The organism is Pseudomonas fluorescens, assembly GCF_902497785.1.
In the GTDB taxonomy this organism is placed as follows: Bacteria; Pseudomonadota; Gammaproteobacteria; order Pseudomonadales; family Pseudomonadaceae; genus Aquipseudomonas; species Aquipseudomonas fluorescens_BO.
In genome coordinates, this window is record NZ_CABVHK010000012.1 from 1 (window position 1) to 115,343 (window position 115,343).

Annotated in this window: 105 protein-coding genes, 1 pseudogene and 1 riboswitch (1 of these 107 running past the window's edge); of the genes and pseudogenes, 21 read left to right on the forward strand and 85 right to left on the reverse strand. The window is 57.2% G+C overall.

Features of this window, described 5'->3' with window-relative positions; translation table 11 throughout:
- The 5 genes from F8N62_RS18365 to kdpF all read right to left on the reverse strand — a co-directional run.
- Positions 1-1,471 (reverse strand): DUF4118 domain-containing protein (locus F8N62_RS18365; protein WP_150712002.1); only part of this gene is annotated, 1,471 nt, incomplete at its 3' end.
- Between the two features lie 120 nt (positions 1,472-1,591).
- The gene (gene kdpC / locus F8N62_RS18370; protein WP_150712003.1) at positions 1,592-2,137 is read right to left on the reverse strand and encodes a potassium-transporting ATPase subunit KdpC; all 546 of its coding nucleotides are present in this window, start codon (positions 2,135-2,137) and stop codon (positions 1,592-1,594) included.
- 142 nt (positions 2,138-2,279) lie between these two features.
- Complete coding sequence (gene kdpB, locus F8N62_RS18375; RefSeq protein ID WP_150712004.1) at positions 2,280-4,337, reverse strand: potassium-transporting ATPase subunit KdpB; 2,058 nt, start codon at positions 4,335-4,337, stop codon at positions 2,280-2,282.
- Positions 4,338-4,346: 9 nt separating this feature from the next.
- Positions 4,347-6,041, reverse strand: coding sequence for a potassium-transporting ATPase subunit KdpA (gene kdpA, locus F8N62_RS18380; protein WP_150712005.1), 1,695 nt, complete (start codon positions 6,039-6,041; stop codon positions 4,347-4,349).
- Positions 6,042-6,049: 8 nt separating this feature from the next.
- Positions 6,050-6,139, reverse strand: coding sequence for a K(+)-transporting ATPase subunit F (kdpF, locus tag F8N62_RS18385; RefSeq protein WP_007899818.1), 90 nt, complete (start codon positions 6,137-6,139; stop codon positions 6,050-6,052).
- Between the two features lie 403 nt (positions 6,140-6,542).
- On the opposite strand from kdpF, the gene eat reads away from it, so the two are divergent.
- The gene (gene eat, locus F8N62_RS18390) at positions 6,543-7,907 is read left to right on the forward strand and encodes an ethanolamine permease (RefSeq protein WP_150712006.1); all 1,365 of its coding nucleotides are present in this window, start codon (positions 6,543-6,545) and stop codon (positions 7,905-7,907) included.
- Positions 7,908-8,032: 125 nt separating this feature from the next.
- A complete protein-coding gene (locus F8N62_RS18395; RefSeq protein ID WP_017337332.1) occupies positions 8,033-8,200 on the forward strand; it encodes a DUF2897 family protein in 168 nt (55 codons plus the stop codon).
- Between the two features lie 84 nt (positions 8,201-8,284).
- Here the strand turns inward: F8N62_RS18395 and F8N62_RS18400 are convergent, their stop codons facing one another.
- The gene (locus tag F8N62_RS18400) at positions 8,285-9,136 is read right to left on the reverse strand and encodes an urea carboxylase-associated family protein (RefSeq protein ID WP_150712007.1); all 852 of its coding nucleotides are present in this window, start codon (positions 9,134-9,136) and stop codon (positions 8,285-8,287) included.
- 176 nt (positions 9,137-9,312) lie between these two features.
- On the opposite strand from F8N62_RS18400, the gene F8N62_RS18405 reads away from it, so the two are divergent.
- A complete protein-coding gene (locus tag F8N62_RS18405) occupies positions 9,313-9,870 on the forward strand; it encodes a TetR/AcrR family transcriptional regulator (RefSeq protein ID WP_150712008.1) in 558 nt (185 codons plus the stop codon).
- Here the strand turns inward: F8N62_RS18405 and fabF are convergent.
- Both fabF and F8N62_RS18415 read right to left on the reverse strand, forming a co-directional pair.
- A complete protein-coding gene (fabF, locus tag F8N62_RS18410) occupies positions 9,867-11,141 on the reverse strand; it encodes a beta-ketoacyl-ACP synthase II (RefSeq protein ID WP_150712009.1) in 1,275 nt (424 codons plus the stop codon). The two genes, F8N62_RS18405 and fabF, sit on opposite strands and share 4 nt — an antisense overlap.
- A 32-nt stretch (positions 11,142-11,173) precedes the next feature.
- The gene (locus F8N62_RS18415; RefSeq protein ID WP_150712010.1) at positions 11,174-11,968 is read right to left on the reverse strand and encodes an SDR family NAD(P)-dependent oxidoreductase; all 795 of its coding nucleotides are present in this window, start codon (positions 11,966-11,968) and stop codon (positions 11,174-11,176) included.
- Positions 11,969-12,408: 440 nt separating this feature from the next.
- Here F8N62_RS18415 and F8N62_RS18420 point away from each other — a divergent pair, with 440 nt between their 5' ends.
- Positions 12,409-13,674, forward strand: coding sequence for a GNVR domain-containing protein (locus tag F8N62_RS18420; protein ID WP_150712011.1), 1,266 nt, complete (start codon positions 12,409-12,411; stop codon positions 13,672-13,674).
- A gap of 65 nt (positions 13,675-13,739) precedes the next feature.
- Here the strand turns inward: F8N62_RS18420 and F8N62_RS18425 are convergent, their stop codons facing one another.
- The 42 genes from F8N62_RS18425 to mtnA form a co-directional block, all read right to left on the reverse strand.
- Positions 13,740-14,075 (reverse strand): ComEA family DNA-binding protein, encoded by a 336-nt coding sequence (locus tag F8N62_RS18425; protein ID WP_150712012.1) that lies wholly within the window; start codon positions 14,073-14,075, stop codon positions 13,740-13,742.
- Positions 14,076-14,186: 111 nt separating this feature from the next.
- Positions 14,187-16,181 (reverse strand): polysaccharide biosynthesis protein, encoded by a 1,995-nt coding sequence (locus F8N62_RS18430; RefSeq protein WP_150712206.1) that lies wholly within the window; start codon positions 16,179-16,181, stop codon positions 14,187-14,189.
- A gap of 116 nt (positions 16,182-16,297) precedes the next feature.
- On the reverse strand, positions 16,298-17,314 hold the full coding sequence (locus F8N62_RS18435) for an MraY family glycosyltransferase (protein WP_191632400.1): 1,017 nt from the start codon (positions 17,312-17,314) through the stop codon (positions 16,298-16,300).
- A 116-nt stretch (positions 17,315-17,430) separates the two neighbouring features.
- A complete protein-coding gene (locus F8N62_RS18440) occupies positions 17,431-18,393 on the reverse strand; it encodes a UDP-glucose 4-epimerase family protein (RefSeq protein ID WP_150712013.1) in 963 nt (320 codons plus the stop codon).
- A complete protein-coding gene (locus F8N62_RS18445) occupies positions 18,390-19,643 on the reverse strand; it encodes a glycosyltransferase family 4 protein (protein ID WP_150712014.1) in 1,254 nt (417 codons plus the stop codon). The genes F8N62_RS18440 and F8N62_RS18445 overlap by 4 nt, the downstream gene beginning before the upstream one ends.
- Before the next feature lie 16 nt (positions 19,644-19,659).
- Complete coding sequence (gene wecB / locus F8N62_RS18450) at positions 19,660-20,790, reverse strand: non-hydrolyzing UDP-N-acetylglucosamine 2-epimerase (protein ID WP_150712015.1); 1,131 nt, start codon at positions 20,788-20,790, stop codon at positions 19,660-19,662.
- A gap of 106 nt (positions 20,791-20,896) precedes the next feature.
- On the reverse strand, positions 20,897-22,015 hold the full coding sequence (gene wbjC / locus F8N62_RS18455) for a UDP-2-acetamido-2,6-beta-L-arabino-hexul-4-ose reductase (protein WP_150712016.1): 1,119 nt from the start codon (positions 22,013-22,015) through the stop codon (positions 20,897-20,899).
- A 4-nt stretch (positions 22,016-22,019) separates the two neighbouring features.
- Positions 22,020-23,054 (reverse strand): polysaccharide biosynthesis protein, encoded by a 1,035-nt coding sequence (locus F8N62_RS18460; protein WP_150712017.1) that lies wholly within the window; start codon positions 23,052-23,054, stop codon positions 22,020-22,022.
- Positions 23,055-23,088: 34 nt separating this feature from the next.
- Positions 23,089-23,874 carry an AglZ/HisF2 family acetamidino modification protein gene (locus F8N62_RS18465; RefSeq protein WP_150712018.1) on the reverse strand — a complete coding sequence of 262 codons (786 nt, stop codon included), beginning with the start codon at positions 23,872-23,874 and terminating at the stop codon, positions 23,089-23,091.
- A gap of 1 nt (position 23,875) precedes the next feature.
- Positions 23,876-24,490 (reverse strand): imidazole glycerol phosphate synthase subunit HisH, encoded by a 615-nt coding sequence (gene hisH, locus F8N62_RS18470; RefSeq protein ID WP_150712019.1) that lies wholly within the window; start codon positions 24,488-24,490, stop codon positions 23,876-23,878.
- Positions 24,487-25,626 (reverse strand): N-acetyl sugar amidotransferase, encoded by a 1,140-nt coding sequence (locus tag F8N62_RS18475; protein WP_150712020.1) that lies wholly within the window; start codon positions 25,624-25,626, stop codon positions 24,487-24,489. The genes hisH (F8N62_RS18470) and F8N62_RS18475 overlap by 4 nt, the downstream gene beginning before the upstream one ends.
- Before the next feature lie 51 nt (positions 25,627-25,677).
- Positions 25,678-26,889: a glycosyltransferase family 4 protein gene (locus F8N62_RS18480; RefSeq protein WP_150712021.1), complete on the reverse strand. Its 1,212-nt coding sequence runs from the start codon at positions 26,887-26,889 to the stop codon at positions 25,678-25,680.
- A 294-nt stretch (positions 26,890-27,183) separates the two neighbouring features.
- Positions 27,184-28,281 carry a hypothetical protein gene (locus F8N62_RS18485; protein ID WP_150712022.1) on the reverse strand — a complete coding sequence of 366 codons (1,098 nt, stop codon included), beginning with the start codon at positions 28,279-28,281 and terminating at the stop codon, positions 27,184-27,186.
- A gap of 61 nt (positions 28,282-28,342) precedes the next feature.
- The gene (locus tag F8N62_RS18490) at positions 28,343-29,614 is read right to left on the reverse strand and encodes a hypothetical protein (RefSeq protein WP_150712023.1); all 1,272 of its coding nucleotides are present in this window, start codon (positions 29,612-29,614) and stop codon (positions 28,343-28,345) included.
- A gap of 8 nt (positions 29,615-29,622) precedes the next feature.
- On the reverse strand, positions 29,623-30,333 hold the full coding sequence (locus F8N62_RS18495; RefSeq protein WP_150712208.1) for a cytidylyltransferase domain-containing protein: 711 nt from the start codon (positions 30,331-30,333) through the stop codon (positions 29,623-29,625).
- Positions 30,326-31,381, reverse strand: coding sequence for a nucleotidyltransferase family protein (locus F8N62_RS18500; RefSeq protein WP_150712024.1), 1,056 nt, complete (start codon positions 31,379-31,381; stop codon positions 30,326-30,328). Before F8N62_RS18500 ends, F8N62_RS18495 begins: the two co-directional genes overlap by 8 nt.
- A gap of 9 nt (positions 31,382-31,390) precedes the next feature.
- On the reverse strand, positions 31,391-32,050 hold the full coding sequence (locus F8N62_RS18505; RefSeq protein WP_150712025.1) for an acetyltransferase: 660 nt from the start codon (positions 32,048-32,050) through the stop codon (positions 31,391-31,393).
- A complete protein-coding gene (gene neuB, locus F8N62_RS18510; protein ID WP_150712026.1) occupies positions 32,047-33,135 on the reverse strand; it encodes an N-acetylneuraminate synthase in 1,089 nt (362 codons plus the stop codon). Before neuB ends, F8N62_RS18505 begins: the two co-directional genes overlap by 4 nt.
- A 3-nt stretch (positions 33,136-33,138) precedes the next feature.
- The gene (neuC, locus tag F8N62_RS18515; RefSeq protein WP_150712027.1) at positions 33,139-34,293 is read right to left on the reverse strand and encodes a UDP-N-acetylglucosamine 2-epimerase; all 1,155 of its coding nucleotides are present in this window, start codon (positions 34,291-34,293) and stop codon (positions 33,139-33,141) included.
- Positions 34,290-35,441, reverse strand: coding sequence for a LegC family aminotransferase (locus F8N62_RS18520; RefSeq protein WP_150712028.1), 1,152 nt, complete (start codon positions 35,439-35,441; stop codon positions 34,290-34,292). The genes neuC and F8N62_RS18520 overlap by 4 nt, the downstream gene beginning before the upstream one ends.
- 9 nt (positions 35,442-35,450) lie before the next feature.
- A complete protein-coding gene (locus tag F8N62_RS18525; protein WP_150712029.1) occupies positions 35,451-36,431 on the reverse strand; it encodes an NAD-dependent 4,6-dehydratase LegB in 981 nt (326 codons plus the stop codon).
- A 25-nt stretch (positions 36,432-36,456) separates the two neighbouring features.
- Positions 36,457-37,674 carry an N-acetyl sugar amidotransferase gene (locus F8N62_RS18530; RefSeq protein ID WP_150712030.1) on the reverse strand — a complete coding sequence of 406 codons (1,218 nt, stop codon included), beginning with the start codon at positions 37,672-37,674 and terminating at the stop codon, positions 36,457-36,459.
- Positions 37,675-37,681: 7 nt separating this feature from the next.
- Entirely contained in the window at positions 37,682-38,290 is a 609-nt protein-coding gene (hisH, locus tag F8N62_RS18535; RefSeq protein WP_150712031.1) for an imidazole glycerol phosphate synthase subunit HisH, read from the reverse strand.
- A complete protein-coding gene (hisF, locus tag F8N62_RS18540) occupies positions 38,287-39,036 on the reverse strand; it encodes an imidazole glycerol phosphate synthase subunit HisF (RefSeq protein WP_150712032.1) in 750 nt (249 codons plus the stop codon). The genes hisH (F8N62_RS18535) and hisF overlap by 4 nt, the downstream gene beginning before the upstream one ends.
- 43 nt (positions 39,037-39,079) lie before the next feature.
- Positions 39,080-39,601: an acyltransferase gene (locus F8N62_RS18545; protein WP_150712033.1), complete on the reverse strand. Its 522-nt coding sequence runs from the start codon at positions 39,599-39,601 to the stop codon at positions 39,080-39,082.
- The gene (locus F8N62_RS18550; RefSeq protein WP_150712034.1) at positions 39,598-40,890 is read right to left on the reverse strand and encodes a lipopolysaccharide biosynthesis protein; all 1,293 of its coding nucleotides are present in this window, start codon (positions 40,888-40,890) and stop codon (positions 39,598-39,600) included. Before F8N62_RS18550 ends, F8N62_RS18545 begins: the two co-directional genes overlap by 4 nt.
- On the reverse strand, positions 40,891-41,997 hold the full coding sequence (locus tag F8N62_RS18555; RefSeq protein ID WP_150712035.1) for a DegT/DnrJ/EryC1/StrS family aminotransferase: 1,107 nt from the start codon (positions 41,995-41,997) through the stop codon (positions 40,891-40,893).
- Positions 41,994-42,575 (reverse strand): acyltransferase, encoded by a 582-nt coding sequence (locus tag F8N62_RS18560; protein ID WP_150712036.1) that lies wholly within the window; start codon positions 42,573-42,575, stop codon positions 41,994-41,996. The genes F8N62_RS18555 and F8N62_RS18560 overlap by 4 nt, the downstream gene beginning before the upstream one ends.
- A 7-nt stretch (positions 42,576-42,582) precedes the next feature.
- The gene (gene wbpB / locus F8N62_RS18565) at positions 42,583-43,533 is read right to left on the reverse strand and encodes a UDP-N-acetyl-2-amino-2-deoxy-D-glucuronate oxidase (RefSeq protein WP_150712037.1); all 951 of its coding nucleotides are present in this window, start codon (positions 43,531-43,533) and stop codon (positions 42,583-42,585) included.
- A 17-nt stretch (positions 43,534-43,550) separates the two neighbouring features.
- On the reverse strand, positions 43,551-44,864 hold the full coding sequence (wbpA, locus tag F8N62_RS18570) for a UDP-N-acetyl-D-glucosamine 6-dehydrogenase (RefSeq protein WP_150712038.1): 1,314 nt from the start codon (positions 44,862-44,864) through the stop codon (positions 43,551-43,553).
- An 825-nt stretch (positions 44,865-45,689) separates the two neighbouring features.
- Positions 45,690-46,766, reverse strand: a complete 1,077-nt coding sequence (locus F8N62_RS18575; RefSeq protein ID WP_150712039.1) for an LPS O-antigen chain length determinant protein WzzB — start codon at positions 46,764-46,766, stop codon at positions 45,690-45,692.
- 143 nt (positions 46,767-46,909) lie between these two features.
- Entirely contained in the window at positions 46,910-47,173 is a 264-nt protein-coding gene (locus F8N62_RS18580; protein WP_150712040.1) for a lipopolysaccharide assembly protein LapA domain-containing protein, read from the reverse strand.
- A 26-nt stretch (positions 47,174-47,199) separates the two neighbouring features.
- Entirely contained in the window at positions 47,200-47,502 is a 303-nt protein-coding gene (gene ihfB, locus F8N62_RS18585; RefSeq protein WP_150712209.1) for an integration host factor subunit beta, read from the reverse strand.
- A 143-nt stretch (positions 47,503-47,645) separates the two neighbouring features.
- The gene (locus tag F8N62_RS18590) at positions 47,646-47,924 is read right to left on the reverse strand and encodes a hypothetical protein (RefSeq protein WP_150712041.1); all 279 of its coding nucleotides are present in this window, start codon (positions 47,922-47,924) and stop codon (positions 47,646-47,648) included.
- A gap of 201 nt (positions 47,925-48,125) precedes the next feature.
- A complete protein-coding gene (gene rpsA / locus F8N62_RS18595) occupies positions 48,126-49,820 on the reverse strand; it encodes a 30S ribosomal protein S1 (RefSeq protein ID WP_150712042.1) in 1,695 nt (564 codons plus the stop codon).
- Positions 49,821-49,939: 119 nt separating this feature from the next.
- Positions 49,940-50,629: a (d)CMP kinase gene (cmk, locus tag F8N62_RS18600; RefSeq protein ID WP_150712043.1), complete on the reverse strand. Its 690-nt coding sequence runs from the start codon at positions 50,627-50,629 to the stop codon at positions 49,940-49,942.
- Entirely contained in the window at positions 50,626-52,833 is a 2,208-nt protein-coding gene (locus F8N62_RS18605; protein WP_263597224.1) for a bifunctional prephenate dehydrogenase/3-phosphoshikimate 1-carboxyvinyltransferase, read from the reverse strand. The genes cmk and F8N62_RS18605 overlap by 4 nt, the downstream gene beginning before the upstream one ends.
- 28 nt (positions 52,834-52,861) lie before the next feature.
- Positions 52,862-53,974 (reverse strand): histidinol-phosphate transaminase, encoded by a 1,113-nt coding sequence (gene hisC / locus F8N62_RS18610; RefSeq protein WP_150712045.1) that lies wholly within the window; start codon positions 53,972-53,974, stop codon positions 52,862-52,864.
- A gap of 10 nt (positions 53,975-53,984) precedes the next feature.
- Entirely contained in the window at positions 53,985-55,079 is a 1,095-nt protein-coding gene (pheA, locus tag F8N62_RS18615; RefSeq protein WP_029298704.1) for a prephenate dehydratase, read from the reverse strand.
- Positions 55,079-56,164, reverse strand: coding sequence for a 3-phosphoserine/phosphohydroxythreonine transaminase (serC, locus tag F8N62_RS18620; protein WP_150712046.1), 1,086 nt, complete (start codon positions 56,162-56,164; stop codon positions 55,079-55,081). Before serC ends, pheA begins: the two co-directional genes overlap by 1 nt.
- Before the next feature lie 266 nt (positions 56,165-56,430).
- The gene (gyrA, locus tag F8N62_RS18625) at positions 56,431-59,094 is read right to left on the reverse strand and encodes a DNA gyrase subunit A (protein ID WP_150712047.1); all 2,664 of its coding nucleotides are present in this window, start codon (positions 59,092-59,094) and stop codon (positions 56,431-56,433) included.
- A gap of 448 nt (positions 59,095-59,542) precedes the next feature.
- Positions 59,543-60,619 carry an S-methyl-5-thioribose-1-phosphate isomerase gene (gene mtnA / locus F8N62_RS18630; RefSeq protein ID WP_150712048.1) on the reverse strand — a complete coding sequence of 359 codons (1,077 nt, stop codon included), beginning with the start codon at positions 60,617-60,619 and terminating at the stop codon, positions 59,543-59,545.
- A gap of 107 nt (positions 60,620-60,726) precedes the next feature.
- On the opposite strand from mtnA, the gene F8N62_RS18635 reads away from it, so the two are divergent.
- From F8N62_RS18635 to F8N62_RS18655, 5 genes are all read left to right on the forward strand, one after another.
- Positions 60,727-62,061: a TRZ/ATZ family hydrolase gene (locus tag F8N62_RS18635; protein WP_150712049.1), complete on the forward strand. Its 1,335-nt coding sequence runs from the start codon at positions 60,727-60,729 to the stop codon at positions 62,059-62,061.
- Between the two features lie 56 nt (positions 62,062-62,117).
- Positions 62,118-62,816 (forward strand): bifunctional 2-polyprenyl-6-hydroxyphenol methylase/3-demethylubiquinol 3-O-methyltransferase UbiG, encoded by a 699-nt coding sequence (gene ubiG / locus F8N62_RS18640; RefSeq protein WP_150712050.1) that lies wholly within the window; start codon positions 62,118-62,120, stop codon positions 62,814-62,816.
- Between the two features lie 4 nt (positions 62,817-62,820).
- Entirely contained in the window at positions 62,821-63,492 is a 672-nt protein-coding gene (mupP, locus tag F8N62_RS18645) for an N-acetylmuramic acid 6-phosphate phosphatase MupP (protein WP_150712051.1), read from the forward strand.
- Between the two features lie 197 nt (positions 63,493-63,689).
- Positions 63,690-64,430: a YciK family oxidoreductase gene (locus F8N62_RS18650; protein ID WP_008031809.1), complete on the forward strand. Its 741-nt coding sequence runs from the start codon at positions 63,690-63,692 to the stop codon at positions 64,428-64,430.
- 372 nt (positions 64,431-64,802) lie between these two features.
- Positions 64,803-65,729, forward strand: a complete 927-nt coding sequence (locus F8N62_RS18655; RefSeq protein ID WP_150712052.1) for a GGDEF domain-containing protein — start codon at positions 64,803-64,805, stop codon at positions 65,727-65,729.
- A 125-nt stretch (positions 65,730-65,854) separates the two neighbouring features.
- Here F8N62_RS18655 and F8N62_RS18660 read toward each other — a convergent pair whose 3' ends face one another.
- Together F8N62_RS18660 and F8N62_RS18665 are read right to left on the reverse strand one after the other, a co-directional pair.
- Entirely contained in the window at positions 65,855-67,729 is a 1,875-nt protein-coding gene (locus F8N62_RS18660) for an MFS transporter (RefSeq protein ID WP_150712053.1), read from the reverse strand.
- Between the two features lie 99 nt (positions 67,730-67,828).
- Positions 67,829-68,977, reverse strand: coding sequence for a TDT family transporter (locus F8N62_RS18665; RefSeq protein WP_150712054.1), 1,149 nt, complete (start codon positions 68,975-68,977; stop codon positions 67,829-67,831).
- A gap of 370 nt (positions 68,978-69,347) precedes the next feature.
- On the opposite strand from F8N62_RS18665, the gene F8N62_RS18670 reads away from it, so the two are divergent.
- The gene (locus tag F8N62_RS18670; protein WP_150712055.1) at positions 69,348-72,818 is read left to right on the forward strand and encodes a hybrid sensor histidine kinase/response regulator; all 3,471 of its coding nucleotides are present in this window, start codon (positions 69,348-69,350) and stop codon (positions 72,816-72,818) included.
- Between the two features lie 85 nt (positions 72,819-72,903).
- On the opposite strand, the gene rmuC is transcribed toward F8N62_RS18670, so the two are convergent.
- Entirely contained in the window at positions 72,904-74,268 is a 1,365-nt protein-coding gene (gene rmuC / locus F8N62_RS18675) for a DNA recombination protein RmuC (RefSeq protein WP_191632403.1), read from the reverse strand.
- 174 nt (positions 74,269-74,442) lie between these two features.
- Entirely contained in the window at positions 74,443-74,766 is a 324-nt protein-coding gene (locus F8N62_RS18680) for a sel1 repeat family protein (protein WP_150712057.1), read from the reverse strand.
- A gap of 982 nt (positions 74,767-75,748) precedes the next feature.
- Here F8N62_RS18680 and F8N62_RS18690 point away from each other — a divergent pair.
- From F8N62_RS18690 to F8N62_RS18700, 3 genes are all read left to right on the forward strand, one after another.
- On the forward strand, positions 75,749-75,973 hold the full coding sequence (locus F8N62_RS18690; protein ID WP_008031832.1) for a hypothetical protein: 225 nt from the start codon (positions 75,749-75,751) through the stop codon (positions 75,971-75,973).
- A 275-nt stretch (positions 75,974-76,248) separates the two neighbouring features.
- On the forward strand, positions 76,249-76,731 hold the full coding sequence (locus F8N62_RS18695; protein WP_150712058.1) for a hypothetical protein: 483 nt from the start codon (positions 76,249-76,251) through the stop codon (positions 76,729-76,731).
- A gap of 146 nt (positions 76,732-76,877) precedes the next feature.
- Complete coding sequence (locus F8N62_RS18700) at positions 76,878-78,131, forward strand: OmpP1/FadL family transporter (protein ID WP_150712059.1); 1,254 nt, start codon at positions 76,878-76,880, stop codon at positions 78,129-78,131.
- A 234-nt stretch (positions 78,132-78,365) separates the two neighbouring features.
- Here F8N62_RS18700 and F8N62_RS18705 read toward each other — a convergent pair whose 3' ends face one another.
- The 14 genes from F8N62_RS18705 to cobO form a co-directional block, all read right to left on the reverse strand.
- Complete coding sequence (locus F8N62_RS18705; protein ID WP_150712060.1) at positions 78,366-78,917, reverse strand: glutathione peroxidase; 552 nt, start codon at positions 78,915-78,917, stop codon at positions 78,366-78,368.
- Positions 78,918-78,972: 55 nt separating this feature from the next.
- Positions 78,973-79,095, reverse strand: a complete 123-nt coding sequence (locus tag F8N62_RS32070) for a hypothetical protein (protein ID WP_263597222.1) — start codon at positions 79,093-79,095, stop codon at positions 78,973-78,975.
- Positions 79,092-80,291, reverse strand: coding sequence for an MFS transporter (locus F8N62_RS18710; RefSeq protein ID WP_191632404.1), 1,200 nt, complete (start codon positions 80,289-80,291; stop codon positions 79,092-79,094). The genes F8N62_RS32070 and F8N62_RS18710 overlap by 4 nt, the downstream gene beginning before the upstream one ends.
- 61 nt (positions 80,292-80,352) lie before the next feature.
- Positions 80,353-80,757, reverse strand: a complete 405-nt coding sequence (locus F8N62_RS18715) for a MarR family winged helix-turn-helix transcriptional regulator (protein ID WP_150712062.1) — start codon at positions 80,755-80,757, stop codon at positions 80,353-80,355.
- Positions 80,758-80,951: 194 nt separating this feature from the next.
- Positions 80,952-81,683: an adenosylcobinamide-GDP ribazoletransferase gene (locus tag F8N62_RS18720; RefSeq protein ID WP_150712063.1), complete on the reverse strand. Its 732-nt coding sequence runs from the start codon at positions 81,681-81,683 to the stop codon at positions 80,952-80,954.
- Between the two features lie 2 nt (positions 81,684-81,685).
- Positions 81,686-82,261: an alpha-ribazole phosphatase family protein gene (cobC, locus tag F8N62_RS18725; protein ID WP_150712064.1), complete on the reverse strand. Its 576-nt coding sequence runs from the start codon at positions 82,259-82,261 to the stop codon at positions 81,686-81,688.
- Positions 82,258-83,313, reverse strand: coding sequence for a nicotinate-nucleotide--dimethylbenzimidazole phosphoribosyltransferase (gene cobT / locus F8N62_RS18730; RefSeq protein WP_150712065.1), 1,056 nt, complete (start codon positions 83,311-83,313; stop codon positions 82,258-82,260). The genes cobC and cobT overlap by 4 nt, the downstream gene beginning before the upstream one ends.
- Positions 83,310-83,831, reverse strand: coding sequence for a bifunctional adenosylcobinamide kinase/adenosylcobinamide-phosphate guanylyltransferase (cobU, locus tag F8N62_RS18735; RefSeq protein WP_150712066.1), 522 nt, complete (start codon positions 83,829-83,831; stop codon positions 83,310-83,312). The genes cobT and cobU overlap by 4 nt, the downstream gene beginning before the upstream one ends.
- A gap of 148 nt (positions 83,832-83,979) precedes the next feature.
- Entirely contained in the window at positions 83,980-85,431 is a 1,452-nt protein-coding gene (locus F8N62_RS18740) for a cobyric acid synthase (protein ID WP_150712067.1), read from the reverse strand.
- Entirely contained in the window at positions 85,428-86,420 is a 993-nt protein-coding gene (gene cobD, locus F8N62_RS18745) for a threonine-phosphate decarboxylase CobD (protein WP_150712068.1), read from the reverse strand. The genes F8N62_RS18740 and cobD overlap by 4 nt, the downstream gene beginning before the upstream one ends.
- Positions 86,413-87,321, reverse strand: coding sequence for an adenosylcobinamide-phosphate synthase CbiB (gene cbiB / locus F8N62_RS18750; protein WP_150712069.1), 909 nt, complete (start codon positions 87,319-87,321; stop codon positions 86,413-86,415). Before cbiB ends, cobD begins: the two co-directional genes overlap by 8 nt.
- Positions 87,318-87,968, reverse strand: coding sequence for a 5,6-dimethylbenzimidazole synthase (gene bluB / locus F8N62_RS18755; RefSeq protein WP_150712070.1), 651 nt, complete (start codon positions 87,966-87,968; stop codon positions 87,318-87,320). The genes cbiB and bluB overlap by 4 nt, the downstream gene beginning before the upstream one ends.
- Positions 87,965-89,356: a cobyrinate a,c-diamide synthase gene (locus F8N62_RS18760; RefSeq protein WP_150712071.1), complete on the reverse strand. Its 1,392-nt coding sequence runs from the start codon at positions 89,354-89,356 to the stop codon at positions 87,965-87,967. Before F8N62_RS18760 ends, bluB begins: the two co-directional genes overlap by 4 nt.
- Before the next feature lie 10 nt (positions 89,357-89,366).
- Entirely contained in the window at positions 89,367-89,978 is a 612-nt protein-coding gene (gene cobO / locus F8N62_RS18765; RefSeq protein WP_150712072.1) for a cob(I)yrinic acid a,c-diamide adenosyltransferase, read from the reverse strand.
- Between the two features lie 80 nt (positions 89,979-90,058).
- Positions 90,059-90,291, reverse strand: a riboswitch (cobalamin riboswitch).
- Between the two features lie 154 nt (positions 90,292-90,445).
- Here cobO and F8N62_RS18770 point away from each other — a divergent pair.
- Together F8N62_RS18770 and F8N62_RS18775 are read left to right on the forward strand one after the other, a co-directional pair.
- Positions 90,446-91,030 carry a hypothetical protein gene (locus F8N62_RS18770; protein WP_150712073.1) on the forward strand — a complete coding sequence of 195 codons (585 nt, stop codon included), beginning with the start codon at positions 90,446-90,448 and terminating at the stop codon, positions 91,028-91,030.
- A 68-nt stretch (positions 91,031-91,098) separates the two neighbouring features.
- Positions 91,099-92,412, forward strand: coding sequence for a PQQ-dependent sugar dehydrogenase (locus F8N62_RS18775; RefSeq protein WP_150712074.1), 1,314 nt, complete (start codon positions 91,099-91,101; stop codon positions 92,410-92,412).
- 194 nt (positions 92,413-92,606) lie between these two features.
- Here F8N62_RS18775 and F8N62_RS18780 read toward each other — a convergent pair whose 3' ends face one another.
- From F8N62_RS18780 to F8N62_RS18800, 5 genes are all read right to left on the reverse strand, one after another.
- Positions 92,607-93,143 carry a C40 family peptidase gene (locus tag F8N62_RS18780; RefSeq protein WP_150712075.1) on the reverse strand — a complete coding sequence of 179 codons (537 nt, stop codon included), beginning with the start codon at positions 93,141-93,143 and terminating at the stop codon, positions 92,607-92,609.
- Positions 93,144-93,357: 214 nt separating this feature from the next.
- Entirely contained in the window at positions 93,358-93,999 is a 642-nt protein-coding gene (locus F8N62_RS18785; RefSeq protein WP_150712076.1) for a C40 family peptidase, read from the reverse strand.
- A 212-nt stretch (positions 94,000-94,211) separates the two neighbouring features.
- Positions 94,212-94,916 carry a DnaA regulatory inactivator Hda gene (hda, locus tag F8N62_RS18790; RefSeq protein WP_150712077.1) on the reverse strand — a complete coding sequence of 235 codons (705 nt, stop codon included), beginning with the start codon at positions 94,914-94,916 and terminating at the stop codon, positions 94,212-94,214.
- Positions 94,917-95,145: 229 nt separating this feature from the next.
- The gene (locus F8N62_RS18795; protein WP_150712078.1) at positions 95,146-96,219 is read right to left on the reverse strand and encodes an AI-2E family transporter; all 1,074 of its coding nucleotides are present in this window, start codon (positions 96,217-96,219) and stop codon (positions 95,146-95,148) included.
- Between the two features lie 38 nt (positions 96,220-96,257).
- Positions 96,258-97,316 (reverse strand): DUF2066 domain-containing protein, encoded by a 1,059-nt coding sequence (locus tag F8N62_RS18800; protein WP_150712079.1) that lies wholly within the window; start codon positions 97,314-97,316, stop codon positions 96,258-96,260.
- 384 nt (positions 97,317-97,700) lie between these two features.
- Here F8N62_RS18800 and purM point away from each other — a divergent pair, with 384 nt between their 5' ends.
- The 3 genes from purM to F8N62_RS18815 are packed head-to-tail and all read left to right on the forward strand — an operon-like array spanning position 97,701 to position 100,131.
- On the forward strand, positions 97,701-98,759 hold the full coding sequence (purM, locus tag F8N62_RS18805; RefSeq protein ID WP_150712080.1) for a phosphoribosylformylglycinamidine cyclo-ligase: 1,059 nt from the start codon (positions 97,701-97,703) through the stop codon (positions 98,757-98,759).
- Positions 98,759-99,409, forward strand: coding sequence for a phosphoribosylglycinamide formyltransferase (gene purN / locus F8N62_RS18810; RefSeq protein ID WP_150712081.1), 651 nt, complete (start codon positions 98,759-98,761; stop codon positions 99,407-99,409). The genes purM and purN overlap by 1 nt, the downstream gene beginning before the upstream one ends.
- Positions 99,410-99,417: 8 nt before the next feature.
- Positions 99,418-100,131: a DUF3108 domain-containing protein gene (locus tag F8N62_RS18815; protein ID WP_150712082.1), complete on the forward strand. Its 714-nt coding sequence runs from the start codon at positions 99,418-99,420 to the stop codon at positions 100,129-100,131.
- A gap of 158 nt (positions 100,132-100,289) precedes the next feature.
- On the opposite strand, the gene F8N62_RS18820 is transcribed toward F8N62_RS18815, so the two are convergent.
- On the reverse strand, positions 100,290-101,300 hold the full coding sequence (locus tag F8N62_RS18820) for an amidohydrolase family protein (protein ID WP_150712083.1): 1,011 nt from the start codon (positions 101,298-101,300) through the stop codon (positions 100,290-100,292).
- 150 nt (positions 101,301-101,450) lie between these two features.
- Here F8N62_RS18820 and F8N62_RS18825 point away from each other — a divergent pair, with 150 nt between their 5' ends.
- Positions 101,451-101,867: an OsmC family protein gene (locus F8N62_RS18825; protein WP_150712084.1), complete on the forward strand. Its 417-nt coding sequence runs from the start codon at positions 101,451-101,453 to the stop codon at positions 101,865-101,867.
- Positions 101,868-101,928: 61 nt separating this feature from the next.
- Positions 101,929-102,788: pseudogene (locus tag F8N62_RS18830) on the forward strand (pirin family protein).
- A gap of 130 nt (positions 102,789-102,918) precedes the next feature.
- Here the strand turns inward: F8N62_RS18830 and htpG are convergent.
- The 3 genes from htpG to F8N62_RS18845 all read right to left on the reverse strand — a co-directional run bounded on the left by htpG (position 102,919) and on the right by F8N62_RS18845 (position 105,830).
- A complete protein-coding gene (htpG, locus tag F8N62_RS18835; protein WP_150712086.1) occupies positions 102,919-104,823 on the reverse strand; it encodes a molecular chaperone HtpG in 1,905 nt (634 codons plus the stop codon).
- Positions 104,824-104,904: 81 nt separating this feature from the next.
- Positions 104,905-105,357, reverse strand: coding sequence for a PaaI family thioesterase (locus F8N62_RS18840; protein ID WP_150712087.1), 453 nt, complete (start codon positions 105,355-105,357; stop codon positions 104,905-104,907).
- The gene (locus tag F8N62_RS18845) at positions 105,354-105,830 is read right to left on the reverse strand and encodes a PaaI family thioesterase (RefSeq protein ID WP_150712088.1); all 477 of its coding nucleotides are present in this window, start codon (positions 105,828-105,830) and stop codon (positions 105,354-105,356) included. Before F8N62_RS18845 ends, F8N62_RS18840 begins: the two co-directional genes overlap by 4 nt.
- A 158-nt stretch (positions 105,831-105,988) precedes the next feature.
- On the opposite strand from F8N62_RS18845, the gene F8N62_RS18850 reads away from it, so the two are divergent.
- Positions 105,989-106,222 carry a hypothetical protein gene (locus tag F8N62_RS18850; protein ID WP_150712089.1) on the forward strand — a complete coding sequence of 78 codons (234 nt, stop codon included), beginning with the start codon at positions 105,989-105,991 and terminating at the stop codon, positions 106,220-106,222.
- A 67-nt stretch (positions 106,223-106,289) separates the two neighbouring features.
- Here F8N62_RS18850 and F8N62_RS18855 read toward each other — a convergent pair whose 3' ends face one another.
- From F8N62_RS18855 to F8N62_RS18890, 8 genes are all read right to left on the reverse strand, one after another.
- Positions 106,290-106,691 carry an MAPEG family protein gene (locus F8N62_RS18855; protein ID WP_150712090.1) on the reverse strand — a complete coding sequence of 134 codons (402 nt, stop codon included), beginning with the start codon at positions 106,689-106,691 and terminating at the stop codon, positions 106,290-106,292.
- Positions 106,691-107,428: a DUF599 domain-containing protein gene (locus F8N62_RS18860; protein ID WP_150712091.1), complete on the reverse strand. Its 738-nt coding sequence runs from the start codon at positions 107,426-107,428 to the stop codon at positions 106,691-106,693. The genes F8N62_RS18855 and F8N62_RS18860 overlap by 1 nt, the downstream gene beginning before the upstream one ends.
- A 261-nt stretch (positions 107,429-107,689) precedes the next feature.
- The gene (brnQ, locus tag F8N62_RS18865) at positions 107,690-109,003 is read right to left on the reverse strand and encodes a branched-chain amino acid transport system II carrier protein (RefSeq protein ID WP_150712092.1); all 1,314 of its coding nucleotides are present in this window, start codon (positions 109,001-109,003) and stop codon (positions 107,690-107,692) included.
- A gap of 374 nt (positions 109,004-109,377) precedes the next feature.
- Positions 109,378-110,259, reverse strand: coding sequence for a succinate--CoA ligase subunit alpha (gene sucD / locus F8N62_RS18870; protein ID WP_150712093.1), 882 nt, complete (start codon positions 110,257-110,259; stop codon positions 109,378-109,380).
- Positions 110,259-111,425 (reverse strand): ADP-forming succinate--CoA ligase subunit beta, encoded by a 1,167-nt coding sequence (gene sucC / locus F8N62_RS18875; RefSeq protein WP_008148602.1) that lies wholly within the window; start codon positions 111,423-111,425, stop codon positions 110,259-110,261. The genes sucD and sucC overlap by 1 nt, the downstream gene beginning before the upstream one ends.
- Before the next feature lie 195 nt (positions 111,426-111,620).
- Positions 111,621-113,057: a dihydrolipoyl dehydrogenase gene (gene lpdA / locus F8N62_RS18880; protein ID WP_150712094.1), complete on the reverse strand. Its 1,437-nt coding sequence runs from the start codon at positions 113,055-113,057 to the stop codon at positions 111,621-111,623.
- Positions 113,058-113,167: 110 nt separating this feature from the next.
- Entirely contained in the window at positions 113,168-114,391 is a 1,224-nt protein-coding gene (odhB, locus tag F8N62_RS18885; protein ID WP_150712095.1) for a 2-oxoglutarate dehydrogenase complex dihydrolipoyllysine-residue succinyltransferase, read from the reverse strand.
- A 42-nt stretch (positions 114,392-114,433) separates the two neighbouring features.
- A protein-coding gene (locus F8N62_RS18890) for a 2-oxoglutarate dehydrogenase E1 component (protein WP_150712096.1) crosses the window boundary here: on the reverse strand, positions 114,434-115,343 show its 3' end. Its footprint extends 1,922 nt past the window's final position; 910 of the gene's 2,832 nt are visible here — the last part of the coding sequence; the start codon falls outside the window, past its right edge — the gene reads right to left on this strand; its stop codon occupies positions 114,434-114,436.

The window sequence follows — 115,343 nt, forward strand, 5'->3', positions numbered from 1 at the left end:
GCAATTGTCGCCGCTGACGCGCCGCGAGGTTGCCGGTGAGCGCGGCCATCAGCAGGAAAAACAGCAAGGTCAACACGTCTTCTTCGCGCTGAATGCTGAAGGAGAAATTCGGCGGAATGAACAGAAAGTCATAGGTCAGAAACGACAGCGCCGCACAGGCCAGCGCCGGGCCGAGACTGCTGCGCACCGCCACCAGCAACACGGCAGCGAGGAACACCAGCGAGATGTTCGGCAGCGGTAAAACACTCGCCACTGCCCAGGCCAGGGCACTGGCCAAAAGTGTCGCCATCAGCGCCAGCGCATAGTCGAACCACACCAGCGAATGAGTCGCGCGCTGGCGCGGTTGATGCTGTTCGTGATCGCTGTCGAGGACGTTGATTTCCAGGCCGCGCGCATCGCGCAGCAGGCGTGATGCAAGACCTCCGCCGAACACTCTGCGGCGCAGACGCTGGCGCGACTGACCGACCAGCACCAGACTGGCGCGGCGTTCGGCGGCGTGCTGGATCAGGGTTTTCGCGACTTCGCCGGCGCGCAACAACACCACTTCGCCACCGAGGCGTTCCGCCAGTTGCTGAGCACTTTGCAGACGCAAACGCGACTGCTCGTCGCGCACGCTGCCGTTGTCGACGTGCACCAGACTCCACGGCAAATGCCGACGCTGAGCGACGCGGCTGGCATGACGCACCAGCCGCTCGGCCTGGGCGTCGCCATCGACGCCGACCAGCAGCCGACCACGCACCGCCGGCGCGGCCTGCCCGAGCTGGCGATAACCCTGGGCCAGATCGTTATCGACCTGGGCCGCAGCGGTTTGCATCGCCAGTTCACGCAGGGCGGTGAGGTTGGTCTGGGTGAAGAATGCATCGATCGCCGCCCTGGCCTGCTCCGGCACATAGACTTTGCCGTCGCGCAGACGCTCGAGCAGTTCGCGCGGTGGCAGGTCGATCAGCAGCAATTCGTAGGCTTCTTGCAGCACCCAGTCCGGCAGGGTTTCGCGGACCTGCACGCCGGTGATCCCGCGCACCTGATCGTTGAGACTTTCGAGGTGCTGGACGTTGACCGTGGTGAACACGTCGATGCCGGCGGCGAGCAATTCCTGGATGTCTTGCCAGCGTTTGGCGTGACGGCTGCCGGGGGCGTTGCTGTGCGCCAGTTCATCCACCAGCACCAGTTTCGGCTTGGCTTTGATCAGGCCGTCGAGGTCCATTTCTTCGAGCATCACGCCACGGTATTCCGAGCGTACCAACGGTTGCTGCGGCAAGCCGCCGAGCAGTGCTTCGGTCTCGGCGCGGCCATGGGTCTCGACCACACCGGCGATGACTTTTACGCCTTGGCGCAACTGGGTATGGGCGGCCTGCAGCATGGCGTAGGTCTTGCCGACACCGGGCGCGGCGCCAAGGAAAACCTTGAGCCGGCCACGGCCGTCGCGGGGCAGGTCAGCTAACAGCGCGTCGGCGCGGCCGGAGTTGCTCATGGGTCAATGCCTTGTTCGACGTTGGATGGGGTTTTGCTTTAAAAGATCGCAGCCTTCGGCAGCTCCTACGATGGATTGCGGACGCCCAGTAGGAGCTGGCGAAGCCTGCGATCTTTTGATCTACAGGTTTTCCAGGGCCATATTCAGCGCGAACACATTCACCACTGGTGGGCCCACGAGCGGTTGTTCAGTGTGCGCATCCAACAGTTGTTGCAGCGTCGACACCGGCACATTCCGCGCCGCCGCGACACGCGCCAGTTGATAGGTAATCGCTGCCGGTGGCAAGTGTGGATCGAGGCCGCTGCCCGACGTTGTCAACAGCGCCAACGGCACCGGCCCCTGCCCCGGCACCCGCAGTTTGTGGGCGTCGTCGATCACCCGCGTGGCCAGCGCCGGGTTGCTCGGCGACAGGTTGCTGGCACCGCTCGACACCGTGGCAAAAGCACCGGCGGAGGGGCGTGGATGGAACCAGGCATCGCCGACGAAATCCTGGGCAATCAGCGACGAGCCACGAACCTTGCCGTCGGCGTCGTGGACCAGGCTGCCGTTGGCTTGATCGGGAAACGCGACCTGAGCGACGCCGGTGACCACCAAAGGATAGGCGACGCCGGTGATCAGGGTCATCAGCACCAAAAGGCTCAGGGCCGGACGAATCATTGTGGACATTTCAAAATCCTCGAATTGTAGGAGCGAGCTTGCTCGCGATGAATTTGAAAGCGCCGCGTTGATTCAGGATGGGCGCGTTATCGTTAGCGTTCATCGCGAGCAAGCTAGCTCCTACAGTGGGTGTGGATGAGTGTGTGTGTGCTTAAACCAGATGCAACGCCGTCAGCAGCATGTCGATCGCCTTGATGCCCACGAACGGCACCAGAATCCCGCCCAGCCCATAGATCAGCAGATTGCGTCGCAGCAACGCCGCCGCACTCGCCGCCTGCACGCGCACACCGCGCAAGGCCAGTGGAATCAGCACCACAATGATCAAGGCGTTGAACACGATGGCCGACAGAATCGCGCTCTGCGGACTGCTCAACTGCATCACGTTGAGCACGCCCAGTTGCGGATAAATCGAGGCGAACAGCGCCGGCAGGATGGCGAAGTATTTGGCGATGTCGTTAGCGATGGAAAAGGTCGTCAGCGCACCGCGGGTCACCAGCAATTCCTTGCCGATCTGCACCACGTCCAGCAGCTTGGTCGGGTCGCTGTCGAGGTCGACCATGTTCGCCGCTTCGCGCGCCGCTTGCGTGCCGTCATTCATCGCCATGCCGACGTCGGCCTGGGCCAATGCCGGGGCGTCGTTGGCGCCGTCGCCGCACATCGCGACCAGGCGCCCGTCGTTCTGCTCATGGCGAATACGCGCGAGTTTTTTCTCCGGCGTGGCTTCGGCCAGCACATCATCGACGCCCGCCTCGGCCGCAATCGCCGCGGCGGTCAGCGGGTTGTCGCCGGTGACCATGACCGTGCGAATCCCCAGTTTGCGCAACTCGGCGAAACGCTCGCGAATGCCGGGCTTGACCACGTCCTTGAGATGGATCGCGCCGAGCAATTTACCGTCGGCGCAAACCAGCAACGGCGTGCCGCCACTCTGGGCGATCTTGTCGATTTCACGGGACAAAACCGGGGCAAGATCAGCACGCTTCAAGCCAACGAACGCCAGCAACGAATCCACTGCGCCCTTGCGATACACGCGACCCTGCCAATCGACACCGGACAGTCGGGTTTCAGCACTGAACGGCACCGCCGTCAGGGTTTCGCGGGCGGGCTCGGGTTGCGGGTGAAGACCGCGCAGGTAGTCGACAATGGACTTGCCTTCCGCCGTGTCATCGGCCAGCGAGGCGAACAAGGCGCCCTCGGCCAGTTCCTGCGCCGTCACACCCGGCGCGGCATACACCGCGGTGCAGCGACGATTGCCGAAGGTGATGGTGCCGGTCTTGTCCAGCAGCAGAACATGCACATCCCCGGCCGCTTCCACAGCGCGACCGGACTTGGCGATCACATTAAGGCGCACCAGACGGTCCATCCCGGCGATACCGATGGCGGAGAGCAAGCCACCGATAGTGGTCGGAATCAGCGTGACCAATAACGCCACCAGGAACACCAGCGGCAGGCTGCCGTTGGCGAAGTGGGCGAAAGGTTGCAGGGTCACGACCACCAGCAGGAAGATTAGCGTCAGGCCGATCAGCAGGATGTCGAGCGCCACTTCGTTCGGGGTTTTCTGGCGTTTGGCGCCTTCGACCAGCGCGATCATGCGGTCGAGGGTCGACTCGCCGGGATCAGCAGTGATGCGCACCAGCAACCAGTCCGAGACCAGCCGGGTATTGCCGGTGACGGCCGAACGGTCGCCGCCGGACTCGCGGATCACCGGCGCGGATTCGCCGGTAATCGCCGCTTCGTTGACCGCCGCAATGCCTTCGATGACCTCGCCGTCACCGGGGATCATCTCCCCCGCTTCGACACGGACCACGTCGCCCTTGCGCAGGCTGGTGGCCGGCACCACTTGATAGGCGCCGGTGCTGGTTTTGCGGCGGGCGCTCAAGCCTTCGCTGCCCGCCTTGAGGCTGTCGGCACGGGCCTTGCCGCGACCTTCGGCCAAGGCTTCGGCGAAGTTGGCGAAGAGCACGGTGAACCACAGCCACAACGCGATTTGCGCAGCGACGAAGGTCGGCACGGCGCTGTCGGGAATGAAGCACAAAACGGTGGTCAGGACCGCGGTCAGTTCGACCACCAGCATCACCGGCGCACGTTGCAATTGCCGTGGGTCGAGCTTGACGAAGGCTTGCACCAGCGCCGGGCGCCAAAGGGCGGAGATTGCGGTTTTAGGTTGTTCCGGTGCCTTCACGGCAACCGGTTTAACTACGGGCATATTCATCATTGATCCTCAGAAGCCCAAGCTCAGATGTTCAGCAATCGGACCCAGCGCCAACGTTGGCAGAAAGGTCAAACCACCCACCAGCAAAATGGTCACGGTCAGCAACGTCACGAACAGCGGGCCGTGGGTCGGAAAACTGTTCTGGCCAATCGGCGCGGTTTTCTTCATCGCCAGGCTGCCGGCCAATGCCAGCACCGGGAGGATGTAGCCGAAGCGTCCGATCAACATGCCCAGACCGAGCATCAGGTTGTGGAACGGCGTGTTGGCGCCAAAGCCGCCGAACGCAGAACCGTTGTTGGCACTGGCCGAGGTGTAGGCGTAGAGCAACTGACTGAAACCGTGGGGGCCAGGGTTGCTCACCGCTGCTACCGGGCCGGGCAGGCTTGCGGCGATCGCGCCGAGCACCAGCACGCCAATCGGCATGACCATCAAGGTCAGCACCAGCAATTGCACTTCCTTGGCTTGCAGTTTTTTGCCGAGGTATTCCGGCGTGCGGCCGATCATCAGGCCGGCGAGGAACACCGCGATCAACACGTTGAGCAACATGCCGTAGAGCCCGGCGCCGACACCGCCGAAGATCACTTCGCCGACCATCATGTTGACCATCGCGACCATGCCGCTCAGCGGGTTGAGGCTGTCGTGCATGCCGTTGACCGAACCGTTGGACGCCGCGGTGGTGGTCACCGACCAGAGCACGGTGGCGGTGGTGCCGAAGCGTGCTTCCTTGCCTTCCAGCGGCGCGGTCTGTTCGACGGCGACGTTGTTCAGGGTCGGGTTCGGTTGGTATTCGGCCCACAACGAGGTCGCGCCACCGATCAGGAACAGCGCCAGCATGCAGGCGATGATCGCGCGGCTCTGGCGCAGGTCTTTCACGTAGTGGCCGAAAGTGAACACGAGGGCAACCGGGATCAGAATGATCGAGCCGACTTCAAACAGGTTGCTCCACGCCGTCGGGTTCTCGAACGGGTGCGCCGAGTTGACGCCGAAGAAACCACCACCGTTGGTGCCCAATTGCTTGATCGCAATCTGGCTGGCGGCCGGGCCGAGCGGGATGACCTGATCGACGCCCTGCATCGTCACGGCATTCACATACTGCGCGAAGGTTTGCGGCACGCCCTGCCAGACCAGATACAGCGCCAGCAGCAGGCACAGCGGCAGCAGGCCGTAGAGGGTGGCGCGGGTCATGTCGACCCAGAAGTTGCCCAGGGTTTTACTCGATTTGCGACCGATACCGCGACACAAGGCAACCAGCACGGCGAGGCCGGTGGCGGCACTGACAAAGTTCTGCACGGTGAGGCCGGCCATCTGACTCAGGTAGCTCAGGGTCGCTTCGCCACTGTAGGACTGCCAGTTGGTATTGGTCATAAAGCTGACGGCAGTGTTGAACGCTTGCGTCCATTCCTGACCGGGCAAGTGTTGCGGATTGAGCGGCAAGTGATCCTGAAACAACAGGATCGCGAACAACAGCAGGAAACCCGCGAGGTTGAAGGCAAGCAGCGCCAGGGTGTATTTCTGCCAGCTCTGTTCGTCTTGCGGATCGACGCCGGCCACCCGATAACAGCCGCGCTCGACCGGGCCGAGGATCGGCGATAGCCAGGTGCGCTGGCCCTCCATCACCTTGTAGTAAAAGCGCCCGAGAAACGGTGCCGGGATCAGCACCACGGCGAAGAAGGCGAGGATCAGCCAATAGTCATAACTGTGCATAGCCGCTCCTAGTTCCGGTCCGCGCGTAACAGCGCAACCAGCAGATAAATGAACAGCCCCACTGCCAACAGCAGTGACACCCCGTCCAGAACGCTCATGGAAATTCTCCGTGTTACGGCGTATTGCCGCGTGTGCAGCCATTGTCGACAGGGAGGCTGTAAAGGAACGAGAGCGAGGGGCGTGACGGGGCATAAAGAAAGCGTAAAGAGTGGGTTTATGCAGGCGTTACACGGTGTCCGGACTGGCCTCATCGCGGGCAAGCCCGCTCCCACAGTGGAATGCGTTTACCTGGATACCCCAAAAACCTGTGGGAGCGGGCTTGCCCGCGAAGGCGGCATTGCTGGCAACAACGCCCCCAACTGGCGCACCTCTCTGTGAAGTACCCACGCCAAACATCCTCGATACGACGCTTGCTTACGCTTTACGACCCCAATCCAGACACTGGCACGCCCACTGCACACGCCCTCCCCGAGCTGTCCAAACCGTTCAGGGAGCAAACGCATGAACACACAACTCAAACCCACGCTGGGCACGCTGCACCTGTGGGGCATTGCGGTCGGGCTGGTGATTTCCGGTGAGTACTTCGGCTGGAGCTACGGCTGGGGCGTGGCCGGCACGCTGGGTTTCCTGGTGACGTCGTTCATGGTCGCCACGATGTACACCTGTTTCATCTTCAGTTTCACCGAGCTGACCACCGCCATTCCCCACGCCGGTGGTCCCTTTGCCTACAGCCGTCGCGCCTTTGGCGAGAAAGGCGGATTGATTGCCGGGCTCGCGACCCTGATCGAATTCGTCTTCGCCCCGCCGGCGATTGCCTTGGCGATTGGCGCGTATCTGAACGTGCAATTCCCGGCACTTGACCCGAAACACGCGGCTGTCGGCGCTTATATCGTGTTCATGGGCCTGAACATCCTCGGGGTGAAACTTGCCGCCACGTTCGAGCTGGTCGTCTGCGTGCTGGCCGTCGCCGAATTGCTGGTGTTCATGGGCGTGGTCGCCCCGGCGTTCAGCTTCAGCAACTTTGCCCTGAACGGCTGGGCCGGTTCCGACGTGTTCGGCGCGCCGGCCATTGCCGGGATGTTCGCGGCGATCCCCTTCGCCATCTGGTTTTTCCTCGCAATCGAAGGCGCTGCCATGGCCGCCGAGGAAGCGAAGGACCCGAAACGCACGATTCCGAAGGCGTATATCAGCGGCATCCTGACGCTGGTGCTATTGGCGATGGGCGTGATGTTCTTTGCCGGTGGCGTGGGCGACTGGCGCACGTTGTCGAACATCAACGACCCGTTGCCGCAAGCGATGAAAACCGTGGTCGGCGAAAGCTCGGGCTGGTTGCACATGCTGGTGTGGATCGGCCTGTTCGGGCTGGTGGCGAGTTTCCACGGCATCATCCTCGGCTACTCGCGGCAGTTCTTCGCCCTCGCCCGCGCCGGTTACCTGCCGGCGTCACTGGCCAAATTGTCACGTTTCCAAACCCCGCACCGAGCGATCATCGCCGGTGGCGTCATCGGCATTGCGGCCATCTACAGTGACGGATTGATCAACCTCGGCGGCATGACATTGACCGCAGCTATGATCACCATGGCCGTGTTCGGCGCCATTGTGATGTACATCATGAGCATGCTCAGCCTGTTCAAACTGCGCAAATCCGAACCGAACCTGGAGCGCACTTTTCGTGCGCCGTGCTACCCACTGGTGCCACTCATTGCGCTGGTGCTGGCGATGGTGTGCCTGGTGGCGATGGCCTGGTTCAACAGCTTGATAGGGTTGATCTTCCTGGGCTTCATGGCAGTGGGTTTTGTGTACTTCATGTTGACCGCGCAGTTGCGTGCCGATGCGCCGGCGGATGCGATGTTGACCGGGTTGTAAACAGCCGAAGTGTTGCTGACATATCAGGCATAGAATGGAACCACTGCGAAAATGAATCGCTCAAAGTGGTATGCACGATCGATTGGCGAACACCGCCAATCGGCCTGCCCTCAAGGAGAGCCTCTATGCCCTGGTATGCCTGGTTGATTCTGGTCGTTGCAATCGGCTCGATCGTTGGCGGTTTGATGATGTTGCGCGACACCGCGAACAAGGTCGAACTGACGGATGAGCAACGCAAGCGCGTCGCTGAGCGCAATGCGCAAGCGGATGCCAAGGATGCGCAGGACCGCTGAATCCAAAAATGAAAAGATCGCCCTTCGGCAGCTCCTACGGGATTACCCTTGTAGGAGCTGCCGAAGGCTGCGATCTTTTCGCGGTTACTTTTCCCAATCCGCCTTGGCGATGTGCAGGCCATGCAAGCCCTTGTACGCCGCACGCTCAGGCTGGCTCCAGCCTTCAAGCAACGAATCCTCCAGACGATAAATCTCCACTCCGAGCGGGCGACACACGCTGAGCGGGTCCTGCGCATCCGGCCCCCACATGGCCAGCGACAAATCGCCGCCGGGACAGGTCGACAGCGCACACAGCAAATCGATTTCGGCAAAAAACTCCAGGTAGTCGCCCTTCTGCGCCGGACAGGCTTTCATGAAGTACATGTCGTCGTGGTTGAGGCCTGTGCACTGGAAAATGTTCAGCACATCGTGCACGTCAAATTCGGTCAGGCCGTGGGGCAACACCGCACGGGTCAGGTTGGAGTGGCAGTGATGATGGAAATCTTCGCCAGTCAGCATTTTGTTCACGTAGGGATCGCAGCGAGTGCCGAGCAAGTCGTGCAAGCGACCGCCGTGTTCGTCAATTCCATACCCGGCCAGGCTGTCATCGGTGATGGTCACCAGCGGCCGTAAAAAAGGCAGGTTCGACCAGAGCCGGTCGTGAGTGCTGACGTGCGCGCCCTGCAATTGCCGGGTGCGCGCCGCCCACAACCGTTCCCGCGGGTCGTTGGCATTCCAGACATTGAAATCCCCAACTTGCGGTCCCACAGGCGTCGTCACTCTGAACACTTGCCCGGCCGGGACTTTCCAGGCGCGACCGGTGCGGATCGGCACTTCGAACTGCTCGATCAACGTGCGCCCGTCCCGGGTATCGCGGATCCGCTCGTAGAAGGCTTTGTCCACCTGCAAGGCTGAGCCTTTGCTGACTTGATAGGCCGCTGGATAGTTTTTGTACATGGGCGATTCTCCATTGATTGCTCAACAATCTTTCGCCAATACGTAATCACTATCCGTGCCAGTTCACATGACGCGCGATGAAGGATAGGACGCATCTGCATGCTTTTTAGAAGTAGAAGTACAGTCACCATCCCATTTGCAATGGTTAAGATGGGGCATTGTTGCGGAGACCCAAGATGCGCTACTCGCAGGACCACAAAGCCCAGACCCATCAACGCATCATCAAGGAAGCATCGGCGCGATTTCGCCGTGACGGAATTGGCGCAACTGGCCTGCAACCTTTAATGAAAGCGCTGGGTTTGACCCACGGCGGCTTTTACTCGCACTTCAAGTCCAAGGATGAGCTGGTAGAAAAAGCGCTGCAGGCGGCGGGTGATCAGGTAGATGTGGTGTGTGCCGAGCTGTTCGCTCAAGAGCACCCGCTGGAAACGTTCATCGACGCCTATTTGTCCGAATGGCACCAGACGTCACCTGATGAGGGTTGCCCACTGCCGACAATGTCATCAGAACTCGGCCTTCGCGGCCAGCCAAGCCCGACGTCCGATGGGGTCCTTTACGCACGGCTCGAACAGATACAAGGCACTCTGCAAGGAGAGAATGCCGCCGACCAGAGCGTCTTTATCATGTCCGCACTGGTCGGGGCGTTGTTGCTGTCGCGCAGTGTCGAGAGCCCAAAGCTGGCCCAGCGTATTCTCGACGTTACACGCGAATTTCTAAAACGGCCTCGGGACTAACCCTGCCAACGCTTGAACAACACGCTGGCATTGACCCCGCCGAAACCAAAGCCATTGGACAGTGCGTACTCGATGGCCATCGGTCGCGCCTGACCGTGGACAATGTCCACACCTTGCGCCGCCGGGTCCGGGTTATCGAAGTTGAGGGTGGCCGGCACGACCTGATCGCGAATCGCCAACAGGGTGAAGATCGCCTCGATCCCGCCCGCCGCGCCGAGCAGATGCCCGGTAGCAGACTTTGTCGACGTCACCGCAATCGCGTTATCGGTGCCGAACAGCGACTTGATCGCTGCCAGCTCCCCCAAATCACCGACCGGCGTCGACGTGGCGTGAGCATTGAGATGCTGCACTTGTGCCGGTGAAATACCCCCTTGAGCCAACGCCAAAGACATAGCCCGTCGCGCACCGCTGCCATCCTCCGGTCCAGCCGTCAGGTGATAAGCATCCGCGCTGGTGCCGTAACCGACCAGTTCCGCCAGCGGTTGCGCGCCACGAGCCAATGCATGCTCCAGGGACTCGATCACCAGAAGCCCGGCGCCCTCGCCCATCACAAAGCCATCGCGCCCACTGTCGAACGGCCGCGACGCACGCTCTGGCGTTTCGTTGTAACCACTGGACAAGGCGCGAGCTGCGGCAAAACCGGCGAGACTGACACGATCGATCGCCGCTTCGGCGCCGCCGCATACCGCAATGTCTGCTTCGCCACAACGAATCAGCCGCGCCGCATCGCCAATTGCCTGAACACCGGCTGCGCATGCTGTTACCGGGGCACCCAAGGGGCCCTTGAAACCGTGCTGGATCGACACATGACCCGCGGCCAGGTTGACCAGAAAGGATGGAATGGTGAAAGGAGACAAACGCCGCGGACCGCGACTATCCGTAGTACGCACCGCGTCGGCAATCGCACCGAAGCCTCCGACACCCGAGCCGATAATGGTCGCCGTACGCTCCTGAACATCGGCGGTTTGCGCCTGCCAACCGGCTTGCTCAAGCGCCTGCCGCGCCGCTTCCATGGCGAACAGAATGAAGCGGTCCATCTTCTTCTGTTCTTTGGGTGGCGTCGCCCGGTCCGGGTCAAAACCTGCCTCGGCATCGTCGGCCAGTGTCGGGACTGAGCCTCCGACCTTTGCTGGCAGATCAGCCACAACGTCGTCCGGCAAACACCTGATGCCGGACTTTCCAGCCAACAGACGTGCCCAGACGGCTTCGACGCCGCTACCTAGCGGCGAGACCAAACCCATGCCCGTTACAACCACTCGACGATCACTCATACCGCAATTACCTCAAGCCAATGGATGGCGACTCACTTATACCGCGAGGCGGCTTTGCTTTTGGAAAGATTCGGTGCCATTACATGACGTGCCGCGACGAACGCATCCCATTCGGAGGCATTCGGCAAAGACGGAATGGTGACCAACTCCCCCTGATCCAGACCCGACAACGCCGCATCGACCATGTCGCCTGCGTCCATGGCCATGTCAGCCGGAATCTGCTTGAGGTCCATCCCTGCACGTTCCCAGATTTCAGTGCGTGTGACGCCTGGCAACACCACCTGCACTTTCACACCGGTGCCTTCAAGTTCGGCGTTCAACGACTGCGTGAGACTCAACACATACGCCTTGCTGGCGCTGTAAGTCGCGTTGAAGCGTTCCGGAAACAGTGCAACTACTGAGGCTATGTTGATGATCGTGCCTCGGCCGGCCTTGGCGAAACTGGCGGCCGCCGCTGAGGCCAAACGTGTGACAGTGGTGACGTTGAGCCGGATGAGCTTTTCCAGCTGGTCCATGTCCGAGTTGGCCAGCAAACCATCCGCTGCGACACCGGCGTTGTTCAGTAAGAGTGTGATACTTGAATCGCTGCGCAGGCGCTGCTCCAGCTTCAGTACGTCATCCTTTTGCGTGAGATCCACCTTGAGCACCTCGACCTGAATGCCATGCTCGGTGCGCAGTTTTCTCGCCGCAGCCTCCAGGCGTTGCTCGTCGCGCGCGACCAGCAACAAATCAAAACCGCGCTTCGCCAATCGCTCCGCGTAAACGGCGCCGATGCCGGCAGAAGCACCGGTAACGAGGGCTGTACCTTGATTTTGGACAGAATTCATACAGTACTCCTGAGAGGTGGGAAACCCTGTAGGCCTGACTCCATCGAATTGGGAGGGGCGCATAGATTATAGGCACAATTTAATTTAAATATTATACTCGTAATTTTTCATTCCGATAGACGGCGGGGCATTCATCCTTCCTCGAGACACGTCAACACGATTCGTTGCTAGCCCGTTTTCTGCAAAGGAAACAGCATTCAAAAAATCAATCGGTTTAAGCATAGTCAATGCGCGCGCGAGAACACGTGGATTTGTGTAACGCTCAACGAGCTTCTTGAAGTCAGCGAAGGTGTCTATTTCGGTAGATAGAGGCCGCTTCGCCCTTGCGGTGTAACGCTCAATGCGCAAAAATGGAATGTATGTCGATGTATTTCCCAACTAAATATTACGACTATGCCCCAGGCACGTTTGGTTAAAGTGTCTATAAGTTTGAGCGAGCGATGAATACTCCAGCCAAAATATTGCATGACAATAAACTCGACGAGATTGAAATCAGGGAAGTGGTACAAAGCATCTGGAAGCAGCGAGCTGTCGTTCTACTGTTTACTGGTATTGGATTTGCTGCGGCGCTTACCTATGCATCACTTGTCACCCCGGAATACGAAATCAGCACATCCATGAGGCCGGTAGGAATTACCGACCTTGATGAGCTCAACGAATCTGGCCTCTACAGAATAAGCCCACTGGAAGCATTACAGCGAATCGGCTCCGCCATGGAGTCTTATGATGTCAGGCTGAAGTTTTTCACGGCTTACCCGCAGTACCTGGCACCCTTTCGCGGACCGGGCAGTTCCATAGAGCAGGCGTTTGAATCGTTCAACAGAAGCGCTTTCAGCGTTACGCAGAGTGACTCAAAAAAGAGCGCACGCCTGTCGGACACCATTGATCTGACTTTAAAATATCCGAAGGGTATTGACGGCGTGGGTCTCGTAAATGCCTTCACCGCATTTGTAGTCACCAGTGAAAAAGATAAAATCGAATCCAACTTGAGGACCTTGATTGCCAACCGGATCGACAGGATAGAGAAAAATCTCGATTCCCAGAAGGCGGCTTACGAGGCTAATACGAGCGCAGATATAGCTCACCTTCTTGAGAAGGATGAAATTAAAAAGCAAAGGCTACAGGACGAATTGAAAGCGTTGCGTCAACAGCTGCAAACGCGCAGGCAAAACCGTATCAAGGAGCTTGATGAAGCTATCGGGATTGCCAAACAACTGGGTATTGCAAAACCTTCCACGCCCTCATCCCTGGCAGACATGGGGAGCAGTAGAGAAGGCAACACAGTGCGCACCGAAGTTAATAACCAGCAAATTCCACTTTACTTCATGGGTCAGTTAGCTCTTGAAGCGGAACGCTCGACTCTGGTTTCTCGTCGCTCGGATGATTTCACCGAACCCCGTATTGACCAAATTCAAAAAGAACTCAGCCTTTTGGCCACTAACCGCGAAGCGGGAGCCCTGAAAGGGCGTGAAAATCCAGAGTTGTTCGTCAAAGGGTTTGTGGACAGTCGTGCAGATCTCGCACGATTGAAAAATCTGACAATCAACTTCGATCAACTTGAGCTGGTGCGTATTGATAAACCTGCGTCCGAACCTCAGTCGCCGGTCAAACCAAGGAAAACTCTCATCGTCGGTTTTGGCCTTTTACTTGGTTTATCTCTAGGCGTTGCGCTAGCTTTGAGTCGACGAGTTTTTAGGTTGCTGTAAATATTGTCTGGGTTTTGATTGGATAGAAAGCCGGCAGCTGCCGGCCTTCTATCACTATTTACTGCTTAGTTCGCTTCAATTTTCTCGCGATTTTTATCCAATATCGCCTTCCCGATTCCTTTCACTTCCAACAACTCGTCTATCGATGCAAAAGGCCCATTGCTTTCCCGATAAGCAACAATAGCCTTGGCCTTGGCTTCCCCCACTCCCGCCAATTCTCGCTGCAAGGTCGGGGCGTCCGCCTGATTCAAATCGACTTTGTCCGATTGAAGCTTGGGTACCGCCTCCATCGCAAGTGGGGCATTGCCGGCCTCTAACTTGGCCGTCGGCGCGGCGATTGCGGCGATAGAGGTGCTGGTGAGCAGGGCGAAAACCAGAGAGTAGAAATAACCAGTACGCATGATGAAGCTCCATGACATCAATTGGGGAAGCAGCTTTTCCGAAGCTGCTTCCCAAATTTAGGTGATGTTTGGGAACTGTCAAAAATGTGTCTATTGCAGGATGTGAAACAATCAGGGTTCCAGGCGACGTTGCTGGTAAATCCAGTCGACAATTTCGCCATCGGGCGTGTAGCCACTGACGGTTTCGCGCAGAATTTGGCGCACTCGAGCATATTCATCCTGCTCAACGGCGTTCAGCAATTCACTCAAGCGGAGCTTCAGCACATCCCAAGGCAACGAATCCTCGTTAGCGCTCATGATCATGGGGTGCTGGGTGGCTTCGACATTGTCCCCAATCAACAACTCCTCGTACAACTTCTCGCCCGGGCGCAAACCCGTAAATTCGATGGAAATATCACCCTGCGGATTCTTTTCAGAACGAACACTCAAACCCGATAGATGGATCATCTTCTCCGCCAGTTCGACAATACGAACCGGTTCACCCATGTCCAACACAAACACGTCGCCGCCCCGCCCCATTGAGCCGGCTTGAATAACCAACTGCGCTGCTTCAGGGATGGTCATGAAATAACGAGTGATTCTTGGATGGGTGACGGTCAAGGGTCCACCCGATTTAATCTGTTTGTGGAAAAGGGGAATGACCGAACCAGAGGATCCTAAAACATTACCAAAGCGAACCATGGTGAACCGGGTCTTGTTCATTCGCGAAATATGAGCTGTATCACCGAAAAATACCGGAGCGACTTCGTTACTCAATGCTTGCAACGTCAGTTCGGCAAGACGCTTGGTACTCCCCATGACATTGGTTGGACGAACCGCCTTATCGGTAGAGATCAACACGAAGTTCGCAACGCCGACTTGTAAAGCAGCCTGCGCAGTACTCAGAGTCCCTATTACGTTGTTTAATATGCCTTCAGCAATATTGTGTTCCACCATAGGAACATGTTTATAAGCTGCCGCGTGATAAACAGTGTCGATCCGCCAGGTCGTCATGACATCCCGGAGCTTTTCTTGATTGCGCACAGACCCCAGAATAGGCAGCAGTCGTGTGGACAGCGACTCTCTCTGAACCCGTTGCTCGAGTTCTGACAGGATCGAGTACAGGTTGAATTCGCTGTGCTCGAACAAAAGGAGGGATGTGGGTTTCAACGACAAGATTTGGCGACAGAGTTCCGACCCGATTGATCCCCCCGCGCCAGTCACCAGTACATTTTTTCCGGTAATACAATGCTCCAGCAGGTCCGCCTGCGCCGGGACGGCATCGCGCCCCAACAAATCGGCGATATCAACCTCCTGAATGTCATCAACTTTCACCCGTCCGCTTGCCAGGTCCATAAAACCGGGGACGCTACGCACATGTAACGGAAATTGCTCCAGGAAACCCAGTACTTCCCGCCGACGGCCACGATTAGAGGAAGGAATTGCCAGCAGGACCTCTTCTGCCCCGGTGGCGTCGATCATGTCCTGGATATGCTTGGGCTTATAAACTTGCAACCCGGCAATCACGCGATCAGCAATGTTGTTGTCATCATCGATAAACGCGACAGGCCGCATCACTCGCCCCATGCGCAAGGCCGCTACCAACTGGTTGCCGGCAGCGCCAGCACCGTATATGGCTACACGCGGAAGGCCGTTGTCTCGATTGTAGAAAGGTACATGCAATGAGGCAGCAAACCAGTCCCCCAGAAAGTACTGGCGCATGATTAAACGCAACCCGCCAATCATGATCAAGCTCAACCACCAATAGTTGAAAACGATTGAGCGAGGCACCATTACCGTGTGATTGCTATACCAGAATACGACCAGCGCCAGCAGTAAAGATGACAGGCTAACGGCCTTGGAAATCGCGATGAGTGCATCGTTGCCAAAGTAACGCATCACGGCACGATACATACCAAAACGAATGAAGATTGGAATGGCAACGATAGGAGCAGCGATGAAAAGCCAAGGATGAGTTTCGACAGGTCCGGCGGCATCTTCGATTCCGAGACGGACCAAAAATGCCAACCACAGGGCAAGCCAGACTAAGACAACATCGGTAACTACCTGAAGCGCACGCTTGTAGCGTCTCGGCAAACCCAACATGTTTGTTCTTAGCTTATCCATAAACCCTTTATGCACCGCGGCAACTCCTAGACCTGTTCCATTTCCAGAGTGTACAGCAGCGTCACTCTACGCTCGAGAAATCAACAACAGAAAATAGCCCGGAACGGGCCTGATCATTACGGTTTTTCAAGCTCCCCGGCATGAAATTTGATCGCCAACGCAATCAGCGGTACATAAGCCACTATCAGCCCCAATACACCATCCATTTGCCACCAGGCAACACACACGGCCACAGGAATCAACCAAAATACGTTGATTGCCACGACGGTCAGGGTGACAGGCAAATGGCGTCCGTACACACGCGAGGCGAACTGATAGGCGTGACTACGATGCGCCTCATACACTTTGTCGCCCCGCAACAAACGTCGCCCCAGCGTGAATGTCGCATCGACAATGAAAACACCTAACAGAATCAGCCATACCCACAGAAAACCTGGATCGATCCATGCGGCTTGCAAGGACAGGATGGCGAGAATCAACCCGAGAAACCCACTGCCGGCGTCACCCATGAAAATCCGGGCGGGAGGAAAGTTCCAATAGAGAAATCCGATCACCGCCATCACCAGCAACAAAGGAGCAATCATCAATTCTTGTTGCCCCGTCAGCCAATAAACCAGGCACGCGCCAAGGCATGCGCACACGGCTTCGACGCTGGCGATTCCATCAATGCCATCCATGAAGTTGTAGAGGTTGAGCATCCATACCAGATAGATACCTGCCAGGATGTGTCCTACCCAACTCAGATCAAATACTTCTCCTGCTACCTGGATGGGCGGCATGCCGCCCATCCAGGCGAGGGCCCAGGCTGCGGCACTAAAGTGCGCCAGCAACCGCCATCGGGCCGCTATATGCCCGTGATCATCAAGAAAACCTACAGTAGCTACCAGCAATCCCGAGCCCAAAATCGCCCATGCGCCTGCCCAGTGAAGTGCGCCCCAAAACGCTAATAAAGGGATCGCGATCAAAAAACTGAGCACTATGGCCACCCCGCCACCGCGGGGTGTCGGCACAGAATGGGAACTGCGGACGTTGGGCATATCCATCAAACTGCTGGCAATCGCGTAACGACGCAGCAACCACGTCATCACGAGCGAAGCTACCGCAACCGCTGCAAACAGCCACCAAATTGTAATCAACGATTCTATTCCTGAAGCAGAAGAACATGACCGAGCTGACCAGTCATGCCCTTGAAAAAAGAGGCCGTAACCCGCCAACTTTATTTATGACGAAGAATTCAACGTCGATGGATTTACGCACTGCTTTTCAAAAAATGCCGGGCCGTAACCATCAAGGACTGGTCTACGTTGTTAGGAGGCTCCCAGCCCAAAAGCTCACGGTTCTTGGTGATGTCGACTTGAAGCGAACCACATAACCTTTGGGAAAGATCTTTTTTGCCCAATACCGCGGCCCCCGTTTCCAGCATCCAGCTCGGAACCGGCAGCAAGCGGGCAGGCGCCCCCAATGCTTTGCCCATCCTGCGCAACAACTCGGAAGTAGAAAGATCCTCGCCATCGCTCACCAGGAAGGTCTGGTTCGCCGCTGCAGGGTGATCGATACATACAACAATCAAATCGACAAGGTTATCCAGTGCGACAAGGCTACGCCGGTTGTGTATTGAGCCAAAAGGTAACGGTATGCCCTTTTTCAACCATCGCATCATATTGAGAAAGTTGGCTTTTACGCCCGGCCCATAGACCAGGGGAGGACGCACGATCACCACCTCCATCCCGGTTCGGTCAGCGAGTAAACGCAGCGCTTGTTCGGCTTCCATTTTTGAAACGCCGTAAGGATCAACGGGCCCCGGCACTGCGTCAGCAAAAAAAGGGGAGCCGAGCACAGTTCCTTCTCCGTTGACCTTGATCGAACTTACGTAGACAAACCGCCGCACCCCCGCTTTTGCTGCTTGTGTCGCGAGGTTGAGTGTTCCGGCAACATTAATCCGACGAAACTCCGTGAGCGGATCCTCGGAGGTATCATTCATCACATGTACCCGGGCGGCACTGTGAACAACGACACCAACCCCAGCCAGAGCCTCGGTCCAGTCGGTGTCGCCGTCCAAAGCAGATACCAGCGTTTGCATCGTCGAGGTGGCCAGCGCTGGCAAGGGCTGTCGCAGCGCCGCCGTCAATGGCCCGACATTATCCTTCAAAAGTCGATCATGAATCGCCCCGCCCACGAAGCCGGACACTCCCGTTAAAAGTATCCTGCTCATCGTTTTTCGTTCCTTCTCAGGCTGGCTGTTCGAAATAGCAATTCCAGACGATCAAACAATCTGGCTTTTGAAAAATTCTTTATATAAAACGCCCTGCCCGCCGCTCCCATGGTTTCACGCTGGTGAGGGCTTAGCCCTGCCATCGTTCGGACGATGTCTGCTAATGCCAGGGAATCTCCCGAGCGGCAGGCCATTCCCGCTCCAGACTCGCTGACCACGCGAGCCGCCTCGCCATCGATCATGGCGATGATCGGCTTACCTGACGCCAGGTAGGCCTGAACCTTACCGGGAATGGTTTTTTCGAAGACTTCGTTCGTCTTCAACGAAACGAGTAACGCGTCGGCTTTGGCAAACAATGGAGGCATCTTGTCCAGCGAGTGACGCCCCAGGAGCATAATATTGGTTAACCCTCGCGCCGAAACTTCGTCATGCAGCCAACCGCTGACGCGACCGTCGCCCACGATCACCCAGCGAACGGGAATTTCGTTGCCGACCGACTCCGCCGCATCAAGAATGGCGGGGAAATCCTGTGCCTCACCAATGTTTCCGGCAAAAACCACTGTAAAAACCGAGTCATCAGAGTGAAGAAGATCAGATTCTTCGTTGGACGCACTCGAGAAATCGTCCTCAGCCCAACTGGGAAAATAGACCAGACGTTCATCTGAAATAAACGTTGTGCAGTACTTTCTGACATTCTCATCAAATGACTTCGACTGCATCAATAGATAGTCAGTACGGTTGTAAATGAATGAAACCATTTTACCGACCAAGGATAACAGCCTTGGATTCTTTATTATGCCAACGGCACTGAGCGTTTCTGGCCAGAGATCAAGAACCCACACAAACACCGGAGACTTCTTCAACCTTCCGATCACCAATGCCGGTATAGCCGCCATTATTGGCGATACAGCATATACAAAAATCGAGTCAAACTTGCGCCCACGCAGCTTCCAGGCCCCGACAATCGAAGCACTGACAAAAAATGAGAGGTAATTAAGCGCGAGTGAAATACTACGGTTACCGCGTGCGAGCATCGGAACTCGGTAGATTTTGGCACCGAAATACTCAGAAAACTTCTCGGGTTCACTTTCGTATTCCTTGAACATCTTCCCCTCAGGATAATTGGGGAAACCGGTCAGCACCGTCACCTCATGGCCTTTTGCAACAAAGCCTTCGACCAGGTTATTAATGCGCATGTTTTCCGGCCAGAAATATTGACTGACCACCAAAATCTTCAGTGATTTATCCATTAAATCTTACGCCCACTCAGTATTGACGCCATACCGTACGCATTACATAGTCGCGATAACTGTGGATGATACGCACCACCTTTTCGGCAACATTTGGCATGCTGTAATCCGCCACCAGTCTCAACGTACGATCAGCACCACGGCTCTGCGATTCCAATATCTGCAGTCCCTGTATGACTCGGTCGACCTCGAGTCCGACCATCATCACCGCTGCTTCTTCCATGCCTTCGGGGCGCTCATGCGCTTCCCGGATGTTCAGCGCCGGGAAGTTCAGTATCGAAGACTCTTCATTGATCGTGCCGCTGTCGGACAAGACCGCTTTAGAAGAGAGTTGCAGTTTGTTGTAGTCCTTGAATCCCAAAGGTTTCAAGAGCCGCACGTTTTGATGAAAAACGATGCCCATGGCATCCACTCGCTTTTGCGTACGAGGATGCGTAGACACGATGACCGGCAAGCCATAATCAGCAGCTACCGTATTGAGCACATCGACCAGTTTGAGGAAATTTTTGTCTGAATCAATATTTTCCTCACGGTGTGCGCTGACCACAAAAAACTTGCCCGCCTCGAGGCCTAGACGAGTTAAAACGTCTGACGCTTCAATGCCATCGAGATAATGATGGAGCACTTCAAACATCGGGCTGCCGGTTTTAATGACCATGTCCGGAGGCAGTCCCTCCCTCAACAGATAATCACGCGCGATACTGCTGTAGGTGAGGTTGATATCAGCGGTGTGGTCGACGATCCTCCGGTTGATCTCCTCGGGGACTCGCATATCGAAGCAGCGATTACCCGCTTCCATATGAAAGGTCGGTATCTTGCGGCGCTTGGCAGGGATGACTGCCATGCAACTGTTAGTGTCTCCCAACACCAGTAACGCCTCGGGGCTTTCTTCCGCCAATACCCGATCCACTGCGATGATTACATTACCGATGGTCTCTGCGCCCGTCTGACCCGCGGCGTTGAGAAAATGATCGGGTTTGCGAATGCCAAGATCCTGGAAAAAAATCTCGTTCAATTCATAATCGTAATTTTGCCCGGTGTGGACTAGAACATGATCACAAGTCTTGTCCAATTGCGAAATAACGCGAGACAATCGAATGATTTCAGGACGCGTACCAACAACAGTCAATACCTTTAATTTTTTCATTATAACGCTCTATGCAAATACGGCTAAACCAAGCAAGGTGACCAATAGGTATTTAACCTGCAACAAACCCTGACACAGGTAAACATTCCCTTCCTTCCGAAGACAATTAGGCTTCAACCCCTACCGGCCGAGCATAAGTATCCGGATGCAGCCGGTCAAATATCTCGTTGGCCCACAACATGACAATCAACTCGTCGTCACCAATATTAGTAATATCGTGGGTCCATCCGGGCACCGTTTCCACAATGACTGGTTTTTCACCACAGGTAACCAACTCGTAAAACTCATCAGACACGATATGGCGAAAACGAAAGCAGGCTTTGCCTTTTATGACCAGGAATTTTTCAGTCTTCGAATGATGATAGTGCCCACCGCGCGTCACGCCCGGATGAGCAGTAAAATAAGAGAATTGCCCACTATCGCTGGTTTTCAGCATTTCGACAAAGACACCGCGAGGGTCTTCATGCTTGGGTACTTCGTAGGTAAACTGTTGTGTAGACAGATAGCTTACATAGGTGGAATAAAGTGCACGGACCAATCCCTGGCCAACCGGTTGCGTCACCAAATTGACCCGGCTTTGGGAAAATTCTTCCAGCTGATTAGCCAGCGAACCGACGCTGATGCTGTAGCAAGGTTCGACGTCGACAAACGAATTTTCGCTCACCTGCTGGTCCAGTGCCGCGACAAACTTAGTAATAACGTCATCAATATAAACAAGCGTGATTAATGCATTCGGATCATTAATTGTGATCGGTAAACCGTTGACGATATTGTGGCAGAACGTCGCTACTGCGGAGTTATAGTTAGGTCGCGCCCACTTCCCGAAAACATTGGGTAACCGAAAAAGATATATTTTCGAGCCAATCTCATCTTTCAACGCAAGTAAAGCCTGTTCTGCGCCACGCTTGCTAACGCCATACGGATTGTCCAGTTCAGCCTGGATGGAGGATGTGTAAAGGACCGGAACAGGTTTGCCACTCGCTCTAATCGCGTCACAAAGCGCAAGAGTGAGGTCAGTATTTCCCGTTTTGAACTCGCTCTCGGATGGGGGTCGGTTAACACCTGCCAGGTGAAAAACGAAGTCCACCGAAAACACTAACTCAGGCAAAAGAGCGGTATCATCGGCCCGATTAAAAGTCACGACTTCAACGTCTTTTCGTTCGCTCAAATGCGCAACGAGATTCCTGCCTACAAAGCCATTAGCCCCGGTGATCAAGACTCTCATCTATTCACTCCTCAGGTACGGCGTGCTCACCACGCTTGATGGCCTTCATAAATGCGAGTTTCAGCAACAGGTTCTGCATGCCTTCGATATCCAATCGTTCGGTGTTGTGAGAGTTATAATCCTCGGTAGTGGAAATCTTTTCCTCCCCTTCCTCGACGAACTTCGAATAATTCAGATCGCGCAGGTCAGGTGGCACTCGGTAATAGTCACCCTTGTCTTCAGCACAGGCCATTTCCTCACGACTTAGAAGGGCCTCATACAGTTTTTCGCCATGGCGGGTGCCGATCACTTGAATAGGATGATCTGGCTTACCAAGCATCCGTGTGAGCGCTTTTGCCAAGGTGTCTACTGTCGCCGCGGGGGCCTTCTGGACAAACAGATCACCATTTTTACCATGCTCGAACGCATACAAAACAAGGTCGACCGCGTCAGAGAGTGTCATCATGAAACGGGTCATGTTCGGATCGGTGAGTGTCAACGCCTTGTCGGCGCGAATTTGCTCGATGAACAATGGAATGACAGATCCACGTGATGCCATGACATTGCCGTATCGAGTTCCGCAGATGATTGTCTTCTTTTCATCTACATTCCGAGACTTTGCAATCATTACCTTTTCCATCATTGCCTTGGAAATCCCCATGGCATTGATCGGGTAAACAGCCTTGTCAGTGCTCAGGCAGACCACACGCTTGACCACATTCTGGATAGCCGCCTCCAGCACATTTTCAGTGCCAATGACGTTCGTCTTTACGGCCTCCATCGGGTGAAATTCACATGAAGGCACTTGCTTCAATGCAGCTGCGTGGAAGATGTAGTCAACCCCGCGAGTCGCATTCAAAATGCTCTGGTAATCACGCACATCACCAATATAGAACTTCAGCTTGGAGTTGGAGTATTGCTTGCGCATGTCATCCTGCTTCTTCTCGTCGCGACTGAAGATGCGGATTTCAGCGATGTCACTGTCAAGAAAGCGTTTCAGTACAGCATTCCCGAAAGAGCCAGTGCCACCAGTGATGAGGAGCGTTTTTCCGCCGAACATATTAGACCCTAGAGTAATGCGCGTAATTCGATGATTATTTGACAGCTTTCAGCGCTGAGTAAATCAGCTCGTCCTTTTGTGACGTATCAGGGTAGCTGATCAAAACTGCCCTGTAAGTGCCTTTGAACACAAAAAGACTACCGGCAGCCACTCCGACGACACCGCAGGTCTCTATGACCTTGCCGATGTCGGCCAATGACCCGGCGCCACCTAAAATGGTGATCGGGATTCTCACGCTCTGACGTAGCTTCAGGGCCAACCGGAGGTCATAGCCCTTCATCTGTCCATCGTTATCGATCGAGTTGATGACGATTTCACCGGCCCCGAGCCTTTCAACCTCTGCAGCCATCTGAAAAACGTCACGCTTGGAATTGCGCGTTCCGTTGTGAGTCCACACCTCATAACTGCGCGTTAACAGTCGCTGCTTGACGTCAAGTACCACGACAACGCTCTGTCTACCAATTTCTTCAGAAATTTGAGAGATGAGTTTGGGGTTATCAATCGCGGCCGAACTGATCGCAACTTTCTCTACCCCGAGAGAAATTATTTTCTGAGCTTGTGCCGCGGTCCGAATACCGCCGCCATAACACAGCGGCATGCGGCACTCAGATGCCAATTTGGCAATACGTTGATAATCCGGCTCAGCCCCTTGAACAGTCGCATCAATATCAAGAACGATCAGTTCATCAGCTTCTTTTTCGTTGAAAATCTTCACCGCATTGATCGGATCACCAACGTACTTCGGCTCCTTAAAGCGAACGGTTTTCACTAGCCCACCGTCCTGAATCAAGAGGCAGGGAATGATTCTTGGCCTCAACATGTCACAACTCCGCGAAATTCTTCAGAAGCGCCACACCATAATGGTGACTCTTTTCCGGATGGAACTGCACACCGAAGACATTGCCTATCGACACTGCACAGCTGAAGTCCAGCCCATAGGAAGCCGTAGCAGCGATGTTTTCCTGTTGAAAACACTCAAAGTAATAGGAGTGAAGAAAATAGAATCGCGGGTTCGTTTCGAAATCGGCGAATAGCCGGCAGCCTGGGGTCGGTGACACGTCATTCCAACCCATATGTGGCAGCGGCAAATCAGCGAGGTGCTCGGCAGAGCTGAAACTGCGCACGCGCCCGGGAATCCAGCCCAACCCCGGTAATTTACCTTCGTCACTGGATTCAGCGAGCATTTGCATTCCCACGCAAATACCGATGACCGGAACGCCCTGATTGAGAACCAGATCATCCAGTGTTTGCCGCATGCCAGAATCATTGAGTTGCTGCATCGCGTGATCGAAAGCACCGACACCTGGCAGAATCAGTTTGGTTGCACCCATCAAACTTTCCGCATCTTTGGCAACCGACACGGGAATGTGTAAACGTTTATAAACGTTAACGAAAGCCTGGATGTTACCCAACCCGTAATCAATGATTGTAATCATCTGAACAGCCTTCTCTCCAACCCGAGCACGCTCATCACACGGGAGCCAATTCCGATCATGAAACGCTTGTTGTTGTAATCAAGACATTTTTTGTTCGGACCGTCGAAAATTTCTTGAAGCTCATCCACCGTCAGATCAAGTTTATTGGCAACGTACTCGAACTCGGATTTGAGAAACTGCTCATCAAGTTCCGGCTTGGCGATACGTTCAAGTGCAGCCTCGCGAGTCATCTGCCCGGTCATGATCAAGCTGGAAAAATGCGCCCGGCGTTTTTCGTAACCAAACTTGCGCGGCATCCAGTAATCTTCATAGAAACGCGTAAATCGAGACTCGTGATGTTTATGCTGAAATTTTTTCCAACCGAAGAGCCTTCCAAGTGTTTCCTCGGCTTCGGCCTTCACATAGGGCACCAGGTTCAAAGGCTTTACCACTTTCATGCCTAAGACGTAGCGGTAATACAGTTTGTATAAAAGAATATCCACAATGGGAAAACTTTTTAACGGTCTTTTGCCGAATTTTGCGTGGATATCCTTAATCAGCAACTTGTCGATGCCCGGATAACCGCCCCACTCCTCGGGTTCTCGGCAGCACTCTGTCGAATAGTTCCCGCCGGTCAGCACATACTTGATCTTGTGTGCTTTGGCAAACTTGTATAGCGCTGAAAAAAACGCAGTATCCTGAGGCAAATCCTGATCCGATACCTGAGATTTGAGAAAAGCGACCTGGAGGTCCTTCATCTCCTCCCAATTGATCACTTCGGTATACAGATCCAGTTTCAGACCATCTACCAACTTCTCAATATTGCCTACTGCCTGATCGGTATTCCATCCAGCGTCGACGTGAAAAAGCAGAGGCCGTAAGCCCATTTTCTCCTTCGCGATGTAGCTGACATAAGAGCTGTCCAGGCCACCGCTTAATCCAATAATGCAATCAAATTCACGGTCTTTTCCGTCTTCCTTGATTTTTTCGGCCATCTTCATCAGCTCGCTTTCGCCACGCTGGTCGAAGTGCCAATTGGGAGCGATTACTGATTCAAAATTCTGGCAATAGTCGCAGCGCCCACGCTCGTCAAAAGTTACATTAGGATCTGAGGTATCCATAATGCAGCAGGTGCAAATCTTATAATCTTTACTCATGAGCAACCCCATCCAATAAAACAAACCCCGTCGCATGGCTGATCATCGAGATCACTTCGCAGCCACGAGATTTGAATAAACTTTTAAAACCCTGTCGGCATTTTTTTCCGGGTTGAAATTATCTTCCGCGAGTTTTTTTGCATTTGCTCCCATGCGCTTTATTTCCGGGCGGTTATGAGCAAAATAACTGATTGCATCCGCCAACTTGACTGGATCCTTCGGCGGAACAGCGATACCCGTCTCGTAATCCAGCAACGTATCCGGACGCGGCTTACTCACCGCGGCAATGCAAGGCACTCCTGAGAATGCTGCCTCGAATACAGGTCTGCCAGGGGCATCAAAATGGGATGGGAAACATAGAACATCGATTCGTTCATACACACTTTGAATATCGATCGTAGGACCAAACATATGGAACACAGATTGGAGGGAGTATTGGGAAATTAACGATTGAAGCTCCGACTCTACATCCTGCGCAAAACCCGCTTTCTTTATAAGCCAGGATTTCAGACCGCCGCCTGTACGCGTGGAGCCGCCAATAATCACAAATTGAACGTTATCGCCTCGATCAATGACCAATTTTGCCGCTTCGATCAGGTCGAATAGTCCTTTTGAGTGGTGCAGGTTGCCAACGAACCCGATTTTGATCGCGTCACTCTGAATCTGGTCAAGCCTTGAGACCATGGATTCGTCCCTGACACTCGCGCTTGATGGGGTAAACGAATTTTGAACCACCGTCACATTAAAATCGGGTGGTAACGTTGAACGTACATTTTCATCAATCGCAATAATTGCGTTCACACGGATATTGAGCTTTTCGAAGAGCCATCGGCAGCGGAATGACTTTGGATCAGACCAGGTAAGTGATCGCACATGAACAACCACGGGCACTCTGAATAGAAGCCGGGCCAACAACAAAGGAAATATTTCCGTCAACTCATTTACATGAATGAGGTCAATATCCTTCCATCGACGCTTTGCCTGAAACAGCGAAATAAAAGTGAACGGCAAGTAGGATAATTCTCTAAGCAGGATTAACCACCGGCTGCCTCGATAATGTCCATACAACGTATTATCAAATCGGGTCAAACCAACTGTTGCGATATGGTCCTTTGCTACCTGCTTGTAAAAGTTCAACGCGGTTCCGCGCACGCAGACAAAATACGGCTGAACATCACGAGAAGACAAGGTCCTCACAAGCTCGAAAAGGCTTCTGGAGGCCCCGCCAAAAGGCCCCACACCATCGATGTAAAGAACCTTCATCCCGAAAAACTCTGCAACAACTTGATAAGCAACCCTGTATACAAAATATCGTCCTCAGCTCAGCCACTGTTATAAACATCTGTGATCTGCGTTACTGGCGGCCTGCAGGAACCATTTTCATCCCTGTAAACTTGCGTCGAAATAGGTACATCGCGCTCACAGGATACCTGAAACAGTGCAGCTTTCGTAGACGCTGGAGGGTGTCATACACAGCCGTCCGCGAAAAACATGTGTCACCCCCGCCCCCCTGCTGTGTATGGGCTGCGCCCAAAAACTGGCATCCCCCGCCCGTGCTCATACCTTGCGCAGAGGATTGCTGGAAAGGCTTGAGTCTGTTTCATCGCCAACCGTTATCACCGCCGCCGTCTTGGGTGGCAACCTTGAAAGCACCAGGCAGAGCAGGAAAAACACCGGATAGAAATAACGCGGCGCATAAATGGGGCTCAGCACAAAAACGGCACAGTAAATGACCGCAACGAACACTAGATCATTACTCAATCGCAGTCTGCCCTTCAGCAATACCAGGCAAAATACCAGGAACGCTGCGATGCAGTGCGACGTCACCACGAAGTCATTGTATAAATCGACCGGCGATAAAAGGTGATCAGCCTTAAAAATCAAGCCATACATGGCGTGCAGAGCCTTTGGCACAAAGACCAGGAAATACAAACCCTGATTCTGCAGTCGGATGAACTGCGTGTACAACCCACTGCCTTCGTTCTCCATGCCGCCCATTTCGGCAATATCAGTAATGCCAGAAAAAAAGCCTAACATCAGCCAATAAGCCACTGATAGTCCGAGCAACAAAATGGCCACATACCAGCCGCGGCGGTTGCGAAGAAAGTTCATGGGCGAGAACGTTAGAAATACGAGTATCACAAAAAGCGTAAACTGCCAGCGGACGAAGAAGGAACATATCAAGCATAGCACGAGGTATCCGAGCTGTTTTTTTCGTACCCATGTGACCATAAAAGCCATGGCCAACATTGAAATGATTTCTTTGTTAATCGAAATCAGACTGAAAAAAGTTATCGGGCTTAAAAATAACAAAAACACAGCGAGACCAAGACGTGTAGGCTCGCTGCCTTTACCGACCAGCCTTATCGACCAAAACAGAATAAAAATATTGACCAGCATTACTAAAAACCTGTTGCCATCTACCGCTTCCAACAGCAACAAAGGCCCAAGGTAATTGTTACCGACAGAAACCATTTCAGATACAGAAGAAAAACTGCTCTCCAGATAAGCTTTTTCGTAGGTCAAGGAATCTGCATAAAACTGAAAATCAATCACTCCTTCCAAAGCGTCATGGCCAAAAGCAAAGTAAAAAATAATTGCCAAAACGGCATAGAATGATAGATAAATAGTTGATTTTCTTATATATATTTGCACATCAACCTCTCATCCTCAGCACCACCCCGTTACCCTTTAAAAAAACAGAAAAGTACCATGGTTAGTGTTTAATAGAGCTATTGAGCATAGTGTTTACCCACGTTTCCGCGGTGGTGTCGCCCACTTGGGCCTCCGGGACAATTTTACCGATCTGCAACTTAGCTTCGATCCACGAGATGATGGGCTGAATCTCCTGCGGAACGACGGCCGCAAAACCTGATTCCCTTTCGTATTCGTACAAACTCTCGATACTGCCACCCTTGTTTAAAAACGGATTGAGCAGCGCGGATGGAATACCAAACCACGACGCCTCAATGACGACGGTACTCATATCCGTAATGTGAAGATCAATCTGAGAGAGTAGCAGCGGCAACGGCATTATGCTTGCCTTGTGCCACTCAACCGCCATGCCGGAAAACTGCGCAGACAAGTACTCTTCGCATGCCACCCCCTCGTCTCCCCTCAACTGGACAGGATGCAGTCGCAACAGCCAATTATATTTATCACTGGTTGACTTGATAACGGATTCCAAGGCACTGCACATAACCTTGTTGAAGCTCTCTTCGGGATAGTAGTGAAGGTGCAACCCCCATTGCAGGGCCACCAATATCACAGGTTTGTCATCATTAAAAATTTTGGGGTGATCTTGCCAGGCTGTTTCAACTAATCGATCTTGTGCCTTTGCGTTGTTAAATCGCTGAAACCAAGGATGTCCAACCACAGTGACTGTAGCTCCCTTATCGGGTGCCCAGGTTTGCAGGACTTTCGCACTGGCCTGATCCCAACATAGAAAGCCGTACGGGAGATCCTCGGGCGCAGCAGACTTTGCCAGTAGTTCCCCATACCACAGGTCATTTTTGTCAATGACACCATGCTGATAATCGTAAACAGGGATTGCCATGACTCGGCACGCTCTGCACAACGCGGGCTCGGGTTGAATGCCAATCACGAGCTTTGGCTTCACGGAGCGAAGAATTTTTAGCCAAATATCTGTTCTTTTTGAAGCGACCCATTTGGCGCTTTTCTTGTCGCCGATAATTTTGCCGAGGACGCGACCCACAAGTGCAATGACAATAAACGAACGATTGAAAGCGACGGGAGAGTTGTAAGCCTGGTCGCCGACCAACTTGCTGTATGGCGTCGCGATCGATTGAACACTTAGATTACGGAGCAGGCAAATATCAACCATCGTATCGATGATGGGCGAATAGGCTTCCCCCTGATAAATGTATCCACAATTGGCATCATGCCGAACGAATAAAACTTCGGCTGCTCTCAATTTACCCCACCCGCCGGGAGTAAAAATAGCAGATATCAACGTTTGCAATTTCAAGAAAAACATCATTTGATGCGCTCACCCATCAGCACATCACACAATTTGAAATCAATACGATTATCAATATCTACTGACTGTTCGGCAGTCATGATATAGGCACGACTGTTCGCCATGAAAAAACCTTTCTCGCGCACGAAATCTTCTGTTTTTGCCAGGTAAATCGACCCATTCAAACGATAATAATCCGGTAAGTCCTGGCTACGCCGGTTAAGCAGTTCCGGACGCAAAAAATCCGTCATGCTTCCATCCGCTCCCAGCACATTACTCCACAACGGGGAATGTTCGCATGGGCACACGCTAACGACGCTAGAAGCATTCGTATTGTCCATTAGCTGCACCGCATCGCGGATATTTTCCGCACACCGTAGTGGCGAGGTCGGTTGGAGCAGCATCAATCTTTTCGGTCTGATGCCCTCTTCCGCGAGTACATCCAGTGTTTGAATCAAAACATCAAAGGTTGAGGCCGTGTCCGTCGCAAGCAGCACCGGGCGTTTCACGGTTCTTACACCTAACCGCTCCCCCTCAGCGAGGATGGCATCATCGTCACTGTTGACTATCACCAAGTCACTGACCTGACTGTCCAAAGCCGCTTCAAGTGTCCAGCGGATCAATGGTTTGCCCTGTAGCTCCATGAGATTTTTCCCGGGGAGGCGTTTACTTCCTCCCCGGGCCGGTACGATCACCAATAGATCCAGACCGCTTTCAGCACTATCCATTGAACAGCCCGGTGATATCAGATTGAGCACGGTTGAAGTCTTCCATGCGGCCGATGTCCAACCAGTATTCATGTATGGGAAACGAATTTACTGCTTCTCCCTTGGCTATCTGTTGGCTCAAGAGTGTTGGCATGTCTATATGGGTTCCAGGCTTGACGCTTTTTACCAGTTTCGGTGAGAGCAAATAGATGCCGGCGTTGATAAAAAACTTGTGCACCGGCTTCTCGACCATCGAGAGAATTCGATGGCCTTCACTCTGAATAACGCCATAGGGGATACAGTGTTCGTATTCGCGAACGCACATGGTGGCCACACATGGCTGCTCATGGTTGAAATCAAGCAAGTTCTGAAAATTGAGAGTAGTCAACAAGTCGCCGTTCATCATGAACAGTGGCAAATCGATTTCGTCATGGGGCAGTAAACCGAGCGCGCCCCCAGTCCCTAAGGGCTCATCTTCATGGACGTAACGAATGCTGACCCCCCAACGGCTGCCATCGCCAAAGTATTCGCGAATCATTTCCGGCATGTAATGGGTAGAGACGAAAAACCGGTGAAAGCCCGCACTGATAAAACTTTCCAGAATCAGTTCGAGAATGGGTTTGTCGCCAACCTTGAGCAGTGGTTTAGGGCAATGTTGCGTCAATGGCCGCAACCGTGAACCAAACCCCCCGGCCATTAAAAATACCGGATTGTCGTGCTGTTTCTTTTGCATCAGTCCATGGAGAGTTTCCAGACCTACGACACGCTGCTGCGCATCCACTACCGGCAGTTGGAGCAATTGATGCTTTTCCATTACTGCCAGAATGCGTTCCTTGCTCCATCCCCGCTCAACGGTCTGCGGCGAAGCGCACATCACGTCGCGCACTTTTACATCCAGCGGCAGATGTTTAAGCAGGCTGCGTCGAACATCGCCGTCAGTCAGGGTCCCCAACAGGCAACCTTCAGCATCTACAACCAGAACAATACGCAAGCCCTCACGATCAAGCGTCGCTACCGCCTCCTCAAGGGACGTATCGGGGCTTACGAGTACTGATTTCCATTGCTGCATAAAATACTCCTAGTCTTCCTTCGGGGCGTCTTTCTTGCGCCCCGCAGGACCAAACAAAACCTGGCGAGCCTCGAGGTTCCTGGTCAGGGTAGCACCAGCCCCTACAACGGCTTCTGTTCCGACCTTCAGTCCCTGGATCACAGTGGCGCCACTGCCAATAAATGCAGCGTTTTCCACCTGCACGCTTCCGCAGAGCGTGGCTCCAGGCGCGACGTGAACATCCTCGCCCAACCGGCAATCATGATCAATTCCGGCACAGGTGTTAATGATTGAGTTAGCGCCAATCACCACGTCGGCTTGAATAATTACACCCGCCATGATCTGGACGCCCTCCCCCAGGCTCGCAGTGGAGTCCACCCAAGCCCGGGGATGCACGAGAACCGGGAACCGAAATCCCCGCGCGCTCAGTCGTTTAAATACTTTTTGTCGCACTGTGCCGCCAACGAGTTGCCCCAGACCATTCACCAGCTCTATGGATCCGGGGTCAAGGGCGTCCAGGGCCGAGTCACCGCCTAGAATCGAAATACCGCGCCACTGTCCACCCGCCTGATCTGCCAACACCGGGTCACAGACTCCCAGCACGTCAAATCCGGCGGACTGTACAAGCGACAAAAGGACCTTGGCGTGGCCGCCCGCCCCGAGGATTACCAGCGGTTTGTGAGCGCTCAAGGCTCGAGGTTCTCACCGACCGAATAAGCCCTTGCTGCACGCGTACCGACCAACCCCCACAACGCCGTCGGCACCATACCCCGCCCGCTTCTTGCTGTCGTCAAATGCTCGCGAGTCAGGATTTCGCCTTCTTCGATCCCACAAGCCGCGACCACTTGTTGGCGAGCAGCTTTGCGGGTGTCCCACTCGCTTTCCTGCGGGGCCTTGGCTCCGTCCCCCAGCGCCTGCTGCAAGGCCCTGATATCCGACACCATCGCCTTGAGTTCATGGGGCTCGAGCGACGCCAGGTGATCCGGGCCAGGCATGGACCTGTCCAGCGTGAAATGTTTTTCGATCACCCGCGCTCCGCGAGCAACGGCAGCGATGGAAATCAGACCGCCCTCGGTGTGATCCGAGTACCCGATCTCAAGCCCGAATGCCGAGGCTAGCGTATCCATTGCCCTCAGGTTGACTTCCGCCCAAGGGGTTGGGTATTGGGAAGTGCAGTGAAGCAGCGTCACGTGCCCGAGCAACCTCGCGCGCGCATCACGGCTGCCCCAGTTGCGCCAGACATCATCCATGTTGTTCGGTTCTTCAGTGAACGCGAGGGCATGGGCCACAATGGCCAGTGCCTGCTCCACCTCGGAAAGGGTAGCCATCCCGGTCGACAGGATCAGCTTCTTTCCGGTACGCGCAAACTGCCACAACAACGGAGCGTTGGTGAGCTCACCCGAAGGTACTTTGAACAACGGCATGTCCAGACTGCAGAGAAACTTCAGGCTGTCGGTGTCGAATGCCGTAGAAAGGAAATCAATTCCCTTCTGGTGAGCGTAGCTTTGCAGTTCCGCATGCCACTCTCTCGGCAACTCGAGTTTCTTCAGCATCGATAACTGGCTTTCTGCTTCATCGGTACTTTTTTTCTGATAAGCCGCTTTGCCAAGGTGCTTTGCAGCAAGTTTGGCAGCATCAAATGTCTGAAACTTGACGGCGTCTGCGCCGGCGTCGGCTGCTGCATCTACTAATGCAAATGCCAAGGCCCGGTCACCATTATGATTCACGCCTGCTTCGGCGATGATGTACACCGTATCTGTGTCGGTCTGCTTCATAGGTCAGCTCAAATCATGGAATGATTTATGGGACGCCCCGTCGTACTGCTTCAGGACCGCCAGGATTGCCTCGCAGGCATGACCCTTGCCATAGGGATTAACCGTCGCTTTACAGTCTGCGGCAAACTCGGATGACAAGGCCTTGCGAAGCGCCTGTTCGATCGAATCGCGATCGGGCTCGCAATGCAGGACAGAGTCGGCAGCCAACCTACCCTTCTGGCGCACGCCGATATCAACGGTTGGAATACCAAACGCCGGGACCTCGATGATCCCGCTGGAAGAATTACCCACTACCGCAGAGGCCATTGAGATAGCGGAAAGATAACGCCTGAAGCCCAACGAGGGTATCGCCAGTACACGCTGTGGCTGACGCTGCGCATAGGCCTCAAGCAAAGGAATAATTGCCCGGCCGCCATTGTCGGCATTGGGGTAGGTCAAGATGATCTGGTGATCAGGAAACTTGTCCAACGCCTCGGTGAGCGCAATGAAGCTTTCCCGAGGGCTTTCTTCCAGCAGCGTGACAGGGTGGTAGGTGACGACCAAGTAGGGCGAACGCAGGGGGAAATCGAGACTCGCACGAAGTTCCTCTGCACTCATTCTTGGCGCACGCACCAAGTGATCGATACCGACGGCCCCAACGTTGAAAACACGCTCGGGCGACTCCCCCATCTGAATGACACGATGTCGATAGGTTTCGGTGGCTACAAAGTGCAGGTAAGCCATTTTGGTAATGGCATGTCGAATGGCATCGTCATAAGCACCCTCGGTAATTTCGCCACCATGAAGGTGGGCAATGGGAATACGCATGACCAAAGCAGTTTGCGCAATTGCCAGGGCCTCGAAGCGATCCCCGAGAATCACCAGCAAGTCCGGACGCAGCCGATCAAGTGCGTCGGCAAAACCTAAAGTGCCGACGCCCATTGATTTTGCGATGCCAACGGCGGAGTCAGATGAAAGCAACATTTCAACTTTGGCGTCGATGTCAAAACCATCCTCCTCAACCTGACGCCAGGTTTCGCCGAATTCGGGCGACAGATGCATGCCACTGACAATGACCTGCAGCTGAAACTCGCTGCTCGACTGGAGATCTTTCAGCAACCAGTAAAGCAGTCCGTACTCCGCCCTTGATCCGGTAAACACAGCAATGGTGCGTTTCACCCTTGTGTCTCCGGCACTACGCTACTTGGCAAATTGACAATGCGCGCGGCCAACCACTCGGAGTTTGTCAGGTCGCCGTGCAGACACCGCGCATAAAGCGGCAGGTCGCTCATCAGCTTCCAGATTGGCCGGGTCATGACGCCATTGTCATTGGTCGCCTTGAGCAGCTCGTCCCGCTGAACGCTGTTGTCGCAAATGACAGCGTTCAGCCAGTAGTTGGACCGGCAGCCTTCCGGCTCTTTGACGAACTGCAAATCACTGCCTTCGAACAACTGAGCGTAGCGCGAGGCCAGTTCGCGTTTTGAAGCGATAAAGCGCTCCAACTGTTCAAGCTGCGCACACCCCAGCGCGGCATTGAGATTTGGCAGGCGATAGTTATAGCCGAGTTCGTCATGCACATACTCGTACGGGTGTGGCTGCTTGGCAGTAGTCGTAAGGTGCTTGGCACGAGTGCCTAGCTCCTCATTAGCCAAGATCATCCCACCGCCGCCCGTCGTGATGATCTTGTTGCCATTAAAACTAAGGGTTCCCAAGCTACCGAAGCAGCCCGTGTGTTTACCTTTGTACAAACTGCCGAGGGATTCCGCCGCGTCTTCGACCAGAACCAGCCCCCAACGACGGCATACATCCACCAGATCATCCAGTTCGACCGGGTGCCCAAAGGTATGCATCGGCAGACAGGCTCGCACGATCTGGCCGGTTGCCTTATACCGGCACACGCCATCGGCACCCAGCTGCGCGTTAGCCTCCAGCCAGATCTCGAGCGCCTTGGGCGATAACCCCAACGTGTGGCGATCAACATCGACAAACACCGGCTCGGCAGAGCAGTAGGCTATGGCGTTGCACGTCGCGACAAACGTCAGCGATTGAGTCACCACCAGGTCACCGGCCTTGACCCCCGCCAACAACAGAGCGGCGTGCAGTGCCGCCGTGCCGTTTACCGTCGCAACTGCGCGAGGGCTGCCGGTGTATGCAGCCATATCCCGTTCAAAGCGATCCACGAAGGCGCCCACGCTTGAAACGAACGTCGACTCGATGGTTTCCACCACATAATCACGCTCATGTCCCAGAAAAACAGGCGCGTGAAGTGGAATGAAATCGTTCGTACGGTATTGCGAACGTACAAACTGGATTAGAGAGTCGAACATAGGAGCGCCTCAAACGTTGTAAATATCGGCTTTGTATTTGGCCAGGTTCTCGGGGATCAGCAACCAGTCGATTGTCTGTTGGAGACCCTGTCGAATGTCATACTTCGGCTCGAAGCCCGTCAGTCCGCGTATTTTCGTGTTATCGCACCACAAGCGGAAAACTTCCGACTTGCCGGGACGAATTCTTTGCTCATCAGTCAGGAACTCGACATCACTGCCCATCAGCTCACGGATGAGGTTAAGGGTGTCACCGACGGATATCTCGTAGTTGGAGCCGATGTTAACGACTTCCCCTACTGCCTCATCACAACGAGCCAATTCCAGAAACCCACGGCAAGTATCTGCGACGTAGTTGAAGTCACGCGTCGGGGTGGTATCGCCCAGTTGAATCTGTTTCTTGCCGCTGGCAATCTGGGTAATGATGGTAGGGATCACGGCCCTTGCAGATTGCCGAGGACCGTAGGTGTTGAAGGGACGCGCAATGGTCAAAGGCAAATCAAATGCATTGTAAAAACTCATCGCCATTGCATCGGCACCAATCTTCGAAGCACTGTAAGGCGACTGCGCCTGCAACGGGTGCTTTTCATCGATCGGCACATATTGTGCGGTACCGTATACTTCACTGGTGGAAGTATGGATAACCCGCTGAACCCCGTTTTCCAGAGCAGCCTGGCAAATGTTCAACGTCCCCTTGATATTGGTATCGACGTAACTATCAGGAGCGACGTAAGAGTAAGGAATAGCAATCAGCGCGGCCAGGTTGAAAACGACATCAACATCTTTCGTGATGTGTTTGCAGTAATGTGGATCACGCACATCCCCACTCAATACTTCGATGCTTTTCAAGCAATCGACGCTTTCCAGCCAGCCCCAGTAATTAAAGGAGTTGTACTGAGACAGCGCCTTGACTTCATACCCTTCGCGCACGAGCAATTCGGTCAGGTGAGAACCGATAAAACCGTCAGCGCCTGTAATTAATGCCTTTTTCACTTTAAATCCCTCATATCAAAACGACTCAGGCCTTCCAGATGGGTTTCTTCAATTCCCACCCGGTGTTGGTCTTATCCCAAAGGTGAGGCGTTCTGAATTTTTCAATCACTTCGTCAAAACGCTGTTGAGTGATCCCCATGTACTCCAGGCACTGCTTCTGATAAATCTCAGGATACTCACCATCGAAGCGCTTGATTAACGATATGCCCTCATCCCGGGTAATATCGCCATTACGAATTTCTTGCGCGGCGTCATAAGTCGCGCGACCGATACCAAACTTGATATACGTCGTATAGTAATGCAACCAATCGATCATATCGTCCAGAGAGCTGTACTTACTGAAGCTACCCTCGGTCCTGTGATCATTCGGCATGAAGTCAGAATTTTCGACAGAAAAATAGTAGGTCTCTTGGGGATGCCACTTCATGTAATAACCAAGGTAGTGAACCTCGGTACCAACTTCCTGAAGCTTGTACGGGCTCACTGGCAAATAAGCTTCAAGATCCGCAGCAGTGAATTTATATTTTTCCATCAATTCCCGCGCACTGACGCCACCCAGGTACAAATCATCCAACTGCCTCTCGGCAGAGTAGTATTTTGGGTCACGATTCGGCTTGTCGTTATCCTCGATAGCATTGCCGTATTCAGCTTCGTTTTCGCCGAAGATCACGAGAGGGATGTCAAGCAAAGCAGACATTTTGGGAGCCAGGTTCTTTTGCCCGAGAATGAAGGGTTGAAAAGGATGGCAGAGGTCTTCAAAAGCGTGACGCGTCAGCGTGCGGTGTACTTGTTTGTTTTGGTGATACGTGTAGTTCGCAAAACCAGCGTTTAGCCAAGCGTCAAAATTATACCGACCTATATCGGTATAAAGTGCAGGCGGCCACGTGACAAGAATAGGGTTCATTTTGTATTTAAACTTGAGGACATGCGCAGCCATCACGCTATCCTTACCGCCGCTGCCTGGCACTACGACGTCATAACTTCCATCAGTCCGGCGATGGCGGTCGCACAGATCTTTCAACTCACGTTCGCGCTCGGACCAATCAATCGACTTTTTCTTCTCAGCAAAGTTACAGGCATCGCAGACGCCATGCTCATCGAAAAAAATAGCTTTTTTAATCTCGCCCGGTTTGTTTTTGAACTCCACAGTCGACGAAGGCCGCTGGTTATTCATGGAGCATTTTTTGCAAAACTGGATATCTAACGGAAGACCGTAGCGTCCAAACAATTCTTGATTATTCATTCCGGACTCACAAAGCTAAAAAGTTTTCAAAAACACGAATACCGGTTTCGCGACTTTTTTCTGGATGGAACTGTACGCCAAAAATATTCCCGCGTTGTATTCCAGAAACGAACTGATGCCCGGCGTAGGTTGTCAGGGCGATAACATCAGTGTATTTCTGTACTTCGAAAGAGTGCATAAAATAGAAACGATCAGACGGACTCACGCCTTTCAACAATGGCGAATCATTCACGATTGACACAGTGTTGAAACCCATATGCGGTACAACGCCTTTGCACTGCATAGGTCGCACTTCACCGAGCACCAAACCGAGCCCGGTGCTTTCGCCGTACTCAAAACCAACCTTGCTGAGTACTTGCATGCCCAGACAGATGCCGAGCAACGGGCGGTCAGTTGCCGCGTACTTGACAATCGCCTCCGCCATACCCGATTCGTTTAGCTCACGCATGCCATCTACGAAACTGCCAACACCAGGCATTACCAGCTTATCGACGCCTGCCAAATCCTGAGGGTGTTTGACGACCTTAACCTTGGCGCCTGCGCATTCGAGCGCCTTGGCCATACTGAACACGTTGCCCGCGGCACCGTAGTCAACTACACCGATCTGCTGACTCATACTGCTACCTCCACACCATGCTCGATCAAGAAGCGTTTAACGTCCCCAATCGTGGTTTTATCATAATGAAGCATTGAAGCCAGGGCTATACCGCTAGGGTTGGCCTGTTTTGCGACGTCCAGGATATGCTGAAGCGTCCCGGCGCCACTGGCCACGACTACGGGGATGTTCACCGCGTCCACCACTGCTTTTGCAAGGGCGATATCAAAACCGCGTTGACGACCGTCACAATCAACCGACTGCAAAAGAATTTCGCCCGCACCACGTGCCTCTGCTTCTTTGGCCCACAAAACAACGTCGCGGTCGGTCGGTATACGACCACAGTCGGTGTAGCACACCCAGCTATTATCGGCGATTCGTTTAGCCTCAATATTCACAACGACAGATTGCCCGCCAAAAATCTGGGCTGCAGCGTCAATTCTGGACGGGTCTTCGATTGCACCGGTGTTGATGACGACCTTGTCCGCACCGTGGTGGAACAATTTTGAGAAATCATCAGGGTTACGCACGCCACCACCGACAGCAAAAGGAACGAGGATTCTCTTCGCCGTGTCCGAGATCAACTCATGAAGAATTTCACGTCGATATAAGCTGGCGACGATGTCGATATAACAGATCTCGTCAGCACCCTGTGCATAATATTTATAGGCCAGGTCGCCCGGGTTGCCCATCTTTCGCAGCCCCTCAAAATGGACAGGTTTTACAACCTGTGGAGGCTTGACATCCAGCTTCGCAATTACTCGCATATTTCACTCTCAAAATATAGTCGGCACAAAGAACCGAAAACCATTATAAGGCCGCATCGTTCGCGATTTTTTTTCGTCGGATAAGCTTCGCCGGAACGCCTCCCCAAATCTCATCCGACGGAATATTCTTAGTGACCACGGAGTTCGCCCCTATGACCGAATTCCTGCCGATGCTCACGTCAGGGCTGATGAAGACATTGGCACCAATCCAGCAATAGTCACCGATCAACACATTTCCTTGCTTCTGCGGCGGACTCGCTACGGAGAAATCGGCGTCCGCGTCGGCGGACTGTGTATACATCCTCACATTGTGCGAGATGCGACAGCCAGAGCCGATCTTTACAGTACACCCGGATACCGCCTGGACGGTCGACAAACCGCCAATATAGCTGCCCTCCCCGGCCTCAATTTTACCGTCGCCGTAAAATTGAATATAAGCACCGTTAAAGCCAAAGTTTTTATGCAGATCATATTTACTGCGATAGGTTGTGTAGGTTATTTCCCAACCTGCGTGTCGAAGAAAATCCAGCAACCTGGCAGCAAAGCGATACACAACAACCTTCATCTTGAAAAGCCTCGGTTCACAATCAACGACAGCGAGGAAGTTACTTCAGACCATGGCATTTTATAAATGCGTCGCGACAACAACCATGCAAAGGAAAACAGCACCCCCTCGGAAAGCGCGTACGCAATGGCAGCGCCTTGCAGGCCGAGCAGCTTCACAAAAGCGATGGTGACCAGGACAGAGAAAACCCCCGTGCACACAGTCACCAGGGAGACGCTGCTGGTGCGAGAGGAGAAGAAGAACAGTCCTGCAATCGACATGTACATTCCCTTGAACGTCTGACCCAGGAAAAACCAGAATACGATATCTTTGGCCGCCGCAAAATCCTTCCCGACCACCGCTGAGAAAAACAGTTCGCAAAATCCGATTGCTACAAGCGCCATCGCTATGAAGGTCAACCACACCAGATAAGTCACCCCGACCACTTCCAACCGGGCGTCATCGGTGTTTTCTTTCAGTTTTCCATACAGCCACGGGCCATAGACCTTGATAAACGCGTCGGCGATCAGCCCCATGATCATCCCGATCTGAAGCGCCAAGGTGTATATGCCAACCGCCTGCACATCAAGCATGTTGGCAATGATGAACCGATCCGCGACGACCATCACCAGCCCGCCAATCACGTGCGGAATGAGAGGCACACCGAATTTCAGCGCGTCTTTAACTTGACCTTCACCCGCTTTAGGGCGGCTCAACTCGCTGTTCAAAAACAAAGCAATCAACGCCAGGACGCCAAAAACGGCCGTTGCGATGACCTGTCCCAGCACCCGCCCTTCCCAAGCCATCAAAAAACCGAAAATACAAATCAACGATACGCCGGCATTCATCAAGCCTTGGGAAACCTGGAAGACGCCGTACTGCTTGGCAACGCCACGCACCTGCCAAAGCGTCAGTTTGATATTGATAAGGAACTGCAAACCGGAGATCAGGACGGCAATCAGCAACCATTCATAGGGCAGGTTCGTCGGTTCTTCCAACCACTTGCCGAACACGGCCACCAGAGCAAAGATCACCGCCGTGCTGACAAAAAGGATCCCGACGCAGGCCCCTATGTATCGAGACAGAACGCTCTTTTCCAACTCAAAATAACGAACGCCGATCGCCCCATGCACACTCAACCCAGTCAGGGTGCCGAAGAGGTTGACCATGATGCCGAACATGGCGACCACCCCATAGTCAGCGGGTGTCAGCGCACGCGTCAGAAACGGCAGAAGCAAAAAAGGAATTCCGGCGTTGATGATATTCGCGCCCAGAAATATCCCTGCATTACCGAACAGTCTTTTATTCATTCATGACTCAATGCTCAATACGCTTTGCAGACCGGACACCACCTGCTTAATCACAGGAAAGACGTCAGCGCTCATCGGTAGGCTCATGACCCGCTGTGCAACAGCCGTGGAAACAGGCGTATCTGCCGAAGAACCATAACGACGGTAGACGGGCTGCTCGTTCAATGGCACCGGATAGTGAACGGCTGTGGGAATCCCTTTGAATTTAAGAGCGGCCTGGACCTCGTCTCGTTTGTCGACCATCACGGTGTATTGTGCATACATACTGGTGCGGTCCGATTTTTGCTGTACCCGTTTAACTCCCAACTCATCCATCGCTCGGTTGTATTGAGCACCCGCCGCGATCCGTTGCTCGACTTCCCACTCAAATCGTTCAAGCTTGGCCAGCACGATGGCACACTGAAGCGTATCCATACGTCCACCGAGACCGATACGGGTATGCAAATATCGCTGACTTTGACCATGAACACGAATTTCCCGACAGGCTTGGGCGAGCGCATCATCGGACGTAAATATCGCCCCGCCGTCGCCGTAACAACCTAGAGGCTTGCTTGGGAAAAAACTGGTACAACCGAAGGTCGACAAGTTGCAACTCTTGCGTCCCTTGTACTCGGCTCCGAAACTTTGCGCCGCATCCTCGATGACCGGAATATTTCCATGACGGGCAGCAATTGCGTTGATTTCATCCATATCCGATGGTTGCCCATAGAGGCTAACCGGCATAATCGCCTTCGTCCTGGACGTTATTGCAATCTCTAATTTTTCAACATCGATATTGCACGTCAACGGATCGATATCAACAAATACGGGCGTCGCGCCCAAGAGAACAATCACTTCAGCGGTTGCGGCAAACGTAAACGGGGTAGTGACGATTTCATCATCCGGGCCCACGCCCAGCGCCATCAGGCTTATCAGCAGAGCGTCAGTACCACTTGATACCGTAATGCAGTGCTTTGCACCCGTATAACTGGCAAGTTGCGATTCAAGCTCAGCAACTTCAGGCCCCATAATATATTGGCCATGTTCCAGCACTGTATTCATTCGAAGTTGAATCTTGGATTTCAAAGCTTCGTATTGAGTTTTCAAATCGACGAATGGAATATTCATGCGCCAAGGCACTCCAGAGTCTCACCCACCAACTTATAGCGCTGTGCCGTATGGGGGCAGGTGTACTCACCTTCTCCAGACAGCAACAGCGGAATACGCTCACCTTGCTGACTCATCCAGCCAATTTGCTTTGCAGGCACACCTGCAATCAAAGCGTAAGGTTTGACATCCCTATTGACCACAGCACCCGCGGCGATGAAGGCGTATTCACCAATGGTCACCCCGCAAACTACCGTGCAATTGGCCCCCAACGTAACGCCTCTTTTCACGACAGTGTCGCGATACTCGTCTTTGCGTGACACTGCGCTTCGCGGGTTGTAGACATTGGTAAACACCATGCTTGGGCCACAGAAAACATCATCTTCAAGTGTAACGTTGTCATACACCGAGACATTGTTCTGTATCTTCACGTTGTTGCCGATAACGACGCGATTACCCACAAAGACGTTTTGCCCCAACGAGCAATCCTTGCCGATACGAGCTTCTGCGCAGACATGTACAAAATGCCACACGCGCGATCCACTTCCGATCTGCGCACCATCATCAACAATTGCTGAAGGATGTACCTGATAGGTCATATAGCTCTCATCGACTCAAAGTGTTAAGAAAGGGATGGCCTTCATCGTCGGACGGCTTGCTGATGACAGATGAGCGGATGGTTTCTACTGTTTCCACGCAGTGTCGGGCATCTTCCAGGCCATACCCACGGCCCGCCAATATTTCCTGGTAGCTGACGGTATGAAGATCAGTGAAGCCTTCAGAAAACTCAATCTCATCGCCGTCGACGGTAATCGAACGATACGTTGGCTTTTTACCTTTCACGACGTCAGGTAGATCGTTGGCATCGATAGAAAGAAACCAGCGGACACGGGCCTTTTCATATTCCAGATAGCCGGCAGCTTTATACTCGCTGACGAAATGCACCACATTGCGCTGAAGCTTGCCGAAAATGAAATGGAGCATGTCGTAAAAATGCACACCAATATTGGTGGCTACACCGAAGGACTTACGCGGGTCGCCCTTCCAGCTTTCCATATACCACTTGCCACGCGACGTGATGTACGTGAGTTCGACGTCATACTTCGTTTCTCGATTTTCAACCGCAACCTTGTTTTTCAGCGTAAGGATTGCCTGGTGATGACGAAGTTGCAAAATATTATAAACGCGCTTGCCGGTCTCCTTTTCGACCAGGGCGAGGTCGTCCAGAATAGCGGCTGTTGGAACCAACGGTTTTTCACAAATGACGTCACAACCCAATCGAAGTCCGGCAGCGATATGGGCGTGATGTAGATAATTCGGCGAGCACACCGCTACGTAATCCAACGCACTAGCGGGGCGGCGCTTCAGGCCCCAAGCGTGATCGTAAAACCTCTCAAACTCGGTGAAAAACTCACTGCCCGGTGAAAGGCTGTCGATGATGCCCACGGAGTCGTTAATATCGTACGCGGACACCAATTCGTTACCGGTGTCTTTAATAGCGCGCATATGGCGGGGTGCTATATAACCAGCCGCACCGATCAAGGCAAAACGTTTCAAGAGGATAACTCCGTCGATTAGGCTTTAATGATATGTGCTTCTGGGGCGCGATACTTGCCACGTGTATCGACCAGCAACTTTGAATGCTTACGAATCAATTCATAATCAAATTTGTCATGATCAGTCGCCAGGACGACTGCATCGTAAGACGCCAATTTAGTCGCGGAAAGTTCTTCACTGACGAGATCAAAGTGGTGCTCGCGCATTTTCGGAAAAACCGGAACGTGCGGATCACAGTAGGCAACAACCCCGCCTTTAGCTTCAATAAACTCCATGATTTCGACTGACGGTGACTCCCGCATATCATCGACATTTTTCTTGTATGCGATCCCGAGAATCAACACGTTGCTGCCTTTCAGGGCCTTGCCGCTTTCATTCAGACCGTCCATGAGCTTACTGAGGACGTACTCAGGCATAGCCTTGTTCACTTCCCCGGCTAACTCGATGAAACGGGTATGCAAACCGTATTCACGCGCCTTCCAGGTTAGATAGAAAGGATCAATCGGGATGCAATGACCGCCAAGCCCTGGCCCCGGGTAATACGCGGTAAAGCCGAAAGGTTTGGTAGCGGCAGCATCAACGACTTCGAAAATGTCGATACCCATTCTATCCGCCACAACCTTCATTTCGTTTACAAGGCCAATGTTCACCGCACGATGGATATTCTCCAGCAGTTTGGTCATTTCGGCAGCTTTGGTCGAACTGACTGAAACAATTTTGTCGATAGCGTGCTCGTACAGAGCAACACCCACTTCAAGGCAATCGGGAGTATGCCCACCAATCACTTTCGGAATGGTTCGGGTTTCGAAGTTAGGGTTGCCCGGATCTTCTCGCTCAGGCGAGTAAACGAGGAAAATGTCTTCGCCTGCACGCAATCCACCTTCCTGGATGCGGGGGAGCAATTCCTCTTCAGTTGTCCCTGGATAGGTCGTGCTCTCCAGGGATACGATCTGACCGGCGCGCAGATAAGGCTTGATGGCGTCAGTGGTATTCACCACAAAGCTCATGTCAGGTTCGCGGTACTTGTTCAGCGGTGTCGGCACGCAGAGGATAAGGGCGTCGCACTCGGCGACACGCTTGAAATCTGTCGTAGCTTCGAAGCCGTTAGCGCGAGCGAGTGCAATTTTTTCACTGGAAATATGTTCGATATAGCTCCGGCCGGAATTCAACGCATCGACCTTGGACGTATCGATATCAATACCGAGGACCTTGAACCCAATTGCATTGTAGCGAAGCATCAAAGGCAGACCCACGTAGCCGAGGCCGACAATACCGATGATGGCCTCTTTTTTCTTGAACTTAGCGACGCTCGCCTGCTTTATGCCTGACATCAACCAAAACTCCCTTAAATTTCATCTTAGTAAGCAATTGAACACACTTGAACCAACACCGCCGTACTGTCGCCGCATTGACGGACCAGAATTTTCACCGCACGAAGGCCATCTCCGAAATCGGTGCATTCGGAAGCGGTGAGCGCTTTGCCCGCGAGGATCCACAATACGACCCTCAAGCAGACACGCTACCGCCCCAGGATTTGACGCCTGCTTCCTCCGCCCGCTTGTACTGCCAGGGCTTGCACTGCACTACGTACCAGCTCCGGGCATCCATCGGCCGCACGCTGGCAGTCGAGACAGAATGGTCAAACCCCTTCTCTTCGTTCATTCGGAGGCCCATCCTGAAACATGCGCAGCAAGCCGAAGGAAGGCGACGATGGCACGATACCTAGCCTGTCACCGGGCCAAACGAGGCCATCTTCCTGTCCATGCATCCTCCAGACTACGCGAAGGGTGCAGCTCAATGTTTCCGCGCTCTGGCCACTGCAAAGCTCATATTATGCCTGCTATCGCCAAGGATGGCTTTCAGATATTCACACCTCTCATCACACCATTTTTCTGCGGCAAGCTGAAAGGTTCAGATACATTTCAACCATGCGGTTCCTTCCACCGGAGACGAAGGACCCTATTCCAGACTTGACCCTCATCACGGGACGCCCAAGCAATGTGATTAATTTCAATCCACCCCAGCGAAGAAAGAACGCCCCAAAAACACCCTAAAAAAATGTCCAACTCAACGCGCGAAACATACGCGCATCGAGTAGGACATTAATAAATTCAACATCATTGCAATGCTCACCTCAGCGAGACGACTACATTGCCTTATCCGTCCTCTCGTACCATCAACTCTCTCGGATTAACAGAGCGCAGAAAAAAGCTTCGCATAAGAGCAATCAGTATTCCGAGCGCCAACCCACCGACAATGCCTGCCAGCACAATAATTTTCTTTTTGTTTTTCACCGGAGTGTCGGGCGCTGCAATATCACCATCCTGACGACCGACCGAGACACTAGCGGAGTCGATGCTCAACGTATTGTAAAATTCAAACCTGCTTTGCAGTTTTCGTAAATTGGGAATGAACGCATCGTACGACGTACGCGACTGCAACACGTTGATTTCTGCTGCTAGCGCCTTGCTTCCACGCCGGTAGGCCAACGACTCGTCCTCGTCTTCCACCGTAGCCACCAGAGTGTTTGGGGAAGCCTGCGGATCAGTCAAACCAATAGACTCCGCGATACGCAATGCTTCACGCAACTGGTTAATCCGGTCCTCGCGCGCCACGGGTGCAGCTTCGCGCATACTTACTATTCTTTTCTCAAGATCATGTGCCCGAACCGATGCCTCTCGCGCTATGTTCAGGACTATTTCAGCCTTGGCTACTTCTTTGGCGCGCTCAACATAGGCTTTCACCAATGCCGCAGCACTTTCCGAATTCTGACTCTGGAAAGCAACAGAGTAGCGAGGTGGATTCCCCTTATCTGCACCTATTACCAGCGCCTGAGTGAAATCTTTATAGAGTTGGGTTGTTGATTTTTTTTGCGAATTCTCAGGTAACGAAGGCAAATAGAACTCCTTGAAAAAGTCCTGACGAAAGGACTCTGCCTCCAGATTTCTCGTGAATACAGCGTATACCTCATTGACCGTGTAAGGCTTAAAATCAGCGTCACTCGCGCTCCGCCCAGTATTAAAACCGGCAATTCCATTCTGGGTTGGCGGAACAATATAGAGTTTAGCCTCATAAATTGGCGCTATTATCGACATAGTAGCGTAAGCGTAAACCAACACGGATACCAACACCGCCACGCCGATGATTATGAACTTTTGCAGCCACAAATCTTTAACGAGGGCCACCAAGTCAACTTCATCTTCAACTCTTACATCGGAACGAGGTTTCAACATATAAGCACTCTTGTTTTAATTCAGCCTAGTCAATCGGCATGGCAAATCAACCTTGCGAATGGACTGTTATGAGGTCGTACACGCCAGCAAAATTCAGAAACCCCCAAGCCAATCCAAGCGACTCCATCCACCCCCTTGCGACATCACTGTCTTGATTTACGACCGGCAGTTTCACCACGCACCAGGCTGTGACGACCGCGAATACCTTTAAACCAGACCAGTATCGGGCTGATTACCATGCCTGTCAGCAGCGCCAGCAATACCCACGCCGAAACTGGCAATTGGGGTGTAGCCCAACCTAAAAAAAACAATGAAACTACTTGCCGATTTTCAAGAAAAAACAGCACTACGATAAGCCCCACAACCAACAAAAACGCCGCGATGGTTGCGCGTTTAAAATTCTTCATGGAAGCCCCCCAGCATTTCGATGAATCTAGAGGTCAACATGCTCTTCCTCTTCCTCATTCACCCGATCCCGCAATTCCTTCCCCGGTTTAAAATGCGGGACAAACTTCCCATCAAGACTCACCGATTGGCCCGTTTTCGGATTGCGCCCCACACGCGGCGCTCGGTAGTGAAGAGAGAAACTGCCAAACCCCCGAATCTCAATTCGATCCCCAGTGGCAAGACATTGGGACATTTGTTCAAGCATAGTCTTTATTGCCAGTTCCACATCTTTCGATGAAAGCAGGCCTTGATGGGTGACAATTCGTTCGATCAACTCCGACTTCGTCATATTTTTCCCTTCTTTTTCAAGCATCTAGGAAAAGCGTTTCAAAGGTTTTAGCATGCCCAACGGAATTTGAACAGCCCGGAATTTGACAAATTTGCGCCAAGAAGCCACCTAATTTCAGGCCGGTGCGAAACGCCCCGCAGTCCTCATTTGCAAATTACCAACAGGGTGCGCGTCAGATAACCCGCAGGGTTGAAGCCAAAAGGATATTCATCTTCGTCTTTGGCATCATCGGACCTTGTTATCACCCTATAGCCTGCACCCTTGCATTCTTTTGCGGCACGCTTCTGACATTTCTCCCAGCCTGACCCCAGCCCGGAACAATCAACCTCGATACCACTCACCCCACGCACTACGTGAGTCGTTGCGCGGGTCGAACACCCCGCCAGTGTCAGTAATGCAATGACGACAATGAGCTTGCTCATGCGCTTCCTTATGCCGAGCACATTGCCCGACTGTCGTTTGCTTGCGTCTAAAGACTAGCTGCAATTAAGCGATTGATCCTGTTAAAGAAACAGACACCTTGTTGGCACAATTGGTTTCACCGCATTTAGCATACGACCTGCCAAATCCCGCCCACAAAAAAGGGCGACCGAAGTCGCCCTTTTTCTATGGTCTGACAGAACTTAGTTCTGTTTTTCCATTTGTGCACGCAACAGGTCGCCCAGAGTGGTAGGACCAGGAGCAGCAGTGTCCGAAGCTGGCTTCTCGCGCAGGCTCTGGATTGCTTCTTTCTCTTCTTCAACGTCTTTCGACTTGATGGAGAGCTGGATTACGCGGCTCTTGCGGTCAACGCTGATGATCTTGGCTTCTACTTCTTCGCCTTCTTTCAGAACGTTGCGCGCGTCTTCAACGCGGTCACGGCTGATTTCGGAGGCTTTCAGAGTCGCTTCGATATCGTCGGCCAGGGTGATGATGGCGCCTTTAGCGTCAACTTCTTTCACGATGCCTTTAACGATTGCGCCTTTGTCGTTCTCTTGAACGTACTCGGAGAACGGATCGCTTTCCAGTTGCTTGATACCCAGGGAGATGCGCTCGCGCTCTGGGTCAACCGACAGGATAACGGTGTCCAGCTCGTCGCCCTTCTTGAAGCGGCGAACGGCTTCTTCGCCCACTTCGTTCCAGGAGATGTCGGACAGGTGAACCAGACCGTCGATGCCGCCGTCCAGACCAATGAAGATACCGAAATCGGTGATCGACTTGATGGTGCCGGAGATTTTATCGCCCTTGTTGAACTGACCAGAGAAATCTTCCCATGGGTTAGATTTGCACTGCTTGATGCCGAGGGAGATACGACGACGCTCTTCGTCGATGTCCAGAACCATAACTTCCACTTCGTCGCCGACTTGTACGACTTTCGAAGGGTGGATGTTCTTGTTGGTCCAGTCCATTTCGGAAACGTGTACCAGGCCTTCAACGCCTTCTTCCAGCTCAGCGAAGCAGCCGTAGTCAGTCAGGTTGGTTACACGAGCGGTAACGCGAGTGCTTTCCGGGTAACGGGCTTTGATAGCAACCCATGGATCTTCACCCAGTTGCTTGAGGCCCAGGGAAACACGATTGCGTTCGCGATCGTACTTCAGAACCTTGACATCGATCTCGTCGCCAACGTTGACGATTTCGGAAGGATGCTTGATACGCTTCCAAGCCATGTCGGTAATGTGCAGCAAGCCATCGACGCCACCCAGATCGACGAATGCGCCGTAATCGGTGAGGTTCTTGACGATACCTTTGACTTGTTGACCTTCCTGCAGGGATTCCAGCAGAGCTTCACGCTCAGCGGAGTTCTCGGCTTCGAGGACGCTACGACGGGAAACGACAACGTTGTTGCGTTTCTGGTCGAGCTTGATGACCTTGAATTCCAGCTCTTTGCCTTCCAGGTGCGTGGTATCGCGCACAGGACGGACGTCAACCAGGGAACCTGGCAGGAACGCACGGATGCCGTTAACGTCGACAGTGAAGCCGCCTTTAACCTTACCGTTGATAACGCCCTTGACCACTTCCTCGGCTGCGAAGGCAGCTTCCAGAACAATCCAGCATTCAGCGCGCTTGGCTTTCTCACGGGACAGCTTGGTTTCACCAAAGCCGTCTTCAACCGAATCCAGCGCTACGTGAACTTCGTCACCAACGTTGATGTTCAGCTCGCCAGCGTCGTTATAGAACTGCTCAAGCGGGATGAGTGCTTCAGACTTCAGGCCAGCGTGAACGGTTACCCAGCGAGCTTGGTAATCGATATCAACGATAACACCGGTGATGATGGAGCCTGCCTGAAGGTTCAGGGTTTTTAGGCTTTCTTCAAAGAGTTCCGCAAAGCTTTCGCTCATTTTAATTCCTGATGATAAGGGCGAAGAATACGCCCATCTCCACATCCCAGACGACGTGGGTTACGTTCATTTAAAGAAACAACGCAGGACTATGACTGGTCCCCTGGGTCGCTTCTTGGTCACCCGGCGATATCGCGGAGTGCGATCTCGCTCATGATGCGTTGCAGCACCTGATCGATGGATAATTCCGTGGAATCCAGCTGAATGGCGTCAGCCGCCGGCTTGAGCGGGGCTACCGCTCGCTGGGTGTCACGCTCGTCGCGGACACGTATCTCATCTAGCAGACTCGACAGACTAACACCATCGACTTTGCCCTTCAACTGCAAGTAACGACGGCGCGCACGCTCCTCGGCACTGGCAGTGAGGAATATCTTCAGCGGCGCGTCAGGAAAAACCACCGTACCCATATCGCGGCCATCGGCCACCAGGCCCGGGGCCTCCTGAAACGCGCGCTGGCGCTGCAGCAGTGCATCGCGAACGGCCGGCAGAGCGGCCACTTGCGAGGCCCAGGCGCCGACTTGTTCGTTACGCAAATCATCGGTGACGTCATCACCTTCAAGGATGATTCGCTGCGGATGACCTTCTGTCGCCCCGACGAACTGCACGTCCAGATGTGCCGCCAGCAGCTTCAACGACTCTTCATTCGTCAGATCGACGCCATGGTTGCGCGCCGCGAAAGCCAATACACGGTACAACGCACCGGAATCCAGCAGGCACCAGCCCAGACGCCTGGCCAGAATCCCGGCAATAGTGCCCTTGCCCGAACCGCTGGGCCCGTCGATGGTGATGACCGGTGGCTTGATATTCACGACTGAGCCTCTTGTGCAACGCGGATACCGACCTGGGCGCACAGCGCCAGGAAGTTCGGGAACGAGGTCGCGACGTTGGCGCAGTCATGGATGCGGATCGGTGCGGTGGCACGCAGCGATGCAACGCTGAACGCCATGGCAATCCGGTGATCGCCGTGACCGTGCACTTCGCCGCCACCGATCAGGCCGCCGTCGATGATGATGCCGTCCGGGGTCGGTTCGCATTTCACGCCCAATGCCAGCAAGCCATCGGCCATCACCTGAATCCGGTCCGACTCCTTGACTCGCAGCTCTTCGGCGCCGCGCAAAACAGTGCGCCCTTCGGCACACGCCGCTGCCACGAACAACACCGGGAATTCGTCGATGGCCAATGGCACCAGCGCTTCCGGAATCTCGATACCTTTGAGTTTAGCTGCACGTACTCGCAGGTCTGCTACCGGCTCGCCGCCGACTTCACGCTGATTTTCCAGGGTGATGTCAGCGCCCATCAGGCGCAGGATGTCGATCACGCCGGTCCGGGTCGGGTTGATGCCTACGTGTTCGAGCACCAACTCGGAACCTTCGGCGATCGACGCCGCAACCAGGAAGAACGCGGAAGATGAAATATCACCCGGCACTTCAATGTGGGTCGCCGTCAGCTTGTGGCCGGATTCAACGGATGCCGTAGCGCCATTGACGCTGACCGGGTAGCCGAAACCGCGCAGCATGCGCTCGGTGTGGTCGCGAGTAGGAGCAGGCTCGGTGACGGTGGTCTGGCCTTCAGCGTACAAACCGGCCAACAGCAGGCAGGATTTAACCTGGGCACTGGCCATCGGCATGGTGTAAGTCAGGCCTTTGAGCTTGTTGCCACCACGAATGATCATCGGCGGACGACCTTCTGCAGCGGTTTCGATCACGGCGCCCATTTCGCGCAGCGGATTGGCCACGCGATTCATCGGACGCTTGGACAGCGAGGCGTCGCCAGTCAAGGTGCTGTCGAAGCTCTGCGCGGCCAGCAAGCCGGACAACAGACGCATCGACGTGCCCGAATTGCCCAGATAGATCGGGCCCGGCGCAGGCTTCAGGCCATGCAGGCCGACGCCATGGATGGTCACGCGGCCATGGTGCGGACCTTCGATCACCACGCCCATGTCACGGAAGGCTTGCAAGGTCGCCAGAGCGTCTTCGCCCTCGAGGAAACCTTCCACTTCAGTAGTGCCTTCGGCCAGGGAGCCGAGCATGATTGAACGGTGGGAAATCGATTTGTCGCCCGGTACACGAATCCGCCCAGTCAGGCGGCCACCAGGTTGTGCCAGGAAAATCAGGTCGTTGGAGTTCATAGCGTCCACATAAGCCCGGCGGGCCAGGATTTTGCTGAAATGTTCGCGGGCAACCCGAGCGCGTGTGAACACGCCCAACAATTGGTGCCCATCCCCTGCATCGACCGCGTCGCGCAAGGCGTCGAGGTCGCTGCGAAATGTATCGAGTGTGCGCAGGACAGCTTCGCGGTTGGCGAGGAAGATGTCGTGCCACATGACCGGGTCGCTTCCCGCGATTCTTGTGAAATCACGGAAACCGCCGGCAGCGTAACGGAAGATCTCAAGGTTTTCATTGCGCTTGGCCAATGAATCGACCAGACCGAACGCCAGCAAGTGCGGCAAATGGCTGGTTGCCGCCAACACTTCGTCGTGGCGCTCGACCTGCATGTGTTCGACATCAGCGCCCAATTCGCGCCACAAACGGTCGACCACGGCCAATGCGGCCGGATCGGTCTGATCCAGCGGCGTCAGGATCACTTTATGGCGGCGGAACAGCTCGGCATTGGAGGCTTCCACCCCGCTCTGCTCGGAGCCGGCAATCGGATGACCGGGCACGAAACGCGCCGGCATGCCGCCAAACGCTTCGGTCGCGGCGCGCACGACGTTACCCTTGGCGCTGCCGACGTCGGTCAGGATGGCCGACCCCAGATCCATTGCGGCCAGGCGCGCGAGCATTTTTTCCATCGCCAGAATCGGCACGGCCAGTTGAATCACGTCAGCGCCCTGACAGGCAATCGTCAGGTCTTCTTCACAGCGATCGACCACGCCCAGCTCAACCGCCAGCTTGCGCGACTGCGGATCAAGATCGACGCCAACCACTTCGCGACACAGGCCACTCTCACGCAAGCCTTTGGCAAACGAACCGCCGATCAACCCCAGACCGACCACCACCAGGCGACCGATCACAGGTTCAGCAGATTGCAGAGCCGTGACATCAACCACGAGCCATAACCTTGGTCAGCGCCTCGAGGAAGCGGCTGTTTTCAGTCGGCAAACCGATGGTGATACGCAGGTGATTCGGCATGCCGTAGTTGGCCACCGGACGCACGATCACGCCTTCGCGCAGCAGGCCCTGGAAGACCGGCGCCGCAACACGACCCAGATCGACGCAGATGAAGTTGCCCCTGGACGGAATCCAGCTCAACCCCAGCTCACGAAAACCCGCTTCGAGCTGTTGCATGCCGGCGTCGTTCAAGCGGCGGCTTTCAGCCAGGTACTCGGCGTCCTGCAAGGCGGCGCATGCGGCGGCCAGGGCCAGGCTGTTGACGTTGAACGGCTGACGCACGCGGTTCAGCACATCGGCCACCACGGCAGTGGACAAGCCATAACCGACCCGCAACGCCGCCAGACCGTAGGCCTTGGAGAAGGTGCGCGAGACCAGCAAATTCGGGTAAGCCGCCAGGTAATCCAGACCGTCCGGCAAGTCGCTGCCTTCGGCGTATTCGATGTAGGCCTCGTCCAGCACCACCAGCACGTGCTCCGGAACATCCTGCAGAAACTCGTCCAGCGCTTCGGCGCCAAACCAGGTGCCGGTCGGGTTGTTCGGGTTGGCGATGAACATCACCCGGGTATCGGCGTCGATCGCGGCCAGCATGGCCGACAGATCATGGCCCCAGTCTTTGGCCGGAATCACCTTGGCTGTCGCGCCGACGGCCTGGGTGACGATCGGATAAACCGCGAACGCGTGCTCGCTGAACACCGCGTTCAGGCCCGGCGCCAGATAGGCACGCGCGACCAGCTCAAGAATATCGTTGGAACCGTTGCCCAGCGTCACTTGATTCAGTTCGACGCGGCACTGATCGGCCAGCAGGGTCTTGAGGGCAAAACCGTTGCCGTCCGGATAGCGTGTCAGCTCGGCCAGTTCTTCGCGAATAGCGGCCAAAGCCTTAGGACTGGCGCCCAACGGGTTTTCGTTGCTCGCCAGTTTTACGATGCTCGCCGGATCGATGTCCAGCTCGCGGGCCAGTTCGTCCACAGGTTTGCCTGGAACGTAAGGCGAAAGTTGTTGCACGCCCGGCTGCGCCAAGGCGAGGAAGTCACCACTCATTTGCTACCCCTTAGAGAACCGCTTTCGGGTAGGAACCCAGCACTTTGAGTGCCACTGCTTCCTGACTGATCTTTTCCAGCACACCTTTTACCAGCGGATCGCGGTGGTGGCCGACAAAATCGATGAAGAACACGTAGGTCCATTTACCGCTACGCGAAGGACGCGTCTCGATGCGCGTCAGGTCGATGCCATTGTCGTGGAACGGCACCAGCAACTCGTGAAGCGCGCCGGGCTTGTTGCTCATGGAGACGATGATCGAGGTCTTGTCGTCGCCGGTCGGCGGCACTTCCTGGCTGCCGATCATCAGGAATCGCGTGGAGTTGTCCGGGCGATCCTCGATTTTCTCGGCCAGACGTGTCAGCCCGTACAAGCCCGCGGCCATGTCACCGGCAATCGCCGCCGAGTTCCACTCACCCTTGACCCGCTTGGCCGCTTCGGCGTTGCTCGAAACCGCCACGCGCTCGACATTCGGGTAGTGTGCATCCAGCCACTTGCGGCACTGGGCCAGCGACTGGGCGTGGGAATAGATGCGGCTGATGCTGTCGGTCTTGGTGTTTTCACCGACCAACAGGTGGTGGTGAATGCGCAACTCGACTTCGCCACAGATGACCATGTCGTGCTCGAGAAAGCTGTCGAGGGTGTGGTTGACGGCGCCTTCGGTAGAGTTTTCCACCGGGACCACGCCAAAGTTCACCGCACCGGCCGCCACTTCACGGAACACTTCGTCGATCGCCGCCATCGGCTTGCTGATCACCGCGTGACCGAAGTGCTTCATCGCCGCTGCTTGAGTGAAGGTGCCCTCAGGGCCGAGGTAAGCCACTTTCAGCGGCTGCTCGAGGGCCAGGCACGAGGACATGATTTCGCGGAACAAACGCGCCATCTCTTCGTTGCCCAGCGGTCCCTGGTTACGCTCCATCACGCGCTTGAGCACCTGAGCTTCACGCTCAGGACGATAGAACACCGGCACTTCACCTTCCGCCAGCGAGGCCATTTTTACCCGCGCAACTTCCTGGGCGCAGCGTGCGCGTTCACTGATCAACTCCAGCACCTTGGTGTCCAGAGCATCAATGCGAACGCGCAGGGCCTTGAGTTCTTGCTCAGACATTAGCCGTGTTCCTTCTCGAACTCTGCCATGTACGAGATCAGTGCGTTGACCGCAACGATGTCGACGGCGTTATAGATGGAGGCACGCATGCCGCCCACGGAACGGTGACCCTTGAGGTTCAGCAAGCCGCGTTCGTCGGCGCCGGCCAGGAATGGTTTGTCCAGACGATCATCGGCGAGGCGGAACGGCACGTTCATCCACGAGCGGTCCGACTTGTTGATCGGGTTGCTGTAGAGGCCGCTGGCGTCGATGAAGTCGTACAGCGTGCGCTGCTTCACTTCATTGAGCTTGCCGATGGCTTCAACACCACCCTGCTCTTTCAGCCACTCGAACACCAGGCCGGACAGGTACCAGGCCAGGGTCGGCGGCGTGTTGTACATCGAGCCGTTATCGGCCGCGACCTTGTAGTTGAGCATGGTCGGGCACAGCGAGCGGGCATTGCCCAGCAGGTCTTCACGAACGATGTTCACGACGATGCCGCTCGGGCCGATGTTTTTCTGGGCGCCGGCGTAGATCATGCCGAAGCGCGAAACGTCAATCGGGCGCGAGAGAATGTCCGAGGACATGTCGGCGACCAGTGGAACGTCGCCCGTTTCCGGAACCCAGTTGAATTCCAGCCCGCCGATGGTTTCGTTCGGCGCGTAGTGCACGTAGGCCGCGTCTTTCGACAGCTGCCATTCGTTCTGGCCGGGAATGGCGAAATAGTCGTAAGGCTTGGCGGTGGCGGCAACATTGACGTGGCCGTAGCGCGACGCTTCTTCAATGGCTTTCTGCGACCAGATACCGGTATCGATATAGTCGGCAGTGCCGCTTTCCGGCAACAGGTTCAGAGGAATCTGGGCAAATTGCTGGCTGGCGCCACCTTGCAGAAACAGCACTTTATAGTTCGAGGGGATATTCAGCAGATCACGCAGATCCTGCTCGGCCTTGGTAGCGATGGACACGAACTCATCACTGCGATGGCTCATTTCCATGACCGAGAGGCCCTTGCCGTGCCAATCAAGGAGTTCACCCTGGGCGCGCTGCAGGACAGCTTCGGGAAGTGCCGCAGGACCGGCACAGAAGTTATAGGCTCTCTTGCTCACATCCAATCTCGCTCTGATTTGGTGGTATCACGCAATAAATCACAACATCGGTTTGATCGGTCCTGCGCACTGCACGGGTACGATCAGTCTGTAGGAGCTGTCGAGCGGAGCGAGGCTGCGATCTTTGGGTGCTGAGCACAGCAAGAGCCAGATCAAGAGATCGCAGCCTCGCTTCGCTCGACAGCTCCTACATTAAAAACAGTTCCATAATTCTTGGGGGACAAACAACAAGGGGGCGAATTTTCATCCGCCCCCTGTGTGTCCGCTTACTCTTGCGGTTCTTCGTCAGCGGCGGCGTCGAGTTGCTGGTCTTCAACGGCATCGTCGATCACGACTTCACCGTCGAACACTGCACCCTCTTCACCTTCTTCGCCTTCAAGCTCTTCGCCTTCGACTTCCGACGGCTCCTGAACCCGTTCCAGGCCTACCAGCGTTTCATCGCTGGCCAGCTTGATCAGGGTCACGCCCTGGGTGTTACGACCCAGACTGGAGACTTCGTCGACGCGAGTACGCACCAACGTACCCTGGTCGGAAATCAGCATGATTTCCTCGCCGTCAAGCACCTGGACCGCGCCGACCAGACGGCCGTTACGGTCGTTGCTGACCATGGCGATAACGCCCTGACCGCCACGCTTGTACTCAGGGAACTCGCTGATCGCGGTACGCTTGCCGAAACCACGGGCCGAAGCAGTGAGGATCTCGCTGCCTTCTTCCGGGATCAGCATGGAAATCAGCTTCTGGCCTTCCGGCAGACGCATGCCGCGAACACCGCGAGCGGTACGGCCCATGGCGCGAACGTCGGTTTCCTTGAAGCGAGTGACCTTGCCGCCGTCGGAGAACAGCATGACTTCGCGCTCGCCATCGGTAATCGCGGCAGAAATCAGTACGTCACCTTCGTCCAGCTCCAGCGCGATCAAACCAACGCTGCGTTGACGGCTGAAGGATTCCAGCGGGGTCTTCTTCACGGTGCCTTTGGCAGTGGCCATGAAGATGAAGTGACCTTCGGTGTATTCCTCGACCGGCAACATGGTGGTGATGTATTCATCACTGTCCAGCGGCAGCAGGTTGACCAGCGGACGACCACGGGCCGCGCGGGACGCTTCCGGGATTTCGTAGGTTTTGAGCCAGTACACTTTGCCTTTGCTGGAGAACAGCAGCAACGTGGTGTGGCTGTTGGCGACCAGCAGGTGAGCGATGTAGTCCTCATCCTTGACGCCAGTGGCCGATTTGCCTTTACCGCCACGACGCTGGGCCTGGTACGCAGCCAACGGCTGGGTCTTGGCGTAGCCACCGTGGGAAATGGTCACGACGCGCTCTTCTTCCGGGATCATGTCACCCAGGGTCAGGTCGAGACGGGCATCGAGAATCTCGGTGCGGCGCACGTCGCCGTACTCGGCGCGGATCACTTCCAGTTCTTCGCGGATCACTTCCATCAGGCGCGTGGCGCTGCTGAGGATGCGGATCAGTTCGCCGATCTGGTTAAGGATCTCTTGATACTCGGCCAGCAGCTTCTCGTGTTCCAGACCGGTCAGACGGTGCAGACGCAGTTCCAGAATGGCTTGCGCCTGTTCTGGCGAAAGGAAGTACTTGCCTTCGCGCAGGCCGTATTGCGGGTCCAGAGTCTCCGGACGGCAAGAGTCGGCACCGGCACGCTCGACCATCGCGACCACGGCGGAAGATTCCCACGCGGTCTTGATCAGCGCTTCCTTGGCTTCCGACGGCGTCGGCGAGGCCTTGATCAGGGCGATGACCGGATCGATGTTGGACAGGGCGACCGCCTGACCTTCCAGGATGTGACCGCGCTCACGGGCTTTACGCAGTTCGAAGACGGTACGGCGGGTAACCACTTCGCGACGGTGGCGAACAAAGGCTTCCAGCAGGTCCTTGAGGTTCAGGATCCGCGGACGACCGTCGATCAGCGCAACGATGTTGATACCGAATACCGCTTGCAACTGGGTCTGGGCGTAGAGGTTGTTGAGGATCACCTCAGGCACTTCGCCGCGACGCAGCTCGATCACGACGCGCATACCGTCCTTGTCGGACTCGTCGCGCAGTTCGGTGATGCCTTCCAGTTTCTTCTCTTTAACCAGCTCGGCGATCTTCTCGATCAGACGGGCCTTGTTCAGCTGATACGGCAGTTCGGTGATGACGATCTGCTGACGGCCACCGACCTTGTCGATGTCTTCGATCATCGAGCGGGCGCGCATGTAAATGCGCCCGCGGCCGGTGCGGTAGGCTTCGATGATGCCGGCGCGACCGTTGATGATCGCGGCGGTCGGGAAGTCCGGACCGGGGATATATTGCATCAGCTCATCGATGGTCAACTCGGGGTTGTCGATGAGGGCCAGGCAACCGTCGATGACTTCACCGAGGTTGTGCGGCGGGATGTTGGTCGCCATGCCCACGGCGATACCGCTGGAGCCGTTGACCAATAGGTTGGGAATACGGGTCGGCATGACCGCCGGGATCATTTCGGTGCCGTCGTAGTTCGGCACCCAGTCCACGGTTTCTTTGTGCAGGTCAGCCAGCAGCTCGTGCGCCAGCTTGGTCATGCGCACTTCGGTGTATCGCATGGCCGCGGCGTTGTCGCCGTCCACCGAACCGAAGTTGCCCTGACCGTCTACCAGCAGGTAGCGCAGCGAGAATGGCTGCGCCATCCGAACGATGGTGTCGTACACCGCGGTATCACCGTGCGGGTGATACTTACCGATCACGTCACCGACAACACGGGCAGATTTCTTGTACGGCTTGTTGAAGTCGTTGCCCAGCTCGCTCATCGCGAACAGCACACGCCGGTGCACGGGCTTCAAGCCATCGCGCGCATCCGGCAGTGCCCGCCCGACAATTACGCTCATTGCGTAGTCGAGGTAGGACTGCTTCAGCTCGTCTTCGATATTGACCGGGAGGATTTCTTTGGCCAGTTCGCCCATGAGAAGCCTGATTCCTTTTTCTGGTGAAACCTCGTCACATCCATATGGGACGAACGAAGCTCGCCGATGCAGGCTGATTGCCAATGCACCGACTTACGACAAATCAACGAGTTATGCCATGGATCTGCGCAGTAAAGGCAGCCGCATCGGGCTACCTTGGAAACCGCCGGATGTTATCACAAGAGCCGCCACGCACCTATCCCCCAGATGCGCATGGAGTGTAGTTAGTTGACTGGTGGCAGGCTTGAAGGGGACGAGAGAGGCTTAGAGACGTGTTGTGTAAGCAGCAACTGACGTTTTTATTGAGCATTCAGCATCAATCTCCACTTGCAAACATGAACTGTAGGAGCTGCCGCAGGCTGCGATCTTTTCGGGAACGTCGCCTGCTTGCGCCGACAAGATTAAAAGATCGCAGCCTGCGGCAGCTCCTACGCCGATCACAGTAGCGTCAATGCAACCGCTTGCGGCACATCAACTGCGCCATCTTTGCGGTATCCGGGCGCTCGACGATGCCCTTTTCGGTAACGATGGCATCAATCAGATCCGCCGGCGTCACATCGAACACCGGGTTGAACGCGTCGACATCCGCCCCGACCCGCTTGCCACCGACTTCCAGCAACTCGCGGCCGTCACGCTCTTCAATCGGAATGTCGTCGCCGCTGGCCAGGTGCATGTCGATGGTCGAACTCGGCGCCACCACCATGAAACGCACACCGTGGTGCATCGCGTTCACCGCCAGTTGATAGGTGCCGATTTTGTTGGCCACGTCGCCATTGGCGGTGATCCGGTCGGCGCCGACGATGACCCAGGTGATGCCTTTTGTCTTCATGATGTGGGCCGCGGCAGAATCGGCGTTGAGCGTCACCGGAATACCTTCGTTGGCCAGCTCCCACGCGGTCAGTCGCGAACCTTGCAGCCACGGGCGGGTTTCGTCGGCATAAACGCGCTCGACCATGCCTTCAATGAATGCCCCGCGAATGACGCCCAGCGCCGTGCCAAAACCGCCAGTGGCCAGCGCGCCGGTGTTGCAATGGGTCAGGATCGCCTGAGCATTGCCCTGATGCTTGCGGATCAGGTCCACACCCAATTGCGCCATCGTCAGGTTAGCTTCGCGATCACTTTCGTGAATGGCCATGGCCTCCGCTTCCAGCGCCGCCAGAGGGTCGGCATCACCCTTGAGACGATCCAGGCGATCACGCATGCGACCCAACGCCCAGAACAGATTCACCGCGGTTGGCCGGGAATCGGCGAGCAATGCGTAGTCCTCTTCCCACGCGGCCTGCCAGTCACCGCCCTCGGCAATTCGGGCGCGGGCGGCGAGCACCATGGCATACGCGGCACTGATGCCAATCGCCGGGGCGCCACGCACGACCATCGAACGAATGGCCTCGGCCACGCCGGCAGCGCTGGTGTAGGCGATCCAGGTTTCCTCGAACGGCAAGACGCGCTGATCCAGCAGATACAGGGCGCCATCTCGCCAATCGATGGCCTTCACCTTCTCCGCAGCCAACAGTCGATCGCGCATCCCACACCCCGTACTCAGTAACAAAGCCGCCGATTATAGCGATCCCCCCGCCAAGACGCTCGGGTATACTTCGCCATCCTTTACAAAAGCACTGGAACCGACCCTCGATGCCGATCACTGCCGCTGCGCTCGACCTGTTATTGCTGCCGACCTGGCTGGTACCCGTCGAACCCGCTGGTGTTGTCCTCAAAGAGCACGCTATCGGCCTCCGCGACGGGCGCATCGTTTTCATCGGCCCGCGCTCGGCGGCGCTGAAACTCGAGGCGACCGAAGTCCGCGAACTGCCGGGCATGCTGCTCAGCCCAGGCCTGATCAATGCTCACGGGCATGCCGCGATGACACTGTTCCGAGGCCTGGCCGACGATCTGCCGCTGATGACCTGGCTGGAAAACCACATCTGGCCGGCCGAAGCCAGGTGGGTTGATGAGACCTTTGTACGCGACGGCACCGACCTTGCCATCGCCGAACAGATAAAAGGTGGCATCACCTGCTTCTCTGACATGTATTTCTTCCCGAAGGTTGCCAGCGAACGGGTGCATAACAGCGGCATACGCGCGCAAATCGCGATTCCGATCCTCGACTTCCCGATCCCGGGGGCGAGCACTGCGGACGAGGCCATTCGTCAGGGCGTCGAATTGTTCAACGATCTGAAGCATCACGAGCGCATCAAAGTCACCTTCGGCCCCCACGCGCCCTACACCGTGGGCGACGAAAACCTCGAGAAAATCCGGGTGATCGCCGAAGAGCTGGACGCGTCGATCCACATGCACGTCCACGAAACCGCCTTCGAAGTACAACAGGCCGTCGAGCAACGTGGCGAGCGCCCGCTGGCCCGACTCGCGCGCCTTGGGCTGTTGGGGCCGCGCTTCCAGGCCGTTCACATGACTCAGATCAGCGATGAAGACCTGGCGATGCTGGTAGAAAGCAACACCAATGTGATTCATTGCCCGGAGTCGAACCTGAAACTGGCGAGCGGTTTCTGCCCGGTGGAGCGTTTGTGGCAGGCAGGCGTGAACGTGGCCGTCGGCACCGATGGCGCCGCCAGCAACAATGACCTCGACCTGCTCGGCGAAACCCGCACCGCCGCGTTGCTGGCCAAAGCCGTTGCGGGTTCGGCCACCGCGCTGGACGCCCATCGCGCATTGCGCATGGCCACGCTCAACGGCGCCCGGGCGCTGGGAATCGAGACAGAGGTCGGCTCGCTGGAAGTCGGCAAAGCCGCGGACATGGTCGCGTTCGACCTTTCCGGGCTGGCGCAGCAACCGGTCTACGATCCGGTTTCGCAGCTTATATATGCCACCGGTCGCGATTGCGTGAAGCATGTCTGGGTCGGCGGCAAGCAACTGCTCGACGACCGTCGCCTGACCCGTCTGGATGAAGAACAGCTGTGCGCGACCGCCAAGGCCTGGGGCCTGCGCATCAGCGGCCATACCGAATTGTAGGCACCCCGGAGCAACCGTCGGGGCAACAGGATTTTTCAAGTTTCAGAGGATCAACCATGAGTAACGTCGACTACGCCGAAATCGCCAAATTCGAAGCCCTGGCCCATCGCTGGTGGGACCGCGAAAGCGAGTTCAAACCGCTGCACGACATCAACCCGCTGCGGGTCAACTGGATTGACGAACGCGTCCATCTGGCCGGCAAGAAGGTCCTCGACATCGGTTGTGGCGGCGGCATCCTCAGCGAAGCCATGGCCCAACGCGGCGCGACCGTGATGGGCATCGACATGGGCGAAGCGCCGCTGGCGGTCGCTCAACTGCATCAGCTGGAATCGGGCGTGAGCGTCGAATACCGACAGATCACCGCCGAAGCCCTGGCGGAAGAAATGCCCGAGCAGTTCGACGTCGTGACCTGCCTGGAAATGCTTGAACACGTGCCGGATCCATCGTCGGTCATCCGCGCATGCTTCAAAATGGTCAAACCGGGCGGCCAGGTGTTTTTCTCCACCATCAACCGCAACCCGAAGGCGTACCTGTTCGCCATCGTCGGTGCCGAATACATCATGAAGCTGTTGCCACGCGGCACCCATGACTTCAAGAAATTCATCCGTCCTTCCGAGCTGGGTGCCTGGAGCCGCATGGCCGGCCTGACCGTCAAGGACATCATCGGCCTGACGTACAACCCGCTGACCAAGCATTACAAACTGGCGGCCGACGTGGACGTCAACTACATGATCCAGACCCTGCGCGAGGAGTAAGCCGATGCGTATCAGAGCAGTTCTTTTCGACATGGACGGCACGCTGCTCGACACCGCGCCGGACTTCATTGCGATCTGTCAGGCGATGCGTGCCGAGCGCGGTTTGCCACCCGTGAACGACAAGCACATCCGCGACGAAATCTCGGGCGGCGCGAAGGCGATGGTCGCCGTGACGTTCAGCATGGACCCGGAATCGCCTGGCTTTGAAGAGCTGCGCCTGGAGTTCCTCGAGCGCTACCTCGCCGGTTGCGCCGTTCACAGCAAGCTGTTCGACGGCATGGCTGAACTGCTGGTCGACATCGAGAAAGCCAACCTGATCTGGGGCGTGGTCACCAACAAGCCGTTGCGGTTTGCCGAGCCGATCATGCAGCAACTGGGGCTGGCCGAGCGTTCGGCGTTGTTGATCTGCCCCGATCACGTGAAGAACAGCAAACCGGACCCTGAGCCGTTGATCCTGGCGTGCAAGATGCTCGACCTCGACCCGGCCAGCGTGCTGTTTGTGGGTGATGATCTGCGCGACATTGAGTCCGGTCGAGATGCCGGCACCAAAACCGCTGCGGTGACTTATGGCTACATTCACCCGGACGACAACCCGCGGCATTGGGGAGCTGATGCAGTGGTCGATCATCCGCTGGAGTTGCGCAAGGTGTTGGATAGCGCGCTCTGCAGCTGCTGATTTGATGGTTTGTCCGGGACATTGTGGTGAGGGGATTTATCCCCGTCGGGTCGCGAAGCGGCCCCAAACCGGTAATTACGGTGGGTCAGGTACGCCACATGAAATGATTTACGACTGCTTCGCAGCCGAACGGGGATAAATCCCCTCGCCACATTGAGCTCACCACTGGTTCGATGCACGATTTTGTTGAGGTTTTTATGTTTGATTATTCCGCCCGCCCTGAATTGCTCAAGGACCGGGTCATTCTGGTGACCGGCGCTGGTCGCGGGATTGGTGCTGCCGCTGCAAAAACCTACGCCGCCCACGGCGCCACCGTTTTGTTGCTGGGCAAGACCGAAGCCAACCTGACTCAGGTGTACGACGAAATCGAAGCCGCCGGCCATCCACAACCGGCCGTGATTCCGTTCAATCTGGAAACCGCCCTGCCCCATCAATACGATGAGTTGGCGGCGATGATCGAAACCGAATTCGGTCACCTCGACGGCCTGCTGCACAACGCATCGATCATCGGGCCGCGCACGCCGATCGAGCAGTTGTCCGGCGAAAACTTCATGCGCGTCATGCAGGTCAACGTCAACGCCATGTTCATGCTCACCAGCACACTGTTGCCGTTGCTCAAGCTGTCGCAGGACGCCTCGGTGGTGTTCACGTCCAGCAGCGTCGGGCGCAAGGGGCGCGCGTATTGGGGCGCTTACGGCGTTTCCAAATTCGCCACCGAAGGCCTGATGCAAACCCTGGCCGATGAAGTCGATACCGTGGCCCCGGTGCGCTCCAACAGCATCAACCCCGGCGCCACCCGCACCAGCATGCGCGCCCAGGCGTACCCCGGGGAAAATCCGCTGAACAATCCGACACCCGAAGAGATCATGCCGGTGTATCTCTACCTGATGGGGCCGGACAGTACTGGCATTAATGGCCAGGCATTCAACGCTCAGTAATGCCGTGCGTCGCCTTTGTGCCACGACGAATTTCCGTCGTGGCACTCAATCAGCGTCGTAACTGTAACAATTTTAAGTCAAGCAACCGTCAGACATACGCTATGCAAACTTCACAACCCCAAACAACCCGTTGATTTTTAACAGTTTTAATTCGACTGAACCGAATGGCACGACATTCGCTCTATATTTGCTCAGACACGCCGTGTGAAAGCAAACGGGCCGACCTCGAGTCGATAGGTTACTAATCTTCGGTAAAGCGGATTAGACTTGCGCCAAATGTCCTGCGGGACTGATGGACCAGTATGACGCGCAGCCCAAAGCCGCTCTCACCCAGCCTGTAAGACAGTCTTACTGTTCAGGGGCGCACGCCATATGAAATCACCATCCCAGACCAACGCAATTGACTTCGACAATGCCAAATTGCAACGCCTGGGCTTTGGTCAGCAGCCCTCTCTTCCTCAGAGGTCGGTCAGTCTTGCGCAAGTGCGCCAGCATCTGAGCCTGCAGTTGCAGACGAGCCTGGAGCCGCAGCGTATCCTCGGGCTCTTCTTCCGTGAAATCCAGCGACTTGTACCGCTCGACGCCTTGAGTTATCAGCACAAGGCCAGCGACTTGCGCCTGGAGTTTGGCCAGCGTGGCCATCACTCGGTCAGCTACAGCCTCAGCCACGAAGGCGAGCACTTGGGCGACCTGGTGTTCCGACGCAACCTGCGTTTCGACGAGACGGAACAGAGCAATCTCGAGTCGGTGTTATCAGCATTGATGTACCCGATGCGCAATGCCCTGCTCTACCGCGCCGCGACGCAAAGTGCCTTGCGCGATCCACTGACAGACACCGGCAACCGCATCGCCATGGACCAGACACTGGAACGGGAAACCGAGATGTCGCGGCGGCATTTGCAACCCTTGTCGCTGCTGATGCTGGACATCGATCACTTCAAACACATCAACGACACTTATGGGCACAGCGCCGGCGATGACGTGCTCAAGGCCGTTGCAACCTCGATCAAAAGCCAGTTGCGCAACGTCGACATGGTGTTCCGCTTTGGCGGCGAAGAGTTTCTGATTCTGCTGTCCAACACCGGCCGCGAGGCAGCCGCGATGGTCGGTGAGCGGCTGCGATTTGCGGCGCAGGCCAAGGATTATCTGGCCGATGGCCAACGGATCGAACTCACCGTCAGCCTGGGCTGTTCGACCCTGCTGCCCGGCGAGTCTGCCGAAAGCCTGTTACGACGGGCCGACAGCGCGCTGTATGTGGCCAAGCGCGAAGGCCGCAACCGCCTGGCGATGGCGGGCTGAGAACTTCCCGGCGGGGGAATTGTAGGAGCGAGCTTGCTCGCGATGGTCGTTAACGATAACGCGTGTTTACTGGCTATAACGCGGCGCTCTTGAGTCCATCGCGAGCAAGCTCGCTCCTACGGGAGTCAGCGCACAGTGCCACGCAACTCCCCGACCAACCCCTGCAACCTGGCCGGCTCTGCCACCTCGACCGCCACCGCCGACCCCGCCACCAAGGTCACTCGAGACCACAACCGACGGAATATCCCCTTGCCGGGATCGCGACTGAAGAAACTCCCCCACAGCCCTTGCAGCGCCAACGGAATCACCGGCACCGGCGTTTCTTCGAGAATCCGCGTCAACCCGCCCTTGAACTCATTGATCTCACCATCTGCCGTCAACTTTCCTTCAGGGAAAATGCACACCAGCTCCCCGTCCTTCAGATATTGGGCAATGCGCGTGAAGGCCCTTTCGTAAATCTGAATATCCTCCTGACGTCCCGCAATCGGAATCGTCCCGGCGGTGCGGAAGATGAAGTTCAGCACCGGCAAGTTGTAGATCTTGTAATACATCACAAAGCGAATCGGCCGACGCACCGCGCCGCCAATCAGCAACGCATCGACAAACGACACGTGATTGCACACCAGCAATGCCGCGCCTTCATCCGGAATCGCTTCCAGGTTGCGATGTTCCACGCGGTACATGGAATGGCTGAGCAGCCAGATCATGAAGCGCATGCTGAACTCGGGGACGATTTTGAAGATGTAGGCGTTGACGCCGATGTTCAGCAGCGACACCACCAGGAACAGATGCGGGATCGACAGTTCGGCCACGCTCAGCAATACGATCGAGACAATTGCCGAGACCACCATGAACAACGCGTTGAGAATGTTGTTGGCGGCGATCACTCGCGCCCGCTCGTTCTCCGGGGTGCGTGACTGAATCAGCGCGTACAGCGGCACAATATAAAAGCCGCCGAACACCCCGAGGCCGAGAATGTCGATCAGCACCAGCCAGGTGTGACCAAAACCAAGAACTTCAATCCAGCCGTGGCCGTTGACGCTGTCCGGAATCCCGCCGGAATGCCACCACAACAGCAAACCGAACACCGTCAGACCGAAGGAGCCAAACGGCACCAGGCCGATTTCGACTTTGCGCCCGGAGAGTTTTTCGCAGAGCAAGGACCCCAGCGCGATACCGACCGAGAACACGGTGAGAATCAGTGTCACCACGGTTTCGTCGCCGTGCATCCACTCCTTGGCGTAAGCCGGGATCTGCGTCAGATAAATCGCCCCGACAAACCAGAACCAGGAGTTGCCGACAATCGAGCGCGACACCGCCGGGGTTTGCCCCAAGCCAAGTTTCAAGGTGGCCCAGGATTGACTGAAGATGTTCCAGTTCAGGCGCATTTCCGGCGACGAGGCGGCCGCGCGAGGGATGCTGCGACTGGCCAGGTAACCGAGCACCGCAATCACGATGATCGCCGTGGACACGATGGGTGCGTAATGCGCGGAGGACATCATGATCCCGGCGCCGATGGTCCCGGCGAGGATCGCCAGAAAAGTGCCCATTTCCACCAGGCCGTTGCCGCCCACCAGCTCTTCTTCATGCAAGGCCTGGGGCAGGATCGAGTATTTCACCGGCCCGAACAGCGCCGAGTGCGTGCCCATGGCAAACAGCGCCACCAGCATCAGCCACAAATGATCGAACACAAAACCGACCGCACCGACCGCCATGATGGCGATCTCCCCGAGCTTGATCAGTCGAATCAGCGCGTCCTTGGCGAACTTTTCACCGAACTGCCCGGCCAGCGCCGAGAACAGGAAAAACGGCAGGATAAACAGCAGCGCACACAGATTGACCCAGATCGAGCGATCCCCCTCGATGGTCAATTTGTACAGGATGGCGAGGATCAACGACTGCTTGAAGACGTTGTCGTTGAACGCCCCGAGGGACTGGGTCAGAAAAAATGGCAGGAAGCGCCGGGTACGAAGCAAGGAGAACTGTGAGGGGTGACTCATCTTCCGTGTGTCCCTGATTTTTGGGTGAAGAGTGGCGTGGATTGTTTTATTGGAATGTCGGACGCCGATCCAGGCCACACCTTACCTAATCTTTGCCGGTTATTGCTTCAATTCTGCAATGCACGGCGACACAAACAACTCGCCGCGCCATGCTCCGCACACTGTGCGTTTGGCGACAACCAGCCACATCACCGCCAGCAACGCTACCAGCACACAGCCACAGGCACTGAAGAAGGTCAGGCTCAACGTGCTGGCCAGTTTCAATGTTGCCAGAGCATAGACGCCGAGCGGAAAGGTGAAACCCCACCAGCCGAGGTTGAATGGAATCCCGGTGCGCAAGTAACGACCCGTGATCAACAGCGCGATCAGCATCCACCACAACCCGAAACCCCACAGCGTGATTCCGGCCACCAAACCCAGCCCTGCGGCGATTTCACCGATGCCGGGCAATCCGTTGGCGGCAAAGATTGCCGGCGCGTCGGCCCCCAACAGCAACATACCCAGCGCCCCGGTGCCAATCGGGCCGAGCGCCAGCCAACTCGAAGCGGCCATGCTGGCGGGGGGCAGTTTGTGCAGGGCCATGCGCAGCAACAGGATGGTCAGAATGCTGAACGCCACCGGCAGGGAAAATGCCCACAGTACGTAGCTTGTCACCAACATCACCAGTTGCGAATGGGCATCGGCCAGGTGCGGCGCCAGCAGGCCACCACTCGCAGCCGCCACTTCCGCGGCCACCACCGGCAGCAGCCAGACCGCGGTCATCTGATCGATGCTGTGCTCCTGACGGGTGAACATCATGTACGGGATGAGCACACCACAGCCCAGTGACATCGCCACATCCAGCCACCACAGCGCTTCAGCGAGATCAATCACGCCTGCGCCCCAGCGCGGCAAACCGAACACCAGAAAGCCATTGATGATCGTCGCCAACCCCATGGGAATGGTGCCGAAAAACATCGAGACCGTAGAGTGTCCGAAAATCCGCCGCGCTTCGTCGAAGAACAGCACCCACCGCGCGGCGTACAGCGCGGTAAACAACACGAACAGGGCGATGTTGAATAGCCACAAGGCTTCGGCAAGCGCCTGCAAACCCGGATTCTCGACGGGCAGCTGTGCCAGCGCCAATGCCAGCACGCCGGTGCCCATGGTGGCGGCGAACCAGTTCGGGGTGAACTGGCGGATGGCTTCACGCGGATGCTGCAAATGAGTGAAAGGTTTGAAACCGGTGACGGCATTGGGGCATGGCATGGCGAACTCCTGTCCTCGGGTGAGGTGGAGCTCATGGTAGAGTCGAATCGAATATCGATATAACGGGTAATATCTCTAACTGTTATCTATTTTGCAGATATACCGCCCATTTCTGCGCTGGCGCAGCTGGCACAAACAGGAAGTCTGTGACGCCTCTTCGCGAGCAGGCTCGCTCCCACAGGTGATCGCATTCCAATGTGGGAGCGAGCCTGCTCGCGAAGAGGCCTGCCCAGGCACCAAAAATCTGACTGATTCTCCTTGCTGCGACACCCCGCCACGCCACGACCTTGGTCGACACTGACTAACGCAGGCGGTCGTGCGAGACTGTCGGACCGGGCGGGAGTCCCGGGTGTCTTTGTCTGGAGTTCCCATGTCGCTGTCCAGCGGGCTGATCGCCGCCGTCGCCCTGGCCTATATGGCCATCATGTTCGCCATCGCCTTCTACGGTGACCGTCGCAGTGCGCCGTTGCCGCCACGGGTGCGCGCCTGGGTGTACAGCTTGTCGCTGGCCGTCTACTGCACTAGCTGGACGTTCTTCGGTGCCGTCGGCCAGGCCGCCGAACAACTCTGGTCGTTCCTGCCCATCTACCTCGGGCCGATCCTGCTGCTGGTCTGCGCGCCCTGGGTGCTGCAGAAAATGGTGATGATCAGCAAGCAGGAGAACATCACCTCGATTGCCGACTTCATCGCCGCCCGTTATGGCAAATCCCAGTCATTGGCAATTGTCGTGGCGCTGATCTGCCTGGTTGGCGTACTGCCCTACATTGCATTGCAGCTTAAAGGCATTGTGCTCGGGGTGAACCTGCTGATCGGCGCCGGTGCCGACGCCATGGGCACCCGCGCCCAGGACACGGCGTTGATCGTGTCGCTGGTGCTGGCGCTGTTTACCATTGTGTTCGGTACCCGCAACCTCGACGCCACGGAACACCACCGCGGCATGGTGCTGGCGATTGCGTTCGAATCGCTGGTCAAGCTGTTCGCCTTTCTCGCGGTCGGCGCCTTCGTGACCTACGGGCTGTATGACGGTTTCGAAGACTTGTTCGATCAGGCGATGCTCGCCCCGCGCCTCGAAGAATACTGGAAGGAAACCATCAACTGGCCGTCGATGGTGGTGCAGACCGGTGTGGCGATGATGGCGATCATCTGCCTGCCCCGGCAGTTTCACGTGACCGTGGTGGAGAACATCGATCCGCAGGACCTGCGCCTGGCCAAGTGGGTGTTCCCGGCCTACCTGGCATTGGCGGCGCTGTTTGTAGTCCCTATCGCGCTGGCCGGTCAGATGTTGCTGCCCAGTTCGGTGCTGCCAGACTCGTTTGTAATCAGCCTGCCGCTGGCGCAAGCCCACCCCGCGCTGGCGATGCTGGCATTTATCGGCGGCGCTTCGGCAGCGACCGGCATGGTGATTGTCGCCAGCGTGGCGCTGTCGACCATGGTCTCCAATGACATGCTGTTGCCGTGGTTGCTGCGCCGCAACAACGCCGAGCGGCCTTTCGAAGTGTTCCGCCAGTGGATGCTCTCGGTGCGGCGCGTCAGTATTGTGGTGATTTTGCTGCTGGCCTATGTCAGCTATCGCCTGCTGGGCTCCACCGCAAGCCTGGCGACCATCGGCCAGATCGCCTTTGCCGCCGTGACCCAACTGGCGCCGGCCATGCTCGGCGCGCTGTACTGGAAACAGGCCAACCGCCGCGGTGTCTTCGCCGGCCTCGCCGCCGGCACATTCCTCTGGTTTTACACGCTGGTTCTTCCGATCGCCGCCCACAGTCTCGGCTTGTCGTTGAGCAGTTTCCCGGGGCTGGCCTGGTTGCACAGCAACCCGCTCAACCTGCCGATTACTCCGCTGACACAAGGCGTGGTGCTATCGCTGGCCGGCAACTTCACCTTGTTTGCCTGGGTGTCGGTGCTGTCGCGCACACGGGTTTCGGAACACTGGCAGGCCGGCCGTTTCATCGGCCAGGAGATCAGTGCCCGGCCCAGTGGCCGCTCGATGCTGTCGGTGCAGATCGACGATCTGCTGCAACTGGCCGCACGGTTTGTCGGTGAAGAACGCGCCCGTCAGAGCTTTATCCGTTTTGCCTATCGCCAGGGCAAAGGCTTCAACCCGAGCCAGAACGCCGACGGTGAGTGGATCGCCCACACCGAACGCTTGCTCGCCGGTGTACTGGGCGCTTCTTCGACACGCGCGGTGGTAAAAGCCGCCATCGAAGGACGGGAAATGCAACTCGAGGATGTCGTCCGAATCGCCGACGAAGCTTCGGAGGTGCTGCAGTTCAACCGCGCATTGCTGCAAGGCGCAATTGAGAACATCACCCAAGGCATCAGCGTGGTCGATCAGTCGCTGCGACTGGTGGCGTGGAACCGGCGCTACCTGGAGTTGTTCAACTACCCGGACGGATTGATCAGCGTTGGCCGGCCGATTGCCGACATCATTCGCCACAACGCCGAGCGGGGCCTGTGCGGTCCCGGCGAAGCCGAAGTGCACGTTGCCCGCCGCTTGCACTGGATGCGTCAGGGCCGCGCCCACACCTCTGAACGACTGTTCCCCAACGGCCGGGTGATAGAGCTGATCGGCAACCCGATGCCGGGCGGCGGTTTCGTCATGAGTTTCACCGACATCACCGCGTTCCGCGAGGCCGAACAGGCGCTGACCGAGGCCAACGAGGGCCTGGAGCGTCGGGTCACCGAGCGCACCCACGAGCTGTCACAACTCAACCTCGCCCTGACCGCTGCCAAGGGCACGGCCGAGACCGCCAACCAGTCGAAAACCCGTTTCCTCGCGGCGGTCAGCCATGACCTGATGCAACCGCTCAACGCCGCCCGGCTGTTTTCCGCGGCCCTGTCGCACCAGGAAGACGGCTTGCCCGGCGAGGCGCAAAAACTGGTGCACCACCTGGACTCGTCACTGCGCTCGGCCGAGGACCTGATCAGCGACCTGCTGGACATTTCCCGACTGGAAAACGGCAAGATCAATCCGGACCCGAAGCCTTTCGTGCTCAATGAATTGTTCGACATTCTCGGCGCCGAATTCAAGGCACTGGCGCGGGATCAGGGACTCAAGTTCAGGGTTCGGGGCAGCACATTGCGGGTCGACAGCGACATCAAACTGTTGCGGCGGATTTTGCAGAACTTCCTGACCAATGCCTTTCGCTATGCCAAGGGGCCAGTGCTGTTGGGCGTTCGCCGACACCAGGGCGAATTGTGCCTGGAGGTGTGGGACCGTGGCCCGGGGATTGCGGAAGACAAACAGAAAGTGATTTTCGAAGAGTTCAAACGCCTCGACAGCCATCAGACCCGTGCCGAAAAAGGCCTTGGCCTGGGTCTGGCGATCGCGGACGGCTTGTGTCGCGTGCTCGGTCATAGCTTGCAAGTGCGTTCGTGGCCGGGCCGCGGCAGCGTCTTCAGCGTCATTGTACCGCTGGCGCAGACGCCAATCGCCGCGCCAGCCAAGGTTGCCCAGCTCAACGGCCAACTCCCGAGCGGCGCGCAGGTGCTGTGCATCGACAACGAAGACAGCATTCTGATCGGCATGAACAGCTTGCTGACCCGCTGGGGTTGCCAGGTCTTTACTGCGCGCAATCGCGACGAATGCGCGGCGTTGCTGAACGATGGCATGCGTCCGCAACTGGCGCTGGTGGATTACCACCTGGACGATGGCGAGACCGGGACCGAGTTGATGGCTTGGCTGCGCACCCGTCTGGCCGAGCCCGTGCCCGGCGTGGTGATCAGCGCCGACGGCCATCCGGAGACCGTGGCACGAGTGCACGCGGCGGGGCTGGATTATCTGGCCAAACCAGTGAAACCGGCGGCGTTGCGGGCGTTGTTGAGTCGGTATTTGCCGTTGTAGTTTGTAAAAGATCGCAGCCTGCGGCAGCTCCTACAGAGAAACGCCAGCCCATGTAGGAGCTGCCGCAGGCTGCGATCTTTTGATCTTATTCCGGCAATTCCGCCAACCCATCGACATCGGTCATCGCGCGCTCGAGCAAATCCGCGGGCAGACTCTTGCTCGCCCGCGCGCCGAGCAATTTAAGCTGCTCACTGCGACTGACCAGGTTGCCGCGCCCTTCTGTGAGCTTGTTCCGCGCCGAGCTGTAGGCTTTGTCGAGTTGCTGCAAGCGATTGCCGACTTCATCCAGATCCTGAATGAACAGCACGAACTTGTCGTACAGCCACCCCGCTCGCTCGGCAATTTCCCGGGCGTTCTGGCTCTGGCGCTCCTGCTTCCACAGGCTGTCGATGACACGCAGTGTGGCCAGCAATGTGGTCGGGCTGACAATCACGATGTTGCGGTCGAAGGCTTCCTGAAACAGGCTCGGTTCTGCCTGCAATGCCGCGGAAAATGCCGCTTCGATGGGGACGAACAACAAGACGAAATCCAGGCTGTGCAAGCCGTCGAGCCGTTTGTAATCCTTGCCGGCCAGGCCTTTGACGTGAGTGCGCAGCGACAGTACGTGCTGCTTGATGGCGATCTGGCCGATGGCATCGTCCTCGGCCGCCACGTACTGTTGATAGGCCGTCAGGCTGACTTTGGAGTCGACCACCACCTGCTTGTCCCCCGGCAGGTAAATGATCACGTCGGGCTGGAACCGCTCGCCGTCCGGGCCTTTGAGATTGACCTGGGTCTGGTACTCGCGACCCTTCTCCAGGCCCGCATGTTCAAGCACTCGCTCAAGAATCAACTCACCCCAGTTGCCCTGGGTTTTCTGCCCTTTCAAGGCGCGGGTCAGATTGGTGGCTTCGTCGCTCAAGCGCAGGTTCAGCTGTTGCAGGCGCTCCAGCTCTTTGGCCAGCGAAAAACGCTCACGGGCCTCGGCCTGATAACTTTCCTCCACGCGTTTTTCAAAGGACTGGATGCGTTCCTTCAGCGGATCGAGCAACTGCCCCAGTCGCTGTTGACTGGTTTCGGCAAAACGCTGCTCGCGTTCGTCGAAGATCTTACCCGCCAGCTCGGCGAACTGGGCACGCAGCTCGTCTCGCGAACCTTGCAGGTCGTTGAGGCGCTGCTGATGGCTTTCCTGTTGTTCGCGCAGCTCTGCATTCAAGGAGGCGGCTTGCGCGTCCAGACGCCGCAACTCAGCTTCTTTGCCGGCGCGCTCGAGGTTCCAGGCGTGAGAGGCGTCGCGCGCATCGTCCCGCTCGATCTGCAGCAATTCGACTTCGCGGCGCAGGGCGGCCAGGTCGGCTTGTTTCGCGGCGTTGGCCTGCCCCAGATCGGCTATTTCGTCGCGGCAGGTTTCAAGTTGGGCGTTCATCCCGTCCTGCGCGAGATGGGCCATGGCCAGACGCTCCTCCAGCAGGGCAACGTCCGACTGCGTGGTGCTTACCCGGCGCTGAAGTTGCCAGGCCAATACCAGCAGCGGCAGTGCAGCCCCCGCCAGACCGAGCAATATGCTGGTCAAGTCCATAGCCATCGCCATTTCTGCCATCCGATAAAACTAGAAGGTTAACCAAGGCGCCAGGTCTTGGACAGCTCAGTCTTCGATCAGGCCGAGTTCCTGCTGGGCGCGACGATCCCCGGCACGCGCGGCCTGACGCAACAGGTCCTGGCCGATACGGCGATCCCGGGCATTGCCGCACTCGCGGCACATCAACTGGCCGAGACGGCTTTGCGCAGCAACCACACCTTCACGGGCCGGTTGCTTGAGCAATCGTCCGGCAAAGTGTTTGACGTTGGTGTTTTCACCCAGGCGCGGGCTGTCCAGCAGCCACTCGGCCACACGCATCGAGAAGCGTTTGGGCGGGGTAACACGGGGAGGTGTCGAGGTAACGGAATCTGATACTGAGCGAAACTTCATAAAGCACTGCGGGACAGATCGGAAGGCGCGCCACTCTACTCTTTTTTTCTTACAGGTAAAGCCTAAAAAACCCGGCACGCCCGTCCTAGAGCAAGCGCTCGGGACAATCCACAGAAGCTGTGGATAACTCAGTGGACAACCGCCCTTGAACTCTCGCAAAGCCCTGTGGAATGGGGCCCGCAGTCAAACTGACGATTTTTTCACCAGTAAAAAAAAGCGATGTTTTTCATTGACTTAAATTTTGGTTACAGGCACCCACTGCGCTTCAAGGGTAGATGACAGTTGGGTGACAACCTGCGCAACTAATGTGCACAAGTACCTTCGAGGCAGTTATATCGGTGCGCTTTTTCGGCGCATTTTGTTACCCGATCTGGGGATAAACCCTGGCAAACCCGTCAATCACGCTTGTCCAGACCGATGAACGTGTATGACCGGCCATCGGATAGTGCTCTGTTGCCGGGCACAAATTAGCCGTGCAGTCGCCTGAAAAAGTCTGCACAGCGGCGTCGGGATAATCTTTTTGTGCGATACCCTTCCCTTAGTCAACTCAATCCGTTAGTATCCGCGGCGTTAGTACCAAGCTGAAAGTCAATTCTGGTCGAACAAATCCTCCCGGTCAGCCTTCCCAAAGGAAGCTTCTACCGAACAAGCGGGATCGACCACCTCGATGGTTTCCAGGTAAACCTTGCGTCAACACAGCCTTTGAATCGAAAGCAAAGGGTGTTGCGAAGCTCACTTACTCTGACCGAACCAGCCTGCAAATTGATCAGGATCTTCACCCCGGGCCCAGAACCTTTGCCCTTGATGTGTTGCCTGCCCTCCTAAGTACCTACCTGCCAGCCCAAGCGCGCCATTTATCAGCGCTTCAAACTGGCTGCTTTGTTCCAGTCGGGTTCTTCGTTCGACCAACGGTGGTCGACGTCACTGGAACGTTTTAATTTTGCACGGCTCTTATCCGTGTCGCTTGTAGGAACACCCAATAATGACTACTCAAATCCACACCCAGGATGCCATCCGCACCCTGACCAACGCTTTTGCACCAATGAACTGCCTGATCATGGCCGCTCGCAAAGGCTGCTTCAGCTTCACCCTGGTCAACGAACACGGCATCGCACGTCACAGCGAACGCCTGTACCCCGATCAATACTCCAGCGCCGAGCCGCTGCAGGCCGTGATCGAGCGTACCCGTCAGGCACTGGTTGCCTGATACGCCAGAAAGGCTGCAACCCCGAAAGCCTCGCTTGAAACGCGGGGCTTTTTATTGCCCCATATTTCCCTTTTCGCCATTCGCGCCTAAGCACTAACCGATATAACGGTTATAACTGCACGCCGGAAATATTTTAAAAACAGTCCTTTACAGCGCGAATATGACACTACACTTCAACTCAAGCGGCTTGATCCGCTTCCGGCGAGCCTGAGTCGATTCACCGCTGCCAACGCTCCCTTTCAGGCTCGCCGACCACTTCACGCTCCGAGGGTGTTATGGGTATCGCTGCCAGCGAACTGTGCCGCTATGTGATCCGTCCGACATTGATTTATCTGGGGCGCCATAGCGCAACCGCCGAATCCCTGCTGCTGGGCATCGCCGCCAGTCAGTCAGCCCTTGGTTCCGCCCTGCATGACCGCCGTGGCCACGGCTTGTACCGAATTGCCGAACCTCGCCATCAGGCACTCTGGGACGACTACCTCGCACTTGATCCCGAACGCGCCAGCCTGGTCCGCGGCCTGGCCAGCCAGCATGCATTTCTCAGTGGCCCGCACCTCGAATTGACCGTCAACTTGCGCTACGCCACCGCTATCGCCTGGCTGTTGATCGAAGAACAGAATACTCCGCTCCCCGAAGCAGACGACCTGCTGGGCATGGCCCGAATCTGGCGCCAGACCTTCCAGCCCCAAGGCCGCCTCAGAGACTTCACCTTCGCCTGGCAAACCTGTGTATCACCGCTGAATCAGGTCGCCTGCTGATCCCTCCTCGCTTGAAGATCGCTCAACACGCTGCGAATCCGGTCTGATTGTCCTACAAAACCGCTCTAACTCAACACATACAGCCTATGGCGCTGGGACGAAAATGTTGGTAATTTTCGCCCCGGTGATCACCAGGAGTTCTAATAATGAAAAAAGTAATGCTCAAAACCACCCTTAGCCTTACCGTTGCCTTGGCATCCACCCAGATCTTTGCGAGTGGCTTTGCCATCAACGAACAAAGCATCAGCGGGATGGGGACAGGTTTTGCCGGGCGATCTTCATCTGCCGACGACGCAAGCACAATTTTTGGCAACCCTGCCGGCATGGCTCGCATCAAGCGCGAACAAGTCACCGGCGGTGCTGCATTTCTCGACGCACACACCGACATCAGCGACGCGCGCTCCACCCCAAGACCCGGCAGCAATGATGGCGACATGGTTCCCTTCATCGCCGTGCCTATGGGCTACTACGTCAAGCCAATCGACGACCAATGGGCCTTCGGTATCGGCGTTTACGCACCGTTCGGCCTGGTGACCGACTACGAGAACAATTTTGCCGGCCGTTATTTCGGCAGCAAAAGCGAAGTTAAAATCGTCACTATTCAGCCAACCGTCAGCTACGCGTTCAACGACAAGGTGTCGATCGGTTTCGGCCCGACCATCAACCGCATTGATGGCAAGCTGGAATCGGCCCTGTCGCTGGACCCGCGCTTTGATGATGGTCAGGTCAAGATCAAGGGTGACGACACTGCGCTGGGCTACAACTTCGGCATCCTGGTTCAAGCCACCGACAGCACCCGCGTCGGCCTGACCTACCACTCGAAAGTGAAGTACAAGCTCGAGGGTGACACCAAGATCAACTACGCCGTGCTCGGCCCTAGCCAGAAGTACGACGCGTCGCTGGACATCACCACGCCTGAGTCGGTCGACTTCTCGGTGACTCATCAGCTGGACGACCAATGGACTCTCTACGCAGGCAGCACCTGGACTCGCTGGAGCCGCCTGAAAGAAATCAGTGTTGAGAACAGCGGCGTTCCGGCTCGTCTGGCCGGCAGCTTTGGCACCATCGGCGAACCACAGAACTGGCATGACACCTGGGCTCACGCCATCGGTGCTGCCTACCAGGTGAACAAGCAATGGGTCCTGCGTACCGGTTTCTCGGTTGATCAGGCACCGACCAACAACGAAAACCGTTCCCCACGCATCCCGACGGGCGATCGCAAAATTTTCAGCCTGGGCGCCGGCTGGAGCCCGACCGACGATCTGACCATCGACGTAGCGTATTCGTACCTGGTCGAAGAGTCGGTCAAGGTCAACGACAACAACGGCCGCCAGAGCTACAGCGCCAAGTATGAAAACTCGGCAAACGGTCTCGGCATCGGTGCAACCTACCGCTTCTGATGACTGGCGACGAGGCTGAATGGCTCGCCGCTTGAACCAAAAAAAGCCCCGCGCTCTTATACAGAGGCGGGGCTTTTTCGTGGTCGCGAATACAACTTTGTAGGAGCGAGCTCGCTCGCGATGGTCGTTAACGGAGACGGGCGTTACCTGAATGAACGCGGCGCCCTTGAGTTTCTCGCGAGCACGCTCGCTCCTACAGGGAATGCCGATGCAAAACGTATTCAGGCACGTGGGTCAGGGTTGCGAAGCCAGGGCCTTTTCCACGGCGGCGATGAATTCAGGGTCGTCGGGTTTGGTCAGGCTGGAGAAATTGGCGATGACCTTGCCCTTGCGATCAACCACGTACTTATAGAAGTTCCACTTCGGCGCGGCACTCTGGGCCGCGAGCACCTTAAACAGATGCGTGGCGTCATCACCGCGAACTTTCTGCGGCTCGGTCATGGTGAAGGTCACGCCGTAGTTCACGTAGCACACCTTGGCGGTCTCTTCGCCGTCCTTGGACTCCTGCTTGAAGTCATTGGAAGGAACGCCGATCACCTCCAGCCCCTGCGCCTTGTAATGCTGATTCAGCGCCTCAAGGCTTTTGAATTGCGGGGCGAAACCACAAAAGCTCGCGGTATTCACCACCACCAGCGGTTTACCGGCAAAGCGCTGGCACAAGTCGATGGATTCCTTGGCGCGCAGTTTGGGTAACGAACCTTGCAACAGCTCCGGGCACTCGGCGGCTTGCGCCAGTCCGGTAAACGCCATCAGTAACGCGGGAACAGCAAGCCAGCGCATCCGCATGTCCGTGCATCCTTGAGAAGTCGTCAGAACTGAACTTACTCGCCCTCGCACCGGGCTAGCAAGCACCCATGCCCAATTGCATCAATGCCAGCCCGCCCTGTTGCCAGCCCCACCACGCCAACGCCAACAGCAAAACGCCGCCAGCGGTGACGGCGATTCGCGGCCAAAGCGTACTCATGTCGCACTCATTTGCGTTTGCAAGCGGGCGACCGGCCGTTCACGCACCGGCCAGTTCAACGCGGCGGCCAACAGACTCAAAAGAATTGCTACCTGCCAGATCAAGTCGTAACTCCCGGTGCGGTCATACACCACCCCGCCCAACCAGCCGCCGAGGAACGATCCGAGCTGGTGGAACAGGAACACAATCCCACCGAGCATGGACAGATTTCGCACGCCAAACAAGGTCGCCACCGTACCGTTGGTCAACGGAACGGTCGACAGCCACAAGAAACCCATCGCCATGCCGAACAGATACGCCGTGGTGGTGGTGACCGGCGCCCACAGGAATAGCGCAATCACCACCGCTCGCAGCAGGTACAAACCGGTAAGCAAACGCGGCTTGGACATCCGGCCACCGAGCCAGCCTGCCGTGTAAGTACCGAAAATGTTGAACAAGCCGATCAGCGCCAGCACGGTTGTACCCACCGTGGCCGGAAGGTGTTGGTCCACCAGATACGCCGGCAAGTGCACGCCGATGAACACCACCTGAAAACCGCAGACAAAAAAGCCGAACGACAGCAACCAGAACCCAGAATGGGAACAGGCTTCGCGCAAGGCTTCGGACAGGGTCTGCTCATGACCGAGGACCGGCAACGGCTTGTCCTTGAGCATGCTCACCAGCGGCACGATCAGCGCCACCAGCAGACCCAGCACGAGCAGTGCCGCCGACCAGCCGAGCCAGCCGATCAACCCCAGCGTGCCGGGCAACATGGCGAACTGACCGAACGAACCGGCGGCGCTGGCGATGCCCATGCCCATGCTGCGTTTCTCCGGCGGCACGGCGCGGCCGACCACGCCGAGAATCACCGAAAACGAGGTGCCAGAGAGGCCGAGGCCGATCAACAGTCCGGCGCTCAGGGACAAGGTCACCGCCGAGTCGGACAGGCCCATGCACACCAGGCCCAATGAATAGAGAACGCCACCGACCAGCACGACCTTCGCCGCACCGAAGCGGTCGGCCAGTGCGCCGGTGAACGGTTGCGCCAACCCCCAGATCAGGTTCTGCAAGGCAATGGCAAACGCAAACGTCCCGCGCCCCCAGCCGAACTCGGCACTCATCGGCGTCAGGAACAGCCCGAAGCCATGTCGCACGCCCAGAGACAACGCAAGGATCAGCGCACTCCCCACCAAGATCCAACCGCAACTGCGCCACATCGATGTCATTCTTATTCTCCGGTAGCGGGTATATACCCGCTTAAGATCGGAAGAACCGGCGTCAAGCCAGCTCGTCCAGCAATTTGAGCAGGGTTTCGCGTTTTTCTGCGCCCAGACGATCGACCAGGCGCTGCTGCGCTGCTTCCCAGGCTGGCAAGGCCGCTGTCAGGCGTTCGGCACCCGTCTCGGTCAGCTTGACGATGCGATTACGCATGTCCTCGCCCTCGACCAACATCACCAACCCCTCACCTTCCAACACCCGCAAATTGCGCCCGAGGGTGCTGCGATCCAGGCCCATGGCTTCGGCCAGGGTGGAAATACTCGGTTCATTCAGACGCTGCAAATTGCACAGCAAAGAATACTGGGCGACGTTGATCCCGAAGCCATCGAGAGCGCCGTCGTAATGCCTGCTGACGCCACGAGCGGCGCGACGCAGGTTGATGCATAAACATTGGGAATCGAGCATGGTGCGTGTATATACCCGCGAGTGTGTTAAATCAAGTTACAGACAGTTTTGAGTAAACATTTTGCCTGCGGGACCGCCTTCGCGGGCAAGCCCGCTCCCACAGGATTTTGTGTCGCTCACATTAACAGGCCGCACATAAAACCCTGTGGGAGCGGGCTTGTCCGCGATGGGGCCGGCCCTGCAGCAAAAGCCTCTCAGACCAGCGTCAATCCCACCAGCACCACCATCTCCAGCAATTCCAGCAACGCCCCGGCCGTATCGCCCGTCGCGCCACCCAATCGCCGCAGCATCACCTGCCGCAACCCGACAAAAACCATTGCCGCGAGCACAAGCGCCAAAACACCGCCGAGGCCGGCAATCAGAACGCAACCGACTGCACTGACCACCAACACCCACATACCCGCCCGCCGCGGAAGATGATCCGCCAGCGCCTGCCCCAATCCACCGGCCCGCACATACGGCGTGGTCAGAAACAACCCCAACAACGCCGCGCGCCCCATCAACGGAACAATGATCAGGAAAACGCTGTGCTGTTGTTCGATCAACGCCAGCAACGCGGCGAATTTGAGCAGCAACACCAGCACCAGCGTTACCACGGCGATTGGCCCACTGCGCGGGTCTTTCATGATCGTCAGCGTGCGCTCGCGGTCCCCGTAACCGCCGAGCCACGCATCGGCGCTATCGGCCAGGCCATCGAGGTGCAACGCACCACTGAGCACCACCCAAACGCTGAGTAACAGGGCGCTATGCAACAGCAGCGGTGTGCCAAGCAGCAGCCCGTTCAACGCCCACAAAATCGCGCCGAACAACAGTCCCACCAGCGGATAGAACAGCAGCGAGCGCCCCAGCTCTTGCGGTGCCGGCATGCCCGGCAGACGAACCGGCAAACTGCTGAGAAATTGCAGGGCGATCCAGAACGGCAGCATGGTCAGACCGCTTCCTTGAGAACGCCGCCGCTCTCGACGCTCAACGAAAACAGTGCTCCATGACCGACTTCAACGTTGAGCAACTGCTCGCGTGGCAAACCCCGCGCCTGCGCCAGCAACAAACGCATGACGCCGCCGTGACTGATCAGTAGCACCCGTTCGCCCGCATAGGCCGCGTGCAATCGGTGGACAGCCGCCAATACTCGCGACGAAAAGTCCGCGACCGGCTCACCCTGTGGCGGTGTGAAGGAATAAGGGTCGGCCCAGAACAAGCCCAGCGCTTCGGCATCCGTTTCCATCAAGGCCGCTGCGCTCTGCCCTTCCCACTCACCGAAATGCAGTTCCTGCAGGTCCTCGTCCAGCTCCACCGGTAAACCCAATTGCGCCCCGAGTTCATCGGCGAACCGCGCGCAGCGTTGCAATGGCGAACTGATCACACGATTCCAAGGCCCTTGCCCGACGACCGCCGCGCGCATTTGCGCCCAGCCTGTGTCTGTCAGCGCATCGTCGAGGCTACCGCGCAGGCCACCGCCGAGTTCGGTTTCGCCGTGACGCAGCAGGTCCAGGCGCAAGGTCATGCCGGACGATCCGCCACGGCCGCTTCGGCGAACGTCGCCATCTGCCCGTGAAGGTCGCAGGCCAGACGCAGCAATGGAACGGCCATCGCCGCACCGCTGCCCTCGCCCAAGCGCAGACCAAGGTCCAGCAACGGCTCGGCACTTAAGGCTTCCAACACATGGCGATGGCCCGGTTCCGCACCGCGATGCCCGAACAGCAGCCATTCGCGGGATTCAGGATTCAAGCGCACCGCGACCAACGCGGCGACGCTGCAAATGAAGCCGTCCACCAGCACGGCAACACCTTCCTGGGCGCACGCGAGGTAAGCGCCGACCAGCGCAGCGATTTCAAAACCGCCGAGGTTGAACAGGGTGTGCAGCGCATCGCCACGCTGAGCGCCGTGCACTGCCAGCGCACGTTCGATGACCTGCGCTTTATGGCTGACACCCGCCGCGTTCAGGCCAGTGCCCGGCCCGGTCAGGTGCACCACCGGGCAATCGAGCAATGCACAGGCCAACGCGCTGGCCGCCGTGGTATTACCGATGCCCATCTCGCCACCGATAAACAGTTGCGCCCCGGTGGCGCGGGCACGGTGAACGCTGTCGCGACCGGCTTGCAAGGCGAGTTCGCCCTGGGCATGAGTCATCGCCGGACCGTCAACAAAGTTCGCGGTGCCCGGGCCGATGTTCAGGTGGCGTACGCCCGCAAGATTCAGCGTCGGCGTCACGGTGCCGAGGTCGACCACTTCGAGGGCGGCCCCAAGCTGCCGCGCCAACACGCTGATTGCCGCACCGCCATTGACGAAGTTGTGCAGCATCTGCCCGGTGACTTCCTGGGGAAACGCCGACACGCCCTCGGCGACCACGCCATGGTCACCGGCAAAAATCGCGATCCACAGTTGATCCAGACTCGGTTTGACCCGGCCCTGCAGTCCGGCCAATTGCACCGCAACCGATTCGAGCCGCCCGAGGGAACCGGCCGGCTTGGTCAGTTGCTGTTGCCGCGCTTCAGCCTGCTCGACGGCTTGAGCGTCAATCGGCTTGCACGGGTTCAGCCACCAGGATTGAGTCATAACGCAGTTCCTTTCAAAGTCAGGGGCAGGCCGGCGACGGTCAGGACGACGCGCTGACAGCGCTCGGCCAAAGCTTGATGCAGCCAGCCGGATTCATCGACGTAGCGGCGAGTCAATTCGCCCAGCGGCACGACACCCATTCCGGTCTCGTTGCTGACAAAAATGATTTCACCCGGCAGGTCAGCCAGGCAGTCCAGCAGGGCTTCACGTTCGGCGCTTAAGCGCGCGACGTTGTCGAGCATCAGCAGATTGGTCATCCACAGGGTCAGGCAATCTACCAGCAGACACTGCTGCGAGCTGGCGGATTGGCGCAGGATGCGGGCCAGTTCAACAGACTCTTCGATCAACCCCCATTCGGTGGGGCGACGGGCGCGGTGATGGGCGACGCGTTCGTTCATTTCGCCGTCCAGCGCTTGGCTGGTGGCGATGTAGGTCACGGGGAGGCCGGTGTCTGTCGCCAGCTTTTCAGCCAGACGACTTTTGCCGGATCGGGCGCCGCCGAGGATCAGTTGCAGCATGGTTCATTCCTTAAAATCTTTGGTGAGGCTTCCGGCCTCATCGCGGGCAAGCCCGCTCCCACAGGTTCCGTGGGTGGACCCAAAACTGGTGAGCAGCCTCGATCCTTGTGGGAGCGGGCTTGCCCGCGATGAGGCCCGAACATTCGACTCAAATCCCGCAGAGTTCACGCAGCAGTCGGGTATCCAGGTGCCGCTCAACCAGATCCGCCAGCCGCTCGATATCACGCTCACGCAAGCCGTGGTAATCCACCTCCTGCACGTCCTGCAAACCCGCCCAACGCAACAGCGCACTGCAGGCCGCCGGCGACTCAAACAACCCATGCAAATAAGTGCCGAAAATCTGCCCGTCGACACTTTGCGCACCGTCGCAGCGACCGTCGTCGAGCTGCACGGCAGCATTTTCCAGCGCCGGCCCGGTGGTCACGCCGGCATGGATTTCATAACCGCTGACCGGCGCATCTTCCAACGCCAGACGCCCGCGCACATTGCGCAATTGCTTCTCTGCTTCGAGTTGCGTTTCGAACGCCAGCAAGCCCAGGCCGGCACTGGTGCCCGGCGCGCCTTCGAGGCCCAGCGGATCGTGCACCTGCTCGCCGAGCATTTGCAGACCGCCGCAAATCCCCAGGACTTTTCCGCCATAGCGCAGATGCCGGGCGATTGCAGTTTCCCAGCCATTGGCACGCAGAAACGCAAGGTCGCTGCGTACGCTTTTCGAGCCGGGCAGGATGATCAGGTCGGCGGGCGGGATCGCCTGGCCGGGGCCGATGAATTGCAGGTCGACTTGCGGGTGCAGGCGCAGCGGATCGAAATCGGTGTGGTTGCTGATGCGCGGCAACACCGGCACCAGCACTTTCAACACCTGATCGGCCTTGGCGGTCTGGCGCTGATCGATGCCGTCTTCGGCTTCCAGGTGCAGGTCCATCACGTAGGGCAAGACGCCGATCACCGGCTTGCCGGTGCGCGCTTCGAGCCAGTCAAGACCCGGTTGCAGCAACGCCAGGTCGCCGCGAAAACGGTTGATGATGAAGCCTTTGACCCGCGCCTGTTCGCTCGGTGATAGCAGTTCCAGAGTGCCCACCAGATGCGCGAATACCCCGCCGCGATTGATGTCGGCAATCAACACCACCGGGCAATCCACCGCCTCGGCAAATCCCATGTTGGCAATGTCGCCGGCACGCAGATTGATCTCTGCCGGTGAGCCCGCGCCTTCGACCATGACCAGCGGATACGCTGCGCTCAACCGCTCATGTGAAGCCAGCACGGCTTGCATGGCGATGGCTTTGTAGTCGTGATACGCCACGGCGTTCATGGTCGTCACGGCACGTCCATGAACAATCACCTGGGCGCCGGTGTCGCTGTTGGGTTTGAGCAGCACCGGATTCATGTCGGTGTGCGGTTCAAGATGGGCGGCCTGAGCTTGCACCGCTTGCGCGCGGCCGATCTCGCCGCCGTCGGCGGTCACGGCACTGTTGAGCGCCATGTTCTGTGGTTTGAACGGCACGACGCGCACGCCCTGACGTGTGACCCAGCGACACAGCGCCGTCACCAGCGTGCTTTTACCGGCATCCGACGTGGTGCCTTGCACCATCAACGTGGTCATTGGCTTTCCTTGGCGAACGCCACCAGTGCTTGTTCGAGTCGCAACCAGTCGGCTTCTTCGCCGGGCAGACCAAAACGCAGGCTGCTGTTATGGATAAATAACCGCAGCAGAATGCCGCGCCGCGCCATGAATTCATGCAGCTCTTCAGCGCGCTCGGTCACCAGCCATTGAAACAACGCGCAGCCGCCTTGGGGTTTAAGGCCGTGTTGTTCAAGCAGTATCGCCAGTCGGTTGCTGGCCGCTTCAGTACGTTCACGTTGCCGGGCATGACCAGCCTTATCGAGCAGACAGGCTTGCCCGACCACGCGGGTCGGCCCGCTGACCGCCCAGGGGCCAACTTGTTCGGCGAGCAATTTGAGCAGCTTGCGCTCCGCCAGCACGAAGCCCAGCCGCACCCCGGCCAGACCGAAAAACTTGCCGAAGGACCGCAGCACGATCAAACCGACCTGATGCGCACACGGCGCAATGCTCAGCTGCGGCGTGTTGTCCATGAACGCTTCGTCCACCACCAGCCATCCGCCGCGCTGGGCCAGCCGTGAATGCCAGCCGAGCAAGCGACTCGGGGAAAGGCTCAGGCCCGTGGGATTGTTCGGGTTGACCACCACCAGCACGTCGAGGCTGTCGAGGAAGAAGTCGACTTCCTGCTCCAGCACTTCGCGCACGATGTAGCCGTTGCGCCGCCAGGCTTCGGCGTGTTCGGCATAACACGGCGACAGCACGCCGACTTTACCGACCCGACGCAAACGCGGCAGTAACTGGATCGCCATTTGCGAACCGGCCACCGGCAGCACCTGCGCGGCGCCGTAGTATTCACAGGCCGCCTGTTCCAGGCCGTCATCGCTTTCCGGCAAGCGTGCCCAGGCGCGCAATGGAACGTCCGGAACCGGGAATGGCCAGGGCGCGAGGCCGCTGGACAGGTCGAGCCAATCGGCTTCGGCGATGCCGTATCCGAGCGCAGCCTTGCGCAACCGTCCACCGTGTTCAAGCATAAAATTCAGCTCCCACGCAGAGCATCAGCAGCCATAACCATACCCCGCGCTGGACCAATTGCCAGCCACGATCGATGGAATCGGCGTCCGCCGGCAGTCCTTCGCCGAGCGGCGGACGCTGATGCAATTCACCGTCATAAATCGCCGCCCCGCCCAACTCGACTCCCAGCGCACCGGCACCGGCGGCCATCACCGGACCGGCATTCGGGCTGTCCCAGGTCGGGCCCTGGGTGCGCCAGCATGTCAGCGCGAGTCGGGTTTTGCCGAGTAGCGCGTAGGTCAACGCCACCAGCCGCGCGGGAATGTAGTTGAGGATGTCGTCGATCTTCGCCGCCGCCCAGCCGAAACGCTCGAAGCGTTCGTTGCGATAACCCCACATCGCATCCAGCGTATTGCTCAACCGGTAGAGCACCACGCCCGGCGCGCCGGCCACGGCAAACCAGAGCAGCGCGGCGAACACTGCGTCGCTGCCGTTTTCCAAAACGGATTCAGTGGCGGCCCGGGCCACTTCGGTTTTATCCAGCTCACTGGTTTGACGGCTGACCAGATAGCCAACGCGTTTGCGCGCTTCGTCCAGATCATCACTGCGCAGCGCCTTGGCCACCGGCTCGACGTGCTCGCCGAGACTGCGCAGGCCGAGGGCGCAATACAACGCGAGTATCTCGACGATCCAGCCGACATAAGGCGCCCAGGAAAACGCCGTGGCGAGCAAAGTCAGCGGCACGACGGCGATCACCCAGGCCGTGACGCCGTGACTGCGCCAGCCGCGCCCACCGCCGTTGAACCGTTGCTCGATGCGGTCGGCAAAACGGCCGAACGCCACCAGCGGATGCCAGCGTTTGGGTTCACCCAGCAGCGCATCCAGCGCAACCGCGGCGACACTCAACAACGCCACACTCATTGACCCTCTCCCCAATAATTTTCGTACAACAAGTCACTTAGTGGACGCGCTTGCGCCCAGCCTTCGAGAACCAGCATCGGCGCCGGATAGAATTCCTTGACCGGCCCCAGGCAAAGAATCGCCAACGGCTTGGCCCCGGCGGGCAAACCCAGCAGGTCGGCCAGGGCTTGCGGCTCGAATAAAGACACCCAGCCCATGCCCAATCCTTCGGCACGGGACGCCAGCCACAGGTTCTGGATGGCGCAGGACAGCGAGGCCATGTCCATTTCCGGCAAGGTGCGACGACCGAAAATATGCCGCTCCCGATCGTCCATCAGCGCGGCCACCAGGACTTCGGCGCAGTCATTGATGCCTTCGACTTTCAGCTTCATGAACTCGTCGGTGCGCTCGCCGAGGGCTTCGGCGGTGCGCATGCGTTCTTCTTCCACCAGTGACTGGATCTGGCTGCGCAGTGCGCGGTCGCTGATGCGGATGAAGCGCCAGGGCTGCATCAGGCCGACGCTCGGCGCCTGGTGGGCAGCTTCGAGCAGGCGTCGCAGCAACTCAGGTTCGACGGTGCCGCCGCTGAAATGGCGCATGTCGCGGCGTTCGGCGATGGCTCGGTAGACCGCTGCGCGCTCGGTCTCACTGAATGCGTTGTCGGTCATGGCCTCATCGCTGGCAAGCCAGCTCCCACAGGGGTTTCTGGTTCACATAGATCAACTGTGGGAGCTGGCTTGCCAGCGATGGCGGCCTCCAGGTCAGGCGCAAACAATGCGGCTACAGCGCTTGGATTGGACGGAAAATAAAAGTGCACATAAGAAGCCGTCATCCGCCCCTCACGATAAACCGCCTCCGCCCCGCGCCCGCCGTTCGGGCTGATGCCACGGGCAATCGGCTCAATTTCGGTACTGGTCAAGGAATGGTGGTAGGTATGCCCACGCAACAACCCTTCCGGCAACTCGACCGATTGCAACGCCAGCGCCGCCAGTCGCTTCTGCATCACCGCATCACCTGCCAGCAACCCCACCAATTCGGCACGGGTGCCTTCGACATCGGTCAGCGAATCGAGCAAATACAACATGCCGCCACATTCAGCCAGCAACGGCTTGCCTGCCGCGTGATGCGCGCGGATCGCGTCAAGCATCGCGGTGTTCTGCGACAGCGCGACATGGTGCAACTCGGGATAGCCACCCGGCAGATACAGGCTGTGCGCCTGCGGCAACTCAGTGTCACGAATCGGCGAGAAGAACGACAGTTCGGCGCCCATGGCCCGCAGCACATCCAGACTCGCGCCATAAGTGAACGCAAAGGCTTCGTCGCGGGCCACGGCAATGCGCACGCCGGCCAACAACGGTTCGGCGGCGACCCCTTCAGGCGCGGCGAAGTCCACGGGCGGCGGCAGCGCAACGTCGCAACTGCCGGCCAGTGATGCAGCCGCTGCATCGAGTCGCAGATCGAGGTCATTCAGCTCGCTGGCCTGAACCAGACCCAAATGCCGGCTCGGCAATTCGATCCCGGTTTCCCGCGACAGCGCGCCGTACCAACGCAAGCCTTCGGTCAGGCTGCCTTCGAGCAATTGCGCGTGACGCACAGTGCCCACGCGGTTGGCCAACACACCGGCAAACGGCAAGTCCGGCTGATACTTCGCCAACCCCAACGCCAGCGCGCCGAAGGTCTGCGCCATCGCCGTGCCGTCGATCACCGCAAGCACCGGCACACCGAAGTGCCGGGCCAGATCGGCGCTTGATGGCGTGCCGTCGAACAGGCCCATCACGCCTTCGATCAGGATCAGGTCCGCTTCAGCGGCGGCTTCCCACAACAGGCGACGACTTTCCTGCTCGCCGACCATCCACATGTCCAGTTGATACACCGGCGCACCGCTGGCGCGCTCGAGAATCATCGGGTCGAGGAAGTCCGGGCCGCATTTGAACACGCGCACCTTGCGCCCCTGATTGCGATGCAACCGGGCCAGCGCGGCAGTGACGGTGGTTTTGCCCTGACCGGAGGCCGGCGCGGCAATCAAGACCGCCGGGCAATGACGAATGCTTTTCATAAAATAATATTCACAGCTCGACGCCTTTTTGCGCTTTGATCCCGGCCTGGAAGGCGTGCTTGATGACACCCATTTCGGTGACCGTGTCAGCCAGTTCGATCATCTCCGGCTTGGCGCCGCGACCGGTAACGACCACATGCTGCATTGGCGGACGCGCCTGCAAGTCGCTGAGCACCTGATCGAGGTCGAGGTAACCGTGCTTGAGGGCGATATTCAGTTCATCAAGCACCACCAGGCCAATCGACGGATCGCGCAGCAGTTCGCGGGACACTTGCCACGCCGCTTCGGCGGCGGCGATGTCACGCTGGCGGTCCTGGGTTTCCCAGGTAAAACCTTCGCCCATCACATGAAAACGCACCTGCTCCGGGAAGCGCCGAAAGAACAATTCTTCGCCGGTGCTGTTGCGGCCCTTGATGAACTGCACCACGCCGCACTGCATGCCGTGGCCCATGGACCGGGCAAGCATGCCGAACGCCGAGCTGCTTTTGCCTTTGCCATTGCCGGTCAGCACCAGCAGCAGGCCGCATTCATTCGGCGAGTTGGCGATGCGTTCGTCGATCACGGCTTTTTTGCGCAGCATGCGCGCCAGGTGGCGTTCGTCACGATCGGGGGTATCAGTCATGGGGGAGCTCTCCGTTGAGGCTGGATAACGGCGGGCAGGCACAAGAATAGATGGCAAAAAGCCTGGCATCGCCCACCGTGATGCCGCTGGATGGATCAGGCCGGTCTCCGGGCTCATGAGCGGCATCACGCCTGACTGCGCGCCTTCCCATGTCGGTCGACACAGTGGCTCAAGGCGCAGTCTTCACTCATTTACCGTTGCGGGGGCAGCGCCGGGATCGTGGTTGTCCATAGGTTGAACGAACGCACTCACCAGCTTCCCTGTTTCACTCTGTCGACCCAAGCCACAGAGCACCTGAAACAAGCCGCGAAGGTTAGAGGGTTGGGGGTGGAGCGTCAATTAAAGCCGGGCGCCTGCCCGGCGAATGATTGCCGTCGATCAATTAGATCACGCCAATCTTGTGCCACACTTCGAGCAGTGATATCAAAGAGCCACAATCCCACATCACAATAACAAGGGTAAGCCACATGCAAGGCATGATCATCAGCAATCCGAAGCTGGAATTCCTGCGCCCGGTGCTCGAACGCTGGTTTGACTGTATTGACCGCTACAACGCCGTGCGCGGCGACAATGAAACACCTTACTGGTACGACGAAAAAGCCAACCTTGGCTTGCTCGCAGCTGCCGCGTGGGCGGCGGAAATGGTCACCCTGCAATCCACGCCGACCCGCAAACAGAACGAAGAAGGCGAGCGCAATGCCCGCGCCGACCTGTTTATCGCCAGCAGCGAAGAACGCGCCTTCCTTCAGGCCACTCAGCGCTGGCCCAGGGTCAACAGCTTGAACCTGACTCAGGCGCTGGTCGATATCACCAGTGACGCGAAGCGAATCAGCTACGCCAGCGACCTGAAGCTCGGCTGCCTGTTCATCGCGCCGCAAAAGGCCCAGCACGGTGCGACCCCAGAAGAACTCCAGGACATGGTCGACGATTTACAAAAGGAGCATTCCTGCGCCGTCGCCTGGTATTTCCCCTACGCCTATCGCAAGTTGCGCAACGAAGCCGGCCACTACCACCCCGGCATCGCCGTGCTGTTCAAGGAAGCCCGCGGCTGACCGGTTGAACCATCGCAGGTTTGAGCTTCTCTATTGATCAGGTCACTGCATTTATAGGGAAGATCAGCATGCACAAGCCCCAGCTTATTCTCGTCATCGCCCTCGCCGGAGGGCTCGCTGCCTGCGGCGAAACCTCCAGCCTGCAAGTCTCCGACGGCACCGGCCCGTCACCCAAACTGCCAGAACCGAACAAGACCCTGATCCCGACGGTGAACATCGCCCCGGCGATCGGCTGGCCGGACGGCGTGAAACCCACGGCAGCGGCGGGCACGCAAGTGGCAGCATTTGCCGAGGGCCTCGATCACCCACGCTGGCTCTACGTGCTGCCGAACGGCGATGTGCTGGTCGCGGAAACCAACGCTCCGCCAAAACCCGATGACGGCAAAGGCGTGAAAGGCTGGGTGATGAAGAAAGTCATGGGCCGCGCCGGTGCCGGCGTCCCGAGCCCTAACCGCATCACCCTGCTGCGCGACAAGGACCACGACGGCGTCGCTGAAACCCGCACGGTGTTTCTGGAAAACCTCAATTCGCCGTTTGGCATGACGTTGGTCGGCAATGACCTGTACGTCGCCGACACGGATCGGTTGCTGCGTTTTCAATACGAGGATGGCGCCACGTCCATCAAGTCGCCGTCGATCAAAGTGGTTGATCTACCGGGCGGCACGCTGAATCACCACTGGACCAAAAACGTTATCGCCAGCAAAGACGGGAGCAAGCTGTACGTTACGGTGGGTTCCAACAGCAACGTGGCCGAGAACGGCATGGATAAGGAAGAGGGACGCGCGGCGATCTGGGAAGTGGATCGTGCCACCGGTAACCACCGGATTTTCGCCTCGGGCCTGCGTAACCCTAACGGCATGGCCTGGGAGCCGCAGAGTGGTGCGTTGTGGACAGCCGTGAATGAGCGGGACGAAATCGGCAGCGACCTGGTGCCGGACTACATCACCTCGGTCAAGGATGGCGCGTTCTATGGCTGGCCATTCAGCTATTACGGTCAGCATGTCGACATTCGCGTCGAACCCCAAAACCCGGATCTGGTCGCCAAGGCAATCGCGCCGGACTACGCCGTCGGGCCACATACCGCGTCGCTGGGCTTGACGTTTGCGCAGGGCAACACACTGCCGGCGCAATTCAAGGAAGGTGTGTTCATCGGCCAGCACGGCTCGTGGAACCGCAAACCGCACAGTGGCTACAAGGTGATCTTCGTGCCGTTCAGCGCTGGCAAACCGTCCGGTAATCCGGTGGATGTGCTCACCGGATTCCTCAATAAAGACGAAGATGCCATGGGCCGCCCGGTAGGCGTCGTGATCGATCAGCAGGGTGATTTGCTGGTGGCGGATGATGTGGGGAATAAGGTGTGGCGGGTGTCCGCCGTTAAATAACTGCCAGGCCTAAAACCTGTGGGAGCGAGCCTGTGTGGTGAGGGGATTTATCCCCGCAGGGCGGCGAAGCGGCCCCGGCATTTCAAAGTGATACTGCGCTTACGACTGCTCCGCAGCCGAACGGGGATAAATCCCCTCACCACACAGGCTCGCTCCCACAGGGGTTATCGCCATCGCCCAACGGCCGCTCGAAACTAAGGATTGCGCGCCAGATGCTCTGGCTGCAGGACACGTTTGGCACTCAGGTAGGCTTTCTGCCAATACGCCTTGGACAAGCTGTCGAGCTTCACCGTGCCACCCGTGGCCGGCGCATGAACGAAGCGGCCTTCGCCGACGTAGATCCCGGCGTGGCTGACTTGGGAGCCGCCGTTGGTGGCGAAGAAAATCAGGTCACCGGTTTGCAGACCTTCCTTGCCGACATTCGCCGCCTGCATGCCGATCATTTCCCGCGTGGTACGTGGCAGCGAAATACCGGCGACATCATGGTAGACATAGCCGATCAAACCACTGCAATCAAATCCCGAATCCGGCGTGTTGCCGCCCCAGCGATAAGGCGTGCCGACCAGGCCCAAGGCGCGAAAGAGCACGTCTTCTGCCTGAGGCGAAAAAGGTTGGGCGGAACTGAACACGATTGGCGCGCGAACCACCGGCGCCGGTGGCGGTGTGCGGCTGGCGCAGGCGCTGAGCAGCGCTGCGAAGAACATGATTGCGAGGCGGGCCGACATCGTCATTAGCAGAACATCCTGATCTGGCTGCGGCTTTTCCTGCCGACACGGCAGAAAAGAAAACCGCCTGCGCAGGACGCAGGCGGTTTGCCATCAATAATAGATCAGGATTCTAGCGGCTATCGGCCAAACTTCAAGTAAGACTTTAAGTTCGCCTTACAAGTTGTCCGTCTACTCTGTTGCAGAGTGGTCGCCATCAGCGTGGCGACCGGCTGAAGCGTTACTTGCGTGCCGTGACCACAGTCGGGGCCATCGCAAGTGCGCGCTTGGCTTCGATGAAAGTCTTGCTCCAGTAGCTGTCGCCCAGGTTATCGACCCGAACGCCACCGCTTTTGCGGCTGCTGGAGTGGATGAACTGGTTGTCACCGAGGTAGATCCCGGCATGACTGACACGACCGCGACGGCCGTTGGTGGCGAAGAACAGCAGGTCGCCCGGCTTGAGCGCACTGCGAGCTACCAGTGGCGCGTCGACGTTGATCATTTCGCGAGTGGAGCGCGGCAGGTTCATGCCGGCCTCTTCACGGAACAGGTAACCGATGAAACCGCTGCAATCGAAGCCGGCCTCGGAAGTGCCGCCGAAACGGTAACGGGTACCGATCAGGGACATGCCGCGTTCGAGGATGCTGTCGGCCAACACTGGGAGCTGGTAGGACTTGCCGTCGGCGAAAGCTGCCAGCTCTTTATCGGTAGCAGTGCCTTGTGCGTCGAGATCTTCTTCGAACAAAACGGAAGAGGATTGCGCAGTAACGGAATTTTTAACCTGCTGTTGCGGCGCTTGCTCGGACACTGGGGAGTGGGCAGCGCAACCGAACAACAGGGTGACGAGTGCGAGGGGCACGAGGGGTGCAAAGCGATTTAGCATGGGCACGACCGTGGCTGATAGTTCTAAGAAGCCGCGACTATGCCCGCTATCATCCTCATTTGCAAATTCAATCGAACTTAATGTGACTTCCCGGTTCCGCGCTGACATCTAAGCGCTTAAGCCCGTTCTAGACGTTTACGCAGCCTGCACCTTGTAGGAAAGCGGATTTAATGGCGCCTGAAATCTGCCGAGTCCCGCGAAAAACAAGGGTTTCACCAGCCCAGCGTTTCCTTCAGGAACGGGATGGTCAGCTTGCGCTGAGCCTGGAGGGAGGCCTGGTCGAGCTGTTCAAGCAATTCGAACAGCGCGCTCATGCTGCGCGTTCCCCGGGTCAGAATAAAATGCCCGACCTCGTCGGTCAGGTGCAGTCCGCGACGGGACGCACGAAGTTGCAGCGCACGCAGCTTGTCCTCGTCGGACAGCGGTCGCATCTGGAAGATCAGCGCCAGGGTCAGGCGCGATTTCAAGTCAGCCAGCTTCACCGGCAACTCGCGCGGCGACGTCGATGCAGCAATCAGCAGGCGCCGACCGCTGTCTCGCAGGCGGTTGAACAAATGAAACAACGCCTCTTCCCAATCCGCACGCCCGGCGACCGCTTGCAGATCGTCGAGGCAGACCAGTTCGTATTGTTCAAGGTTGTCGAGGATTTCGGTGCCGCGATCCAGTAGCTCGGCCAACGGCAGATACACCGCCGGCTCCCCCATCTGTTCGAAGCGCAGGCAGGCCGCCTGCAGCAGATGCGTGCGCCCTACCCCGTCCTTGCCCCACAGATAAATCAGGCTTTCGGTCCAGCCGGCGTCGGCTTCGCAAAGCCGCTCGACATAGCCGAGTGCAGCGGCATTGGCGCCTGGGTAGTAATTGATAAAGGTAGCGTCGTCACGCAGACGCACACCTAGGGGCAGCTGAATCGGTTTCATGCTGACTGAACAGTTCCAAAGGAACCGTTAGTGGCCTCTGTGTAAAGTTTGCGAAGTTTATACCCGTGACGCCGGCCGCACAATGCGACAGACCATAAGCAAAATCAAAGGTTTGCGTTATCACAGCAGTTTCACGGGCGTTTCTTTGACGGCACATCTGACAGCAGCGCGGGATTACGGGGCAGTCCGGCGATGAACCGGGCTGCGCGAAGCGTGCCGTCAATGCGCTCTATAACTCAAGGCCATCAGAGCCACTGTAGATGTCCGAATCCTTATACAAATCCTGCATATGGCGCACGAGCACCATGATCACCGCCGCCACCGGCAGCGCCAGCAATACGCCAGTGAATCCGAAGAGCTCACCGCCGGCCAGGATCGCGAAGATCACCGCCACCGGGTGCAGGCCAATCCGGTCTCCGACCAGCCACGGCGTCAGCACCATCCCTTCCAGCGCCTGACCGACCATGAACACCGCAACGATGCCAACCATGGGGTACAAGTCACCCCCGAACTGAAACAGTCCGGCAATCAACGCCGCACCAATCCCGATCACAAACCCCATGTACGGCACGATCGCGGCCAGGCCGGCAATCATCCCGATCAGCAGCCCCAGCTCCAGCCCGACCAGCATCAGGCCGGCCGAATAGATCACGCCCAGTGCCACCATTACCAGTAACTGCCCGCGGACGAACGCCCCAAGCACCTCATGGCATTCCCCCGCCAGGGTCACAACCCGCTCTTCACGATTGCGTGGCAGCAGACTGCGAATCTTGGCCATCATCACGTCCCAGTCACGCAAGAGGTAAAAACTCACCACCGGGATCAGCACCAGATTGGCCAGTAAACCAATCAACGCAAGGCCGGAAGCCGTCGCCTGACTCAGCACCACACCAACGATGTCGGTGGTCTGGCCCATGTGCTCGCTGATCGCCGCTTTGAGTTTGTCGAATTTCCAGAAACCATCCGACAGCCCGAACTTCGATTGCGCCCACGGCAGTGCGGTGTTTTGCAACCAGTCGAGCATCTGCGGCGCCAGTTCGTACAGGCGGAACAACTGCTTGGCGAGCATCGGCACCAGCACCAGTAACAACGCGGTAAAAATCAGGGTAAACAGTGCAAACACCGCGACCACGCCCCAGGTCCGCGACAGCCCGGCTTTTTCCAGCCGATCCACCAGCGGGTCAAACAGATAGGCCAACAGCAACGCCACCAGAAACGGCGTCAGAATCGAATGCAACAACCAGACAAACACGCAGAGCAGAACAACCCCACCGAACCAGAACCAACGCCGCGAATCGGCCATGTACCACTCCATATGCATCTATATAAAGAAAGAAAACCTTACCAACGGAACCGCAGCTGCGGCACCGGTGCCGGCGTAGGCGCGATGACAGGGGCAGAACCTTCGGCCACCGGTTGCATGGGCGTCGCAGGGGCAGGCGCTTCACCGGCCGGAACCTCTTGCAACTTCGCCAGCGACAGCTGCGAGCGCAACTGTTCAGCGCTGCCGTTGACCCGGTAAAGAATCCGGTCAGCGTCAACACTTTGCAGACGCGCGCCAAACGGCTCGAGCAAACGTCCGAGCGTGGCATAGCGTTCCAGGTTCATGCCTTGCACTTCGAGCAATTGCTCGCCCGCAGCGCCCGGCTTGACCACAAAGCGTGGCGCCAGTCGCTGGTTGACCGCCAGCATCACCGCATCCGCCACCGCCACCTGATCCGCGCCCTGCACGCTGCCCGCCTCCTTTTTGTCTCCGAGCCACAATTGCCATTTAGCCTGCCATTGGCCGCCCTCTTCCCGGGCGTGTACGGCAAGCAAGCCGTCAGCGTTGTAACGCTCCGACGCCGCGCGCAACGGCGCCGCATCTGCACCTTCAAGCGTCGGTGCCGTGGCCACCAGTTGCTCGCTCAAGTCCGCCAGCGGCAGGCGCAGCGGCAGACCGCGATGTTGAGCCGCGCGACGCAATGGCGCAGCAGCGGCCTGGCCATCACCGACCAGACTCGAGGCCTCGGTTGAGTCGTTCAGCCACCACGTCAGGATCGACGGCCGGTTCGCGCCCCACAATGACAGGCCCGCACGGCGCAACGCCTGCGAGGTGCTGGCCGGGTCGAAATCGACCTTCAGCACTTCCGGGGGGCCGGCGTCGAAACCGAATTGACTGATGATCTGCTGCGGATCCTTGCGAATCGCCGCCAGGCCCGGGCTTTGCGCAGCCTTGGGATCGCCGGTCAGGCGCAGCACCAGCGTATCGAGCGCGCGCTGGGTGGCTTGATCGCGCTCCTCGGCCGTCTGACTGGTGACCGGCTCGCGCACCTGATAAAGGCCTTTGACGGTGTCGGCATGACTCGCCAGGCTGGCCAGAGACAAACAGCCTACAAACAATGATCTGAAAAAACGCATGGAAGATTCCTGACGACAAGAGCGGCTGGAACTGACCGCATGAAGGCAAACGAGCAAGGCTGTGACCCTCGCCCGACGCAAAACATTCACAGGTCCCGGTTAAGTTTTTCGCACTGCCATAACGATAGACGGTTAATCGCGTTACCTTATACAGCCATGCGGCAAGCGACCAACACGGGCAATCGCGGTTTTTTTGTGTCGATATGCCCCTGCTGTCGGCCTGAGGATGGCCGCTGCCCTTCAAGCCTGATAAAATCGCGCGCCTTCGCAGACCGGCAACAGCCGGGCAGTGTCGGAACAGCGCGCAAGGCTTTCGCCTACGCCGTTTCGGCGGTCCCGCTGGACTCGGTCGTTACCCCTGAATCCCCCCTAAAGGCCTGGATCATGAGCAAGCAACCCTCCCTGAGCTACAAGGACGCCGGTGTAGACATCGACGCCGGTGAAGCATTGGTCGAACGCATCAAGAGCGTCGCCAAGCGCACTGCGCGCCCGGAAGTCATGGGCGGCCTGGGCGGTTTCGGCGCCCTCTGCGAAATCCCGGCCGGCTACAAGCAGCCTGTACTGGTTTCCGGCACCGACGGCGTCGGCACCAAGCTGCGTCTGGCGCTGAACCTGAACAAACACGACAGCATCGGCATCGACCTCGTCGCCATGTGCGTCAACGACCTGGTGGTCTGTGGCGCCGAGCCGCTGTTCTTCCTCGACTACTACGCCACCGGCAAGCTCAACGTCGAAACCGCGACCCAGGTCGTCACCGGCATCGGCGCAGGCTGCGAACTGTCCGGCTGCTCCCTGGTCGGCGGCGAAACCGCAGAAATGCCGGGCATGTACGAAGGCGAAGACTACGACCTGGCCGGCTTCTGCGTCGGCGTCGTGGAAAAATCCGAAATCATCGACGGTTCGAAAGTCGCTGCCGGCGATGCCCTGCTCGCCCTGCCGTCCTCCGGCCCGCACTCCAACGGCTACTCGTTGATCCGCAAGATCATCGAAGTGTCCGGTGCCGACATCGAGAACATCCAGCTCGACGGCAAACCGCTGACCGACCTGCTGATGGCGCCGACCCGCATCTACGTCAAGCCGTTGCTCAAGCTGATCAAAGAAACCGGCGCTGTAAAAGCGATGGCGCACATCACCGGTGGCGGCCTGCTCGACAACATCCCGCGCGTCCTGCCAAAAGGCGCACAAGCGGTGGTTGACGTCGCCAGCTGGACCCGCCCTGCCGTGTTCGACTGGCTGCAAGAAAAAGGCAACGTCGACGAAAACGAAATGCACCGCGTACTGAACTGCGGCGTCGGCATGGTCATCTGCGTGGCTCAAGAGCACGTTGAAACCGCGCTGAACGTGTTGCGTGAAGCCGGCGAACAACCTTGGGTGATCGGTCAGATTTCCACCGCTGCCGAAGGCGCAGCTCAGGTTGATCTGAAGAACCTCAAGGCTCATTGATGTCCCAGACCTGTGATGTGGTGGTGCTGTTGTCCGGCACCGGCAGTAACTTGCAGGCCTTGATCGACAGCACGCGGACCGGCGACAGCCCGGTTCGCATCGCTGCGGTGATTTCCAACCGCGCCGACGCCTACGGCCTGCAACGCGCCAGGGACGCGGGTATCGCCACCCGCTCCCTGGATCACAAGGCTTTCGAGGGCCGCGAAGCCTTCGATGCTGCGCTGATCGAACTGATTGACACCTTCAATCCCAAACTCGTGGTCCTGGCCGGTTTCATGCGCATTCTCAGCGCTGACTTCGTGCGCCACTACGCGGGTCGCCTGCTCAACATCCACCCCTCGCTACTGCCCAAATACAAAGGGTTACACACCCATCAGCGCGCGCTGGAGGCCGGCGACGCTGAACACGGCTGTTCCGTGCACTTTGTCACCGAGGAACTCGATGGCGGACCACTGGTCGTACAGGCAGTAATACCGGTAGAGTTGCACGATTCGCCGCAAAGTCTGGCGCAGCGAGTTCACACCCAGGAACACTTGATCTACCCGATGGCCGTACGCTGGTTTGCCGAAGGTCGTTTATCACTCGGCGAACAGGGTGCTTTACTGGACGGCACGTTACTCGCGGCCAGCGGCCACTTGATTCGAACCTAGGAGATTTTATGCGTCGCGCCCTGCTCTTCGCTTGCGCTCTGCTCGCCCTGCCTTTCGCGCAGGCTGCGGAACTTCAACCTTTCTCCGCCAGCTACACCGCCGACTGGAAGCAGCTGCCCATGAGCGGCACCGCCGAGCGCAGCCTGACCAAGCAAGCCAACGGTGTGTGGAAGCTCAGCTTCAAGGCGTCGATGATGATCGCCAGCCTGAGCGAAGAAAGCACCCTGACCCTGGACAAAGACACCCTGCTGCCACAGTCCTACCACTTCGAACGCGGTGGCCTGGGCAAAGCCAAAAAGGCTGACCTGGACTTCGACTGGACCACCAAAATGGTCACTGGCACCGACCGTGGTGACGCGGTCAAGATCCCGCTCAATCGCGGCATGGTCGACAAATCCACTTACCAGTTGGCCCTGCAACATGACGTGGCCGCTGGCAAGAAGAGCATGAGCTATCAGGTGGTCGATGATGGCGAAGTCGATACGTATGACTTCCGCGTGCTGGGTTCGGAAAAAGTCGACACCAAGGCTGGCCAGATCGATGCGATCAAGGTCGAGCGCGTGCGCGATCCGACACAAAGCAAGCGCATCACCGTGTTGTGGTTCGCCAAGGACTGGGATTATTTGCTGGTCCGCCTGCAACAGGTCGAAACCGACGGCAAGGAGTACAACATCATGCTCCTCGACGGCACGGTCAACGGCAAGGCTGTCAAAGGCAACTGATCCATCGCGACATGAAAAGCCCCGCAAACGCGGGGCTTTTTTTGCCTTGAATTCCTGTGGAGAGGGAGCTTGCTCCCGCTGGGCTGCGCAGCAGTCCTTTTTTTGGGGCCGCTTCGCGACCCAGCGGGAGCAAGCTCCCTCGCCACAGGGGCTGTGATTTATTTAGCGACTGTACGCGGGAGGATGGAGAGGAAGTTATCCCGTGCGACTTTTCTGGCGACATTCTCCGGCAGGGCGTCGAGAAACGGATCAAAGCTGTGGATTTCCTTACCCAGTTTGTTGAAACGCCCTACCGCGTCCGAACCGATCATGAAGCGCTCCGGGAAGCGCTCCACCAGCTGCAACCATTCCTGGCGAGGCTTTCCCTGATCATCCAGCAGATAAGGCGTGAGCAGGCTCCAGGACAGGTCTATAAACAGGTTGGGGTATGACTCAAGCATGCGCGTCAGGGTCGGCAAGAGAAAATCCAGCTCGGTCTGGTGCCGATGAATCTCCGCACTGGTGCCCGCATGAGCCCAGATAAACCGGGTGTGCGGGTGGTTGCGCAAGGGTTCTTCGATTTCCGCGAGGTACAGCGGATTTTTCTCACGCTTGGAAGTGATGTTCGAATGCAGCATCACCGGCAAGTCGTTCTCGGCGGCGAGGTGATAGATTCTGGTCATCGCCTCGTTATTCGCCCTCGGCGTATCCCCGGACGTCAGCGCAGTCAGGTCGTCATGGCGGGTGAAGACTTCGCCGATGCCCTGCCACAACCCCGGATTGAGATCGAGCATGCGCTGGATATGCGCCGCGGAGTTTTTGTCATTGGGGTTGAAGCCTGACAGAAACGGATGAAAGTGCTGACGCTGTTCGGGTGGCAGCTTATTGACCGCAGCGGCGACGATCGTGTCCGTCGCGCTGTACCAATAGGCGTCGGCATCATCACCCGCGTAATAACGCGGGCGTTTGGGTTCGTCCTCGTGCCATTTCTTGGCCACCGGAATGCCGGAAATCATCACATGCTCGATGCGATTGTCCGCCATGGCCGCGAGCAGTTTCGGCATGCCCGCGGTTTCCTGGAAAAAATCCACGTAATGCAGGTGGGCGTCGCTGTAGGCATATTCGCGGGCGTCGGCATAGGCGCTGCCGAACACCCACAAACAGGCGAGACTCAAGCGGTTCAAGGGCACGGGCGATCTCCGGAAGTCAGGAACAGCGTAGACCGCAGTGCGGCGATCAGGGTTCACCCGACAAGAAAGTGGAACGCGTTACCGGCGCAATGCTCTATAACTTCAAGGTCTTTTTTGATCAAATGACTTTTCCTACCGCCGAGGTTTCCGATGACAGTCACCGTCAATACCGTTTCCGCCGAAGGATTTCGCCACAGCGTACAAATCGATGAGCATGAACTCTTTGCCGATGCGCCCACCTCCGCTGGCGGTGAAGGCTCGGCGCCGGAGCCGCATGACTACTTCGACGCCGCACTCGGCGCCTGCAAGGCCCTGACGTTGAAGATGTATGCGAAGAAGAAAGACATCCCCCTGACCGGTGTCACGGTCGAGGTCAAACGCGACAACAGTGAAGAACAGAAAGGCAAATACGCGCTGCACGTCAAACTGACCCTCAAGGGTGTACTCACCGATGCCCAGCGCGATGAACTGCACCGCGTCGCCGATCGTTGCCCGGTGCACAAGCTGATGACCACCACCGACGTCAGCATCGAAACCCATCTGTCCGAAGGCGCCTTCAGCCAATAGCGGCAAGGGCCAGGTCAGCGGGTTATGCTCCACGCATCGCCCGCTCAGCCTGGAACGCACCATGAACACTCCGCTCGTGATCCGCCCCCGCACCGAAGACGTAGAAGGCCAACCGATTCTTCGCCCGCTGCCATCAGCCAAATGCCGCAGCGTCGGGCCTTTCGTGTTTTTCGACCACATGCTCGAAACCCGCTATCCGGCCGGTAAAGGCATGGATATCCGCCAGCACCCGCACATCGGGCTGTCCACGCTGACTTACCTGTTCGAAGGGCAACTGCAGCACAAGGACAGCCTGGGCTCGGATCAAGTGGTGAGCGCCGGTGACGTGAGCTGGATGACCGCCGGCAGCGCGATTGCCCACGTCGAACGCACGCCCCAGGCGCTGAAGAAAAGCGGCTTCACGATGCACGGGTTACAGATCTGGCTGGCATCGCCCAAGGATCATGAACAGGGGCCGGGACACTACAGCCATCACCCGGCAGCGACATTACCGGTCAGCGATAACCTGGGCGTAAAGATCCGGATGATTGCCGGGTCAGGCTTTTGCCTGAAATCCCCGGTTCCGGTGCTTTCTCCTACGTTGTATGCGGAACTGCACCTGCAAACGGCGACCACGCTGCTGATTCCCACGGAGCATGAAGAGCGGGCGCTGTATGTGCTCGACGGCGAGGTGCAGCTCGATGGCGAGTCAATAGAGCCGCATTCGCTGGTGGTGTTGCCTGCCGGGGAGGAAATGACGCTGTTCGCCGAGAGCGATTGTCATGCGGTGTTGTTCGGAGGCGCGCCGCTGGATGGGCCGCGAAGGATCAACTGGAATTTTGTGGCGAGCGATCCGGCGGCGATTGACGAAGCGCGCCGGCGCTGGGCGGCCGGAGATTGGCCTACCGTGCCGGGGAAAGCGAAAGAATCGAGTTGCCCTGACCCATTGTAGGAGCCGGCTTGCTGGCGATAGCGCCCTCAAGATCGCTATCGCCAGCAAGCCGGCTCCTACAGGTTTGCGGTCTGACCGGAATAAAAAAACCCGCCGAAGCGGGTTTTTTGTACAGCGAGGTTAAACCGACAGTTCAACCAACAGCTTGTTGAGACGGCGCACGTACGCGGCCGGGTCTTTCAAGCTGTCGCCGGCCGCCAGGGCCGCCTGATCGAAGAGAATGTGCGAGAGGTCGCCGAAGCGCTCGTCGCTCTGCTCATTGTCGAGCTTCTCGATCAGTGGGTGAGCCGGGTTGAATTCGAAGATCGGCTTCGAATCCGGCACTTTCTGCCCGCTGGCTTCGAGGATCTGCCGCATTTGCATACCCAGGTCCTGTTCGCCAATGGCCAGAATCGCCGGGGAATCGGTCAGACGGTGGGAAACCCGCACTTCAGCAACCGAATCGCCCAGTGCGGTTTTCAGACGCTCAACCAGACCTTCTTTGGACTTGGCGACTTCTTCAGCGGCTTTCTTGTCTTCTTCCGAATCCAGGTTGCCCAGGTCAAGGTCACCGCGGGCCACGTCGACAAAGCTCTTGCCGTCGAAGTCGCTCAAGTAGCTCATCAGCCACTCGTCGATGCGGTCGGTCAGCAGCAGCACTTCGATGCCTTTCTTGCGGAAGACTTCCAGGTGCGGGCTGTTTTTGACTTGGGCGTAGGTTTCGCCGGTCAGGTAGTAGATCTTGTCCTGACCTTCCTTGGCGCGTGCCAGGTATTCAGCAAGACCCACGACTTGCTCGCCTTCTTCGCCCTGAGTGGAAGCGAAACGCAGCAGGCCAGCGATTTTCTCTTTGTTGGCGAAATCTTCTGCCGGGCCTTCTTTCATGACCTGACCGAAGTTTTTCCAGAAGCCTTTGTATTGCTCAGGCTCGTTCTTTGCCAACTTCTCCAGCATGTCCAGCACGCGCTTGGTCAGCGCCGACTTCATGGAGTCGATGATCGGGTCCTTCTGCAGGATTTCCCGCGACACGTTCAACGACAGGTCGTTGGAATCGACCACGCCTTTGATGAAGCGCAGGTACAGCGGCAGGAACGACTCAGCCTGATCCATGACGAACACACGCTGCACGTACAGCTTCAGGCCTTTCGGCGCTTCACGCTGGTACAGGTCGAACGGAGCGCGGGTCGGTACATAAAGCAGCGAGCTGTACTCGAGCTTGCCTTCGACCTTGTTGTGGCTCCAGCTCAGCGGGTTTTCGAAATCGTGAGCGATGTGCTTGTAGAACTCCTGGTATTCCTCGTCCTTGATCTCGGTGCGAGGACGAGTCCACAGGGCGCTGGCGCGGTTGACGGTTTCCCACTCAACGGCAGGCGTCTCTTCACCCTCGACAGCCGCCACTTCTTTCGGCAACTCGATGGGCAAAGCGATGTGGTCGGAGTACTTCTTGATGATGTTGCGCAGGCGCCAGCCATCGGCGAATTCATCTTCACCGGACTTGAGGTGCAGCACGATGCGGGTGCCGCGTTCGGCTTTCTCGACCGTGGCGACTTCGAAATCACCCTCGCCTTTGGACGACCAATGCACGCCTTCGCTGGCGGCAGCACCGGCACGACGGCTGAACACGTCGACTTTATCGGCAACGATGAAGGCCGAGTAGAAACCGACACCGAATTGACCGATCAGGTGCGAATCTTTCTTCTGGTCGCCAGACAGATGCTTCATGAAATCAGCAGTGCCGGATTTGGCGATCGTGCCCAGGTGGGTGATCGCATCTTCACGGCTCATGCCGATACCGTTGTCTTCGAGGGTGACGGTTTTAGCGTCCTTGTCGAAGCTCACACGGATTTTCAGCTCGGCGCCACCTTCCAGCAACTCAGGCTTGGACAGGGCTTCGAAACGTAATTTGTCGACAGCGTCAGAGGCGTTCGAGATCAATTCGCGAAGGAAAATTTCCTTGTTGGAATACAGCGAATGGATCATGAGGTGCAGCAGTTGCTTCACCTCGGTCTGGAAGCCCAGGGTTTCCTTTTGAGTTTCCACACTCATGGTTATCAAACTCCAATCAGATGGCAGTGGCCACGACCTAGAGGGTCGGCGGCGGGTTGTCATCAAAGTTGGGGGCTCGGTTCAGGATTTCAAGGGCTCATCGATTTTGAAATGGGCGCGGGCCGTGGCGATGGGCTCGGATTCGGTGGTTTGCCAGGCGGTCACCGCAACGTTTGCCACACGCCGCCCCTGACGACACACCTGACATTTGGCCCAGGTGTCACGAAACTGCCCCGCTCGCAAGTAATCGAGGGAGAAATCGATAATCTTCGGCACGCCGGGCGAACCCGTAAGAATCAGCAAGTGCAAGGCGGCGGACAGCTCCATGAACCCGGCAATCACTCCGCCGTGGATCGCCGGCAACAAAGGGTTGCCAATGTTGTGCTTGTTGGTTGGCAGGCGAAACAACAGATCATCTCCGACCCGCGAGCATTCGATACCAATCAATTTGGCGTAGGGAATCAAGTGCAGCAGCGAGGCGTAGTCGCCCTGCTCGTGGGCCATTTGCAGTTGTTCCTTGAAGTTGTCGCTCATTTCGCGCCTCCGGCGATGACGCCACCAAAGCCTTTGGTGCCCTTGACGGCCTTGCCCATGCGCATAAATGTGCCCACCACATGGGCAATCGGCTGGTCGGGGTCGTCCTGATAGGCAAAACCACGGGCAAAGATCACGTCGGTGGTGACGCGATAGCACTGGGCAAAGCCGTACACGTCTTTATGCGGCTCGGCGGCGTGCATGTAGTCGATGCGCAGATCGAGCGTCGGGCAGACTTCGAATTCGGGCAGCACGCACAGGGTCGACATGCCGCACGCGGTGTCCATCAGGGTCGTCAGAGCCCCGCCATGGATCACGCCGGTCAGCGGGTTGCCGACAATTTGCGGGCTGTATGGCAAGACGACCGTTAGTCCGTCGCCGTTGGCATTGTGAACTCGAAGTCCGAGTACCTGACAGTGCGGCAACGCCGATAAAAATCGCGTCGCACGCTCAAAAACGGGGGTTTCGGCCATCTGGGAAACACTCTTGATAGTGTTGCGAAATCGCACTTGGCGTGCGAGCTAAAAGTTCCGGTAAGAATAATCTTATATATCTGAGCGAATTGAGGAACTTAACCTTGGCGGCTGTGCTCGAAAGGCCAGTAGATATATTCCATAAGGAGAAACACCCCATGCGTAAGACTTTAGCTATTGCCTTGATGTTGACCGCTTCCCTCGGTCTCGCAGCCTGCGATAAAAAATCCGAGGACAAAGCTCAAGATGCCAACGAACATGCTGAGCAAGCTCAGCAAGACATGAACAAAGCTCAGGATAAAGTGAACGACGCTGCAAAAGAAAACGCCGAAGCTGCCAAAGCTCAGGCTGAATCGAACGAAGCAGCTGCAAAAGAAGCACCTAAAAACTAATACGGTTTTTAGCGTGGTAAGGAAAACCCGCCTGGTGCGGGTTTTCTTTTGCCTGTCATTTGCGCTCTTAGAGCAAAATGGTTTTAAAAGTCGGACTAATCATCAATAACAGCGAACACACTAGTCCGACGAACCACACCAGACTTCGCTGCCAGGCGAGATCACCCCAGTAACACAACAAATAAATCACTCGGGTAATCACGAAGATAATGGCGAGCGTATCAATCAGCCACCCCGCCGTCTGCGTGGTGTGCGCCATCAACACCCCCACCGCAAACAGGATGAACGCTTCAATACTGTTTTGATGCGCCGCCAGTGCCCGGGCTCCGAAACCGGTGAGCTGGGCCTGTTGCTGACGAGGCAGGTGATTGTTGTAACCGCCCTGCTCCTTCATGGCCTTGGCCACCGGCATGCGTGCCACGTAAATCAGCAAGGCACTGATAAACACACACCAGAACGGAATACTCATCAAGCGGCCTCCTTGTTCGCGTCAGGCAATGGCGCCTCTGTAGGGGTATAGACCATCACGTCGAGAACGTCGGAATGAAACTCGCGGCGATAGAGCACCAGCACCACGCCGGTACTCATCAACATGAACAGCCACGGGCTGACGAACCAGGCGAGCATGGTCATGCCGAAGTAATAGGACCGCAGGCCAAAGTTGAACTGGTTGGCTGCCATTGAGATGACACGCGCCGCACGTGCCGCGAAGGCTTTGCGCTCCTGCTCCGAGACATGGCGCTCGCCGACCATCGGCGCCGACCCGATCAGGATGGCCGCGAAGTTGTACTGGCGCATGCACCAGCTGAAGGTGAAGAACGCATACACAAACACCATCGCCAGGCACAGTAACTTGATCTCCGACATCCCCTGCGAAGCCTGTTGCACCATCGGGATATCCGCCAGCAACGACACCGCCCGTTCCGACGCGCCCAGCACGGTGAGAATACCGGCGAGGATAATCAGCGTGCTCGATGCGAAGAACGAGGCGTTGCGTTCGAGGTTGCCCACCACACTGGCGTCGGCGATGCGGTTGTCGCGCAGCAGCATCCGGCGCATCCAGTCTTCGCGATACAGGTGCAGCACGCTGGCCAGGCACGCGGTGTCGCGGCCCTTCCACGTCGCATAACGGGTGTACCCGCCCCAGCAAATGGCGAACCAGACGGCGGCGAGGATGTGGATCAGGTTGGCTTGGATAAACGACATGCAGGTCCTTGTGATGTAGTGGCAAAGGCAAAACTGTGGGAGCGAGCTTGCTCGCGATAGCGGACTTTCAGCCAACACCTGTACGGAATGTTATGCACCCATCGCGAGCAAGCTCGCTCCCACATGGTTTTTTTGCAATGCTTCGACGTTAGCGCATGGAAAAAGACACTGCATCATGCCCATAAAAAATGCCCCGTATCGATTGATACGGGGCATTTCTATTTTTGCTCATCACCCGCTTGTGGCAAGTGGTGAAGCGATCTAGGCAATCGCGGCGCGGCGCTTACCCATCGCGCGGTCACAAGCGGCCACAAAGACCAGCGTCATGACCGACGGCACCAGCCACGCCAGGCCTTGCTCGCTCAGCGGCAGCGTCGTCAGCGGCGCCGGCATCCATCCTGCCAGCCCTGCGCCCTTGAGCGCGTCGACCAGGCCGATGATGAACGACACCAGCATCACCGGGCCGACGATGCGGCTTTGCTCATTCCAGAAATCCTTACAAAAGCTCAGCGCCACCAGGACGATGCACGGCGGATAGATCGCCGTGAGTACCGGGATCGAGAACGCGATCAGATTGGTCAGGCCCAGGTTGGACACCAGCAACGAGAATGCAGCAAGGATGATCACCAATGTCTTGTAGGACAGTGGCAGCACGCGGCTGAAGTATTCGGCACAGGCGCAGGTCAGACCGACCGCCGTCACCAGGCACGCCAGCGAGATCAGTACCGCGAGGAAACCACTGCCCAACGAACCAAAGGTGTGTTGAACATAGGCGTGCAGCACAGCCGCGCCGTTGGTGGCGCCGGCCGCCACCTCATGGCTGCCCGAACCGAGACGGAACAGGCTGACGTACACCAGCGCCAGACCGACACCGGCAATCAGCCCGGCGATGATCGCGTAACGGGTGATCAGCGCCGGAGAATCGACGCCACGGGAGCGAATGGCGTTGACGATGACGATGCCGAACACCAGCGCACCCAGGGTATCCATGGTCAGGTAACCATTGATGAAGCCTTGGGAAAACGGTGCTGCGACGTACTCCGGAGTCGCGACGCCGATATCACCGGCGGGCAATGCGAACGCAGCGATGCCGAGCACGGCCAGGGCGATGATCTTCAACGGTGCGAGGAAACGACCAACGGTGTCGAGCAAACGGCCCGGGTACAAAGAGATGAAGAACACCAGCAGGAAATACACCGAGCTGTAGAGGAACAGCGCCAGCGGACTTTCGCCGGTCAGCGGCGCCAGGCCGACTTCAAACGATACGGTCGCCGTGCGCGGCGTCGCGAACAGCGGGCCGACCGCCAGATAGCACGCGGCGGCCAACACGCCGCCGGCGATCTTGCCGATCGGGCTGCTCAGGGCATCCATCGCGCCGCCGACCTTGGCCAGGGCGACTACGGTGATCACCGGCAGACCGACCGCGGTGATCAGAAAGCCCAGCGCCGCCATCCAGACATGGGGCCCGGACTGCAAACCGACGATAGGCGGGAAGATGATATTGCCAGCCCCGACAAACAGGGCAAACGTCATAAAACCAAGTGCCAGGATGTCCTGGCCTTTCAACACTTTCATTAAGGAAATACCACACTACTGAATCGGAATTTAGAGAGGGATTTCCCTTTTGGGTGAGGGAAATGCTGTCGATCCGCATAGAACCGACCCTTTAGCGCGAAGCTTCCTTGTGGGACGCGGACGCAAAAATGGCGGTTAGCCTAACGAATTTGGCCGACAAACGCACTGTTAGGGGGCGAACATTCCGATCTACGACATTTTTGTGTCGCGTTTACGTATTAAAAAGATCAAAAGATCGCAGCCTTCGGCAGCTCCTACGGGAAATGCGATCCCATGTAGGAGCTGCCGAAGGCTGCGATCTTTTGATCGTCAGAAACAACAAAGGCCACCCGAAGGTGGCCTTTGTCAGCAGAGTTACAAGCTAAGCGCGAGGCTTACTTGATCGCCCAACCGGTCAGCTCGGACAAAGCCTTGCCGATGTCTGCCAGCGAACGCACGGTTTTCACGCCTGCGTCTTCCAGGGCAGCGAACTTCTCGTCTGCAGTGCCTTTGCCGCCAGAGATGATTGCGCCAGCATGGCCCATGCGCTTGCCCGCAGGGGCAGTCACACCAGCGATGTAGGAAACAACCGGCTTGGTCACGTGTGCCTTGATGTAGGCAGCCGCTTCTTCTTCAGCCGAACCGCCGATCTCACCGATCATCACGATCGCTTCGGTCTTCGGGTCTTCCTGGAACAGCTTCAGGATGTCGATGAAGTTCGAACCCGGGATCGGGTCACCGCCGATGCCGACGCAAGTCGACTGACCGAAACCGGCGTCAGTGGTCTGCTTCACAGCTTCGTAGGTCAGGGTGCCGGAACGGGAAACGATACCGACCTTGCCTGGCAAGTGAATGTGACCTGGCATGATGCCGATCTTGCATTCGCCTGGAGTGATCACGCCTGGGCAGTTAGGACCGATCAGGACTACGCCCAGTTCGTCGCACTTGACCTTGGCATCCAGCATGTCCAGGGTAGGAATGCCTTCAGTGATGCAAACGATCAGCTTGATGCCGCCGAACGCTGCTTCCAGGATGGAGTCCTTGCAGAAAGGAGCTGGAACGTAGATCACGCTGGCAGTGGCGCCAGTTTTAGCTACAGCGTCTTTCACGGTGTTGAACACTGGCAGACCCAGGTGCTCGGTGCCGCCTTTGCCCGGAGTTACGCCGCCAACCATCTTGGTGCCGTATTCGATGGCTTGCTGGGTGTGGAAACTACCTTGCGAACCGGTAATACCCTGGCAGATAACTTTGGTGTCTTTATTGATCAGGACGCTCATTATTTGCCCTCCGCAGCTTTAACGACTTGTTGAGCAGCGTCGGTCAGGCTGGTAGCAGCGATGATGTTCAAACCGCTTTCTGCCAGTACTTTAGCGCCCAGCTCAGCGTTGTTGCCTTCAAGGCGAACAACAACCGGGATTTTCACGCCGACTTCTTTCACTGCGCCGATGATGCCTTCGGCAATCATGTCGCAACGAACGATGCCGCCGAAGATGTTGACCAATACTGCAGCGACGTTAGTGTCGGACAGGATGATCTTGAACGCTTCGGTCACGCGTTCTTTGGTAGCACCGCCGCCCACGTCGAGGAAGTTGGCTGGTTTGCCGCCATGCAGGTTGACGATGTCCATGGTACCCATGGCCAGGCCAGCACCGTTGACCATGCAACCGATGTTGCCTTCCAGCGCTACGTAGTTCAGTTCGAACTTGGCAGCGTGCGCTTCGCGCGGATCGTCTTGCGACGGATCGTGGAAAGTCTTCAGCTTAGGCTGACGGTACATGGCGTTGGCGTCGATGTTGATCTTGGCGTCGAGGCAATGCAGATCGCCGTCAGCCTTGATCACCAGCGGGTTCACTTCCAGCAGAGCCAGGTCGTGATCCTTGAACAGCTTGGCCAGACCTACGAAGATCTTGGCGAACTGGGCAACTTGCTTGCCTTCCAGACCCAGCTGGAATGCCAGCTCGCGACCCTGGAATGGCTGAGCGCCAACCAGTGGATCGATAGTGGCCTTGAGGATTTTCTCAGGGGTGTCGTGAGCGATTTTCTCGATGTCCACGCCACCTTCGGTGGAAGCCATGAACACGATGCGACGGCTCGAACGGTCAACGACAGCGCCCAGGTACAGCTCTTTAGCGATATCAGTGCACGACTCAACCAGGATCTTGGTGACTGGCTGACCATTGGCATCAGTCTGGTAAGTCACCAGACGCTTGCCCAGCCACTGCTGAGCGAATGCTTTGGCGTCTTCTTTGCTGCGAACCAGCTTAACGCCGCCCGCTTTACCGCGACCACCTGCGTGAACCTGGGCTTTGACAACCCACTCGGTCCCGCCGATCTTGTCGCACGCTTCTGCTGCTGCTTCCGGGGTGTCTACGGCGAAACCCTGGGATACTGGCAGGCCGTATTCAGCGAACAGCTGCTTACCCTGATACTCGTGAAGATTCATGCTTATTACCGTCTTCGTTAGGTACTGCGCATTCGGTGCTGCACTTGTTCAGTGCCGCACCACCTGTGACTGCTGCTTGCGTAGCCTTTCCGGACAACCGGTGCAACTACGCAAGGCTGCGTCCAGCGGATATTCCGCGGTGAGACTTGCATGCAAGGCTCACGACGGGCCACTCCGCCGTGGTTTCTTATTGTCTTAACGCTTCTTGCGGTTGGCGATGTGGATGGCGCCGCCATTCACTGCCAAAGCTGCTTCGTGCAGTGCTTCAGACAGGGTCGGATGGGAGAAAACCATCATGCCCAGGTCTTCAGCGCTGGTGCCGAACTCCATGCCGATCGCGCCCTGCTGAACCAGTTCTGCAGCGCTCGGGCCAATCACGTGGACGCCCAGTACGCGGTCAGTCTTGGCATCGGCAATGACTTTCACGAAACCGCCGGTATCGTTGGCGGCCATGGCACGGCCACTGGCGGCGAACGGGAAGGTGCCAACGTTAACTTCAACGCCTTCAGCCTTCAAGACCTGCTCGGTTTTGCCGACCCACGCGATTTCCGGGTGAGTATAAATAACAGACGGGATCAGGTCATAGTTGATTTGGGCTTTGTGGCCCTTGATGCGCTCAACCACCATGATGCCTTCTTCGGACGCCTTGTGCGCCAGCATCATGCCGCGAACCACGTCGCCGATCGCGTAAACGCCCGGCACGCTGGTGGCGCACTGGTCGTCAACGAACACGAAACCGCGCTCGTCGATGGTCACACCGCTGTCGGCAGCCAACAGTTCGGTGGTCACTGGACGGCGACCAACGGCAACGATCAGCTTGTCGAACGTGATGTTCTGTTCGCCATTGGCATCGGTGTAGTTCACCACGACTTCGTCGCCGCTCACTTTGGAACCGGTAACACGAGCGCCCAGCTTGATGTCCAGACCTTGTTTGGTCAGGGTTTTGTAGGCTTCCTTGGAAACCGCTTCGTCAGCTGCTGGCAGGAACTTCTCCAGGGCTTCCAGAACCACGACTTCGGAACCCAGACGCGACCAGACCGAACCCAGTTCCAGGCCGATCACGCCAGCGCCGATAACGCCCAGGCGTTTAGGCACGGTCTGGAATTCCAGTGCGCCGGTCGAATCGACGATCACGTTCTGGTCAACCGGAGCCGGTGGAATGTCGATCGGACGCGAGCCCGAAGCCAGGATCACGTTCTCGGCTTCGATGATTTCGACGGTGCCGTCTGGCTTGGTCAGCTCGACTTTCTTGCCGGCCAGCAGTTTGCCGTGGCCTTGCAGGGAAGTTACGCCGTTGGCCTTGAACAGGGTGGCAACGCCAGAGGTCAGGCCTTTGACGATGTTGGCTTTACGGCCAACCATTGCCGCCACGTCCATGGTCACGCCAGCGTGATTGATACCGTGGATCGCGAAGCCTTCTTTGGCTTCCTTGTACTTCCAGGAGCTGTCCAGCAGCGCCTTGGATGGAATGCAGCCGACGTTCAGGCAAGTACCGCCGAGGGCCAGTTTGCCTTCCTTGTCGGTGTATTTCTCGATGCAGGCAGTGGAGAGGCCCAGCTGCGCAGCCTTGATGGCAGCCACGTAACCGCCAGGGCCCGCGCCAATCACTACCACGTCGAATTTCTGAGTCATGTGTCATTCCTTCTCGAATCAAACCGGACAATCCCTTTTGGGGACTGTCGTGGGACGAAGCTGGTCATTACAGGAGGGCCGCCCATCACTGGTCGGCCCGTGCAACGTAATCAGATATCCAGCAGCAAACGAGCCGGGTCTTCCAGCAGGTTCTTGATGGTAACCAGGAAGGTCACAGCTTCTTTGCCATCGATCAGACGGTGATCGTAGGACAGAGCCAGGTACATCATCGGACGGATAACCACCTGACCGTTGATCGCCATAGGACGCTGCAGAATGTTGTGCATGCCCAGGATAGCTGCTTGCGGCGGGTTGACGATCGGGGTCGACATCATCGAACCGAAGGTACCACCGTTGGTGATGGTGAACGTGCCGCCGGTCATTTCGTCCATCGACAGTTTGCCGTCACGCGCCTTCTTGCCGAAGGTGGCGATGCCGCCTTCGATTTCAGCCAGGCTCATCAGTTCGGCGTTACGCAGGACCGGTACAACCAGGCCGCGGTCGCTGGAAACAGCAACACCGACGTCGGCGTAGCCGTGGTAGACGATGTCGGCACCGTCGATCGACGCGTTGACAGCCGGGAAGCGTTTCAGCGCTTCGGTGGCAGCCTTGACGAAGAACGACATGAAGCCCAGGCGTACGCCGTTGTGGGACTTCTCGAACAGGTCCTTGTACTTCGAACGCAGGGCCATGACTTCGGTCATGTCGACTTCGTTGAAGGTGGTCAGCATCGCCATGTTCGACTGCGCTTCTACCAGGCGCTTGGCCACGGTAGCGCGAACGCGGGTCATCGGAACGCGCTTCTCGATGCGGTCGCCAGCGGCGAACACAGGAGCAGCGGCGGCCGGTGCAGCCGCCTTGGCAGGCGCGGCAGCCGGAGCGGCTTTCTTGGCAGCAACGGCTGCAACCACGTCTTCCTTGGTCACACGACCGCCTTTGCCAGTGCCGGCAACGGAAGCGATGTTGATACCGTTTTCTTCAGCCAGCTTGCGAGCAGCCGGTGCAGCAACCGGATCGTCTTCGCCTTCGGCAGCCGGAGCAGCGGCTTGTGCGGCGGCCGGAGCAGCAGCGGCAGCAGCTGGAGCGGCAGCAGCGCCGCCCGCTTCGATGGAGCCCAGAACTTCGTCGGACAGAACGGTGTCGCCTTCGTTCTTGACGATAGCGCCCAGCACGCCGTCGGCGGTGGCCAACACTTCCAGCACAACCTTGTCGGTTTCGATGTCGACGATCAGGTCGTCACGCTTTACAGCGTCGCCGGGTTGTTTGTGCCAGGTGGCAACGGTGCCATCGGCAACCGATTCCGGGAAAGTGGGGGCTTTGATTTCGATAGCCATTATCTGTGAGTCCTTAAATTCGGTTTCAGGTGCGCGAAGGCGTTAAACAGTAAAGGCGTCTTGCAGCAGTTTTTCCTGCTGCTCAGCGTGCATCGATGCATAACCACAAGCAGGTGCAGCAGAAGCATCACGGCCGGCGTACTCGAGAACGAGCGCCTTGTTGTGATTGCCAACGATGCGGCGCATGTGATGCTGGCTGCAGTACCAGGCACCCTGGTTCATCGGCTCTTCCTGACACCAAACGATATGTTTGAGGTTGGTGTACGGAGCCAGGACTTCGTTCAAGTCGTCCTCAGGGAATGGGTACAGCTGCTCGATACGCACGATGGCGATGTCATCACGACCTTCGGCACGGCGTTTTTCCAGCAGGTCGTAGTAGACCTTGCCGCTACACAGAACAACACGCTCGACCTTTTTCGGGTCCAGTGCATCGATTTCCGGGATCACGGTCTGGAACGAACCTTCGGCCAGATCTTCCAGGGTCGATACGGCCAGTTTGTGACGCAGCAGCGACTTTGGAGTCAGCACGATCAACGGCTTGCGCAGCGGGCGAATCACCTGACGACGCAGCAAGTGGTAGATCTGCGCCGGCGTAGTCGGTACCGCTACCTGAATGTTGTGCTCGGCGCACAGTTGCAGGTAACGCTCCAGACGCGCCGACGAGTGCTCCGGCCCCTGACCTTCATAACCGTGCGGCAGTAGCATGGTCAGACCGCAGAGACGGCCCCACTTGTGCTCGCCACTGGTGATGAACTGGTCGATAACCACCTGGGCACCGTTGGCGAAGTCGCCGAACTGGGCTTCCCAGATCACCAGCGCCTCAGGCGTGGTGGTCGAGTAACCGTATTCGAACGCCAGCACGGCTTCTTCGGACAGGAACGAATCGTACAGGTCGAAACGTGGCTGGCCCTTGTACAGGTTTTGCAGCGGGATATAGGTGCCCGCGTCTTTC

Bases quoted from the DNA above. Each gene is read 5' to 3' on its own strand.
- kdpC (WP_150712003.1), bottom strand. From the start codon at position 2,137: ATGTCCACAATGATTCGTCCGGCCCTGAGCCTTTTGGTGCTGATGACC.
- kdpB (WP_150712004.1), bottom strand. From the start codon at position 4,337: ATGAATATGCCCGTAGTTAAACCGGTTGCCGTGAAGGCACCGGAACAA.
- kdpA (WP_150712005.1), bottom strand. From the start codon at position 6,041: ATGCACAGTTATGACTATTGGCTGATCCTCGCCTTCTTCGCCGTGGTG.
- kdpF (WP_007899818.1), bottom strand. From the start codon at position 6,139: ATGAGCGTTCTGGACGGGGTGTCACTGCTGTTGGCAGTGGGGCTGTTC.
- eat (WP_150712006.1), top strand. From the start codon at position 6,543: ATGAACACACAACTCAAACCCACGCTGGGCACGCTGCACCTGTGGGGC.
- F8N62_RS18395 (WP_017337332.1), top strand. From the start codon at position 8,033: ATGCCCTGGTATGCCTGGTTGATTCTGGTCGTTGCAATCGGCTCGATC.
- F8N62_RS18400 (WP_150712007.1), bottom strand. From the start codon at position 9,136: ATGTACAAAAACTATCCAGCGGCCTATCAAGTCAGCAAAGGCTCAGCC.
- F8N62_RS18405 (WP_150712008.1), top strand. From the start codon at position 9,313: ATGCGCTACTCGCAGGACCACAAAGCCCAGACCCATCAACGCATCATC.
- fabF (WP_150712009.1), bottom strand. From the start codon at position 11,141: ATGAGTGATCGTCGAGTGGTTGTAACGGGCATGGGTTTGGTCTCGCCG.
- F8N62_RS18415 (WP_150712010.1), bottom strand. From the start codon at position 11,968: ATGAATTCTGTCCAAAATCAAGGTACAGCCCTCGTTACCGGTGCTTCT.
- F8N62_RS18420 (WP_150712011.1), top strand. From the start codon at position 12,409: ATGAATACTCCAGCCAAAATATTGCATGACAATAAACTCGACGAGATT.
- F8N62_RS18425 (WP_150712012.1), bottom strand. From the start codon at position 14,075: ATGCGTACTGGTTATTTCTACTCTCTGGTTTTCGCCCTGCTCACCAGC.
- F8N62_RS18430 (WP_150712206.1), bottom strand. From the start codon at position 16,181: ATGGATAAGCTAAGAACAAACATGTTGGGTTTGCCGAGACGCTACAAG.
- F8N62_RS18440 (WP_150712013.1), bottom strand. From the start codon at position 18,393: ATGAGCAGGATACTTTTAACGGGAGTGTCCGGCTTCGTGGGCGGGGCG.
- F8N62_RS18445 (WP_150712014.1), bottom strand. From the start codon at position 19,643: ATGGATAAATCACTGAAGATTTTGGTGGTCAGTCAATATTTCTGGCCG.
- wecB (WP_150712015.1), bottom strand. From the start codon at position 20,790: ATGAAAAAATTAAAGGTATTGACTGTTGTTGGTACGCGTCCTGAAATC.
- wbjC (WP_150712016.1), bottom strand. From the start codon at position 22,015: ATGAGAGTCTTGATCACCGGGGCTAATGGCTTTGTAGGCAGGAATCTC.
- F8N62_RS18460 (WP_150712017.1), bottom strand. From the start codon at position 23,054: ATGTTCGGCGGAAAAACGCTCCTCATCACTGGTGGCACTGGCTCTTTC.
- F8N62_RS18465 (WP_150712018.1), bottom strand. From the start codon at position 23,874: ATGTTGAGGCCAAGAATCATTCCCTGCCTCTTGATTCAGGACGGTGGG.
- hisH (WP_150712019.1), bottom strand. From the start codon at position 24,490: ATGATTACAATCATTGATTACGGGTTGGGTAACATCCAGGCTTTCGTT.
- F8N62_RS18475 (WP_150712020.1), bottom strand. From the start codon at position 25,626: ATGAGTAAAGATTATAAGATTTGCACCTGCTGCATTATGGATACCTCA.
- F8N62_RS18480 (WP_150712021.1), bottom strand. From the start codon at position 26,889: ATGAAGGTTCTTTACATCGATGGTGTGGGGCCTTTTGGCGGGGCCTCC.
- F8N62_RS18495 (WP_150712208.1), bottom strand. From the start codon at position 30,333: ATGGATAGTGCTGAAAGCGGTCTGGATCTATTGGTGATCGTACCGGCC.
- F8N62_RS18500 (WP_150712024.1), bottom strand. From the start codon at position 31,381: ATGCAGCAATGGAAATCAGTACTCGTAAGCCCCGATACGTCCCTTGAG.
- neuB (WP_150712026.1), bottom strand. From the start codon at position 33,135: ATGAAGCAGACCGACACAGATACGGTGTACATCATCGCCGAAGCAGGC.
- F8N62_RS18520 (WP_150712028.1), bottom strand. From the start codon at position 35,441: ATGTTCGACTCTCTAATCCAGTTTGTACGTTCGCAATACCGTACGAAC.
- F8N62_RS18530 (WP_150712030.1), bottom strand. From the start codon at position 37,674: ATGAATAATCAAGAATTGTTTGGACGCTACGGTCTTCCGTTAGATATC.
- hisH (WP_150712031.1), bottom strand. From the start codon at position 38,290: ATGAGTCAGCAGATCGGTGTAGTTGACTACGGTGCCGCGGGCAACGTG.
- hisF (WP_150712032.1), bottom strand. From the start codon at position 39,036: ATGCGAGTAATTGCGAAGCTGGATGTCAAGCCTCCACAGGTTGTAAAA.
- F8N62_RS18545 (WP_150712033.1), bottom strand. From the start codon at position 39,601: ATGAAGGTTGTTGTGTATCGCTTTGCTGCCAGGTTGCTGGATTTTCTT.
- F8N62_RS18550 (WP_150712034.1), bottom strand. From the start codon at position 40,890: ATGAATAAAAGACTGTTCGGTAATGCAGGGATATTTCTGGGCGCGAAT.
- F8N62_RS18555 (WP_150712035.1), bottom strand. From the start codon at position 41,997: ATGAATATTCCATTCGTCGATTTGAAAACTCAATACGAAGCTTTGAAA.
- F8N62_RS18560 (WP_150712036.1), bottom strand. From the start codon at position 42,575: ATGACCTATCAGGTACATCCTTCAGCAATTGTTGATGATGGTGCGCAG.
- wbpA (WP_150712038.1), bottom strand. From the start codon at position 44,864: ATGTCAGGCATAAAGCAGGCGAGCGTCGCTAAGTTCAAGAAAAAAGAG.
- F8N62_RS18575 (WP_150712039.1), bottom strand. From the start codon at position 46,766: ATGTTGAAACCTCGTTCCGATGTAAGAGTTGAAGATGAAGTTGACTTG.
- F8N62_RS18580 (WP_150712040.1), bottom strand. From the start codon at position 47,173: ATGAAGAATTTTAAACGCGCAACCATCGCGGCGTTTTTGTTGGTTGTG.
- ihfB (WP_150712209.1), bottom strand. From the start codon at position 47,502: ATGACGAAGTCGGAGTTGATCGAACGAATTGTCACCCATCAAGGCCTG.
- F8N62_RS18590 (WP_150712041.1), bottom strand. From the start codon at position 47,924: ATGAGCAAGCTCATTGTCGTCATTGCATTACTGACACTGGCGGGGTGT.
- rpsA (WP_150712042.1), bottom strand. From the start codon at position 49,820: ATGAGCGAAAGCTTTGCGGAACTCTTTGAAGAAAGCCTAAAAACCCTG.
- hisC (WP_150712045.1), bottom strand. From the start codon at position 53,974: ATGAGTGGTGACTTCCTCGCCTTGGCGCAGCCGGGCGTGCAACAACTT.
- pheA (WP_029298704.1), bottom strand. From the start codon at position 55,079: ATGTCTGAGCAAGAACTCAAGGCCCTGCGCGTTCGCATTGATGCTCTG.
- gyrA (WP_150712047.1), bottom strand. From the start codon at position 59,094: ATGGGCGAACTGGCCAAAGAAATCCTCCCGGTCAATATCGAAGACGAG.
- mtnA (WP_150712048.1), bottom strand. From the start codon at position 60,619: ATGCGCGATCGACTGTTGGCTGCGGAGAAGGTGAAGGCCATCGATTGG.
- F8N62_RS18635 (WP_150712049.1), top strand. From the start codon at position 60,727: ATGCCGATCACTGCCGCTGCGCTCGACCTGTTATTGCTGCCGACCTGG.
- ubiG (WP_150712050.1), top strand. From the start codon at position 62,118: ATGAGTAACGTCGACTACGCCGAAATCGCCAAATTCGAAGCCCTGGCC.
- mupP (WP_150712051.1), top strand. From the start codon at position 62,821: ATGCGTATCAGAGCAGTTCTTTTCGACATGGACGGCACGCTGCTCGAC.
- F8N62_RS18650 (WP_008031809.1), top strand. From the start codon at position 63,690: ATGTTTGATTATTCCGCCCGCCCTGAATTGCTCAAGGACCGGGTCATT.
- F8N62_RS18655 (WP_150712052.1), top strand. From the start codon at position 64,803: ATGAAATCACCATCCCAGACCAACGCAATTGACTTCGACAATGCCAAA.
- F8N62_RS18660 (WP_150712053.1), bottom strand. From the start codon at position 67,729: ATGAGTCACCCCTCACAGTTCTCCTTGCTTCGTACCCGGCGCTTCCTG.
- F8N62_RS18665 (WP_150712054.1), bottom strand. From the start codon at position 68,977: ATGCCATGCCCCAATGCCGTCACCGGTTTCAAACCTTTCACTCATTTG.
- F8N62_RS18670 (WP_150712055.1), top strand. From the start codon at position 69,348: ATGTCGCTGTCCAGCGGGCTGATCGCCGCCGTCGCCCTGGCCTATATG.
- F8N62_RS18680 (WP_150712057.1), bottom strand. From the start codon at position 74,766: ATGAAGTTTCGCTCAGTATCAGATTCCGTTACCTCGACACCTCCCCGT.
- F8N62_RS18690 (WP_008031832.1), top strand. From the start codon at position 75,749: ATGACTACTCAAATCCACACCCAGGATGCCATCCGCACCCTGACCAAC.
- F8N62_RS18695 (WP_150712058.1), top strand. From the start codon at position 76,249: ATGGGTATCGCTGCCAGCGAACTGTGCCGCTATGTGATCCGTCCGACA.
- F8N62_RS18700 (WP_150712059.1), top strand. From the start codon at position 76,878: ATGAAAAAAGTAATGCTCAAAACCACCCTTAGCCTTACCGTTGCCTTG.
- F8N62_RS18705 (WP_150712060.1), bottom strand. From the start codon at position 78,917: ATGCGGATGCGCTGGCTTGCTGTTCCCGCGTTACTGATGGCGTTTACC.
- F8N62_RS32070 (WP_263597222.1), bottom strand. From the start codon at position 79,095: ATGAGTACGCTTTGGCCGCGAATCGCCGTCACCGCTGGCGGCGTTTTG.
- F8N62_RS18710 (WP_191632404.1), bottom strand. From the start codon at position 80,291: ATGTGGCGCAGTTGCGGTTGGATCTTGGTGGGGAGTGCGCTGATCCTT.
- F8N62_RS18715 (WP_150712062.1), bottom strand. From the start codon at position 80,757: ATGCTCGATTCCCAATGTTTATGCATCAACCTGCGTCGCGCCGCTCGT.
- F8N62_RS18720 (WP_150712063.1), bottom strand. From the start codon at position 81,683: ATGCTGCCGTTCTGGATCGCCCTGCAATTTCTCAGCAGTTTGCCGGTT.
- cobC (WP_150712064.1), bottom strand. From the start codon at position 82,261: ATGACCTTGCGCCTGGACCTGCTGCGTCACGGCGAAACCGAACTCGGC.
- cobT (WP_150712065.1), bottom strand. From the start codon at position 83,313: ATGACTCAATCCTGGTGGCTGAACCCGTGCAAGCCGATTGACGCTCAA.
- cobU (WP_150712066.1), bottom strand. From the start codon at position 83,831: ATGCTGCAACTGATCCTCGGCGGCGCCCGATCCGGCAAAAGTCGTCTG.
- F8N62_RS18740 (WP_150712067.1), bottom strand. From the start codon at position 85,431: ATGACCACGTTGATGGTGCAAGGCACCACGTCGGATGCCGGTAAAAGC.
- cobD (WP_150712068.1), bottom strand. From the start codon at position 86,420: ATGCTTGAACACGGTGGACGGTTGCGCAAGGCTGCGCTCGGATACGGC.
- cbiB (WP_150712069.1), bottom strand. From the start codon at position 87,321: ATGAGTGTGGCGTTGTTGAGTGTCGCCGCGGTTGCGCTGGATGCGCTG.
- bluB (WP_150712070.1), bottom strand. From the start codon at position 87,968: ATGACCGACAACGCATTCAGTGAGACCGAGCGCGCAGCGGTCTACCGA.
- F8N62_RS18760 (WP_150712071.1), bottom strand. From the start codon at position 89,356: ATGAAAAGCATTCGTCATTGCCCGGCGGTCTTGATTGCCGCGCCGGCC.
- cobO (WP_150712072.1), bottom strand. From the start codon at position 89,978: ATGACTGATACCCCCGATCGTGACGAACGCCACCTGGCGCGCATGCTG.
- F8N62_RS18770 (WP_150712073.1), top strand. From the start codon at position 90,446: ATGCAAGGCATGATCATCAGCAATCCGAAGCTGGAATTCCTGCGCCCG.
- F8N62_RS18775 (WP_150712074.1), top strand. From the start codon at position 91,099: ATGCACAAGCCCCAGCTTATTCTCGTCATCGCCCTCGCCGGAGGGCTC.
- F8N62_RS18780 (WP_150712075.1), bottom strand. From the start codon at position 93,143: ATGACGATGTCGGCCCGCCTCGCAATCATGTTCTTCGCAGCGCTGCTC.
- F8N62_RS18785 (WP_150712076.1), bottom strand. From the start codon at position 93,999: ATGCTAAATCGCTTTGCACCCCTCGTGCCCCTCGCACTCGTCACCCTG.
- hda (WP_150712077.1), bottom strand. From the start codon at position 94,916: ATGAAACCGATTCAGCTGCCCCTAGGTGTGCGTCTGCGTGACGACGCT.
- F8N62_RS18795 (WP_150712078.1), bottom strand. From the start codon at position 96,219: ATGGCCGATTCGCGGCGTTGGTTCTGGTTCGGTGGGGTTGTTCTGCTC.
- F8N62_RS18800 (WP_150712079.1), bottom strand. From the start codon at position 97,316: ATGCGTTTTTTCAGATCATTGTTTGTAGGCTGTTTGTCTCTGGCCAGC.
- purM (WP_150712080.1), top strand. From the start codon at position 97,701: ATGAGCAAGCAACCCTCCCTGAGCTACAAGGACGCCGGTGTAGACATC.
- purN (WP_150712081.1), top strand. From the start codon at position 98,759: ATGTCCCAGACCTGTGATGTGGTGGTGCTGTTGTCCGGCACCGGCAGT.
- F8N62_RS18815 (WP_150712082.1), top strand. From the start codon at position 99,418: ATGCGTCGCGCCCTGCTCTTCGCTTGCGCTCTGCTCGCCCTGCCTTTC.
- F8N62_RS18825 (WP_150712084.1), top strand. From the start codon at position 101,451: ATGACAGTCACCGTCAATACCGTTTCCGCCGAAGGATTTCGCCACAGC.
- htpG (WP_150712086.1), bottom strand. From the start codon at position 104,823: ATGAGTGTGGAAACTCAAAAGGAAACCCTGGGCTTCCAGACCGAGGTG.
- F8N62_RS18840 (WP_150712087.1), bottom strand. From the start codon at position 105,357: ATGAGCGACAACTTCAAGGAACAACTGCAAATGGCCCACGAGCAGGGC.
- F8N62_RS18845 (WP_150712088.1), bottom strand. From the start codon at position 105,830: ATGGCCGAAACCCCCGTTTTTGAGCGTGCGACGCGATTTTTATCGGCG.
- F8N62_RS18850 (WP_150712089.1), top strand. From the start codon at position 105,989: ATGCGTAAGACTTTAGCTATTGCCTTGATGTTGACCGCTTCCCTCGGT.
- F8N62_RS18855 (WP_150712090.1), bottom strand. From the start codon at position 106,691: ATGAGTATTCCGTTCTGGTGTGTGTTTATCAGTGCCTTGCTGATTTAC.
- F8N62_RS18860 (WP_150712091.1), bottom strand. From the start codon at position 107,428: ATGTCGTTTATCCAAGCCAACCTGATCCACATCCTCGCCGCCGTCTGG.
- brnQ (WP_150712092.1), bottom strand. From the start codon at position 109,003: ATGAAAGTGTTGAAAGGCCAGGACATCCTGGCACTTGGTTTTATGACG.
- sucD (WP_150712093.1), bottom strand. From the start codon at position 110,259: ATGAGCGTCCTGATCAATAAAGACACCAAAGTTATCTGCCAGGGTATT.
- sucC (WP_008148602.1), bottom strand. From the start codon at position 111,425: ATGAATCTTCACGAGTATCAGGGTAAGCAGCTGTTCGCTGAATACGGC.
- lpdA (WP_150712094.1), bottom strand. From the start codon at position 113,057: ATGACTCAGAAATTCGACGTGGTAGTGATTGGCGCGGGCCCTGGCGGT.
- odhB (WP_150712095.1), bottom strand. From the start codon at position 114,391: ATGGCTATCGAAATCAAAGCCCCCACTTTCCCGGAATCGGTTGCCGAT.